Origin of the sequence: Tsukamurella paurometabola (genome assembly GCF_900631615.1) — a bacterium.
Classification (GTDB): Bacteria; Actinomycetota; Actinomycetes; order Mycobacteriales; family Mycobacteriaceae; genus Tsukamurella; species Tsukamurella paurometabola_A.
This window is the reverse complement of the sequence record NZ_LR131273.1, coordinates 4,085,445-4,198,471: the sequence shown is the minus strand read 5'-3', so window position 1 is coordinate 4,198,471 and position 113,027 is coordinate 4,085,445. Positions and strand designations below refer to the sequence as shown.

Below are 113,027 nucleotides of genomic sequence, written 5' to 3'. Positions count from 1 at the left end.
TGGTGCTGGAAGCGATGAAGATGGAACACGAGCAGGTCCTCGCCGTGCCCGTCACCGTCGGCGACGTGCTGGTCGAGCCCGGGCGGACCGTCACCGCGGGGACCCCGCTCGTGACGTACTTCCCCTCCGGTGGGGCGGGGACGGGCGGCGCCGGCGGCGACGCCCTGGATCTCGACCGGCCGCGCGCGGACCTCGACGAGGTGCGCGAGCGGCACCGGGTGACCCTGGACGAGGGCCGGCCGGAGGCCGTCGCGAAGCGGCGGAGGATCGGGCGGCGCACCGCCCGGGAGAACATCGGCGATCTGGTGGACGAGGGCAGCTTCACCGAGTACGGCGCGCTGCTGCTACCCGCGCAGCGGGCGCGACGCTCCGAGGAGGAGCTGATCGCCACCGGTGCCGCGGACGGCCTCATCGGCGGCCTCGCGACTATCGACGGCGCCGAGGCCATGGTGATCTCGTACGACTACACGGTGCTCGCAGGTACTCAGGGCTGGCGCAACCACGCCAAGACGGATCGGCTGATCGATGTCGCCGATCGCCGTGGCGTGCCCATCGTGCTGTTCGCGGAGGGCGGCGGCGGCCGTCCCGGCGATACGGACCTCGACATCGTGGCGGGACTCGACGTCCCCACCTTCCGGTCGCTCGGCGCGCTGCGCGGCAGGGTGCCGCTCATCGCCGTCGTGTCCGGACGGTGCTTCGCGGGCAACGCGGCGCTGGCCGGCATCTGCGACGTCGTGATCGCCACCCCGGACGCCAATCTCGGCATGGGTGGGCCCGCGATGATCTCCGGCGGCGGGCTCGGGGAGTACCCGCCGGAGGCCATCGGCCCCGTCGACGTGCAGCGCCGCAACGGCGTCGTCCACGTCGTCGCCGACGACGAGGCGGACGCCGTCGCCCTGGCGCGCCGGTACCTCGGCTACTTCTCGCCCGCCGCGGGTGCGTGGACCGCGCCCGACCCGCGGGTCGCCCGCCACGTGGTCCCGGAGAATCGGCTGCGCGCCTACGACGTCCGCGCCGCGATCGCCGCGATCGTCGACGAGGACTCGACGCTGGAATTGCGCCGCGACTACGGCGTCGGCGTGATCACCGCTCTGGTGCGGGTCGAGGGAAAGCCCTTCGCGCTCATCGCGAACAGCACCCGCCACCTCGGCGGTGCGATCGACGCGGAGGCCGCGGACAAGCTCGCGGACTTCCTCGAACTGGCGCAGGCGCACGGGCTTCCGGTGATCTCGCTGTGCGACACCCCGGGGTTCATGGTCGGACCGGAGGCGGAGGAACAGGCGACGGTACGGCGGTTCTCACGGCTTTTCGTCGTGGGCGCACGTCTGACCGTGCCCCTCGGGGTGATCGTGCTGCGCAAGGGCTACGGTCTCGGCGCGATGGCGATGACCGGCGGGAGCTTCCACGCCCCGCAGTTCACCGTCGCCTGGCCCACGGGCGAGATCGGCGGCATGGGGCTCGAGGGTGCGGTGCGGCTCGGTTTCAGTAAGGAACTCGCGGCCGCGCCGGACGAGGCGGCCCGAGCGGCGCTCTTCGAGCAGTTGCTGGCCCTCGCCTACCAGCGCGGCCGGGCGCTGCACGCCGCCACCACCTTCGAGCTGGACGACGTGATCGATCCCGCCGTCACCCGGGACTGGATCCGTACCCTCACCCGGTGAGGGGGTGAGGGTACGGGTCCTCCGTGCGGCGCTCGGTGCGCGCCTGCGCTCAGCGCACCCGGCGGAACAGCGCCTCCAGGACGATGACCAGCACCGCGGCGATCACCACGTGCATCAGGGACAGGGCCACCGTGGACGGGCCGTCGAAGTCGGCGGCCAGGGTGCCCGCGATGGTGCCGAGCGACGCTGCGGCGCCGACCACGGCGGCCACGCGCAGGATCGGGGCCCACAGCTTCGAGAGCAGCACGGCCGCGGTCATTCCCACGGCGAGCGGCGCCACCGTCATGAGGACGACGCCGCCCGGGGCGACCGAGGCGCGGGCCCCGGCCTCGTCGGTCATGGTGAAGTCGCCGCCGGCGGCGAGGCCCACGAGCCACAGTGCGAGGTTGATGAGCAGCGAGAGGACGACGGTGCCGAGCACGGCGGTCGTGCGGGTGAGGCGGAACGTCGATGGGGATGCGGTGTCGATGGCGGTCATGATCTCTCCTCGGGTCGTTTCTGGAACAAGTCCATCAAATAACCCGAAGCATTGTTGAGGTCAAGTCCTAGCTCAAACCTGATTGTGCAGCGACGACTGCGGCCTGCACACGGGACTGCACACCGAGCTTCATCAGCACGCGGGACACGTGGGTCTTCACCGTGGCCTCACCGATGTCCAGGCGGCGCGCGATCTGCTGGTTCGACAGGCCCTCGCCGAGCCCGGCGAGGACATCGCGCTCGCGATCGGTGAGGCCGCTCAGGTCCACGGCGGCCGGCTCGGCGGCGGGCCGGGGGATGGCCGCGATCACCGCGCGGGTCACCTTCGGGTCGAGCACGGCGTCGCCCGCCGCCACGGCCAGGACCGCGCGGATCAGCTCGTCGCCGCCCGCGGACTTGAGGAGGAAGCCGCTGGCCCCCGCGCTGAGCGCGCCGAGCACGTACTCGTCGAGGTCGAACGTCGTGAGCACCAGGACCGCGCTGTCGGTCTCGGCGACGACGGACGCCGTCGCGGCCAGCCCGTCGACGCGCGGCATCCGTACGTCCATCACGACGACGTCCGGCTTGAGCGCGCGGGCCTGACGCAGGGCCGCGGCGCCATCGGCCGCCTCGCCGACGACCCGCACCTCGCCCGTGGACTCGAGCAGCAGGCGCAATCCCGCCCGGATCGCCGCGTGGTCGTCCGCCAGGACGACTGTCGCCGTCACCGCGCCACCTCCATCGGGATCCTCGCCCGGACGACCCAGGCGCCGCCGTCCGGGCCGGCGGTCGCCGAACCACCGATGGATTCGGCGCGGAAAGCGATGTTGCGCAGGCCGTCGCCGGAGCCGGTCGGGCCGGGCGGGAGCGCGTTCACGGCGGTCATGGTCAGGTGGTCCTCCGTGATGCCGACGGCGACGTCCAACTCGGCGCCGGGGGCGTGTTTGGTGGCGTTCGTGATGACCTCGCCCAGGATCCGGGTGAGGGCGGCCTCGACCGCGGTGGGCAGCGGACCGTCGGGCAGGTCGAGCCGCACCGCGACCCCGGCGGCCCCCGCGGTCTCGATGAGCGGTTCCAGCGACTCGAGGGTGGTACGGACGGCGGCGTCGTCGGGGGAGGTCAGCAGGTTGATCGTGGCGCGCATCTCCTCGAGTGCGGCGAGGCTGCCGGAGCGGATCGACTGCAGCACAGCCGGGTTCTCGGGCGTGCGCTGCGCGGCGTCGGCGAGGATCGCGACCGCGGACAGGTGGCCGGCGACGGTGTCGTGCAGCTCGCGGGCCAGGCGACGCCGTTCGTCGGCGAGGGCGGTCGCACGGCGGGATTCGCTCTCCTCCCGTTCGAGCTCGGCGAGCCGCCGATACGCCAGCACCGCACGCCCGTACCCGATGGGCGACCAGATGACGGCGATGAGGATCAGGACGGCGTACATCCCCGCCTTCACGCCGCCGAGGACGGTGACGGAGGTGCCGAAGACGAGCGTCATCGCCAGCACCGTCCACGACACGACCTCCCGCAGGCGCTCGGAGCCCGTCGCCACCGCGAGGTAGATCACGTCCGAGAACGCGATCCACAGCACCACCGACGGGCCGAAGCCGAGGTCCCACAGGACCAGGAACAGCATCATCGCGAACGCGACACCCGGCCGGCGGCGGGCCAGGAGCTGGATCGCCAGGGCGCCGCACAGGAGGGCGAGCTTCACCTGCCACGGGTAGAAGTCCTCGGTCTCCTCCCGGACGGACCATCCGCCCGCGCTCCAGAGCACCGCACCCACCAGGCAGATGCCGAAGGCCGGCACGGCCGCGTACTCCGACGACCACCCGCTCGCCACCGACCTCATGCGCCCATTGCAGCACATCGCGGCGACCGGCGGGTCCGCCGAACGACGGAGGGGAGGGGCCCCGGGGGACGGATGACGGCGTGGCTGCGTGCAGGCAGAGTGCGGGGCATGGGAGAGCTGAACAGTCCGGTGTTGTGGACGATCGCCGCATGCGAGGTCGGATTCTGGGTCCTCGTACTCGGTGGCCTTGCGATGCGGTACATCCTGCGGTGGCGGCGTGCCGGGATGGTCGCACTCGCGCTCGTGCCCCTGCTCGACGTGGTGCTCATCGTGGCGGTCGGGATCGACCTCTACCGCGGCGGTGAGGTCGGCTTCGCGCACCGGCTCGCGGGCATCTACCTGGGGTGCACCGTGATGTTCGGTCACCGCATGATCGCGTGGGCGGACGAGCGGTTCGCACACCGCTTCGCGGGTGGACCCGCACCGCGCAAGGTGCCGAAGCTCGGGCCCGAGCGGACTCGCAAGGAGTGGTCGGACTTCTACCGCTGGCTCGGGGCCGTCGCGATCGCCGGTGCCGTGTCGCTCGGCCTGGGATACACCGTCGCCGATGACACGCAGCGGGAGGCGCTCATGGGCGTCTTCGGCAGTCTCGGCGTGATCACGGTCATCTGGCTGGTCACCGGTCCGCTGTGGGTAGCGGGACGGGGAGGGAGCGCGAGCGATTAGGTCGCTGTCGGTCCGCTCCGCCGCGCGGGCCAGAACGCCACCCGCTGGAGGACGATCGCTTCGAGCTGATCCGCGCCGTATTCCCAGGTTTCGTCGCAGGCGTCGCACGAACAGACCGGATAGTGGACCGTCACGTCGGGCGCGACTCGTACGCCGGCGGACGGGAAGTCGGTCAGGAGGAAGTCGAGCGCGTCCTCGGGCGCAGAGCGCGACGCGACCCGGGTCTGCCGGACTGTGGCGTTGACGTAGTCGGACTCCGGCCCCAGGTCTGTGAGGACGACGTCGTGGGTCGCAACGATGTGGTCGATGAGGGCGTTCGCAACGATGTGGAGGGGCGCGAACCGTTCGGGGTGATGCTCCCGTGAATAGCTGTCGTCGGGCGGATCCTCGTCGAACGACCAGCGATCGCCGTAGGGGATCGGAGTTCCCTCGTCATCGACGAACGTCGGAATCTCGATCGACGGTCGGGAGTACACACCGCGACGATACTCGGACAGCGAAACGTCGAACGCCCGACGGCGTACCGTCGGGCGTTCGGGAACGGGAGCTAGTCCAGGTAGTCGCGCAGCACCTGCGAGCGCGACGGGTGGCGCAGCTTGCTCATCGTCTTCGACTCGATCTGCCGGATGCGCTCACGCGTCACGCCGTAGACCTGACCGATCTCGTCTAAAGTGCGCGGCTGGCCGTCGGTGAGCCCGAAGCGCAGGCGGACCACGCCGGCCTCGCGCTCGGACAGCGTGTCCAGCACCGACTGGAGCTGATCCTGCAGCAGGGTGAAGGACACGGCGTCGACCGCGACAACGGCCTCCGAATCCTCGATGAAGTCGCCGAGCTGGCTGTCGCCCTCGTCGCCGATGGTCTGGTCGAGCGAGATCGGCTCCCGCGCGTACTGCTGGATCTCCAGCACCTTCTCCGGCGTGATGTCCATCTCCTTGGCCAGCTCCTCCGGGGTGGGCTCGCGGCCCAGATCCTGGAGCAGCTCGCGCTGGATGCGGCCGAGCTTGTTGATGACCTCCACCATGTGCACCGGGATGCGGATGGTGCGGGCCTGGTCGGCCATGGCGCGGGTGATCGCCTGCCGGATCCACCAGGTGGCGTACGTCGAGAACTTGTAGCCCTTGGTGTAGTCGAACTTCTCGACCGCGCGGATCAGGCCGAGGTTGCCCTCCTGGATCAGGTCCAGGAACGCCATGCCGCGACCGGTGTAGCGCTTGGCCAGCGAGACCACGAGACGCAGGTTCGCCTCGAGCAGGTGATTCTTCGCGCGGTTGCCGTCGCGGGCGATCCAGTTCATGTCGCGGCGGATGCCGATGGCCGGCTTCTCGCCGCGCTCGAGCCACCGGTTGATCTGCTGCTCGGCGAACAGGCCGGCCTCGATCCGCTTGGCGAGTTCGACCTCCTCCTCGGCGTTGAGGAGCGCGACCTTGCCGATCTGCTTGAGGTAGGCGCGCACCGAGTCCGCGGACGCCGTGAGCTCGGCGTCCTTGCGGGCCTGCCGGAGCGCCTCGGACTCCTCCTCGTCCCACACGAAGTCACCGGAGGCCTTGTCGGCCTCGGACGGCTCCTCGTCCTCCGCGTCCGCCGGGGCGGGCTTGGTGACGGCGCTCTTGCCCTTCGTCTCCACGGCGTCGTCGGCGGCGTCGTCATCGGCATCGATCGCGACGTCCTCGTCCGAGAGCTCGGTGGGGTCGGGATCGCCGTCGAGCTCGGGATCGACCTCGTCCTCGGCGCCGCTCTCGGCGCCTGCGGCCGAGGTGTCCTTCTTGCCCGCGGCTTTCTTCGCCGTGCGCTTGGCCGGGCCGGCCGCCTTCTTCGCCGCCGCCTTCTTGGCGGGTGCCTTCTTCGCCGCCGCCTTCTTGGCCGGGGCCTTCTTGGCCGCAGCCTTCTTCGCGGGAGCCTTCTTGGCGGTGGTCTTCTTGGCGGGGGTCGCCGCCGAGGTGGCCGAACCGTCCACGCCGTCTTCCGACGGTGCGCTGGAGCTGGTCTGCGTCGCTGCCACGTACGCCCTTTCCTACTGTGCCTGCGTGCGCCGGAACCACATCCCGGGCGCGCCAACAGCACCGGTCCCGAGCCGGGTGCGGCATCGGTGGTGGCTGAGGCGTCCGGAGGCGAGGGGATCCGGCGTCTGTTCCGGCGTTTCGACGCCGGGACCCCATTGTAACGATTGGGTCGCTCCGCCCGCATTCACCTGCGGTCAAAGCGCCCGAACCGGACGGATCAGTCGCGTTGCGATGCCATCGCCGCGCCGACGATGCCCGCGGTGTTCAGCAACTTCGCGGGAATCACCTTCGTCGTGACCTCCAACAGCGGCACCCACTTGTCGGCCTTGCGGCTGATCCCGCCGCCCACGATGATCAGGTCCGGCCACAGCAGCTTCTCGTACTCCCGGAAGACGCGGCTGACCTGTCCCGCCCACTTCTCGTAACTCCACCCGCGGCGGTCCTTCACCGAACTCGCGGCGCGGTGCTCGGCCTCCTTGCCCTCCACCTCGATGTGACCGAACTCGGTGTTGGGCACCAGGGTCCCGCGGTGGATCAGTGCCGAGCCGATGCCGGTGCCGAGGGTGAGCAGCAGGATCACCCCGTCGAAGTCGCGGCCGGCCCCGTACCGGTCCTCGGCCAGCCCCGCGGCGTCCGCGTCGTTGAGCACCGTGACGGGCAGGTTCAGCGCCGAGGTGAACAGCTCGTCGGCGTCGGTGCCGATCCATCCCGCATCGATGTTCGCGGCGCTGCGCACCGTGCCGTTCGTCACCACCGCCGGCACCGTGACACCGACCGGACCCGTCCAGTCGAAGTGGCCGATCACCTCACGGACCGCGTCGGCACACGCCGCGGGCGTCGACGGCTGGGGCGTCGGTACCTTGAACCGCTCACCGACCAGTTCACCCGTGTCCATGTCGACGACGCCGCCCTTGATGCCACTGCCGCCGATGTCGACACCGAACCCCAGATTCTCCGCCATGTACTCGCTCCGCATTCCTCGATGTGTGTCGCACGTCTCGTCCTCGGCCCGGGTGCCCCCGGCGCTGACAAACTACCGCGGATTGTGGTTCTGTGGAGGGCGTGCAACTTAACCGGTGGGAGTTGTCCGAGATCGCCGTCGCCGTCGTCACGGAAGCCGCGCAGCGCGTCGCGGACCGCCGGGCGGAGGTCTTCGGCGCCAACGCATTCGACGGCGAGCAGGGGACGCGCCCGGAGGGCGTGACCACCAAATCGACGCCGACCGATCCGGTCACCGTCGTCGACACCGAGACGGAGCGATTCGTGCGGGAGCGCCTCGCGCAGGTGCGTCCCGGCGACACCGTCCTCGGCGAGGAGTTCGGCGGTGACGCGGGGGAGGCGGGCACCGTTCGATGGATCGTCGACCCCATCGACGGGACGGTCAACTTCCTGTACGGCGTGCCCGCGTACGCGGTGTCCCTCGGCGCCCAGGTCGACGGGGTGTCCGTCGCGGGGGCCGTCGCGGACGTCGTCCACGGCACGGTCTACGCCGCGGCCCGCGGCGGCGGAGCGCGCGAGATCGCCCCGGACGGCACGGTCCGCGAGTTGCGCGCCAACCCGATCACCGATCCCGCGCTGGCCCTCGTCGCGACCGGTTTCGGATACGCCCGCGAGCGCCGGGAGAAGCAGGGGCGCGTGCTCGCGGAACTCCTGCCCGCGGTGCGCGACGTCCGGCGGATCGGCTCCGCGGCTCTCGACCTGTGCATGGTGGCCGCGGGACGCGCCGACGCGCACTACGAGCACGGCCTGAGCCCGTGGGACTGGGCGGCCGGGGCGCTCATCGCGGAGGAGGCCGGGGCCGTCGTCATCGTGCCGCCCGCGAATTCGACCAGCGCGGACGGCGCCCTGACGCTCGCGGCGGCACCGGGGATCGCCGACGAACTGATCGCCCTGCTCCGCGGGGCAGGTGGACTCGAAGCCCTCTGACCGGCGCCGCGATCAGCGGTTGCAGGACTGGCTGTGCACGGCCGACACGAGTGCGGGGTTCGCGCCGCCGTCCGCCGCTCCGGCGGGTGCCGCGCGCAGGATGCGGAGGATCTCCTGGGCGTCGGTGCTGGGTTCGAGGTCCGTGAAGAAGGTGCCCAGCACCAGGTCGACCGAGTTGTCGCGCCGACCGTCGTTGATGAGCTCGGCGCACGGCGCGATGATCCACGCCGCCGCCGCCGCGGCCCGGCCGGAGTCGCCGAACCGCAGCTGCGCCTGGCACGCCATCTCGGGGTACACGGGATCGTTCCCGTAGGCGCCGGTGGTGGGGGCGCCGAAACCGTAGTCGGCCAGCTTGTTCAAGGTGGTCTCGGCGCGGCCGGCCTGGCCCGAGGCGTTGAGCACGCGGACCGTCGACGCGGCGAGCGGCGCGGGCCGGACCGAGACGAGGTCGTCGGGGGAGACGACCTCGAACTGGCCCGCGGCGGGCGCGGGTGCCGGCGCGGTCGCCCCGGCTCGCGCCGCGGCGCCCTGCGTCGGCGTCGCCGACACCGAGGCCGACGGCGCGGGCGGGGGCGGGCAGGACACGGGAGCGGCCGTCTCCTCCTGGGAGGACATGGCTCGAGCCCAGGTCGCGATGGCGACCACGGCGAGGACGGCGATCACGATGAGGATCGGCAGCGTGTTGCGACGCCGGAACGGTTCACCGTTCCGGTCGAATCGCCGGCCCGCGCCGGTGAGCTGGGAAACCACGGCCCCGACTGTACGGGAGCGCGCCCGTCCGGCAGGGGAGGCGGCGCGGAGCGGTCCCGGGAATCCTTCGCGCCGGAGCGGGAATCATCCGGGACCTTCCTGCGTTGGAGGGGCAACGAGCGGTGGAATCGGCAACCGTCACGGAAAGTCCGTGACATCCGATTTCGAGTGCGCTACACTCTGGCCGCTCGCGCGGGACACAACGCGCCCGGCGGCCTCGGAAACCCCGAGGCCGGGGGCACGAGCAAGGATGGGGATGACACGGCATGGCAACTGATTACGACGCTCCACGACGTTCCGAGGCGGACGAGATCTCGGAGGATTCGCTCGAGGAGCTGAAGGCCCGTCGCAACGAGGGCCAGTCCGGCACGGTGGACGTCGACGAGGGCGAGACCGCCGAGTCGTTCGAGCTCCCCGGCGCCGACCTGTCGGGCGAGGAGCTGAGCGTCCGCGTGGTGCCGAAGCAGGCTGACGAGTTCACCTGTACCAGCTGCTTCCTGGTGTACCACCGCAGCCGGCTCGCCGATCCGGACGGCAACGAGCTGATCTGCATCGACTGCGCCTGACGGCGACCTTCTCCGCGGCGACCCGCTCGCTATCCGAGCGTGGTCGCGGCGGGGATCAACGCGAGCATCTTCTCCGGGTGCCGCGTGGAGACCATCCAGTACGGAGTCGGATCCTCGGGATCGTCGAGGACCACCACGATCATCTGCTTGATCCAGCCCTTGTGATAGACGAACGCCGCGGGATCGAGCTGGCGGCCCAGCGCCGCGCTCTTCGCCTGAGGCGGCACCGCGGCGGCACGGGAGATCAGTTCCAGTGGCAGGTGGGCGTTGCCCGCCCACAGTTCACCGTCGCGCACCGCGACGCTGCCCCGGCCCATCGACCACAGCAGGACCGCGATCACCGCGACGATCAGAACGAACGCGCCGATCATCCAATCGCCCCAGTTCGCGGCGAGCGTCACCTCGAAGCACAGCAGACCCGCCACGACGGCACCCGCGAGCCACCAGTACCAGGGCACCGTGAGTCTCTCGAAGTATCCACTCCCGGGCTGCGAGGTCTTCACTGTTCGATCGTCCGACACGGCTTCAGCGTAGTCTGCATCCCATGGTGAGCCAGATACCCCTACTGCGGCTCGACGAGGGCCTCCCACTCCCCAAGCGCGCACATCCCGGCGACGCGGGCGTGGACCTGTACTCGACGATCGACGTGCGGATCGAACCCGGTGCCCGCACGCTCGTCGCGACCGGCGTGGCGATCGCACTGCCGCACGGCACCGTCGGCCTGATCCACCCGCGTTCCGGACTCGCCGCGAAGCACGGTCTCACCGTGGTCAATACGCCGGGCACCATCGATGCCGGCTACCGCGGGGAGATCAAGGTGTGCCTGCTCAACACCGACCGCGAGACGGCCGTCGACATCAAACGCGGCGACCGGATCGCGCAGCTGCTCGTGCAGCGCGTGGAGCTGCCCGACTTCAAGGAGGTCTCGTTCCTCGACGAGACCGTGCGCGGCACCGGCGGCTACGGCTCGTCGGGCGGGCACGCGAGCCTCGAGTCCTCCCACTGACCTCCCGAACACCCACGAAGAACCAAGGAGCACCGTTCATGGCCCTCGGCCGCCGCAAGTCCAAGCAGCGCAGTTCAGCGAGCGTCGACCCGTACGCCACGGTCGGGCAGCCCGAGCACCACACGGTGCCGGCGCCCGCGGACGAGGACGAGGTGCAGGAGCTCGGTACCGGCGCCGGCCCGTACGACCTCAACTCCCTGGAGAGCACCGACGGCCTCGATGAGGGCCGACTCGACCTGGGGTCGCTCATCCTGGCGATGCCGGCGGAGTCGCAGCTGCAGGTCGAGATGAGCCCCGAGGGCATGCCCGTCGGGGTGCACCTCGACACCCCGGTCGGTCGCATCACGCCCGGCGTGTTCGCGGCACCGAAGTCGGGCGGACAGTGGCGCGAGGTCGTCACCGAGCTGGCCGACTCCCTGCGCGAGAACGGCGCTCAGGTCGCGATCGAGGACGGCCACTGGGGCCGCGAGGTCGTCGGCACCCAGCCCGACGGCGTCCTGCGGTTCATCGGTGTCGACGGCCCGCGCTGGATGGTCCGGATCGTCGTGGCCTCCCCGCAGGAGACCGCGGACCAGGCGGCGCAACTCGCCCGCGCGATGCTCGCGGAGACGGTCGTCCGGCGCGGCACCGACCCGCGGCCCGCGCGCGACCACCTCGAGATCGAGCTTCCCACCGAACTCGTGCAGCAGCTGCAGCAGGCGATGGCGGCGCAGCAGGCGCAGCAGGAACAGGCCGCGGCCGCGATCGCGGCGCAGGTCGCGCAGCGCGCGGCCGCCGAGGGGCCCGCCGCCCTGCGGCAGAGCAACCAGGACCGGCTGACCCAGGGATCCGCGCTGACGCGGCTCAACAACCAGCAGTAAGGCCGTCGAGCCCCGCCCGGCCGAGGACCGCCGGGTCGGGGCCGAGGTCGGCCAGGTCGACCACGACGATGCCTGCGCCCGGGATCGCCGCCGCCCAGGCGCGCGCGGTCGCGACGGGGTGGATGAGGTCGCCCTCCGCGCCGACGACGACGGTGCGCGCCGCCAAGCCGTGCAGTTCCTCCTCGGTGGGAGCCTCGTAGCGCGCCGCTTCCCGCAGTGCGGGCGCCAGGAAGTCGCCGTGTGCGGCCCAGGACCGGCTGAGTTCCCGTGCCAGCCACGGCGGGCTGCCCGCCCGCATTCGGGCGATCGCCGCAGCCGCACCCAGCTCGTCGACGGTGGCCGCGGTCACCCGTGCCGACACCGCCGCGGGGACGTCCGCGCCCGCGGGACCGCACCAGGGCGGCAGGGTGAGCACCAGAGTCACGTCGGCGTCCGGGTTCTCCAGGGCCCAGTTCGCCGCCACCGCCGACCCGAGGGAGACCCCGCACACCAGGAGTGGGCCGCCCGCCGCGGCGGCGTCGAGCGCAGCGCGGTAGCGGGTCACCACGGAGGGCGGGCCCGCGTCGACGCCCACCGTGCGCTCGCAGAGCGCGGTGAGCGGGGCGAACGCGCGGAGCACGAAGTCGGCGTCCGAGCCCGAGCCCGGCAGCAGGACGGCGGTGGTGTGCGCGGGGAACTGCATGCGCCGAGCATGCCAGGGCCCGCGTGCGGTGCGGCGGCGGCTCCGTACGCCGGATCGGGGACCCGCCGGGCCACGTACTGTGTTCGTGTGACGGATGGTGCTGAGCAGGAGCCGGCGACGGCTGAGCAGGAGGCCCCCGAGCCCTCGATCAAGGACCAGGTGCTCGAGCAGATGGGCGGCTGGCAGGGCATGGTGTACTCGACCCTGCCCGTTGTCGTCTTCGTCCCCGTCAACGCGCTCTGGGGCCTCGGGTGGGCCTCGGCGGCAGCGCTCGGCGCCGCACTGCTCGTCCTGGTGCTCCGCCTCGCCACGCGCACCAGCGTGCAGCCCGCCGTGTCGGGTTTCTTCGGCGTGGCCGCCTGTGTGCTGATCGCGCTGATGCTGGGCGGCCGCTGGTACTTCCTGTACGGCATCGTCAGCCAGGCGGTCTTCGCGCTCGCCTTCGCGGTATCGATCGTGATCGGGAAGCCGCTCGTGGGGGTGTTGTGGCACTTCTTCCGCGACGGCGACGGTACCGAAGGGGACTGGCGTGAGCGCCCCGCGGAGAAGCGGATGTTCACGTGGCTCACAGTCATGTGGACGCTCGTGTTCCTCGTACGGTTCGTGGTCAAGGGCGCACTGTTCCTCAAGGACGACGTGAACTGGCTCGGCGTCGCAACGATCGTCATGGGATGGCCGATGTTCGCGGCGGCGCTGCTCGTGACCTTCCTGGGGGTGCGCCGGGTCTCGGCGACGCGGGCTCCGGCGGAGAACGCGGGCGAGGCGTGAGCGGGCTCGCGGTCGGCGACGACCTCTCGCTGACCTGCGGCGCGCCGGGGCACGGCGGCTTCGTCATCGCCCGGCACGAGGGTCGCGCCGTCTTCGTGCGCGGCGCGCTCCCCGGCGAGACGGTGCGCGCCCGGGTCACCGAGGTGAAGAAGTCCTACGCCCGCGCGAGCATCGTCGAGGTCCTCGAGGCCTCGCCGCACCGGGTCCCGGAGGCCTGCGCCGCGGCCGCCGCCGGCGCGGGCTGCTGCGACCTGACCTTCGCCGACCCCGCCCACCAGTGGGAGATCAAGGCTCAGGTGCTTCGCGAACAGTTGCAGCGCGTGGGTGGTTTCGACGCCGAGTACTTCGGCCCCGGCTGGGACTCGATTGTCTCTCCCCTTGCCGGTGGGCGGTCCGGATGGCGGCACCGCGCCCGCTTGGTCGCCGCCGCTGATGGTCGCCTCGGGCAGCACGCGCACCGCAGCGACGCCGTCGTGGTCGCGCCGTGCGCGCAGCTTCCCGACGACCTGACCGCGCTGGCGCACTCGCTGCGGGCGGAGGCGGGGGGCGAGGTCGCGCTCGTACTCGACGACGCCGGCAACTCTCATGCGGCCGTCCCGGCACGACGGGGCCGGCCCGCTCAGGTACTGGCCGGTGCCGGGCACGCGGAGTACCGGGTGGGCGAGCGCTCGTGGAACATCCCCGTGGGCGGCTTCTGGCAGGCGCATCGCGACGCCGCGACCAGGTACGCGCAGCGCGTTGCCGCGTACGTAGGCCGCTTCGGACCGGGTTCCGGGGTCGCCTGGGACCTGTACGGCGGCGCGGGCGTGTTCGCAGGTGCACTCGTGGACGAGGGGTACGCCGTCGACGTCGTGGAGACCTCGGGCGGCGCGATCGCCGCCGGCAAGCAGGTGTTCGACGGTGCGCCGGTGCGCTTCCACCGCGGCGACGCGGCCGCGCGCTTGAAGGGGCTGCGGACACCGTCGGTCGTAGTGCTGGATCCGCCCCGCGCGGGCGCGGGCAAGGCCGTGATGGCCGCCGTCACGGCGGCGGCGCCGGCGGTCATCGTGCACGTGGGCTGTGATCCGGCGGCGTTCGCACGCGACATCGGGGCGGCGTGCGATCACGGATATCGGATGGTGGAGATGGACGTCTTCGACGCTTTCCCCGGGACGCACCACATGGAGGCGATCGCGGTGCTGGTGCCGGGGGTGCAGGACTGGCGGGGCCGGTAAAGTGGCAAAGGCACCTCTCACGGGAGTAGACACGAGGGATATGAACCTGCTGCGCACCATCGAGTCCCCACGCGACCTGCGTCGGCTGGACCAGGACCAGCTCACCGAGCTGGCCGGGGAGATTCGTGACTTCCTCGTGGAGAAGGTCTCGGCGACCGGTGGGCATCTCGGCCCCAACCTGGGCGTCGTCGAACTGACCATGGCGATCCACCGCGTCTTCGACTCGCCGTCGGATCCGGTGCTCTTCGACACGGGGCACCAGGCGTACGTGCACAAGATCCTCACGGGCCGCCGCGACGGGTTCGACACCCTGCGGCAGGCCGGCGGCCTGTCGGGATACCCGTGCCGCGCCGAGTCCGAGCACGACTGGGTCGAGTCCTCCCACGCGTCGGCGGCGCTGAGCTACGCCGACGGCCTGGCGAAGGCGTTCGCGCTGAAGGGGGAGAAGCGGACCGTCGTCGCCGTGGTCGGCGACGGCGCTCTCACCGGTGGGATGTGCTGGGAGGCCCTCAACAACATCGCGGCCTCGGACCGCCCCGTCGTGATCGTCGTCAACGACAACGGCCGCTCGTACGCGCCGACGATCGGCGGCCTGGCGACGCATCTGTCGGGACTGCGCACCCAGCCCGAGTACGAGCGTCTCCTCGGGGAGGCGCGGCGGCGCCTGCGCAACGTTCCCGTCGTCGGTGAACCCGCGTACTCCGTGCTGCACGGGATGAAGGCCGGGATCAAGGACATGGTGAGCCCGCAGGCGTTGTTCGCGGACCTCGGCCTCAAGTACGTCGGTCCCATCGACGGGCACGACGAACTGGCGCTGGAGGCCGCGCTCCGCCGCGCGAAGGACTTCGGTGGGCCCGTGGTGGTGCACGCGCTCACCCGCAAGGGCAACGGCTACGAGCACGCCGAGAACCACGAGGCCGACCAGATGCACGGCATCGGCGTCATCGATCCCGCGACGGGCCTGCCGGTCGGAGGTGCCGGCGGCGCCCGCGACTGGACGTCCGTGTTCGCCGAGGAACTGGTCGCTCACGGTGAGCGCCGCGACGACGTCGTCGCGATCACGGGTGCCATGGCCGAGCCGACGGGCGTCGCCGACTTCGGGCGCAAGTTCCCGGACCGCATGTACGACGTGGGCATCGCCGAGCAGCACGCACTGACCTCGGCCGCCGGCCTCGCGCTGGGCGGCATGCATCCCGTGGTCGCCCTGTACGCGACCTTCCTCAACCGCGCCTTCGACCAGCTCCTCATGGACGTCGCCCTGCTGGGACAGGGCGTCACCGTGGTGTTGGACCGCTCCGGGATCACCGGTCCGGACGGCGCCAGCCACCACGGCATGTGGGACCTCTCGCTCGCGGCGATCGTTCCCGGCCTGCGCGCCGCCGTGCCGCGCGACGCCGCGCGCCTGCGCGAGGAGTTCGCCGAGGCACTCGACGTCGACGACGCACCGACCCTCATCCGGTACGGCAAGGGTGCGGTGCCGGCGGACCTCGAGGCCGTCCGTCGCCTGCCCGACGGTGTCGACGTGCTGGTCGAGGACGCGGCGGGCGGCGCGGACGTGCTGATCGTCGCGGTCGGCGCCTTCGCGCACGCCGCGGTGGACGTCGCGACGCGCCTGCGCGGCCAGGGCATCGCCGCGACCGTCGTGGACCCGCGCTGGGTCCTGCCGGTGCCTGCGTCCGTCGTCGATCTGGCGCGGACCCACCACCTCGTCGTGACCCTCGAGGACAACGGCGTCGCGGGCGGGATCGGCGCGTCCGTCACGGCCGCGCTGCAGCGCGCCGAGGTCGACGTCCCCACCCGGGTCCTCGGCATCGAGCAGAGCTTCCTCGATCACGCCTCGCGGGGCGAGATCCTCACCGACCTCGGGCTGACACCGTCGGAGATCGCCTTCCGGATCACCGGGTGGGTGACCGCCTGCGCCCAGGTCACCGTGCCCGTCGAGAAGGCCCCGGCGACACCCGGTCAGGTGCGCTGAACGCCGGTCCGGTCAGGCGGACGCGAGCGCGGCCGCGACGGCGGTCACCGTCAGGCGGCGCTGCCAGTTCCGCGCGCCCGAGGCGGCGAGCGCGTCCTCGACGGCCGCGGCACCCTCGGCCGTGCCGTCCCAGCACAACTGCCGGACGGCGTCCGTCGGCAACAGGTTCTCGACCGGCACCGCGACCTCGTCGGAGATCGCGGCCAGCGCCGCCCGGACCCTCGCGAGCCGCTCGGCGGCCTCGGGGTTCGACTTAGCCCAGCGGTTGTTCGCGGGGACCCCGTTGCGCGGGCCGTGGAGCGGCGGTAGCGACGCGTCGGGAAGTGCGTTGGCGCGATGGATGGCGCCGAGCCACCGCTTGGCGGACCGGCGCATCCGCGGCCCTCCGAACACCGGCAGCGCCGTGAGCTCGGCCTCGGTGGTCGGGTTCTTGGCGGCGGCGTTGACGATCGCGGAGTCCGGGAGCGTCCGCCCGGGCGCGACGTTGCGCTGTTCCGCCATCTCGTCGCGCGCGAGCCACAGCTCCCGGGCGCGGGCGAGCTGGCGGCGGTTGCGCAGCGTGCTCAGCCCGGAGACACGGCGCCACGGGTCAGGCTTGGGTGCCGGGTCCGGACGGGTGCGCTCGTACTCGAACTCCTCGAGCGCCCACGCCAGCTTCCCGGCGTCCTCGAGCCGCTCGTACGCCTCGTCGCGCAGGTCCACCAGCACCTCGACGTCGAGTGCCGCGTAGTTGAGCCACTCGTGCGGCAGCGGGCGGGTACTCCAATCGGCGGCGCCGTGGCCCTTCGCCAGGGCGTAGCCCGTGTACTCGGACGTCATCGCGGCGAGATTGACCCGCGGTGCGCCCAGGAGACGCCCGGCGAGCTCCGTGTCGAACAGCTCGTCGCACTCGAAGCCGTCGTCCCGGAGGCACGGTAGGTCCTGATCGGCGGCGTGCAGCACCCACTCGACCCCGCGCATGGCCTCGATCACGGGCGCGAGGCCCTCCGGTTCGTGGATCGGGTCGAGGAGGAACAGACCGGAGCCCGTGCGTTTGATCTGGATGAGGTAGGCCCGGGAGGAGTAGGTGAAACCCGATGCGCGCTCGGTGTCGACGGCGACGGGGCCGGTGCCGCGGCGCAGCGCCGCAGCGCAGTCCGCGAACTCCGCCACGGTGGTGAGCGGCTCGGGAACGCCCTCAGCCGGTTCGGTGAGCGGAATACCGGGGACCGGCTCCGACGAGGCCTTGCCCACGACCGCGCCTACGCCGAGCCGAGCCGGGTGATCCCGGCCGGCGGCAGCCCGGCTGCGGTCTCGAGCACCGCGCAGAACGCTTCCACGTGCCCGGAGAGATCCTCACCCAGCGGCGTCCACGACGCCCGCAGCTCCAGCTGGTGGGCGCGCGGCGGGCCGGCGATGTCGCCGTAGCGCACGGACGCCGTCGCGGTCACGGTGCCGCCGAGCGCGGTCACCTCCTGGCCGCGGTCGGCGAGCGCGTCGGTCAGCCAACTCCAGGCGACCTCGGGCAGCAGCGGGTCGGACGCCAGGGACTCGTCGACCTCGGACTGCACGTACGCGACCAGGCGCATCAGGCCGTTCCACGCCTCGTGCCCGTGCGGGTCGTGCAGCAGGATCAGGCGACCGAAGGTCTCGCCGTCCGAGTGCTCGGGCACCACGTCGGTCTCGGGAGCGCGGACCTCCGCGCCCAGGGCGTAGCTGTAGGGGGCGAGTCGCTGCGGCGGGCGGATACTGCCGATCTCGATCTCGGGGCGGACCGTCGCCCTGTGGAGGGACTCGACGGCCGCGCGGAAGGACTCCGGCTCGGCGCCGCGCGCTCCCGCACCGCCCGCCGCTTCGTCACCCGTTCCTGGTTGGCTCACAAACCGTGACCGTAGCCGCTCCGGCGGCACTCCCGGCGTAGGCGCGCCGCAGGCCTCGGCCTGCGGGGGCGACGGTCATGACATGATCTGTGTCGATGAGTAACGAGGATCGATCGACGACGGCCGCGGCGACGGGGTACCCGCTGCTCGATGCGGTGGCGGGGCGCACGCCGGAACGCCGCCCCGTGTGGTTCATGCGGCAGGCCGGGCGGTCGCTGCCCGAGTACCGCAAGGCGCGCGAGGGGATCGGCATGCTGCAGTCGTGCTTCCGTCCCGACCTGGTGTGCGAGATCACCCTGCAGCCGGTGCGCAGGCACCACACCGATGCGGCGATCCTGTTCTCCGACATCGTGGTTCCCCTCAAGGCCGCCGGGATCGACCTGGACATCGTGAGCGGTATCGGCCCCGTCGTCGAGCAGCCGATCCGGGACGCCGCGGCGGTCGCCGCCCTCCCCGCACTCGACGCCGCGCAGGTGGAGCCGATCGCCGAGGCGGTGCGCATGCTGCGTCGCGAGCTGCCCTCGGGCGTCGCACTGATCGGCTTCTCCGGCGCGCCGTTCACCCTCGCGTCCTACCTCGTGGAGGGCGGGCCGAGCCGTAACCACGAGCGCACCAAGGCGCTGATGTACACCCAGCCCGACACCTGGCACACGCTCCTCGACGCGCTCGCCGACATCGCGATCACCTTCCTGCGCGTGCAGGCCGACGCCGGCGCGCAGGCCTTCCAACTGTTCGACTCCTGGGCCGGTGCGCTGTCCCTCGCGGACTACCGGCAGTACGTCCAACCGCACTCCGCGCGGGTCTTCGCCGCGCTGCGCGAGAGCGCCCCGGCGCTGCCCGCCTTCCACTTCGGGGTGGGCACCGGTGAGCTGCTCGGCGCCATGGGCGAGGCCGGTGCCGACGTGGTGGGCGTCGACTGGCGGGTACCCCTCGACGTGGCCGCCGGCCGCGTCGGCGCGGGGAAGGCGCTGCAGGGCAACCTGGATCCGGCGACGCTCATGGCCGACCGCGGCACCGTCGAGACGCAGGTGCGGCGCGTCGTCGCGGAGGGCGATGCGGCCGTCGCCGCGGGCGCGTCCGGGCACGTCTTCAACCTCGGTCACGGAGTGCTGCCCTCGACCGACCCCGACGCGCTGACCCGCGTCGTCGACCTGGTGCACGCGCTATGAGCAACGTCGCCGTCGTAGGGGCGGGCATCTCGGGTCTGGTCGCCGCGCTGCGCCTGCAGCAGGCGGGCGCACGCGTCACCGTGTTCGAGTCCGGCAATCGGGTGGGCGGCAAGCTCCGGTCCGAGACCATCGGCGGGGATCGCCTCGACGTCGGCGCCGAGGCCTTCGTGCGCCGCCGTCCCGAGGTGATCGACCTCGCGACCGAGCTCGGGCTCGCCGATCAGCTCGTCGAGCCGGCGGGGCGCCGTCCCGCCCTGTTCGCCGACGGTGCCCTGCGCGGCGGCTTCGGCCGGACCGTCATGGGCGTCCCGGGCGACGCCGACGAGGTGCGGATTCCGCTGCGCTGGAGCCCGGGTGCCGATGCGTCGATCGGTGCGCTCGTCCGCTCGCGCCTCGGTGACGAGGTCGTCGAGCGGAGCGTCGACCCGATGGTCGCGGGCGTCTTCGCCGCGCACGCGGACGACGTCTCCGTGCGTGCCGCGCTGCCCGCCCTGGCCGCTCGCCTCGACGCGGGCGCCTCGTCGCTCGGCGAGGCCGTCCGGGACGTGCTCGGCGAGCCGGACGAGAGTCCCGTCTTCGGCGCTTTCCGCGGCGGCTACCAGCAGCTGCTCGACGCGCTCACCGAGAAGCTCGGCGACCGGATCATGCTCGGCGCGCCCGTGCCCGAGGTGCGCCCGGGATGGAGCCTGCGCGGCTCGATGTTCGACGCCGTGGTGCTCGCGGTGCCTGCACCTCAGGTGGGCCGCCTCGTCGGCCTGAGCCTCCCCGAGCTCGGTGCCGCAGTGGGCACGATCCCGGCGGCCAGCTCGGCGCTGGTGACCTTGCGGCTCCCCGAGGGCACCGAGCTGCCCGACCTGTCCGGGGTGCTCGTGGCGAGCCGCGAGCAGGTCAGCGCCAAGGCGCTCACGCTCTCCGGCCGCAAGTGGGACCACCTTCCCGACGGCACGGTGCGTCTGTCCTTCGGCCGCCTCGGTGTCAGCCGGATCGTCGACGACGTCGACGCGGGGCTGGTGTCGGCCGCCCGGGAGGACCTGGCGAACGTCCTCGGAATCACGGTCGAGCCGACCGCCGCGCACGTGCAGCGCTGGTACGAGGGCATTCCCGTCTACCTGCCGGGCCACCGCGACACCCTCGCGGCGATCGAGGCGGCCACCCCGAAGGGCCTGGCTCTCGCGGGCGCGTACTTCGACGGTGTCGGCGTGCCGGCGTGCATCGCCCGGGCGGAGGCCGCGGCGCAGCGCGTGCTCGCCGACCTGTCCTGAGCCGGTCCCGCGCGCGGGACTAGGATCGGTGCTATGGCCAAACTGGATTACGCAGAGCTCAATTCGACGGTCCGCTACCTCATGTTCTCGGTGTTCGCGATCACGCCGGGCGAGCTGGGCGACGATGAGCAGCGGAACGCCGCGGCCACCGAGGCCGAGGCGTTCCTCGCGAAGATCCAGGAGGGTGACCTGGTGGTTCGCGGCGTCTACAACGTCGCGGGCATGCGGGCCGACGCCGACTACATGATCTGGTGGCACGCCGAGAAGCTCGAGGACCTGCAGGCCGCGTACAACGACTTCCGGCGCAGCACGAGTCTGGGCCGCGCGAGCCGGCCCGTCTGGTCGAACTCCGCGCTGCACCGCCCCGCGGAGTTCAACAAGAGCCACATCCCCGCCTTCCTGGCGGGGGAGGACCCGGGCGCGTACATCTGCGTCTACCCCTTCGTGCGGAGCCTCGAGTGGTATCTCCTGCCGGACGAGGAGCGCCGCAAGATGCTCGCCGACCACGGCCGTGCCGCCCGCGGCTACCCCGACGTCCGCGCGAACACCGTGCCCGCGTTCGCGCTCGGCGACTACGAGTGGCTGCTCGCGTTCGAGGCCCCGGAGATGCACCGCATCGTCGACCTCATGCGCGATCTGCGCGCCACCGACGCCCGTCGGCACACCCGCGAGGAGACGCCGTTCTTCTCCGGGCCGCGCGTGGGGGTGCGCGAGCTCGTCACGGCTCTTCCGTAGTGCTTCCGTAGCCGGTGGGCGGTGGTGGGGCGGCCCCCGCTCACTAGGCTTCGCGCGCTCGCCTAACGGCTCGCACACTGCAGAATCGTTCGCGGGGGCCGCCCCACCACCGCCGCGCGGACAGCTCAGGAAGCGTCGTCGGGTTCCAGGCGCATGGAGATGCTGTTGATGCAGTAGCGGAGGTCGGTGGGGGTGTCGTAACCCTCACCCTCGAAGACGTGGCCGAGGTGGCTGCCGCAGTTGGCGCACAGCACCTCGACACGGCGCATGCCGAGCGAGGTGTCGACCCGCTCGATGATCTTGTCGCCCGCGAGCGGCGAGAAGAACGACGGCCAGCCGCAGTGCGATTCGAACTTCGTGTCCGAGCGGAACAGTTCTTCGCCGCAGGCGCGGCAGCGGTAGACGCCCGCCGTCGTGGTGTCGGTGTACTCGCCGGTGAACGGCGCCTCGGTGCCCGCCTGCCGCAGGACGCGGAACTCGGGCGCGGTGAGGCGTTGCCGCCACTCCGAATCGCTCAGCTGCAGTTTGGGCTTGGGAGAACTGGCCTCACTCATGGCTCCACGCTAACCGCGCGCGGCGGTTGGTGCCAGCTCGTGCTTGCCGGGCTCCTCCTCCGGCGCGAGCGGACGGTCGATGCCGTCGTCGAGTCGGTTCTCGGCCTTCGCGTCGAGGTACCGGAAGAGCAGTACGCAGAACGGCACGACGATGAGCAGTGACCAGCCGAGGGTGCATTTGAGGTACGCCAGCGACCGCCCGAACGCGGGCCACTTGCCGGAGAGCCAGTTGTCGTAACTCAGGAACCCGTACACCGCGACCCAGGACACCCAGTTGCCCATCACCGAACTGCGGTAGACCACCGTCATCAGCATGGGGAACAGGAGCATCGAGTAGTACCCCTGGCCCAACGAGCCGACGAGCCACGACGCCGTCAGGAGGGTGCCGGTCGAGGTCGCGAGCCACAGCAGCTCGTTGCTCCGACGGTAGAACTTCCAGAGCAACCACAGCGTGACCGCGGCCATGACGACCACGGCGGCGCGGAGGAAGTAGTCCAGCCATGGCGGCAGGCCGAAGTATTGGCCGTTCCCGGCGATAGAGCTGTTGTAGTAGTCACGCGCACCGCTGAGGTACGGGAGTGTCTTGTGGAAGAACTCCATGCGGTCCGCGGAGAGGAGCATGCCTGCTCCCATGAGCACGACGGGGATGCCGACGGCGGAGATCAGCGCCTTCCACTGCCGGTTCACGACGATCAGCAACAGCATTACCGCGAGGAGCGGTTTGACCGCGAAGGACAGGCCGAGGGGGACGCCGGCCCACAGGTCCTTCCGCTTGAGCAACAGCGCCATCGCGGTCACTTCGGCCAGCAGCACGAAGCAGTTGAAGTTCGTGTAGACGAGCGTGCTGGTGACCGCCTCGGTCGTCACCGCGAAGAACAGCACCACGGGCGCGACCACGGAGTTCAGGCCGTAGCCGAACATCCGGAGCAGGATGTAGAGGGCGAGCAGCAGCGCGACGGCGCTCAGCCCGACGAAGATGTATCGCGCCGTCTCCGGGTCGAAATAGCCGAACGGCGCCATGAGCAGGGTGCCCGACGGCGGGTACAGGTAGTGCGGATCAACGGTGTCGTAGTTCTCGGTGTACACCGGCTGGTGCCGCAGGAACCGCACCGCCGCCGCGTACACCGTGGTGAAATCGTCGGTCTTGTTCCCGTTGGGGACCAGGATGATCAGCCGCTGCAGCAGTGTGAGCAGGGCGAGCGGCCACAGGATGGCCTTGACCACGAGACCGGGATCGGACTTCATCCGCGCGAGGGCTACTGACGACACGGCTAAACCGTACCCAACGGCATCGTCGGTGAGGCGAGGCCCGCCCGGCTCACGCGGGGCAGGCCCGGGTCGACGGGGCGTCGAGCTTGTCCAGGTACCCGAGCAGCGACTTCTGCACGCACGACGAGCGGACGACGGCACCGTCGCCGATCCCCGCCCAGGTGACGGCCGAGGGCTGCGCCCCGACCACCGTGAGCTGACCGGTCAGGGTGTCGAGGGCGGTGCGTGCGGTGAACGGATCGGCGGCGGACGTGGCGACCACCGACTTCACGCCGAGGTCGGTGAGCTTCGGCGGCGCAGCCATCGTGGGCCACGCCGAACACGTGCCGAGGTCGAGTGCGGTGGCCGCCCCGAGCCGGTACTGCGGCCCCCACGCACGGGCGGACGCGAGGATCTGATCGGGCGAGGCCTTGGTCACGGCGTCCGAACACCGGCCGATGAACTGCCCGTCGGTGCCGAGGGCCTCGTCGGCCGTGCGGAGCAGCGCGCGGAGCGGGCTCGGGTCCCCGGACCGGGCTCCCGCCAGCGCGCTCGCGAGGCGAGAGATACGGGCGTCCCGGTCGCCCGGGCCGATGCCCAGGGTGACGACCACGGCCCGTCGGACGTCGGAGTCCGTGAACCCGCCCAGCCGGCCCGCGCCGGCGGCGTCGATGATCGAGCGCACCGCCGCTGCGGGATCGGCGCCGAGAGGGCAGGTGGGACCGCACTGCGCGGCGAACGCGTCGACGGTGGCGGAGGTGCCCCGCGCCGCGTCCTCGGCACGCTGCAGCTCGGTCCCGCCGTAGCGGACGGGGGAGTCGAGGACGAGCCGCGCGACCTGCTTCGGGTGTTCCGCGGCGTACGCCAGGGCGGTCGTCGAACCGTCCCCGACGGCGAGGAGGCCCAACGCGGGCACGTCCCACGTGGTGCGCAACTTCTCGAGGTCGTCGGCCGCGGCGGTAGCGGTGAAGTCGGAGACCGCGTCGGCATAGGCATCGCCGCAGGTGGTCGCGGCCTTCTGCGCGGCTTCGCCGACCTTCGCGACGCGGCTCTCGAGGCTCTGGCCCGGGCTGCCGCCGCTGCGCAGCAGCGACTGCTCGTCCGGAGTACGGCAGGTGAGCGCGCCCGACGAGCCGATGCCGCGGCGCTCGACGGCGACAACCGGCCGGTTCGCGAGTACGGGGCTGTCGGTGGCCGCGAGCGTGGCGAGCGCGCGCTGGCCGGTGAACTCGGTCCCGCCCACCAGGACGAGCGGTGCGGCCGTGTCGGGCGTGCCGGGCACCCGCGCCCTGGTCACCGAGAGCTTGAGGAAGGCATCGCTCTGCCCGACCCCGACCGTGAGCGTGGCGCACTGCAGGGTGGCGTTCCCGGCCGGCGGAGTGCCGTACCGGTCCGCGACCCGGCTCGTGCAGTCCTCCCAGGCGAGCGGGTCCTTGGCGGAGGCCTTCCACTCGGGTCCCTTCGGTGCGGTGTCCGCGGAGGACGGTGCTCCACCGCCCTTCCCGAAGTCGGTGACGTAATCGGGGGTGGGCGCCGGGGCCGGCGCGCAGGCGGCGACGGCGACGACGGCACCGACCACGATCCCGGCGGCGGCGAGGGCTCGGGTGCGCGCGTGGGGCATGCCGTTCACAGTAACCAGATCACCGCGCCAGAGCCGTCAGCGTGCCCAGCGGGTGTAGAGGTAGCCCTCGTCGTCGCCCAGCACCATGCGGCGCCGCCACCGGTCGAGCGGCAGGTCGGGGCCGGTGACGATCCGCTTGCCGTCGCCGCCGGCGAGCACCGGTGCGACGGTCAGGCACAGCTCGTCGACGAGGCCCGCCGCGAGCAGCGCGCCGAGGACACCGGGGCCGCCCTCGGCGAGCACCCGGCGGTGCCCGCGCGCGTAGAGGTCGTCGAGCACTTCGTGCAGGTCCACGGATTCGCCGTGCCCCGAGTAGACGAGCGGCTCGGCCCCGCTCGGCGGATAGAGACGGGCGGTGCGGGGGACGCCGCCGCGGGTCACGATCGCCAGAGCGGGGCGCTCGGGCGTGCCGTAGTCCTCGTCGCGCACCGTCGCCGCTCCGACGAGTACCACGTCGGCCCCGGCGCGCAGGGCCCGGAACACTCGCCGGTCGCCGTCCCCGCCCAGGCCGCCGGACCTGCCCGCCGCGGTCGACGATCCGTCGAGGGAGCTGATCATGTTCGCGCGCACGTACGGGCGCCCGTCGACCACGGGGTGGGCGTAGGCGCGGGCGAGGGCGGCATCGTCCGCCGGGAGCTGCTCGATCACGTCACGACCGTAGCGCGGGATTTCTCGACCGCGACGACCAGCGGATATGATCACGACTCATGACGCTGCATCTCGTGGACCGCAACCCGACGGTGACGCCCGAGCAGATGGTGGAGCAGCTCGTTCCGCCGGAGATGTTCAGCGAGGTCAGCTTCGACAGCTACATCCCCGACCCGAACGAGCCCACCCAGGCCGCCGCGGTCCAGACGGGCCGCGCCTTCGTCGCCGACGTCGTCAAGCTCACCAAGCAGCGGACCAAGAAGGGCCTGTTCGGCCGCAAGAGCACCCCGCCGCACGGCGTGGGCCTCTACCTCGACGGCGGCTTCGGTGTGGGAAAGACCCACCTCCTGGCGTCGATCTTCCACAGCGTCCCGTCGCCGAAGTCCTTCGGCACCTTCGTCGAGTACACCCACCTCGTCGGCGCCCTCGGCTTCAACCAGTGCGTCGAGTACCTGGCGAACCACAGCGTGATCTGCATCGACGAGTTCGAGTTGGACGATCCGGGCGACACGATGGTGATGTCGCGCCTGCTTACGGAGCTGGCTGCCCGCGGCGTGTCCATCGTTGCGACGTCGAACACGCTGCCCGGCCAGCTGGGCGAGGGCCGGTTCGCCGCGCAGGACTTCCTCCGCGAGATCAACAAGCTCAGCTCGGTCTTCCAGTCGGTCCGTGTCGACGGTCCCGACTACCGCCACCGCGACCTGCCGCCGGCTCCGGACCCCCTCACGGACGAGGAGCTGGTCGCGATCGCCGAGGCCGACCCGACGGCGACCCTCGACGACTTCGACGCGCTGTCCGAGCACCTGTCGAAGCTGCACCCGTCGCGGTACAAGCAACTGGTCGAGGGCATTTCCAAGGTCTGCATCCGGGGCGTGCATCCGGCCGAGAACCAGACCGTCGCGCTGCGCATCGTCGTGCTCGCGGACCGGCTCTACGACGCCGGGATCCCCGTGCTCGTCTCGGGCGCCAAGCTCGACGAGATCTTCACGCCGGAGATGCTCGCCGGCGGGTACCGCAAGAAGTACCTGCGCGCCACGTCGCGCCTGCTCGCCCTGTCGCGGTTCGCGTCCGCCGACGCGACATAGCCCCGAACACACCAACACCCGCCCGGTGATGTGTGGGCCGGGCGGGTGCATGGGTGAGGGTGCCGGAGTGTGAGACGCGTCTCACTTCACTGACAGTTGTCACTGTACGGGAACGCGTTACTCCGGGGAAGACGGTTCGCGCATTCCGGTCTCCGGAACGCGACGCCGCACGTATCGGGGCGGTTCAGCGGGTGAACCGGGCGATCGCGTCGGACGCCTCCTTGATCTTGGCCGCGGTCTCGGCCTCGTCGCCCGAGCGGGCGGCGTCCACGACGCAGTGGCTCATGTGGTCCTCGAGCAGGCCCAGCCCGACAGCCTGCAACGCCTTGGTCATGGCGGAGACCTGCGTCAGGATGTCGATGCAGTACTTCTCCTCCTCGACCATCCGCTGCAGGCCCCGGGCCTGGCCCTCGATGCGGCGCAGCCGCTTGAGGTACTCGTCCTTATCGGACATGTAGCCGTGGTGGTGCGCGTGGCCCGCGTCGGTCGTCATGGGGACCAGTATCCCTTCTGGGGTCGGAAACTCCGTAGTCGAAGGCTGTTGCTGACCACGAAGACGGAGGACAGCGCCATGGCGGCGCCGGCGAGCATGGGGTTGAGCAGCCCGGCCGCGGCCAGGGGGAGCGCCGCGACGTTGTAGGCGAAGGCCCAGAACAGATTGCCCTTGATCGTGGCCAGGGTGCGGCGCGACAGCCGGATCGCGTCGACGACGGAGTTCAGGTCGCCGCCGACGAGAGTGAGGTCGGCCGCCTCGATCGCGGCGTCGGTGCCGGTGCCCATCGCGATGCCCAGGTCCGCCGCCGCCAGCGCCGCGGCGTCGTTGATGCCGTCGCCGACCATGGCCACGGAGCGACCGTCGGTGCGGAGTCGACGGATCGCCTCGACCTTCTGCTCGGGCAGGACGCCCGCGATCACGTCGTCGACGCCGACCTGCGCCGCGATGAAGCGTGCCGCGGGCTCGTTGTCTCCGGTGAGCATGATCGGGTGCAGTCCCATGCCGCGCAGTCGATTGACGGCCTCCCGCGACGTGGGCTTGACCTCGTCGGCGACGACGAGCACGCCCCGGGCGGATCCGTCCCATCCGACGGCGATGGCTGTCTGGCCGCGGCGCTCGGCCTCGTCGAACGCCGCGCGCAGGTCGAGGGGCACGGGCATCCCGGCGTCGTCGAGCAGGCGCGGACGTCCGACGGTGACGGTGCGCGCACCGACGGTGCCCCGGACGCCGAGCCCGGGCAGGGCGATGAAGTCCTCGACGGCCTCCAGGGGGCCGTGGGGCGCTCGCGCCACGGCGCGGGCGATCGGATGCTCCGACGCGGCCTCGAGCGCGGCCGCGACGGCCAGCACGTCGTCGGCCGTCTCACCGGCGGCGGTGTGCACCGCGTGCAGGCTCATGGCGCCGGTGGTCACGGTGCCGGTCTTGTCGAGGACGACCGTATCGACGCCTCGCGTGTGCTCGAGCGCCTCGGGCCCCTTGATGAGGATGCCCAGCTGGGCGCCGCGGCCGGTGCCGACCAGCAGGGCCGTCGGCGTGGCGAGCCCGAGGGCGCACGGGCAGGCGATGATGAGGACGGACACCGCTGCGGTGAGCGCCATCGACGCCGGCTGCCCGGCGCCGAGCCAGAAGCCGAGGGAGCCGACCGAGATCGCGATCACGATCGGAACGAACACCCCCGAGATCCGGTCGGCGAGGCGCTGCGCCTTGGCCTTTCCGGCCTGTGCGTCCTCGACGAGGCGGCTCATCCGGGCGAGCTGGGTGTCGGCGCCTACCCGCATGGCCCGCACCACCAGCCGGCCGCCGGCGTTCACGGTCGCGCCCGCGACGTGATCGCCGGCGCGCACCTCGACCGGGACCGCTTCGCCGGTGAGCATCGAGGCGTCGACGGCGGATTGCCCGGAGACGACCACACCGTCGGTCGCGATCTTCTCGCCCGGCCGGACGACGAACTCGTCGCCGACGGTGAGATCGGCGATCGGCACGAGGGTCTCGACACCGCCGCGGAGCACCGTCGCGTCCTTGGCTCCGAGCTCGAGCAGGGCGTGCAGCGCTGCGCCGGCCCGTCGCTTGCTCCTCGACTCGAAGTAGCGCCCGGCCAGGAGGAACGTGGTGACGCCGGCGGCGGCGTCCAGGTAGATGGTGGCGGTGCCGTCCATCCGCTCGATGGTGAAGGTGAAGGGATGCCTCATGCCGGTGGTGCCGGCCGTGCCCCAGAACAGGGCGTAGAGCGACCAGCCGTACGCGGCCAGCACCCCGATCGACACGAGCGTGTCCATCGTGGCCGCGCCGTGCCGCAGGTTGGTCCAGGCGGCCCGGTGGAAGGGGAGCGCGCCCCACACGACCACGGGCGAGGCGAGTGTCAGCGAGAGCCATTGCCAGTAGTCGAACTGCAGCGCGGGGATCATCGCCAGGGCGATCACCGGCACGGTGAGCGCCGCGCTGACCAGCAGGCGTCGGCGCAGCGCATCCGCGGGCTCGTGGGTCCGTCCGGCGGGCTCGTCGTGCGCCGGCGCGGGCAGGTGGGCGGCGTATCCGGCCTGCTCGATCGTGTCGATGAGTACCGTGGCGTCGGTGCCCGCCGGGGCGGTGACGTGCGCCTTCTCGGTGGCGAAGTTGACGGTGGCGTTCACGCCGTCGAGCTTGTTGAGTTTGCGCTCGATCCGGTTCGCGCACGAGGCGCAGGTCATGCCCTCGATCGCCAGGTCGAGTACGGTCCCGGACGGGCGGGTGTCAGTGGCCACCATGGCCTCCCTCCGCGGTCGACGGTGCGCCGGCTCGCGGCCCGGGATCGCCGGATGACGGCCCGACGGCGGTGCCCACGGCGAACGCAGCGGCGAAGACGACCACCAGGCCGGCCGCGAATGCGCCTATCATCACCAGGGGATTCACCGCCTCACCCGCCTTTCGCACCAGCGCATCCTACTATACCCCCCTGGGGTAGGAGGGGTCGGTGGCGCGGGCCGGGGCGATGTAACGGTTGAAACGTCGAATGAGCCGGTCGCACGCTGATTCGCATGAACGAGACCGAGAAGCGGATCCATTCCTGGGAGACCGAATCGCACCATCCGACCAGCGAGGGGGTCGTCGTCTACCAGCGCTGCGCCTGCGGCGCGCGGCGGATCAAGCTGGTCGGCCGCACCGTCGAGGTGCCCGTGTCGGAGCCCGCGGTCGCCGCGCAGGCGGGATGATCGACCAGTGCAGTTCGACCACGACAACATGACCGGGGTGCGGCTCGCCGTCGATCTGGTGAACCTCCGGGCCGACGGCGACTGGACCGAGGAACGGCTCGCCGCGGTGCTGCGCGCGCACGAGATCCGGCGGGTCGTGCTGGATGAGCAGGCGGTGCACGGACTGGGGGACTGGGCCGGGCTACTGCGGGCCCCCTTCCTCACCGCGACCGTCGCCGACCGGTGCGACGCGGTGAACCGGCTCCTCGCGGAGGGAACCGCAGGGATCTACCTCACCGCCCACGACGATTGGCGGCCCCACCTGCACTTCACCCCGGAGACCGAGTCGCTCCTGAGCCGCGTGAAGGCCGTCACCGCGGGCGGCCTCGCCGTCTTCACCACGGAGGCGGAAGGCGCGCGACTGGGCGCCTGCGCCCGCGAGGGCTGCCCGAAGGTCTTCGCGGACACCAGCCGCGGCGGTCGGCAATCCTATTGCTCGCCGCGGTGCGCGAACACCGACGCGGTGCGCCGGCACCGTCGCGCCTGACCTCCGGCCTCTAGATCGGCGAGATCGACCGCCGCTTGTGCGGTACGCGGGGCGGGCGACGGCGGACCCGGCCGAGTGCTTCCGCGAGCATGGGCCGCGTCGCCGAGGGGAGGACCACGTCGTCGATGCCGAAGCCGTCGGCCGCGAGCAGCGGGTCGACGTTCGCCTGGAACAGCGTGATGAGGTCACCGCGGGCCTTCGCCGGGTCGGGCGCCGCCTCGTACTGCGAGCGGAAGGCGAGGTCGACCGCGCTCTCGATGGGGATCGCGCAGATCTCCGCGGTGGGCCAGGCGAGCGACAGATCGGCCTCGATGCTGCGGCCGCCGCCCATCGCGATGTACGCGGCGCCGTAGGCCTTGCGGGTCACGATGACGAAGCGCGGGACCGTCGCCGCCGCCAGCTCGTAGCCCAGCCGGGCACTGCGCCGGACCAGATTCGTCTCCTCCGCGCCGGCGCCGACGAGGAAACCCGGCAGGTCGATGAGGATCAGCAGCGGCAACCCGAAGGTGTCGCACACCGCGATGAAGTGCGCCGCCTTCTCGCAGGCGTTGGCGTCGAGCGCGCCCGCGTGGAAGCGGGGCTGGTTGGCGACCACGCCCACCGCTCGGCCGTCGATGCGTGCGAAGGCCGTGACGATGTTCGGGGCGTGCAGCCGTTTGAGCTCGAAGACGGTATCCACGTCCGCGATCGCCTCGATCACGTCCACCACGTCGTAGGCCCGGCGCATGGACGCGGGGACCAGGGTGTCGATGCGGTCCGCGGTGTCGCCGGGTTCGTGCGGGCCGGCCGAGATGAGCGGCTCGTCGGCGGCGCAGGCGGGGAGATAGCTCAGGAAGGCGCGGATCGCGTCGACCGCCTCCGCCTCGGTGTCGGTCACGACGTCGACGACGCCGCGCTCGGCCTGCAGATCGGCGCCGCCGATCTCGTCGTTGGTGAGGGTCTCGCCGGTCGCGGCCTGGACCAGCGGTGCCGAGGAGATGCCGATGGTGCCCATGCCGCGCACGATCGTCACGAAGTCGCAGCACGCCGAGATGTTGGCCGGCGCGCCGAAGCCGGGTCCCATCATGGCCGCCACGAGCGGCACGTGCCCGGAGAGGTCGGCCAGGCGGAGCAGTAGCTTCGACCCCGGGGCGGCGAGCCGGGAGTCCAATGCCTCCTGCATGCGGTGTCCGCCGCCGTCCATGAGCATGACGAGCGGGATCCCGTCGAGCAGGGCGCGTTCGGCGCAGCGATCCAGTTTCGCCATGCCGGTGGCGCCGTTACTGCCGCCGAGCACCGTGAAGTCGAAGGCTGCGATGGCCGCCGGCCGCCCGTCGATGTACCCGATCCCGGTGACCACCCCGTCACCCGGCGCGACGAGGGGAGCGGCGCCCTGCTGTGCAGGGCCGGGCCCGGCGAGGGCTCCGAATTCGTGGAAGCCGCCGCTCGCGAGCAGCGCGACCCGCTCCCGGGCGGTCATCTTGCCGCGGGCGTGCTGCTTGGCCACCTTCTCGGCGCGCGCCTCGTCGGACACCGCCCGATAGGCGGCGCGGACGCGGTCGTTGAGGGCCTGTTCCGGGGTGCTCTCGGTCACGGTCGGAAGTTAGCAGGCGGTCACTTCCCGGTGGACAGCCGGGCGGGTTCCGTCCATTTCCGCCGGTCCGGCGGTCTGCTCGCTAGCCCGGGAGCGCATCACCGGGAAAACTGAGGCACGGGTACACCTCGCTGCGCATCATCTCGGCCCGCACGCACGGGTCGTCGGCGACGATCTCCGCGGCCCGCTCGGCGGGCACCGTCATGACCGCCATGCCGGCCATCGCGTCATCGAGGATCGGGCACAGGATGGCGATCACGCCGTCGGCGCGCAGGGACACCATGCGTCGCTGGTGCTCGCGTTCGATGGCTTCGGCGCCCTCCTGGTCGCGTCGCGGGCCCCAGCGCAGGAGCAGCAGGCTGTACGGCTGCGCGGTCTGTACCAGGTCGTGAATCTGCTCGTCCGTCACCGTCGTCGCCATGTCGCTCCCAGCGTCGCGTCGAGATCATTCGCGGTCGGAACCCACGCTACTGCGCGCGATGGTCGCCGATTCCTCTCTTGCGAGAACGCGGTGAACGAGATGCTGTTGCCCGTACGTCCAGATGTTGTTCGCCACCCAGTACAGCAGGATGGCGATCGGCAGGACCGGTCCGGCGACGATGCTGCCCAGGGGCATCACCCACAGCATGAGGGTGCGCAGGAGGGTGGGTTGCATCGCGTCGGCGGCACCGGCGACGGGGTGGCTGATGGAGAACCGCGCGTTGACGTGCGTCGCCAGGCACGCGAGGAGCATCAGCGGGACCGCGACCGCCGCGATCGTGACCACGCTCGGCACGCCGCCGAACGGCGCGAACGAGGCGAGCACGGAATCGGGGCTCGTCATCGACACGGAGATCGGAGCACCGAACAGGCGGGCATTCAGGAACGATTGGACGTCGTGCGCGGAGAACACGTAGTTCGCGGTGCTCGCGTTCTGCTCCGGGGTGAGGCCGAGTTGACCGAGACCGGTTCCGGTGCGGTTGAACGAGCGCAGCACGTGGTAGAGGCCGAAGAAGACGGGGATCTGGACCAGGGCTGGTAGGCAGCCGAGGAGCGGGCGGACGCCGTGCTCGCGCTGGAGCTGCTGAGTCTGACGCGCCAGCGTCTGCGTGTCCTTCCCGTGCTCGCGCCGGAGGGCGTCGAGCTGGGGGCGCAATCGCTGCAGGCGGCGACCGGTGCGTGCGGACACGATGCCGGGCCACAGCAGGAGAGCGCGGACGGTGAAGACGAGGAAGAGGACGGAGAGCGCCCAGGCGGTACCGTCGTCGGCGCCGAGGAGTGCACCGAACACACGGTGCCAGGCCCAGAGGACGGCGGAGATCGGGTAGTAGACGACATCGAGCATGAAGAAAGCACCTCACAGGCAGGAGCGCGCGAGGTTCCGCGCGCACGGGAATGGGATCTGCGTGTGCGGCGGACGCCGGGAGAGGTGGGGCTACGCCGCGGAGGCGGCGACGCCGGGTGCTCGAGGTCGACGGGGCCGCCCGGCCCCGTTGGGCATGGAACTGCGGCGGTAGGCGCCGCGGAGCCGTTGGTCGGGTTCGCGCCGTTCGCTCGGGCCCGACGGTGCGCGGTCGTCGCGGGCCGCGCCCACGTGGCAGATCGCCGCGACCGCGACGGCGAGGGCGATGCCGACGAGGGCTGCGGCGCCGTCGGGCAGCGTGACGCCGGCGAGGACCAGGCCGACCACCGCGACCCATGCCGAGGAGACGTGGCCCCAGCACGGGAGTCTCCGGAGCAGCTCGACCGTCATGGCCGCCACAGTACGCCGGAAATGGCTGAAGCCTCGGCCGCGTACGCGGCCGAGGCTTCTTGAGCGGATGACGGGATTCGAACCCGCGACCCTCACCTTGGCAAGGTGATGCGCTACCAGCTGCGCTACATCCGCATGCCCATCGGGCGAGCAACAAGTTACACGAAGGTTGCGCCCGAAGGCGAATCGGCTGGTGGCGTCAGGATTCCCGGGGGAGGAGCAGGACCTTGCCGACGGAGTCCTTCGACTCGAGTAGGGACTGTCCCCGCTCGGCCTCGGCGAGCGGCAGGCGCGCCGAGACGACCGGCGCGATGAGGCCGCGTTCGACGAGCGGCCACTCGTCGGCGGTGACCGCGGCGACGATCTCGGCCTTCGATCCGGGGCCGGTCAGGGGCCGGTTGCGCACGTTGAGCCCGATGACGCGGGCCCGCTTGCCGATGAGCGCGCCGACGTTCACTTCGCCGGTGAACCCGCCCTGCATGCCGATGATCACGAGCCGCCCGCCCACGCCCAGGGCCTCGACGTTCCGGGGCAGGTAACTGCCACCCATGATGTCCAGGATCACATCCACCCGGCCGGCCAACTCGGCGGCGAAGTCCTGCTCGCGGTAGTTGATCACGATGTCGGCGCCGAGCTCGCGGCAGCGCTGCGCCTTGCCCTCCGAGCCGACGGTGACGGCCACCCGCGCGCCGAGCGCCTTCGCGACCTGGATCGCGTGGGTGCCGATGCCGCTGCCGCCGCCGTGCACGAGCAGCAGGTCGCCGGCCTTGAGCCCGGCGTCCATGACGATCGTCGACCAGACGGTGCTCGCGACCTCCGGCAGCGCCGCCGCGTCGACGAGCGGGACCCCGGCGGGTACGGGCAGGAGTTGCGCCGCGGGGACGACGGCGTACTCGGCGTAGCCGCCGCCGGCCATGAGGGCGCACACTTCGTCGCCGACGGCGGGGCCGTCGACCCCCGAGCCCAGTGCGACGACGGTGCCCGAGACCTCCATGCCCATGACGTCGGTGATGCCGGGCGGCGGCGGGTAGAGGCCCTGGCGCTGCATGAGGTCGGCGCGGTTGATGCCGGCCGCCTCGACGCGGACCAGGACCTCGCCGGCGGCGGGGACGGGCGTGGGGATCTCGTCGAGGACGAGGTTCTTCTCGTCGTCGACGACGATCGCGCGCATGGACGGGGGAACGGAGGTCATGGCGGATGCCTTTCGGTGGAGAGCGGTGGTCAGCGGACGGAGAACGGGACGGGCATGTGCAGGGCGGCCTGCGCTCCAGTGTTCACGTCCAGCGCGACGGTGCGGACCGGCTTGAGTGAACGGAGGTCGTCCGACATGCGTCCGTCGCCGAGCGTGAGGTCGAATCCGCGGGGGGAACAGGGCGGTCCCGGTCGCGAGTAGGTTGGTCTGGTTGAGCGTGGAGAACCACGCACCGTCTCGCCGGGTGTACGAGGTGAGGGTGGAGACCTTCGTTCCGCCGGCGTGCGCCTGCTGCCGCGGCGTGCGGGCGGAGAAGGCGACGTCGACGGCACCGTCGGCGTTGGCCACCCGGGCAGTCGCACGTTCCGCCGTGATCTCGACGTCCAGGTCGGTGACCCATTTCGGGAAGCCGTAGCCGTCGTGGCCGCGGACCTGCGCGATCTCGGTGTTGACGGGGAGGGACAGGACGTAGGAGTGGAGGTGGTCGCCGCCGAGGGCGGAGACGAGGTCGGCGATGCCCGGACCGCCGTGGCGCGCCGGCCGGACCGCGACGCCGACGGCGGCCTCGGTGTAGAAGTCGATGTCGCAGACGTCGTAGCGGAAGAACATCACCGATGCGAGGCCCAGGCCGGGCGCGACCTCCAGCGGTGTCAGTTCCTCGGGGAGCCGGCGGCGGATGGCGCGCGTGGGCGCGAGCATCGTCAGCCGTGCCGAGGACATGGCGTAGTAGAAGTTCGGCGTGCGTGTCGGGCCGACGGGGGAGTCGACCTGGGTCTTCGGTAGCGTCCGGAAGAAGTCGACGCCGGGCACGCGCGGGTCGGCGGCGACCTCGTCCAGCGGGGTATCCATCCGGAACCGGTCGTAGAGCCCGCCCCTGGGGACGGTGACGGTACGCCCGCCGAGGTCGACCTCGACGGTCTCGATCGCGGTTGTGGCCATGGTGACGGCTCCTCGCCTCGCTGATGTGTGCAGTGCTTACATGCGAGCGTACGAGGTGATGTAAGCAGTGTCAACACGGGTGCGGATCCGCTACTTCCTCGGGAGTCCGAGGTTGCGTCGGGCGTCGGTGAGCGCACTGGAGTGCAGGAATCGCTGGACCACGTCCGCGGAGAGCAGGACGCGATACGGCACGCCGAGCCTGGCTGCGAGGAGCCGGATTGGATCCGTGGTTCCGGCCGAGTGGCGCGCCGACCAGATCAGTGCAGCGTGAATGCTCGGGAACCCGGCGGGCCTGGCCCAGGCGTCCCACTTCGGTGCGGTCACGGAGCCGTTGCGTGCGCGGCGCGGGTTCCGGGCGGCTCGCGCCGTTTGACCGCTTTGGTCCGGTGTTCGCATTTGCATTCTCCCTCAGCCGTTTTCGTTGTACTGGTGGCTGGTGCTGAATATTCACGTGCGACCGCGGTGGAAGAGGAGTTTTCCGGGGGTTGCCGAGGGTTGCCCGGGGTTGCATGCCCGGGCGCGGGAGGTGGGGAGGTGTTCGTCGGGTTTCGTATTCAGCTGCGACGTGCCCCGATGCGCTCGCGGTGTACGCGCATCGGCTCGTCGCCGCGGGCCTGGGCGAGTTGGTCGTCGCGACGACGAACGTTGGAGTGCTTGCGATTTCGTGCTGGTTCGCGGTCATGGTCGGGGCGATAACCGGTCTGACCGGCTACGATGGTGGCGTGCGACGCGGCCGACCGGTCGCGGGGAGTCGAAGACCGCACGTTCGTCCCGAGGGCTGGAGCAGCGCGGCCCAATGTGTAGTGCGCGACTGGTGGGGGTGCTTGTGTCGAACCGAAGTTCATCGTCCGCTACCGACCGTGCTCTGGCCTGGAACGCGGCGTGCGTGACGCTGATCCTCGTGGCGATCGCCACCGGCTTCGTCGATGCGATTCCGATAGAGGTCACGCTCGGACTCTGCGCGCTGGGGGTCGTTGCCGGCCTGGTGGGAGTGCCGCTCTACGTGGCGCACGTGCTCGCGGGTTGGCGCTCGCCGCGACGATCGAGGGCGACGGCGGATTCTGCGGCTACGAATGCGGGGAAGGCCGGATCCGACGTGGCGACGACCTCGGGCGCCGCGGCGGCCGTTGCGGACGACCACACGGAGCAGGCCGGGACCGAGCAGGAGGCGGCGCCCGAGACCGGGCTGGATCGCGAACCCGAGGAGGGGGACTCCGGGAGGGCGCGGGCCGACTCCATGGCCGAGACGTCCCCCGCTTCCACCCAGGATCTGTTGCCGCGGTGTCCGTGCCACGGCCTGCCGATCAGTCAGTAGAGCTGGGGCCACCCGGATTCCCGAAGACGCTCGAGTGAAGTTCGGCTCGCGGGCCAGGGTGGCTTCGGACGCGGAGATCACCACACGTGAGGGACGACGCGTGCTCGCGATTCCACGAACGCGCGGTATTCGTCGCCGAGTTGTTCGCCCAGAGCGCGCTCCTCGATGCGGATCCTGTAGACGACGACCGCCGCCAGGATCGCGGTGACGACGACGGCGGTGGCGAGGTTGCTCTCTCGTGCGGCGAGCGTGAGTCCGAAAACGATCAGGAGGAAGCCGGCGTAGGCGGGGTGCGCGAGCCGCCGGTACGGGCCGGTTCGCACCACCCGATGATCGTCACGGACATGGACGACGATGTGGAAGTACCGGCCAAGGGTGTGGACGGCCCACACCCGCAGGCAGATACCCGCGGCCGCGATCACTTCGCCGATGAGCGCGGACCCGGGCACGGTGGTCTGCGGCAGCCACGCGATCGTGGAGATCGACACCACCCAGGCGATCGCGGCGGCCGCGCACAGCAGTGCCACGCTGCGCCATTCGACGCGGACCGTACGGCCCCGGTTCCAGTGCAGCGCGCGGACGGTCACCTCGACGATCAGCCACACCGCGACGAGAAGGTCGACCGGTATCACTGTTCACCTCACCGCCCGCATCGCTCTCGCGGGCCCCGTGCCCCGGTCGGACTCTCGAGTGTCGTGGTAATTGCACACCGCCGATGCCTCCTCCTCGCGTAGCAGTCACAGCGCGTTCCTCGACGCCGACGCTAGCGACCATCCGTTCCCGGGGCATCCATCGAACGGGGGACGCCCGACGTCGGGCTCGCGGGCGCCGCTGTCGTGCGGAAATCTCCAAGACGCCGGAGCGGGGCGTGGGCAAGCCTGGACGCATGACACCGCACATCTCCCCGAAACTGATCGTCTCCGACCCCGACGCGGCGGCCGACTTCTACGTGCGAAGTCTGGGGGCCTCCGTCACCATCCGCGCCGAGGACGACGGCATCGTCAATCATGTGGAACTCGCCGTCGGCGCGAGCACGTTCGCGCTGGGGCAGGCCGTGACCGACTGGGGGTGGAACGATCCTCCCGCCGTGGGCGGCAGCCCGGTTCTGATCACCGTCGAGGTCGCCGACCCGGATGCGCTCGCCGATCGCATGGCGACGCTGGGGGCGGAGGTCGTGATCCCCGTCGACGATCGGGGGTACGGCAAGCGCCAGGGTCGGTTGCGGGATCCGTTCGGACACCTGTGGATCATCAGCGGCGACACGACCTAGCTGCCGCGGCTCGCGGAATCGAGTGCGCTCCTCGTCCAGGCCGCCCGGCTGCAGATACGAAGGAACCCCCTGGCATCCAGGGGGTTCCTTCGGTGGTGCGCGATACTGGGATTGAACCAGTGACCTCTTCCGTGTCAGGGAAGCGCTCTCCCACTGAGCTAATCGCGCTTACGTGAAGTGGCGCTCAGCCGCTCCGTTGCGGAGTGGCTGAGCGTGTTGGAGGCGGCGACGGGAATCGAACCCGTGTGCACGGCTTTGCAGGCCGTTGCCTCACCACTCGGCCACACCGCCACGGTAAGCCCACTTCGAGCGGATGACGGGATTCGAACCCGCGACCCTCACCTTGGCAAGGTGATGCGCTACCAACTGCGCTACATCCGCATTCGTCCCGGACCGGCGCTCAGAGCGCCTTTCCGGTGCGAGAGAGAACACTACGTGAACATCGAGCGCTCTGCCAAATCGCCAGGTCACTCCATGTTTCGTGCGCAGTCGGCGTGGTGGGGCGCACCCCGCTGCCTCGTCGGCTCACTGGTCGGAACTGTATCCGCTGGTCGGATACCCGATTACCGTTTCACTCAGCCGTCGTGTTAGTGTTCTCTCTCGTTCGCCTCCCTGGTACCACGGAGGCGGGCGCGACTTCGGTCCTATGGCTCAGTGGGAGAGCGTCCCCTTCACACGGGGAAGGTCGCTGGTTCGATCCCAGCTAGGACCACCGAGAAACCGCCTGGTGACAGGCGGTTTTTTCGTTTGGTCGGTCGCCTCATAGCGGGCCCGCGCCGACCCCGTCCGGCTCCGGTTCGTTCGGTGGCGGCGGGCGCAGATTGATGTCGGAATGCCGGGTATCACCGCACCGACACTCTGGAGGTCGTCGGTGTGATGGTCACGACGTAGGCGGCACGCCGGAGGCGTGTTCCCGGCTCCACGTGGACGGGCTTGCTGATGTCGGCGGCAGAGCGTCGGTGAGACGTCCGCACGGTTCGTGGCGGTTGACGTGGATGGTCCGCGGTCGGTGCGTGGCCTCGCTGCGGTAGATGATCAATCCGAACAGTCCTGACTGCACGAATTCGTCGGCCAGGTAGCCGTCGATCTCGCAGGCATCGCTCTCGGGGTTCTCGCGGAGGTACGCGGCGAGAGCGGGCGCGATGGTGCCGTGGTCGAGATCGAAGGATTCCCCGCCGAGATCGGTGATGGTCGCGTGCGACCAGCCGTCCCACGCCTCGACCCCCGCCCAGTGCCGGATTCCGCATCCTTCGATCGCTTTGATGAGGACACGAGTGGCGAGGTAGTGGAAGCGGTCGTCGGTCCGCCTGTCGACGACCCGTATCGCATCGCGGTAACTGACGCCGTGCTGTCGGCTGTAGTCCCTGGCGGCACGCTTGAGTGCGGAATTCGAGGTCACCCTGTTCACCATCCGAGCGTGACGGAATTGCCCGCGTTCACCGTCGCTGGAAGGGCGTAGGACGTTGACCGCACAGATCCAGTGGACCTTGCCCTCAACACTGCCGGTGGCGACGCGGGCGCCGTGGCAGCTCGGGAGGCTGTGCGTGCAGCTCTGGCCCGATCGTAGCAAGCGCATCGGTTCCGGTCGCGCCGCAGCCGGGCCTCGCTTCGCAGGACCCGGCATGGGGCCGTCGGAGGACGACGCGGCGTCGGCTCTGGTCATCGGCGCATTTCGCCGCAACAGGCGCTCAAGGGACGAATGCGACCCGGCGAGAGGGCGCGACGATGATCGAACGCCCGGGGTACTCGAGGCGGGCGAAGGTGGCGTTGTAATGCGCGATGACCTCCGGCGCCGGGACCGGATCCTTGCCGCGGTCGTTCGTCGTGGTGTGGCAGTCGGAGAGGAGGAGCACGTCGAAGCCGCGCGACAGCGCAGCTCGCGCCGTCGAGTCGATGCACGCCTCCGTCGCGAAGCCGGCGATCGCGATGCGCGACACGGCGGCGAGAACCTCGGAGAGGTCCGTTCCGTCGAACGCGTCGGGTGAATCCTTGAACACGACCGTGTCTCCACTCGTCGGCCCGATGGTCGGGACGATCCCGGGGATGCGATCGGCGAATCGTTGCCGTGTGAACACCACCGGCGCGGCAGCAGTCCGTGCGCGATCGAGGAGTGCGCGAAGCCGGACGAGGACGTCGTCCGCGTCATGGGCGATCGTCGGGAAGGAACCCTGGACGTCCACGACGACGAGAGCGGTGCGCGATGCACGGAGCCGGTGCACGGGATCCATCTCGTGAGCTTGCCATGCAGCAGCGGGCAGCCGCTCGAATCGATAGCCTGAGCTGCATGGCGATCAAACTCGAGAACGTCGGGATCGCGGTGCGGGATCTGGAGGCGACCATCGCGTTCTTCACGGACCTCGGCCTCACCGTGATCGGCCGGCAGACCGTCAGCGGCGAGTGGACGGACACGGCAGTCGGGCTCGACGGCAACCACGCGAAGATCGCGATGCTGGAGACCCCCGGCGGACAGGGGCGCATCGAACTCTTCGAGTACATCCACCCCGAGGCGATCGAGACCGAACCCACGCTGCCCAATGAGATCGGGATGCACCGGGTCGCCTTCTCCGTCGACGACCTCGATGCGGCGCTGGCGATCGCGGCGAAGCACGGCTGCCACCCGCTCCGCGGCGTGGGCGTCTACGAGGACGTCTACAAACTCACCTACGTCCGCGGCCCGAGCGGGATCCTCGTGATGCTCGCCGAGGAGATCAGGAAGCCGTAACGCCCCGGCTCGTCAGGCCCGATTCAGCGCCGCCGCGCGAGTGATCATCTCGCGGAAGGCGGCCTCGTCGAGCACGTCGGACTGCGTGATGTCGATGGCGCGCCGGGTACCGGCGGTGAGGCTCGCGTTGAACAGGCCCTCGGGATCGCCGATCGCGGCGCCCCTGGCGAAGGTCACCTTGACCTTGTCCTTGTAGGTCTCCACGGTGCACAGCAAGCCGCCGAGCGAGAACGCCGGCACGCCATCGGGGTTGGAGGGCTTGCGCCACTTCACCTCCTCGACGGTGTCCGGCTCGGCCTCGAGGATCAGGCTGCGGATCTGCTCGACGGTGCGCTCTCGCCAGTCGGTACTCATGGTCGAAAGGTACGCCGACGGCGGCCGGGACGCGGTCGTCCCGGCCGCCGTGCGGTCGTCATCCGGTATCAGTGCACGTCCACCGAGGGGGTATCGGTGACGCTGACCCCGCTGGAGCTCGCCGTGGCCGAGCCGGTGTCGGCCTCGACGCCGTGGTCGCCCGCGGCCGTGCTCGTCTCGACACCACCCGACGGGCCGGTCACCGACGCCGAGCCGGTGCTCGGGCTGACCGATGCGCTGCCGGTCTCCACGTGGCCGCTCGCGCTGCCCGCGGGCGTGGTGACCTCGGCCTCGGCCGTCGGGCCGGTCACCGTGGTGTTGCCGTTGGTCGCGACGGTCGCGGACCCCGTCGAGACGGCGGCCTCGCCACTGGCCACGGGGGTGGTGACGGAGCCGCTCGCGGCGGGGCCGGTCACCGAGACGCCGTTCGAGCCCGCGGAGGCGCTGCCCGTGCTGGCCGAGACGGTGCCGCCGCCGACCGGGGTGGAGACCGTACCGGTCCCGGACGGCCCGGTGACGGAGACGCCCGTGGGCGTGACGCTGCCACCGCCACCGTTGACGTTGAGCCCCGCGGTGACCACGTTGCCGACGTTCACGCCGGCCGTCAGGTCCGGAGCGTCGACGGTGAGGCCGCCGGTTCCGACGGTGATCGTCCCGGGCGTCACGCCGACGTTGCCGCCGCCGAGCGGCGTGGTGATCGCGCCGGAGATGCTCGGGGTGACGAGGACGAGCTGGCCGTTCTGGAAACCGATGCTGCCGAGGTTCAGAACGAGGTTGCCGCCGCCCAGGGGAGTGGTGAGGCCCAGGTTGATGGCGGGGAGACCCACGATGAAGGTGTTGGCGCCGTAGGTCACCTTCACCGGCACGATGGTCGCCGTCGCGCTGCCGAGGCCCAGGGGCGCCGTGGCGTTGAGCCCGAGGGACGGCGTCCAGGTGGTGAGGCCGCCCGCCGTGATGGCACTGAGCGAGGTGTTCAGGCCCAGCGCGCTGCCCAGCGGGCCGTTGATGGTGGTGACGTTGCCGCCGATGCTGCCGGTGCCGCCACCGGGCGCCACGCCGACGAGGCCGTAGGTAGTGCTGGACAAGCCGCCGAGGCCCAACGGCGCACCCACGGCGAACGTGTCACTGACGCCCAGCCCCAACCATCCGGGTGCGAGAGGTGTGGCTCCGAGGATCGGCGCCGTGGTGTTGGAAACCGGAATGAGGCCGCTGATCACGGGGATCTGGTTCCACGCGGCGACGCCCTGGTTGACGATGGGCGCCACCTGGGGGATGACGGCGATCGGAATGCCGCCGGGGAGGAGCGGGGCGGCGGAGAGGATCGCGTCGATCTGCGGGTTACCGGTCGGTGCTGCGTTCGCGGTCGCCGGGGTGGCGACGGTCAGCGTCGCGGCCGCCGCGACCGCGGTGGCGGCAACAGCGCTGCGGCGCACCGTCTTCCGGGCATGCTTGGGCGAGGTAGGGGACATGGAGGACCTCCGGTTCATGAAGGTTCGGCGGGCTCGGTCGAGGGCGCCGGGTAAGAGGGATGTGGACCCAGCAGAAGGCTGAGGCGTCTGCGCTCGGTATGAGTGCCTGAAGCGGCGCCTGTGCATCTCCTGGGAGTTCTGAAGTTATCAGTATTTCCACGGTTTCCCAATAGGTTTCGAATCGATTCACTCAAAGCGATTCGAGCTACCGCGCAGTAGCGAAATCCTCTGAGTTCTAACAGAACCCGTTCCACCTATTTGCGATTCGATGCGGCCGCGCAATCGGTGTATTCGTTATCGTTTCGCGGTGTCGGAAATGGCGATCGCAAGCAATGGAAATTGCTGTTCAGGGATTCTAATGGCGCGGGTTTGAAGTTGTTGGACGGTTCGCCTTCTCGAGGATCTGCTCGGCGGTCTTGGTCCAGACGAACGGCTGTGCTCTCGGGTTCCAGCCGTCGATGAACGCCCGGATCTTGGCGTTGAGGTCCTGGACGGAGGTGAACACGCCGCGCCGGATGGCCTGTCGTTCGACGATCCCGAACCAGGCCTCGACGAGATTCATCCAGGAGGCGTGTGTCGGGGTGAAGTGCACGACGATCCGGGGATGCTTGGCGAGCCAGGCCTTGACGTTCGCATGCTTGTGAGCTGCGTAGTTGTCCATCACCAGGTGCAGCTCGACCGGGTTGCCGTCGGAGTCGAGCACGTCGCGGTAGGCCCGCTCGATCTGACGCAGGAACGCCAGGAACTCCTGGTGCCGGTGCTTGGGTTTGAGGGCGGCGGTGACCTTGCCGGTCGCGATGTCGAGGGCGGCGAACAAGGTGGTGGTGCCGTGCCGGTAGTAGTCATGGGAGCGGCGTTCGACCTTCCCGGGCTGGGTCGGCAGGATCGGCACCGTCCGATCCAGGGCTTGGATCTGCGACTTCTCATCCACGCACAGCACGATCGCGTTCTGAGGCGGGTTCAAGTACAGGCCGCAGATGTCGGTGACCTTGCCGACCAGCTCGGGGTCGGTGGAGAACCGGAACGATTCGGCCTTGAACGGTTTGATCCCGTACGCGCGCCACGCCCGCGCCACCGCGGCCGGCGACACCTTGATCCGGGCGGCGAGCAGCCTCGTCGACCAATGCGTCACCCCAAGGCTTTTCGGCGGCGGCGTGAGCGTTGCGACGATGATCGCATCCTGATCGAGCTCCCGCGGCCGGCCTGGCCGAACCCGATCGGACAGGCCCTCCAGGCCACGCTCGAGATACCGATCCCGCCACGCGATCACCGTCGTCCGGCTCGCATCGACCAACTCAGCGATCCGCTGATTCGACTCACCATCAGCGGCCAGCAACACGATCCGCGCCCGCTTGGCCGCGGACGCCCGCACCGAAGCGGACCGGGTCCACGACTCCAGCACCTCCCGATCACCATCGCGCAGCGTCAACGCCGGAGCAGGATGATTCGCCATGCCTCAATTCTCGCAGGCACCAAACTGTTCAATGATTAACGACACGCGCCACTAAAATGCAGCTTTACACAAGCGGATGTGCGAGGCCCGCTGTCGTCGGCCCGCTCGTGCGCATGACCCGTTATCGTGAACAGCGTGTTCACTGCGATGCAACGCCAGGAGGTCGGCAATCGCCTCATCGCCGCCGCGGAGAAGACCGACGGCGTGACGGCGGGGGCGATCGTCGGCGCCGCGGCGACCGGCGCGCTGGATGCGGTGGCCGGGATCGAGTTGATGCTCGCCGCCGCACCGGATTCCGGGACCGCGGACCTGCCGGTCCGATGGACCGAGAAGATGTACCGCGAGTTCGGCGCGCTCCATCACACGGTTGATCCCTTCGGGACCGTGTACCTGTTCCCGGACCTGCTCACGGCGCGGATCGCGATCGTGCCCGCGTCCCGGTTCGGACCACGGCCGGGAGAGCCGTTCCAGCAGGTTTTCGGTCCGGTCGCGCCGCAGGACGCCGGGGGCGCCGGCCTGCCGGATGCCGTCGGGCCCGCCTGGCTCGCGGCGATACGCACGCGCGCGGCGCTGCATCGGGGCGACGGTCGTGCCGCGTCGCTCGCACTCGACGACCTCCGGTCCGCTCTGATCGTCCTTGCCGGAGCCCGCACCGGCGCGCCGCCCGGATACCTCGAGCCCGCCGACCGCGACCGAATCCGCGCCACGGAGACCGGATCCCGTGACGCCGGCACGGTCGCGAAGGCGTTCAGCGTCGCGGTGCAACTCCTCGACGCCGAGTTGCAGGCGGCGGCGCCCGTGCTCGCCGACGCCGTCGCGCTCCCGCTGCTCGAGGAGGTCGCCGGCTGACGTCGGTACCGTGGAACCATGTATGACCAGCAGAAGGAGTCGCCGAGGACCGGTCCGCGGGCGTGGCGCGCGCGGATCAAGGCGTCGCGGCACGGCGCGCTCGCCTGGCGCGTGTGCGTGGGCGTCATCGGCGGCATCGTGCTCGTCGCCGGCATCATCGCGATCCCGTACCCGGGACCAGGGTGGCTCATCGTGTTCGCCGGTCTCGGCATCCTCGCCACCGAATTCGAGTGGGCGCACCGGCTTCTGCGCTTCGCCCGGGAACGCTACGACCGCTTCGCGGCCTGGCTCTCCCGGCAGAACATTCTCGTGAAGGGTGCCTTCGCGCTCGGCACCTGCCTGATCGTCCTGGCCACCGTCTGGCTGCTGGGCGCGGCCGCGATGATCGGCGGGCGGTTCGGGATCGACTGGCCCTGGCTCGCCAGTCCCGTCTTCGGGTGATCACCGATCTGAGGCGCGGGATCGGCGCACCCGACGACCGCGTCGCCGGGGTCCTGTACTGGTACGCGCTGTCGGCAGCGCTCGCGCGCCGCGCCGTCGCCGGAGGGGACGCCGGCTCCGCCGCGATCCGCACCGGCCCCGGTGGGTGGCCGGAGGTGGGGGAGGCGGCACCGTCGGGCGATCCCGGTGGCGACCTCGCCCGCGCCTACCGCAGCCTGATCCCGGCGGTCGCATCCGAGTCCGGTGCGTCCCACCGCGCGTTGTGGGCCATCGGTACCGACTCGGTGGCCGCCGCGGCTCTCGACACGGCGGATCCGCGGTCGACCGCCGACGACCTGCTGCGTGCCTGCGCGCCCGAGGCCCCGCCGGCTCGGTTCGAGGAGGTGACCGGACGGGGCACCGTCGTCCGGCGGGGCTCGTGCTGCCTGCTCTACCTGTGCCCCGGCATGACGAAGTGCCTCAGCTGCCCCCGGCAGACCCCGGAGGAGCGACGCGCGCGGCTCGCCTGAGCCTCGCCTCGGGCGCGTCTCGCGCGCGCTGACCGATAGGATCGGAGCACTGACAACCGCGTGCGGCCAGGTATGCCGCCCGCTACATGACTAGGAGCACTGTGAGCACCACCTTCGTCGTCCCGGCCGGAATCGCCGCCGGGGCCGCCATGCGCGAGCTGGATCTTCCCAACAAGGGCCCCGAAGCCGTGGTCGTCGTCAAGACCGCCGACGGCACCCTCAAGGACCTGAGCTGGGTTCCGGAGACCGACACCGAGGTCGAGGCCGTCGCGGCGAACACGGAGGACGGACGCAGCGTGATCCGTCACTCGGCGGCCCACGTCCTCGCGCAGGCGGTGCAGGACGGGTTCCCCGGCACCAAGCTGGGCATCGGCCCGCCCATCAAGGACGGCTTCTACTACGACTTCGACGTCGCCGAGCCCTTCACGCCCGAGGACCTGAAGGCCCTCGAGAAGAAGATGAAGCAGATCATCAAGTCGGGGCAGCGGTTCAGCCGGCGCGTCTACGAGTCCAAGGACGCGGCCCGGGCCGAGCTGGCGAACGAGCCGTACAAGCTCGAGCTGATCGACGACAAGGGCGCGGCCGAGGACAGCGAGGTCATGGAGGTCGGCGGCGGCGAACTCACCGCCTACGACAACCTCAATCCCCGCACCGGTGAGCGGATCTGGGGTGACCTGTGCCGCGGCCCGCACGTGCCGACGACCAAGTACATCCCCGCGGTGAAGCTCACTCGCAGCTCCGCGGCCTACTGGCGCGGTGACCAGAACAACGCGGACCTGCAGCGCGTGTACGGCACCGCCTGGGAGTCGCCCGAGGCGATGGACGAGTACCTCGAGCTGCTCGCCGAGGCGGAGAAGCGCGACCACCGCAAGCTCGGCGCCGAACTGGACCTCTTCAGCTTCCCGGACGAGCTGGGCTCCGGCCTGCCCGTCTTCCACCCCAAGGGCGGTATCATCCGCAAGGAGCTCGAGGAGTACTCGCGGCAGCGGCACATCGACGCCGGGTACGACTTCGTCAACACCCCGCACCTCACCAAGAGCACGCTCTACGAGGTCTCGGGCCACCTCGATTGGTACAAGGACGGCATGTTCCCGGCCATGCACCTCGACGCCGAGTACGACGACGAGGGCAACGTGACCAAGCCCGGCCAGGACTACTACGTCAAGCCGATGAACTGCCCTATGCACAACCTGATCTTCGACGCCCGCGGCCGCTCGTACCGTGAGCTGCCCCTGCGGCTGTTCGAATTCGGCTCCGTATACCGGTACGAGAAGTCCGGCGTGATCCACGGCCTGACCCGCGTGCGCGGCATGACGCAGGACGACGCCCACATCTACTGCACCAAGGAGCAGATGCACGAGGAGCTGACCACGACCCTGGAGTTCGTGCTCTCGCTGCTCAAGGACTACGGCCTCGACGACTTCTACCTGGAGCTGTCCACCAAGGACCCGGAGAAGTACGTCGGCTCCGACGACGTGTGGGAGGAAGCCACCAAGACCCTCCAGCAGGTGGCCGAGGCCTCGGGGCTCGACCTCGTGCCCGATCCGGGTGGCGCCGCGTTCTACGGCCCCAAGATCTCCGTGCAGGCCAAGGACGCGCTCGGCCGGACCTGGCAGATGTCGACCATCCAGCTGGACTTCAACCTGCCCGAGCGGTTCGAGCTCGAATACACCGCGCCCGACGGCAGCAAGCAGCGCCCGGTGATGATTCACCGCGCCCTGTTCGGCTCGATCGAGCGCTTCTTCGGTGTGCTCACCGAGCACTACGCGGGCGCCTTCCCCGCGTGGCTGGCCCCCCAGCAGGTCGTCGGCATCCCCGTCGCGGACCAGTTCGGCGACCACCTCGAGACCGTGATCCGCGCGCTCCGCAAGCACGGGATCCGCGCGGAGGTCGACCACAGCGACGACCGGATGCAGAAGAAGATCCGCAACCACACCACGCAGAAGGTTCCGTTCATGCTGCTCGCGGGTGAGCACGACCGGGATGCCGGCGCGGTGAGCTTCCGCTTCCGCGACGGGACGCAGGTCAATCAGGTGCCCGTCGACGACGCCGTGCAGCGGATCGTCGACTGGGTCCACGCACGCCGCAACGAGTCCCCGACGGCCGAACTGCTGGGCCCGGCGGAGAGCGCCGTCGGGACGGCCTGACCGGAACCGGCGGGACGAGACGGGGAGAGGAATTCGATGACGGACGCCACGGACGGCGGCGCGCACACCGACTTCGGGGTCGGCGACGGTGACGAGACCATCGAGCGGCTGTGGACGCCGTACCGGATGCGTTACCTCGTCGATTCCCCTCCCGTCCCGGAGGGCAGCACGGCGTTCCTCGAGATCCCCAAGCTGGCCGACGAGGACGGCCTGATCGTGGCCCGGGGCGAGCACTGCTACGTGGTGCTCAACCTGTTCCCGTACAACCCCGGCCACTGCATGGTGGTGCCGTACCGGCAGGTCGCGGAGCTGGAGGACCTCACCGACGACGAGGCCTTCGAGCTGATCAAGCTCACGCAGAAGACCATCCGCGTGATCAAGCGGATCTCCCGGCCGGCGGCGTTCAACGTGGGCTTCAACCTGGGGCGCTCCGGCGGGGGCTCGATCGCCGAGCATCTGCACCAGCACATCGTGCCGCGCTGGCCGGGCGATGCGAACTACATCACCGTCCTCTCGGGCACTAAGGTGATGCCGCAGCTCCTCGGACAGACCCGGGCGCTGATGGCGAAGGCCTGGGAGGAGGGCTAGGAGTGTCGGCGATCTTCAGTCGCGAGGCGGTCTCCAAGGTCACCCATCCGATCGCGAAGGTACTGATCAGGACCGGTCTGACCCCGGACGCGGTGACGCTCTTCGGCACCGTCTGCTCGGTGACCGCGGCGTTGTGGCTCTTCCCCGCGGACCAACTGTTCTGGGGAACCATGGTCATCTGGTTCTTCGTCATGTTCGACATGCTCGACGGCGCGATGGCCCGCGTCCGCGGCGGCGGCACCCGGTTCGGGGCCTGGCTCGATGCCACCTGCGACCGCGTCGCCGACGGCGCGATCTTCGCCGGACTCGCCTGGTGGGCCGTGTTCACCGAGCACAACCGATACAACCTGCTGATCGCCACCCTGATCTGCCTGGTCACCTCCCAGGTCATCAGCTACGCGAAGGCCCGGGCCGAGGCCTCCGGGCTCAAGGGCGACGGTGGCTGGATCGAGCGTCCCGAGCGCCTCATCATCGTGCTCGTCGGTGCGGGCTTCACCGGGCTGGGCGTGTGGTGGGCCATCCACCTGGCGATGTGGCTGCTCGCCGTGACCAGCATCGTCACCGTCTTCCAACGCGCGCTGAGCGTGCGTCGGTCGCCCGGCGCCACCGACCTGCTGCCCCTGCCGCAGGCGGCGGCGCAGCACGAGGAGGACCAGGCGTGATCGACCTGCGCGACGAGGCGGCGGACCTCGCCTACCGCACCGGCTGGGCGGTGGCCAAACGGATGCCGGAGTCCGCCGCGAAGTTCCTCATCGACGACGTGGGGGGACGCCTCGGCGCCCGGGGCGAGAACACGCAGCTGCGGAAGAACCTCGCCCGGGTGCTCGGCACCACCCCGGACGCGGTGCCGCAGAGCCTGATCGAGGAGTCCGCCCGGTCCTACGCGCGGTACTGGCGCGAATCGTTCCGGCTGCCGGCCATGGACCTCGCCGAGCTCGGGTCCCGGCTGGACCAGTACGTGCACGTCCCCAGCCTGCACGAGGCGATGGCCGCGGGGAACGGTGCGGTGCTCGCACTACCGCACAGCGGTAACTGGGACATGGCCGGTGTGTGGCTGGTGCAGACCTACGGGCGCTTCGCCACGGTCGCCGAGCGACTCAAACCCGAGTCACTGTTCCGCCGGTTCGTCGAGTACCGGGAGTCGCTCGGCTTCGAGATCTTCCCGCTGTCGGGCGGCGAGCAACCGCCCATGCCCGCCCTCGCGGAGCGGCTGCGACAGGGCCGCCCGATCTGCCTGCTCGGCGACCGCGACCTGGCGCGGCACGGGGTGCCGGTCACCTTCTTCGGCGAGCGCACCCGGATGCCGGCGGGGCCGGCGAAGCTCGCGATCGACACCGGCGCGCCGCTGCTCCCCGTGCACTGCTGGTACGAGGGCGACGCCTGGGGCTTCAAGACCGACGCCCCCATCGACGTCTCCGGTGGCGTCGCGAGCGCCACCCAGCGGCTCGCGGAGGCCTTCGAACGCAACATCGCCGAGCACCCCGCCGACTGGCACATGCTCCAGCCGCTCTGGGAGGCGGACTGGTCGCAGGCGCGCCGGGACCGGATCCTGGGGGAGTCGGCCGGAGGCGCGCCGGACGAGGACTCAGGGGTGCGCTGATGCGGATCGGGATGATCTGCCCCTATTCCTTCGACGTCGCGGGCGGCGTGCAGGCGCACGTCGTGGACCTGGCGCGGGTGCTGATCGACCGCGGCCACCAGGTGTCCGTGCTCACGCCGTCGTCGAAGGAGACGGTGCTGCCCGACTTCGCCGTCTCGTCGGGCAAGGCCGTCGCCATCCCGTACAACGGCTCGGTCTCGCGGCTCTCCTTCGGCCCCAAAGCGTTCGGCCGCCTGCGCAAGTGGATTCGCAAGGGCGGGTTCGACGTGCTCCACGTGCACGAGCCGAACGCGCCGAGCCTCGGCATGCTCGCGCTGGCGATCGCCGACGGGCCCATCGTCGCGACCTTCCACACGTCCACCGAGAAGTCGCTGGTGCTGTCGGTCTTCCAGAGCGTGCTGCGGCCGTCGCACGAGAAGATCCGCGGCAAGATCGCCGTTTCCGAGCTGGCCCGCCGCTGGCAGATGGAATCGCTCGGCTCCGACGCCATCGAGATCCCCAACGGGGTGGACGTGCGGGCCTTCGCCGACGGCGACCCGCTGCCCGGGTACCCGCGCCCGGGTAAGACCGTGCTGTTCCTGGGCCGGTACGACGAACCGCGCAAGGGCATGGCGGTTTTCCTCGAGGCGCTGCCCGCCATCGTCGAGGCGCAGCCCGACGTCGAGGTGCTGGTGATCGGCCGCGGCGACGAGGAGAGGCTGCTGCGCGAGGCCGGGCCGTACGCGAAGCATCTGCGGCTCATGGGTGCAGTCACCGACGAGGAGAAGGCCGCCGCGCTGCGCTCCGCCGACGTCTACGTCGCGCCCAACCTCGGGGGCGAGAGCTTCGGCATCGTCCTCGTCGAGGCCATGGCCGCCGGGACCGCTGTGGTCGCGAGCGATCTCAACGCGTTCGAGCGCGTCCTCGACGGGGGCGAGGCCGGCCGCCTGTTCCCGGTCGGCGACGGTGCCGCCCTCGGCCGCACGATCGTCGACCTGCTCGACGACGACTTCCGCCGCGCCGAGCTGGTCACCCACGCCTCCGAGGTGGTGTGGCGCTACGACTGGTCGGTCGTCGCCGAACAGGTCATCCGCGTGTACGAGACCGTCGCCGTGCCCGGCGTGGTCGTGTCGATCGACGACTGAGGGGGCAGCCGTGCTGAATCTGACCGCCACCACCGTGCTCGTCATCGGCCTCATCACGATGGCCGTGCTGATCGTCGCGGCCCTCGCGTACCAGACCGCGCACCGCCTCGACCGCCTCCACGTGCGGGTCGACCTCTCGCTCGCCGCGCTCGACGCCGCCCTCGCCCGACGGTCCGCCGTCGCGCGGGCGATCGCCGCGACGCTGCCGCCCGAGCAGGGGCAGACGCTGCGCGCCGCGGCCGACCGCGCCGAGAACGCCGCGCCCGAGGATCGGATGCCGATGGAGAACCGGCTCTCGGCGGCGATCGGCGCCATCGACATCGAGACTCTGCCGCGGTCACTGGTCGCCGAGATCGCCGACGCCGACACCCGCGTGACCATGGCCCGCCGCTTCCACAACGACGCCGTGCGCGACACCCGCGCCCTGCGCGGCCGCCGGTTCGTGCGCTGGCTGCACCTCGGCGGTACCGCACCCATGCCGCAGTACTTCGACATCGTCGATCGGGGCGGGATCCTCCCCGCGGCCCTGCTCGCCGCGAACGACGAGCGGCGCGTCTCCGCCCGCGTCATCGTCGTCGACCCCGACGGCGCCGTCCTCATGGTCCGTGGGCACGAGCCCGTGCCCGACGGGGCCCGCCCCTCCGGGCACTGGTGGTTCACCGTGGGCGGGGGAGTCGAGCGCGGCGAGGACCTGCGCGCGGCCGCCGCCCGCGAACTACGGGAGGAGACGGGGCGCGTGCTCGCCCCCTCGGCGTTCGTCGGCCCGCTCTTCCGTCGCGAAGCCGTCTTCTCGTTCGACGGCGAGGTCATCGACTCCGTCGAGTACTTCTTCGCCGTCGAGTGCGAGCGGTTCGAACCGGCCCCGTCGGGCTGGACGGACCTCGAGCGCCGCACCCTCGACGAGATGCGCTGGTGCACCCCCGACGAGATCCGCGTGCTCGCGGACCCCGTCTACCCTGCGGCGCTCGCCGACCTGATCCCCGACGTGCAGAACGCGTTCGCGTCCGGGGAGGTACCGCGCGAGCCGGTCGCGATCGAGTAAGGAGGCGCGATGCAGCCGAAGGAGATCTCCGGATACCGGGTGGTGCGCCGCCTCGGTGCCGGCGGCATGGGTGAGGTCTTCCTCGTCGAGCACCCGCGGCTGCCACGGCAGGACGCGCTCAAGCTGCTCGGCCCCCAGCTGGGCGGCGACCCGAGTTTCGCCGCCCGGTTCCTCCGGGAGGCCGACATCCTGGCCGGGCTGCGGCATCCGAACATCGTCACGATCCACGACCGTGGCGAGTACGAGGGCCGGCTGTGGCTCGCGATGGAGTACGTCGAGGGCGAGGACGCCGCCCAGTACCTGCGAACCCGTGGCCCGCTGCCGCCCGCGATGGTGGCCGACGTGATCGATCAGGTCGGCAGTGCGCTGGACTGGGCGTGGCACGAACGCCGGCTGACCCACCGCGACGTCAAGCCGGGCAACATCCTCCTCGCGCCCGTGCGGCCGGGGCGGCCCGTCGCCGTGAAGCTGGTCGACTTCGGCATCGCCAAGGCGACGGACGAGGCCAGTTCGCTGACCGAGACCGGCGTCGCGGTCGGGACGATGGCCTACCTCGCGCCCGAGGTCATCGAGGGCAACCCGCTGGACAACCGGGCCGACGAGTACTCCCTCGCCTGCGCCGCATTCGAGTTGCTCACCGGAGCGCCGCCGTACGGCCCGGGCGCGCCCAGCTCCGTGCTCATGGCGCACCTCCAGGCACCCGTGCCCGACCCCGCGACGCGCGTCGCGGGCATTCCGCCCGGGCTGGCCCCGGTCTTCGAGCGGGCGCTGGCGAAACAGCCGCGCGACCGCTTCCCGGACAACGCGTCGTTCGCCGCTGCGTTCCGAGCGGCGCTGACCGGACCGGCATCGTCATCCGGTCCTGGCGCCCCGATCCGACCGGGCGCCGGGTCGGGCGGTCCGCCCGCGGGACCGGGTGGTTCGCCTGCGGGGCCGGGCGGTCCGCCTGCGGGCCCGGGCGCCGGATCCGGTCCCACGGTGATCCGGCCGACGCCGCCGCCCGCGCCGGTCGGGCACACCACGCCGGCCCAGCCCCCGGTGGGGATGCCGAGGACTCCGGCGCCGGGTCCCGCCCCGACCGCCGTTGCGGGTATCGGAGCCACCGGGGCGGGAGTCCCCGCGCGCAACGGCCGCGTCTGGGCGCTGGCGGCACTGGTCGCCGTGCTGGTGATCGCGCTCCTGTCGGTCGGATACCTGGCGCTCGTCCGGGGTGGGGACTCGACGGTCGCGGACCCGACGACAGTGGCACCACCGACGGCGACGGCACCGACCGCCCCGACCTCGCCGGACGACACGTCCACGGTGCCGACCGGGGCTTCGGAAACGTCGGCGCCCACCGTCCCGGGCACCGACGCCTACGGCTTCGTCGGCAGCCCCGCGCGGTGCGCCGGCGGCGAGACACTGCGGTTCGCGCTCCTCACCTCCAAGGCCAACGGCGGTGGCTCTCGCGTGGTGATCTGCGGTTCCGCCGGCGATCTCACCTACCGCGGGGCGCAGATCACCGGCGACAACAGCGGCATCACGCTCAGCGCCACGCGCCGGGACGACGGGACGTTCCGCGCCGTCAACCGCGACGCCAAGGGCAAGGACAAGGACGACACGATCTACACCGTCAGCTCCGGCGGTCTGGTGATCACCCGCGGCGACGGTCGGGCGGTCTCCTCCGAGCGCGCCCGGTCGTTCTGGAGCCGGTGACGAACGGCTCCCGCGCGGGCCTCTCACCGATCATCGGGTTGCAATCGCCGCGGCGGTGAGGAACTCCCGCGGGAGTCTCGGCATCGCTGATCCGGCCCGCGCGTGTCGCCCTTCGTGGACGATGGGGACGTCGGCGTGGGGGCGCCGAGGTGGGGGTGCATCCGTGTCCGATGGCGAGTCGATTCTCCGCAAGCACAGGCTGGAGATGCTGGCGACGGGGTCGACTGATCGCCAGATCCGCCGGTGGATCGACGAGGGAATGATGACGCGCGTCTGGCGGGGGACTTACCACCAGGGGACGAAGCTCGAACCCTGGGTGGAACTCGCGCTCTCCGCGAGGTCCGCGGCGGAACGATCCGCGGCCGACCTGGTGCTGAGCCATGCCGCGGCCGCCGCGCTGCACGGCATGGAGGTACTCACGTTCGACTGGTGCACCGTCGAATTCACTCGAGACGGTCGCCGCGGCGGGAGTAGGGACGGGCGCCGGCGCGTGCACGTTCGTCGACTCGATGCGGAGGACATCGCGGCTGTCGACGGTCTTGCGGTGACGACGGTGGCGCGGACCGCGCTCGATCTGGCGCTGGCGGGCACGTTCGAGCAGGCGGTCTGCTCCCTGGACGCGGCGCTACGGATGGGGATCTCGCGCGGAGAGCTGGCCGCCGCGATGGATCGGCTCGGCCGGCGGCGGGGCATCGCCATGCTGCGGGCGGCGCTGCCGGAGGCTGATGGGCGGTCCGAATCCGTCGGTGAATCGCGGAGTCGTGCACTCATGCTGACCTGGCCGGAGATCCCGCGCCCGGTCCTGCAGCGGGAGTTCTTCAACCGCGCCGGCGCGCTCGAGGCTCGGGTGGACTTCCTGTTCGGGGAGACCGTCGTCGGGGAGTTCGACGGGGCGGGTAAGCGGACCAAGGGCTTCGACGCCGATGCGCGGCTGAAGCGCGACACCCTGCTCATGGAGCGCGGTCTGTGGCCGACTCACTGGGGGGCGGGACTGCGCCGAGCCGGATCGACTCCGGACCAAGCTCCGCGACGCTCTCCGTCCGCACGGCCTGCTGCTCGACAGCTCCTCCCGCGGGAGTTCGCCATTCGCGCGGGGGTTGCAACCCGATGACGAGTGAAGAACCCCCGCGGGAGCCGCGGACGGCCTTCCGCGGCGCGCGCCTACGCGGTGAGCGGTGATGCGCGGGTGCCTATCGGTGCTTGCGCGGCGTCACGAACTCCTCGACCGACCGGCTGTCGAATCCTGGGCCCACCGCGAGTTCGGCAGCCGGAACGAAGGGATACACCGCAATCATTCCGCCCATGACGCCAGTGTAGATGCGACAGATCGGCGGAGCGCTGCGGCGACCGGCCGCCACCGTCGGGACCGACGGCGTGACCCGGCCTCGAAACCGCGCACCGTCATCGGGAATACTGGAGCCCCACACGTCCCAGCTACGAGGAGACCCATCAGTGACCACTGATCCCCAGACCGCACCCGTCACCGGCACCGCACGCGTCAAGCGCGGCATGGCCGAGATGCTCAAGGGCGGCGTGATCATGGACGTGGTGACCCCCGAGCAGGCGAAGATCGCCGAGGACGCCGGTGCGGTCGCGGTCATGGCGCTCGAGCGCGTGCCCGCCGACATCCGCGCGCAGGGCGGTGTCAGCCGCATGTCCGATCCCGACATGATCGACGGCATCATCAACGCCGTCAGCATCCCTGTCATGGCGAAGGCCCGCATCGGCCACTTCGTCGAGGCGCAGATCCTGCAGGCCCTGGGCGTCGACTACATCGACGAGTCCGAGGTGCTCACCCCGGCGGACTACAGCAACCACATCGACAAGTTCGCGTTCACCGTGCCGTTCGTGTGCGGTGCGACCAACCTGGGTGAGGCGCTGCGCCGCATCACCGAGGGTGCCGCGATGATCCGCAGCAAGGGCGAGGCCGGCACGGGCGACGTCTCGAACGCCACCACGCACATGCGCAAGATCCGCGACGAGATCCGTCGCCTGACCTCGCTGCCCGAGGACGAGCTGTACGTCGCGGCCAAGGAGCTGCAGGCCCCGTACGACCTGGTCGTCGAGGTCGCCAAGAACGGCAAGCTGCCCGTCACCCTGTTCACCGCGGGCGGCATCGCCACCCCGGCCGATGCAGCGATGATGATGCAGCTCGGCGCCGAGGGCGTCTTCGTCGGCTCGGGCATCTTCAAGTCGGGCAACCCCGAGCAGCGCGCCAAGGCGATCGTCGCGGCGACGACCTTCTACGACGACCCGGGCAAGCTCGCCGAGGTCTCGCGCGGCCTGGGCGAGGCTATGGTCGGAATCAACGTCGATGACATCCCGCAGCCGCATCGTCTGGCGGAACGCGGCTGGTAACGGCATGTCGCCCGCCGGTGTCCGACGATTCGCGCTAGCGTCGAGATGCGCGTGTCGGGCAGACGCGGGACTGAAGTGGAAGCAGTGAGGCGGAGGATGTCAGACCAAGCAACGGCCAGGGCCACCCAGGAGTACGGGGCCCAGACGTCCCTGGGCGGACCGCAGGCGGAGGCGGCGCCCAACGTGTTACGTGTGCTCGCGTACATCGCGGACCTGTGCGTCGCGTCGGCGGTCGTCGCCGTCGCCCTGATCGTGAACATCGCGGCCGGACTCGAGCTGGGCTGGGTGTTCCTCGGCATCGGCGCCGCCGTCGCGATCATCGCGTCGATCGTGCTGCACGGCCTGTACGGGGCGAGCCCCGGCAAGCTGCTCGCGGGCATCAAGGTGGTCGACGCCGATGCGCACACGCCGATCGGCTTTCCGGCGTCCGCGATCCGCTCCGTCGTCTTCAACGTCCTGGCGCCGCTCGTCTACCTCCCCGCCTGGTCCATCCTCGCCGACGGTGGCCGTCGCGGCGTCCACGAGAAGGCATCGAAGTCGACGGTCGTCGACGACGCCGACGTGGCGACCCCGCGCCGGGCTGCGGCGCAGTCGCCCTCGGGCCCGCTCGGCGGCCTCGTGACCGGCGAATCCGACAGCAGCCTGCAGCGGATCCCGACCCCGCTGCCGGACGAGACCCGGGTCGACGCCGTGGGCGCCGATGCGGCGACCGAGGTGGTCGAGGTCGACGAGCCCCGCGAGCGGCTCCAGCCTCCGACGCTGCCGCCGCTGCCCGACGACGTTCCGGGGCTGCGGCCCGTTCCGCCGCGGTTCGGCCCGCCCCCCACCGAGGGCGACGAGCCGACGACGGGGCTGCCGCAGGCGGCGGCCTTCGCACCGCCGCCCGCGCAGGCGCCGCAGCAACCGCAGGCGCCCCAGCAGTTCGCACCGCGTCCCAGCGGCCCCACCGGCCCCAGCGGGCAGCCGCGCGTACCGGCCCAGGGCCAGCCGCCGCAGGGCGCGCCGGCCGGGCGGCCGCTCCCGCCTCAGGGCGGTCAGCCGCCGCAGGGCCAGCCCCAGCCGCCGCAGGGCCAGCCCCGTCCGGCGGGCGCCCCGGCACCGTCGGGCGGAGCGCCCATCGTGCTGCGCTTCGACGACGGCCACTCGGTCGACGTCCGCGGCGACGGGATCATCGGCCGCGAGCCGGTCCTGCCCCAGGGCTCGGACCCGGCGAAGATCACGAAGCACGTCCTGGTCGACGACACCGCATCCGTGTCGAAGACCCACTTGCTGTTCGGTATCACTCGCGGTGAACTATGGGTGGAGGACGTGGGCTCGACCAACGGTTCCGCGATCGCCTTCGGCGATTCGTGGACCGAGCTCACCAAGGGAGTCAGGTACGCCGTGGAGAAGGGCAGCGTCGTGCACATGGGTCAGCGCAGTTTCAAGGTGTTCGGCGGATGACGACGGAAGCGGGGGAGGCGCGCTCCGAGATCGTCTACGGAGTGCAGGGCGGCGTGTCCATGAAGTGGGTCGCCATCAGTAATCCCGGTCGGGTCCGCATGACCAACGAGGACGGCGCGCTCACCGGCCCGGGCATGTTCCTGCTCGCAGACGGCATGGGCGGCCACGACGCCGGCGAGGTGGCCTCGGCAGCGGCGCTCGAAGCGCTGGCCGAGGTCTTCGGCCCGGAGCCCTCGGACGCTCAGGTCGTGATGGAGCAGGTCGTCGACCGGCTGCGCGATGCGCACGCCGCGATCGAGGCCATCGACTCGGAGACGGGCAAGCGTGCGGGCACCACGGTGACCGGCGTGCTGCTCACCACCTACGAGGGCGTACCGCACTGGCTGGTGGTCAACATCGGCGACTCGCGCACCTACCGCCTCGCCGAGGGCTACTTCGAGCAACTCACGGTCGACCACTCGCAGGTCCAGGAGCTCATCAACGGCGGCTTCCTCAGCCCCGAACAGGCCCGCGTCGACCCGCGCCGCAACGTGATCACCCGCGCCCTCGGTGCGGGGATGGAACCGGACGCGGACTTCTGGATCGTGCCGGCGCAGCCGCGGGAGAAGCTGCTCGTCTGCTCCGACGGACTCAACGGCGAGCTCACCGACGACGAGATCCGCGAGATCCTCGACTCGGACATCCCCATCGACGAGTGCGCCGACCAACTCGTCGCCGCGGCCCTCAACGCCGGCGGGCGCGACAACGTGACCGTGATCGTGGTGGACGCCACCACGGAACCGACCGATCCGGACTGGTGACCTGAGTAGAGTCATCCCTCGTGGCTGACATCGAAGCGCTGCTGAGTCTCGAGCAGATCGACCGCGACATCTTCCGCGGTATCCACGCACCGTCGGTGCTGGTCCGGACGTTCGGCGGCCAGGTGGCCGGCCAGGCCCTCCGGTCGGCGATCGAGACCGTCCCGGACACCATGCAGGTGCACTCGCTGCACGGCTACTTCCTGCGGCCCGGCAACCCGGATGCGGACACGGTCTTCCTCGTGGACCGCATCCGCGACGGGCGCTCCTTCTGCACCCGGCGCGTGAACGGCGTGCAGAACGGCGAGGCGATCTTCTCGATGTCGGCCTCCTTCCAGCTCCCGGGCCAGGAGGGCATCGAGCACGCGGACGAGATGCCCCCGACGCGGGACCCCGAGACCGTGCTGAGCCCCCGCGAGGATCCCAATGCCACGCGCGAGAGCCTCGGGCTCTTCGAGGAGTGGAGCGACTGGGACATCCGCATCGTCCCGCAGGACGAGACGGCTCCGTACGTCGGCCGCGCCGTGCACCAGCAGGTCTGGTTCCGGCACATCAAGCGTCTCCCCGACGATCAGAACACGCACGTCAGTGCACTCGCCTACATGAGCGACATGACTCTCCTCGGCTCGGCGCGGGTAGCGCACCCGGGTGTCGACACCCAGGTGGCCTCTCTGGACCACGCGATGTGGTTCCTGCGGCCCTTCCGTGCCGACGAGTGGCTCCTCTACGACCAGACGTCGCCGTCGGCCGGGGGCGGGCGGGCGCTGACCGCCGGGCGGATCTTCGCCCGCGACGGTGCGCTCGTGGCCGTCGTCATCCAGGAGGGCCTGCACCGCTTCCGGGCCTGACGTCGCCGCCGTTTAGGCTGGCTCTCCGTGACCGTACGGATCGGAGTCCTCGCTCTTCAGGGTGACGTGCGCGAGCACCGCCACGCGCTCGAGGCGGCCGGTGCCGCCACCACGACGGTGCGGACCCCGGCGGATCTGGCCGCCGTCGACGGCATCGTCATCCCCGGGGGCGAGTCGACGACGATGAGCCGCCTGCTGGGGGTCTTCGACCTGTTCGACCCGCTCCGGGCCGCGCTCGCCGGCGGCCTGCCGGCCTACGGGTCCTGCGCCGGCATGATCCTGCTCGCGTCCGAGGTGCTCGACACCCGGCCCGATGCGCGGTGCCTCGGCGCGATCGACATGACGGTGCGCCGGAACGCCTTCGGCCGGCAGGTGGACTCCTTCGAGACCGACCTCGACGTCGCGGGAATCGACGGTGCCCCGGTGCGGGCGGTGTTCATCCGCGCGCCGTGGGTGGAGCGGGTCGGCGAGGGCGTCGAGGTGCTGGCGAGGGTGCCCGCGGAGGCCGGTGCGACGGCGGGTACGGTGGTCGCTGTTCAACAGGGTGTGACGATGGCCACATCCTTCCATCCCGAGGTCACGGGTGATCTGCGGATCCACCGTCGCTTCGTGGACATCGTCCGGCGGCGGTGATACCGCCGCTGCAGAGGGGAGTGGCGACGTGAGCTACATGCCGGTGACCGATTCGATGTTCCTGATGGCGGAGTCCCGCGAGCATCCGATGCACGTCGGCGGCCTGCAGCTGTTCACTCCGCCCGAGGGCGCGGGCCCCGACTTCGTGCGCTCGGTCGTCGAGACGATGCGCGACCACACGGCGGTCAGCGAGAAGTTCGGCCGCCGGCCCGCGGACCCCGTCGGGATCCTCGGCAACACGTGGTGGTCCGAGGTCGACTCGATCGACCTCGAGTACCACGTCCGGCACTCCGCCCTGCCGAAGCCGGGCCGCATCCGCGAGCTCTTCCAGCAGGTGTCCCTGTGGCACGAGACCCTTCTGGACCGCCACCGTCCCATGTGGGAGGTGCACGTCGTGGAGGGACTCGAGGACGGCCGGTTCGCGGTCTACTCGAAGGTCCACCACTCGCTGGTCGACGGGGTCTCCGCGCTGCGGTACATGACGCTGGCCCTCTCGCCCGATCCCGACGATCGCGAGGGCCGCGTGGTGTGGCAGCCCGGACTCGGGCGCCGCCGGAAGCCGGAGCCGGCCACGGCACCGTCGAAGGCGGGCCTGCCGTTCAACCCGATCAGCGCGGCGAAGCAGATCGGCGGCCTGACCGGGGAGGTGCTGGGCATGCTCCCCGCCTCCATGAAGGTCGCGGGTACCTCGATCCGGGACCACGACTACAAGGCGCCGTTCCAGGCCCCGCACACCATCTTCAACGTCCCGATCGGCGGCGCGCGGCGGTTCGTCGCGCAGTCGTACTCCCTCGACCGGATCGACGCGGTCCGGCAGCAGGCCGGCGCCACGGTCAACGACATCGTGCTGGCCATGTGCGGCGCCGCCCTCCGCGCGTACCTGCTGGAGCTGAACGAGCTGCCCGATCGGTCGCTGACCGCGATGGTGCCCGTATCGCTGCACAAGGAGGGCGCGGAGTCGACGTCGAACGCCGTCGGCGCGGTGATCTCGACCCTGGCGACGGACCTGACCGATCCGGCTGAGCGGGTCGCGGCGATCCAGGACTCGGTGCGCGCCGCCCGCAGGGTGATGGGGGAGCTGTCGCCGCTGCAGGTGCTCGCGCTCAGCGCGGCCAACATCGCGGGGCTCGCACCGGGCATGCTGCCCGGGTACCGCGGCGTCGCCCGGCCGCCGTTCAACCTGGTCATCTCCAACGTGCCGGGGCCGCGCGAGGCGATGTACTGGAACGGTGCGCACCTCGACGGCGTCTACCCGGCGTCCATCCCGTGGGAGGGGCAGGCGGTGAACATCACGATCTGCACCAACAACCGGAATCTGGAGTTCGGCATCACCGCGTGCCGGACGTCCGTGCCGCACGTGCAGCGCCTCATCCACCACCTCGAGGACGCGTTGTCGGAGCTGGAGAAGGCTTTCACGTAAACTCGCAGGGTTGAGACAGCGCACCCGAACGGAATCGAGGGATCGATGAGCGGCCATTCCAAATGGGCCACCACCAAGCACAAGAAGGCGGCGATCGACGCCAAGCGCGGCAAGCTGTTCGCCAAGCTGATCAAGAACATCGAGGTCGCGGCCCGGACCGGTGGTAGCGATCCGGACGGCAACCCGACGCTGTACGACGCCATCCAGAAGGCGAAGAAGAACTCGGTCCCCAACGACAACATCGAGCGCGCCCGCAAGCGCGGCGGCGGGGAAGAGGGCGGCGGCGCCGACTGGCAGACCATCATGTACGAGGGCTACGGCCCCAACGGCGTGGCGGTGCTCATCGAGTGCCTCACCGACAATCGCAACCGCGCGGCGGGCGAGGTCCGCGTCGCGATGACCCGCAACGGCGGCAACATGGCCGATCCCGGCTCGGTCGCGTACCTGTTCACCCGCAAGGGCATCGTGACGCTCGACAAGAACGGGCAGGCCGAGGACGACGTGCTCATGGCGGTGCTCGACGCCGGCGCCGAGGAGATCAGCGACCTGGGCGACCAGTTCGAGATCGTCTCCGAGCCGACCGATCTCGTCGCGGTGCGCAGCGCCCTGCAGGAGGCCGGCATCGACTACGAGTCCGCCGAGTCCGGCTTCCGCGCCTCGGTCGAGGTGCCCGTCGACGCCGACGGCGCGCGCAAGGTGTTCAAGCTGGTGGATGCGCTCGAGGACAGCGACGACGTGCAGAACGTGTACACGAACGTCGACATCTCCGACGAGGTCCTGGCCCAGCTCGACGAGGACTGAATGCCCTGAGATTGCCGTATCGGATCGCCCCTACTGTGCGGTAATAATGCGTCAGGATATTCTCAGGTTGTGACTCCCACCCGAACGGCGCTGCGCCGTGCCCCGGCCCTGGCCCTGGTGGCGGCCCTGCTCCTCGGAGCGGGCGGCGCGGCGGCGTGGGAGGCGGGGCGTGCGGAGACCGTGCACGGGGCCACCGCGGTCGGGGTCGAGTTCGGCGCGCTGGGCCGTGACGACGCGACCCACCGCCTCGACGGTGCCGCGAAGCGCGTGGACACGGAGCCCGTCACGCTCCGCACCGCGAAGGGGGAGGTGCGGCTCCAACCCGCGCAGCTCGGACTGTCGATGGACGTGCCGGGCACGGTGCAGCGCGCGATCGATGAGCGCTCGCCGCTTCGGGACCTGATCGGGCTGGTCAGCGACCGGCACGTCCACCCGGCGTCCACGCTGAACCGCGAGGTCTTCGACGCGGCGATCACGAAGGCCGCCGGTACCCTGACCTCGCAGGCCGGGGACGGCGCCGTGATCTTCCGCGGCGGCAAGCCGGTGGCCGTCGAGCCCAAGGCGGGCGACAGGATCGACCTCGCGAAGGCCGCGGACACGGTCGCGGCCGCCTGGCCCGACTCCACCGACATCACACTGCCGACGGAGGCCGTGACGCCCACGGTGTCCGCGGACACCGTCCGCGCCGTCGTGAACGGGGCCGCCGCGCAGGCGGTCGCCTCCGACGTCGTCCTCCGCCGGGACGCCCTCGGCCAGGTGGCCGCGGGCACCGTCGGCAGGCTCTCCGCAGCGGACATCGGTACGTTCCTCTCGTTCCGGCCCGACGGTGCCGGGAACCTCGCGCCGAAGGTCGACCGCGAGGCGGCGAAGAAGGTGCTCGGCACGCGTCTCGAGTCCGCCGTCGCGAAACCCAAGGACGCGAGTTTCGACCTGTCGGGCGGTTCCCCGACCGTGACCGACGCCGTTCCCGGCCGCGAGGTGGTCTGGGACCCGACACTCGACGCCGTGACCAAGGCGGTGACGGAGCGGACCGCCCAGGGGCGCACCGCGACCGCCCAGTTCAAGTCCGTCGAACCGAAGGTCACCACCGCCAAGGCCAAGGAACTCGGCGTGCGCGAGGTGGTCAGCGAGTTCTCCACCGGCGGCTTCAGCGACGCCTCCGGCGTGAACATCCGGCGGGTCGCGCAGCAGGTGAACGGAGCCGTCGTGCTCCCCGGCGAGACCTTCTCGCTCAACGGGTACACGGGTCCCCGCGGCACGGCCCAGGGGTACGTCGAGTCGGGGATCATCAACAACGGCCGGCCGGACAAGGCCGTCGGCGGCGGCATCTCCCAGTTCGCCACCACGCTGTACAACGCGGCCTACTTCGCCGGGCTCGAGGACGCCGGGCACACCGAGCACAGCTACTACATCTCCCGGTACCCGGAGGCCCGTGAGGCCACCGTGTTCGAGGGCGCCATCGACCTCAAGTTCCGCAACGACACGCCCTACGGCATCGTCATCGAGTCCAGTGCGGGTTCGTCGTCGGTGACCGTGCGGATGTGGAGCACGAAGACCCGCGAGGTGACCTCGAGCACCGGGTCGCGAAGCCTCCCGACGGAGCCGTCGACGATCCGGCTGACGAAGGGTCCGCACTGCGTGGCGAGCACGGGGCAGCCGGGCTTCACCACGAGCAACACCCGGACGATCACCGACGTCAAGACCGGCAACGTCATCTCCCGCCACACCCGCACCGTCAAGTACGACCCGGTGCCGACGGTCATCTGCGAGTAGGTAGGCGCGTCGCTGCGGCCCGGCGACCGGCCGGGCGGGTATGCTCTCGAACAAAGGTTTGACTGTTCGACGGTGCGTGGAGGTGCGGCGATGCGGGTGATGGGGGTGGACCCCGGGCTCACGCGTTGCGGCCTGTCGGTGGTCGAGACGGGCGAGGGCCGCAGGGTCACGGCGCTCGACGTGGACGTCGTGCGCACCCCCTCGACCATGCCCCTGCCGGAGCGCCTGCTCGCCGTCTGGACCGCGGCCGAGTTCTGGATGGACACCCACGAGCCCGACGTGATCGCGGTCGAGCGGGTCTTCGCTCAGCACAACGTCTCCACCGCGATGGGCACCGCGCAGGCCGGCGGCGTCGTCGCGCTGGCCGCCGCCCGCCGAGGCATCGACGTGCACTTCCACACCCCGTCGGAGGTCAAGGCGGCCGTCACCGGCAACGGTAACGCCGGCAAGGCGCAGGTCACGGCGATGATCACCAGGATCCTCGGGCTGCAGAAGGCGCCCGAGCCCGCGGACGCGGCGGACGCCCTCGCGCTCGCCGTCTGTCACAGCTGGCGCGCGCCGATGATCGCGCGCATGGCGGAGGCGGAACGTCGTGCGGCGGAACAGAAGAAGGTCTTCGAACAGCGGCTCGCGGCGCAACGCCGCGCCGGCCGCTCGGTCACGGGAGGAGTGCGATGATCGCGTCGCTGCGCGGCGAGGTACGGCACATCGGGCTCGATCACGTGGTGGTCGAGTGCGCCGGTGTGGGCTACAAGGTGCTCGTGGCCCCGAACACCGCAGGCACGCTCACCCGCGGCGCCGAGGGATACCTGCTCACCTCGATGGTGGTGCGTGAGGACTCGCAGACGCTGTACGGCTTCACCGATGCGCCGCAACAGGAACTGTTCCACCTCCTGCAGACCGTGCAGGGCGTGGGGCCGCGACTCGCGATGGCCGCGCTCGCGGTGCTCGAGCCCGCCCAGATGCAGGTCGCGATCGCCTCGGGCGACATCAAGACGCTGTGCCTGATCCCCGGTATCGGCAAGCGCGTCGCGGAGCGGATCCACGTGGAGCTCAAGGACAAGGTCAATGCCGCGCCGTCCGACTCCGCCGGACCGACGGGGGCGACGGTGCCGGCCGGCGGCGTCTCGCAGCAGCTCCTGGACGCGCTCGAGGGTCTCGGTTTCACGCCGAAGCAGGCAGAACCGGCGGTCGCGGCCGCCGTCGAGGCCGGGCCCGGCAAGTCGGTCTCCGAGTTGCTCCGCGATGCGCTGAAGTCGTTGGGACGCGGCTGACGTGCACTACGACGACGAGGTGGGCAGCGAATTCGAGGACGCCGAGGGCATCATGGGGCCGGCGGCGCTCTCCGGCGACGACACCGAGTCGCTGCGACCGAAATCGCTCGACGAGTTCATCGGCCAGCCCAAGGTGCGCGAGCAGCTGCAGCTCGTGCTGCACGGCGCGAAGCTTCGCGGCGGCACGCCCGACCACATCCTGCTCTCCGGGCCGCCCGGCCTCGGCAAGACCAGCCTCGCGATGATCATCGCCGCCGAACTCGGCACCGCCCTCCGGGTCACGTCCGGCCCGGCGCTGGAGCGGGCCGGCGACCTCGCCGCGATGCTGTCGAACCTCGTCGAGGGCGACGTGCTGTTCATCGACGAGATCCACCGCATGGCCCGCCCCGCCGAGGAGATGCTCTACCTCGCGATGGAGGACTTCCGCGTCGACGTGGTGGTGGGCAAGGGGCCCGGCGCCACCTCGATCCCGCTCGACGTGGCGCCGTTCACACTGGTCGGGGCCACCACGAGGTCCGGCGCGCTCACCGGACCCCTGCGCGACCGCTTCGGCTTCACCGCGCACATGGACTTCTACGAGACGGCTGACCTGGTGCAGGTCATCGAGCGCAGCGCGAAGATCCTCGGGATCACCATCGAGCGCGAGGCCGCCGCGGAGATCGGCAGCCGGAGTCGCGGCACGCCCCGCATCGCCAACCGCCTGCTGCGGCGGGTGCGCGACTACGCCGACGTCCGGGCCGACGGCACGGTCACCGTCGACGTGGCGCGCGGTGCGCTCAAGGTGTACGACGTCGATGAGCTCGGCCTCGACCGCCTCGACCGGGCCGTGCTCGGTGCGCTGATCCGCAGCTTCGGCGGCGGCCCCGTGGGCGTCTCCACGCTGGCCGTGGCCGTGGGCGAGGAGCCCGGCACCGTCGAGGAGGTGTGCGAGCCCTTCCTCGTGCGCGCCGGGATGCTCGCCCGCACGCCGCGCGGCCGCGTCGCCACCATGGCGGCCTGGCACCACCTGGGGCTCGAGCCGCCCGCGGGCGCGCTCGCCTCCGGCATCGAGGTGCGGGGCGACTTCGACCCCGACGACCGCCTGTTCTGAGCGGGCCGCGCGCTGCGGGCACCGGGCCGGCGGAGTAGACAGGAATCGTGGGCCCGCTCGAGGAAGGACTGCGCGGCCGTGTGGCGGTGGTCGCGGGGGCCACGCGCGGTGCGGGCCGGGGCATCGCCGCCGGGCTGGCGGAACTGGGCGCCACGGTCGTGTGCACCGGGCGCAGCAGCCGCGCCGGCACCCCGTCCATCGTCTCCGACTACCGGCGGCCCGAGACGATCGAGGAGACCGCCGAGCTGGTCGACGCCCTCGGCGGCACCGGTGTCGCCGTCCAGGTCGACCACCTCGACCCGGAACAGGTGTCCTCGCTCGCGGACCGGCTCCGCGTCGAGTACGGGCGGATCGACGTGCTGGTCAACGACATCTGGGGCGGCGAGCTGCTCAAGGGACCGCCGTCGACGTGGGACACCCCGCTGTGGCGGCAGGACCTCGACGCGGGGCTGCGCCTGCTCCGCCTCGCCATCGACACCCACCTCATCACGTCCCACTTCCTCGCCCCGCTGCTCATCGAACGCCCGGGCGGGCTGCTCGCCGAGATCACCGACGGGACTGCGGACTTCAACGCCGAGACCTACCGGATCTCGGTCTTCTACGACCTCGCCAAGGCCTCGGTGAACCGGCTCGCCTTCTCGCAGGGCCATGAGCTCGCCGGGCACGGCGCGACCGCGGTCGCGGTGACGCCGGGATGGCTGCGCTCGGAGATGATGCTGGACGCCTACGGGGTCACCGAGGACGACTGGCGGGCAGCGCTCACCGCCCGTGCGGGGCGCCCCACAGCGCCGCCCGGCTTCGCCTACTCCGAATCTCCTCGTTTCGTCGGCCGCGGGATCGCCGCCCTCGCGGCGGATCCCCGCCGCGATCGCTGGAACCAGCGGTCCGTCAGCTCCGCGCAGCTCGCGGCGCACTACGGCGTCACCGACGTCGATGGCACCCGGCCCGACAGCTGGGCCGGGCGCCGCGACTGATCACCCCGTCGGCGCCGTCAGGTCGTAGACCGTGACCCCGTCGACGGTCCGCGACGGATACGTCTTCTCCACCCACGACCGGATCTCCGCCGCGGTCCCGGAGCCGCCGAATCCGCCGAAGCCGCCACTCGATTCGGCCAGGAAGTAGTGGATCCGGCCCTCGCGCACGTACTGCTGGAACTGCGCGAGCGTGGGGGAGGGGTCGGTGCCGTTGAAGCCGCCGATCGGCATCACGGGCCTGTCCGTCGCGAGCTGGTAGCCGGCCGCCGCGTTGGCGCCGACCGTCGCGGCGACCCAGGTGTAGCGGTCCGCGTCGGCGAGTAGGAGCGCGGTCACCTCGGGGCCGGCCGTGCTACCCATCAGGAACGACGGTCCGCCGCCCCGCTGGTCCCCGCCGGGCTCGTCCGCTCCCGGGGCGCCCGTGCGGGCACCGTCGGGCCGCGTACCGCCGGCCGGACCGCCGAATCCGATGGGGCGCTCCATCCGGCCCCTGCCCCCGCCCGGCCCGAAGCCGTGCCCGCTCGACGGGCCCGCCGAGACGATGGCACCCTGGCGCGGCGTCGCGATGGTCTCGATCGTGAACGCCACCTGCCCGGCGAGCGCGGTGAACACCGCCGTCGCGACGATCACCCCGCCGAGAGGCCGCGCCCGGCTCACCGCCGGCAGCAGGGTCGCGAGGATCGCCGCCGACACGGCGGCCGCCGCGACGATCGCCCAGCGCAGCCACGGGTTCCATTCCGGTGTCAGCGCGAGGATGTACCAGGCGGTCGCGCCGGTCGCGGCGACGGCGAGAGCACCGACTGCGCGCATCCACGGCCGCTCACGCTCCCGCCAGCCCACGGCCACCCCGATCGCGACCAGTGCCGCGATCGCGGGCGCGAGTGCCACGGTGTAGTACGCGTGGAAGATTCCCGCCATGAAGCTGAACGTGATCCCGGTGACGAGCAGCCATCCGCCCCAGGCGATCACGGCGGCGCGCTCGCCGTCCGTACGCGGGGAGCGCCCGCGCAGGATGAGGACCGTGACGATCGCGATCAACGCCGCGGGGAGCAGCCAGGCGATCTGCCCGGCCTGCTCGGACTGGAACATGCGCAGGACGCCGGCGTCGCCGAACATCCCGCCGCCGCGGTGCCCGGGCATCTCCATGCCGGCGGGGAGCTCGAAGCCCGCGGGCATCTCCATGCCACCGCGGCCCGGTCCGACGCTGCCCTTCTCGTTGCCGTTGAGTCGGCCGAGGCCGTTGTAGCCCAGTGTCAGCTCGAGGATCGAGTTGTTCTGCGAGCCGCCGATCCACGGCCGCGAGGAGGCCGGCCACAGCTCGACGGTCAGCAGCCACCACCCGGCGGCGACGACCATCGCGGCGCCCGCGGCGAACAGCTGCGCGACGCGCGTGCCGAGCTTCGTCGGCCCCGCGATGAGATAGGTCAGCGCCAGCCCGGGCACGATGAGCATCACGGCGAGCTGCTTGGTCAGGAAGCCCAGTCCCACGAAGGCGCCGCACGCGACGAGCCACCGCCACCGGCCGTCCTCGACGGCGCGCAGCATCGCCCAGGTCGCCGCGATCATCAGCAGGACGAGTAGGGCGTCCGGGTTGTTGAACCGGAACATCATGGCGGCCACCGGCGTGACGGCGAGGAGTAGGCCGGCGAGGAGGCCCGCGGCGGGGCCGAAGCGGCGCCGCACCGTCGCGTACAGGAGCGCGACGGACGCCACGCCGAGCAGCGCCTGCGGAATCAGCATCGCCCACGAGTTCACGCCGAACAGGCGGGTGGAGAGTTCCATCACCCACAGCGAGGCGGGTGGTTTGTCGACGGTGATCGAGTTCGCGCCGTCCGAGCTGCCGAAGAACATGGCCTTCCAGCTGACGGTGCCGGCCTGGACCGCTGCCGAGTAGAACGCGTTGGCCCAGCCCGCCCGGCCGAGGGACCAGAGGTAGGCGACCGCCGTCCCCACCAGGAGGACGGCGACCGCGATCCGCTCCCGACTCCTGGTCACCGGAGCTCGGCTTTCGCCGGGGTCGCCGACCGGAAGATCAGGCGCAGCCCCAAGAACCGCGTGATCGTCGCGACCAGGTTGGCCACCACGAGCACCGCGAGTTGGATCCCACGTCCGGCGTCCGGCGCGACGTGCGCGAGGGCGGTGAGGCTGCCGGACGTGAGCGCCCAGGTGAGGAGGAAGACGACCAGTCCCTGCAGGTGGTGCCGCGCCGCGCCCTCGCGCCCCCGCACGCCGAAGGTGAACGAGCGGTTCGCGGCGATGTTGCCGACCGCCGTGATGAGGAGGGCGGCGAAGTTCGCACCCTGCGCGCCGATCAGCGGGTGCAGCACGAGGTAGAGGATCGCGTAGGCGACGGTGCTGGCCATGCCGACCGCGGCGAACCGGGCGAGCTGTCCGACCATGTTGCGCGGCACGCCCGCGAGCTGCGGCTCCTCACGGCCCAGGGCGCGGCGGACGTCGTCGAGGGGGAGCGCACCCCGGCCGAGCGCCCGCCCGACCCGGATCACGCCCTTGAGGTCCTTCTTCACGGTGTCGACGATGTCGACGCGGCTGTCGGGGTCGTCGGTCCAGTCCACCGGCACCTCATGGATGCGCAGCCCGGCGCGCTCGGCGAGAACGAGCAGCTCGGTGTCGAAGAACCACTCGCCGTCCTCGACGAGCGGCAGCAGCTCCCGCGCGACGTCCGTGCGGATTGCCTTGAACCCGCACTGGGCGTCCGAGAAACGTACCCGCAGGGCGGTGTGCAGCAGCAGGTTGTAGCCGCGGGAGATGAACTCGCGCTTGGGACCGCGGACCACGTTCGCGCCGCGGCCCAGGCGGGTGCCGATCGCGAGGTCACTGTGGCCCGAGAGCAGCGGCGCGACCAGGGGGTGCAACGCCCTGAGGTCGGTCGAGAGGTCGACGTCCATGTAGACGAGGACGCGGGCGTCGGACTGCGCCCAGACCCGGCGCAGCGCGCGGCCGCGGCCCTTCGCGTCGAGGTGCACCACGCGGACGCCGTCGATCGCAGCGGCGAGCGAATGCGCCAGGCGCAGGGTGTCGTCCGTGCTGGCGTTGTCGGCGATGGTGATCCGGGCCGGGATGGTGAGCGAGGCGTCGAGATACGCGCGGAGCGTCTCCACGCAGTGCGCGAGGGTGTGGGCCTCGTTGTAGACGGGGATCACGATGTCGAGGACGGGGGCGGTCTCCGCCCGCTCGTGCCGGTTCTGGTCGGCCGTGACCTTGGGGTCGGGGGCGATCTCGGTTGTCATGAGGTAGACCGTGGTCCGCCCCGCTGCGGCACCCCTGCCGCTCGCCTGTGTGGTGGCTGGGAACGGGGCGTCTTGCCGCTGTCCCACAGAAGGCGAGGATTCCGGCGACCTCCGGGAAGGAGTACGAACGGCCGGCCACGAGGCGAACTGCCGCGTGTCATCCCGCAGGGAACGGACGCCCCACAGCGACGGTGCCGGGGCCAGCGGTTGCGGACCGCCGCGGCGGCGCGTGTCGGTGGGGCCGTCTAGCCTCGGGGTGCAACCGATCAGGGGAGTCGCGGCGATGACGGAACGACAGCTCACGGGAGAACGGGCGGAACGGGCCCGGCGGGTGATCGAGGCGCTCGCCGGCCCCGGTGCCGCGCTGCGGGCCGACCAGGAGACCGCGGTCGCCGCGCTGCTCGAACCCGCGGCGCGGGTCCTGGTGGTGCAGGCCACGGGCTGGGGAAAGTCCGCCGTGTACTGGGTGGCCACCGCGCTGCGGCGGGCCGAGGGCGCGGGCCCGGCGCTCATCGTCTCGCCGTTGCTCTCGCTCATGCGCGACCAGGTGGCCGCGGCCGAGCGCGCGGGCCTTCGTGCCGCGACCCTGAACTCGTCGAACTTCGAGGAGTGGAACGCGATCGAGGCGGCCCTGGCCGCCGGCGAGATCGACGTGCTGCTCGTCTCTCCGGAACGGCTCGCCAACCCGTCCTTCGGGCGGCGGGTCCTCGACGCGCTCGAGGGCTCTCTGGGTCTGCTCGTGATCGATGAGGCGCACGCGGTCTCGGACTGGGGGCACGACTTCCGACCCGACTACCGCCGTGTCTCGGACGTGCTCACCCGCCTGCACCCGCAGACCCCGGTGCTCGCCACCACCGCGACCGCGAACGCCCGCGTCACCGACGACGTGGCCGCCCAACTCGGCGACGCCACGCTGGTGTTGCGCGGGCCACTGGCACGCAGGTCGCTGCAGCTCAACGTGCTGCCCGCGCTGGCCCCGATCAGCCGCTACGCGTGGGTCGCGCGGCACCTGCCCGACCTGCCCGGTTCCGGCATCGTCTACGCGCTCACCGTGGCCGACGCCGAGCGCCTCGTCGACGGGATCCGGGCCGTGCACGGGCCCGGGTACCCGGTGGCCGCCTACACCGGCAAACTGGATCCGGACACCCGCGCGCGGCTCGAGGACGCGCTGCGCGCCAACGAGATCAAGGCCCTGGTGGCGACCTCGGCGCTCGGCATGGGCTTCGACAAGCCGGACCTGGGATTCGTCGTGCACGTCGGGTCCCCGCCTTCGCCCGTGTCCTACTACCAGCAGGTCGGTCGCGCCGGCCGAGCCATCGATCACGCCGTGGTCGCGCTGCTGCCGTCGGAGTCCGACGCCGGCGTCTGGGACTACTTCGCCACTGCGACCATCCCCGATCCGCAGCAGATGGACCGCGTCCTCGCCGCCCTCGCCGAGGACGAGACGGGCGGAGGGCAGTCGGCGATCGCCCTCGAGGCCGCGACCGGGATCCGCCGCACCCGGATCGACCTCATGCTCAAGCAGCTCGCGGTCGACGGTGCGGTCGAACGGGTCGAGGGCGGGTACCGCGCGACCGGCGTCCCCTGGCACTACGACCGCGCCCACTACGACGGGATCGTTGCGACGCGGCGCCGCGAGGCCGACATCATGCGCGCCTACACCCGGGGCGAGCGGTGCCTGATGCAGCTGCTGACCGAATCCCTCGACGATCCCGAGGCGGCGCCCTGCGGTCGCTGCTCGGTCTGTCTGGGACATGTTCCCGGAGGCCTCGGCGAGCCGGTCCCGCAGGACACCGCGCGCGCCGTGGCAGGGGCGCTGCGGTCGCAGAGCCAGGTGCTCGAGCCGCGCAAGATGTGGCCGGGGGGCGTCTCGGGACGCAAGGGGCGGATCCTGCCCGACCTCGCCGCGGAGCCCGGCCGCGTGCTCGTCTTCGCCGACGCCCCCGAGTGGACCGGCACCGTCGGGGCCGCCCGCGCCGGCGACCAGCAGGCGATCGCGGACCTGGCGGACGCCGCCGTGGCCGCCCTGTCGCGGTGGCGGGACCAGTGGCGCGCGCGCCCGGAGGTCGTCGCCTCCCTGCAGCTGACCGACCGGCCCGCACCGGTGGAACCGGTCGCGGACCGGATCGCCGAGGTGGGTCGGCTGGAGCGGGTCAGCCTGCCGGTGCCGCGCGGGCCCGCGCCCGGCCGGGACGCCTCGGGGGCGCAGGAGGCCGCTCACTGGTTGGACGCGATCGACGCCGGTCCCGCGGCCGAGTCCGTCCGCGGGAGGTCGGTGCTGCTCGTCGTCGACGAGTCGGGAACGGGGTGGGCGGTGACGGTCGCGGCCGCCCGGCTTCGGGAGGCGGGTGCAGCCCTCGTACTGCCGCTGGTGGTGCACCGTCCCGCCTGACCCGCGCGAGATGTGGAACACTGGAACACCGAGTGCTGCCTAGGACCTGGGCGGCGAGGCCGCGGAGCGCCCGCGACCACACCACCGAGGAGAAACATGCCGAACCTGATCCTGCCCCTGCTGCTCGTCCTGATGCTCGTCTTCATGTTCTTCCAGTTCCGGAAGCAGAAGAAGCAGATGAACGAGACCATGGAGATGCAGGCCGGCCTGACCGTGGGCACCAAGGTCATGACGAGCACGGGCCTGTACGGCACCGTGGTCGGCCTCGCCGAGGACACCGTCGACCTGGAGATCGCCACCGGCGTCACCACCACCTGGGTGCGCCGCGCCATCGCCAAGGTGCTGACCCCCGAGGAACTCGGCGCCCCGTCGATCGAGACCATCACCGACGAGGACAGCCCGATCGACTTGGACAAGCGCTCCGAGGACCGCTGACCCGCATCACCGTCATCACTTCAGCGAACGTCTCCGGCGGGCCCGCCGGAGACGTTCTCCACGCCGAGGAGTCGTAACCGCCCGTGGCCAGGAAAACATCGAGCAGCGACCGCACCGAGTCGCGGCTCCTCATCGCGTTCGCGCTGATCCTGCTCGTGGTCTTCGGGCTGGTGTTCTTCACCGGCGACCGCGAGCCCAAGCCCAAGCTCGGCATCGACCTGCAGGGCGGCACGTCCGTGGTGCTGCAGGCCGTCACGCCCGACGGGAAGGCTCCCGAGGCGGACAAGATGGAGCAGGCCCGCGACATCATCAACAAGCGCGTCAACGGCCTCGGCGTCTCGGGCTCCGAGGTGAAGATCAGCGGGCGCAACCTGATCATCACCGTCCCCGGTAGCGACGGCGACCAGGCCCGCACCCTCGGCCAGACGGCGCAGCTCAAGGTCCGTCCGGTGCTCGCCTCCCAGCCCGCGGCCGCCGTGAACACGCCCGCGCCCGATCTCACGGACCCGGCGGCCGCGAAGAAGGCGATCGACGACGCGCGCGCCACGCGCCAGTCGACCGACCCCGCCGTGCAGAAGAAGGCCATCGAGAGCCTCAACTGCAACGCCCCGTCGGACCCGCTGGCCGGCAACGACGACCCGTCGAAACCCCTCATCACCTGCGATCGTCCCGACGAGCGCAAGGCGGGACAGCCGAGCAGCGTCTACACCCTCGGCCCCGCGATCATCGACGGCCAGTCGATCAAGAACGCCTCGTCCGGCATCCCCCAGAACCAGGTCAATTACGTCGTGACCCTCGAGTTCACCGGCGAGGCGTCGCGGGTGTGGGCCGACTTCACCTCGAAGAACGTCGGCAAGCAGGCCGCCTTCGTGCTCGACTCGCAGGTGATCACGGCGCCGAACATCAACGGCCCGATCACCGGCGGCCAGACCCAGATCACGGGTGACTTCAACCAGCAGACCGCCGGCGACCTGGCCGGCGTGCTCAAGTACGGCTCGCTGCCGCTGTCCTTCAAGCCCGGCACCGCGCAGACCGTGAGCGCGACGCTCGGCTTCGAGTCCCTCAAGGCGGGCCTCATCGCCGGCGCGATCGGCCTGATCCTGGTGCTGATCTACGCCCTGGCCTACTACCGCGCGCTCGGCGTGCTCGTCGCGCTGTCGCTCGCACTGTCGATCGCGCTGCTGTACGGCCTGCTCGTGCTGCTGGGCCGGTGGATCGGCTACTCGCTCGACCTCGCGGGCATCGCCGGCATCATCATCGGCATCGGCATGACCGCCGACTCCTTCGTCGTCTACTTCGAGCGCATCAAGGACGAGATCAGGGAGGGGCGCAGTTTCCGCTCCGCGGTGCCCCGCGGCTGGGCCAGTGCCCGGCGCACCATCTGGACCGGCAACGCGGTGTCGCTGCTCTCGGCCGTCGTGCTCTACGTGCTGGCCGTGGGCGACGTCCAGGGCTTCGCCTTCACGCTCGGCCTGTCGACCGTCCTCGACGTGGTGATCGTCTTCCTCGTCACCCACCCGCTGGTGTACTTCGCGTCGAAGACCGACTTCTTCGCCAAGCCGTCGATGAACGGCCTCGGCGCCGTGGCCGCGATCGGCCGTGAGCGCAAACGCGCCGCAGCTACCACCGGGGAGGCGTCCGCATGACCGACACCAGCATCGAGAGCGAGAAGAAGGCGTCCTTCTTCACCAAGCTCTACACCGGCACCGGCGCGTTCGACATCGTCGGCAAGCGCAACCGGTACTACATCGCGACCGGCGTCATCATCGTGATCGCCATCCTGGGCATCCTGATCCCCGGCTTCAAGTTCAGCATCGACTTCGAGGGCGGCACCCAGATCTCGTTCCCCGTGGGGAACGCCCAGGTCGATACTGCCAAGGTGCGCGAGACGGTGCGCTCGGCCACGGGCGTCGAGCCCTCGGCCGTGCAGACCGCGGGAACCGGCGCGGCGCAGACGTACCAGGTGGCGCTGTCCGAGCTCGACAACAACCAGATCACGCGGGCCCGCGACGCCCTGTTCGAGGCCTTCCATCCGCCCGCGCAGGACGGCAAGCCGGGCGAGAACACGATCAGCTTCTCGGGCGTGAGCTCGACGTGGGGCGACCAGATCACCCAGCGCGGCCTCCTCGCGCTCGCGGTCTTCCTGGTCCTGGTCACCGTGTACATCGCGGTCCGGTTCCGCGAGTGGGACATGGCGCTCGCCGCGCTCGCGTCACTGTTCTTCGACGTGGTCGTCACCGCGGGCGTCTACGCCTGGTCCGGCTTCGAGGTCAGCCCGGCGACGGTGATCGGCCTGCTCACGATCCTCGGCTTCTCGCTGTACGACACGGTCGTCGTCTTCGACAAGGTCGAGGAGAACGTGCGCGGCGTGCTCAACACGAGCCGGCGCACCTACGCCGAGCAGGCGAACCTCGCGATCAACCAGACCCTCATGCGCTCGATCAACACCACGGTCATCTCGGCGCTGCCCATCATCGCGCTGATGGTGGTCGCCGCGGGCATGCTCGGCGTCGGCACGCTCATGGACCTCGGCCTGATCCAGCTGGTGGGCGTCGTCGTCGGCACCTACTCGTCGGTGTTCTTCGCCGCGCCGCTGCTGGTCTCGCTCAAGGAGCGCCGCCCGCAGTACCGGGCGCACAACGAGAAGGTGCTGGCCCGGCGGGCCCGCGCCGAGGCGGGCGATGCGGCCGACGCGGTGGCCGCGACGGACTCGGGCGCGGTGCAGCTCGACAAGGCGCCCGCCCGGCCGCAGACCAAGCGCAGCCGGCGCCGTGACTGACGCGGCCCGCGCGGCGGTCGCCGCACACACGCGGCACGTCGACGGCTTCCCGGAGCCGGGGGTCGTCTTCGCCGACCTCACGCCCGTGTTCGCCGACGGTGCCGCCCTCGCGGCGGTCATCGACGGCCTCGCCGCGGCGGGCCGCGAATCCGGTGGAGCGGCGGGCCGCGAATCCGGTGGAGCGGCGGGCCGCGAATCCGGTGGAGCGGCGGGCCAGGCGCCCGACGGTGCCGCCACCGTCGACCTGGTGGCAGGGCTCGACGCGCGTGGCTTCCTCCTCGGCTCCGGCGTGGCACTGCGCCTCGGCGTGGGCACGCTCGCCGTGCGGAAGGCGGGCAAGCTCCCGCCGCCCGTGCTGCGCGAGGAGTACCAGCTCGAATACGGCTCCGCCGCCCTGGAGATCCCCGCCGAGGGCATCGCGCTCGAGGGCAAGCGGATCCTCATCGTCGACGACGTCCTGGCGACCGGCGGAACCGTGTCGGCGGCGGTCGCACTGCTGCGACGGGCGGGTGCGATCGTCGAGCGCGTCTCCGTGGTCCTGGAGCTGGAGGCCCTCGGTGGGCGGGGCCGTCTGCAGGAATTGCCCGGCGGGCCCATCGCGGTCTCGGCGATCTCGGTAGGCTGAATCTCTAGTCCAGTCACGTCGTCCGGGCGGGGAGGCACCATGTCGCTGCAGTCTCAGGGTTCCGACGCCGCGCGCACACCCGCCGGGGCGGGGCAGCAGGGCCCGCCCAACCTGGAGACCACGGGGTCCACGACACGCCGCGTGCGAGCGCGCCTCGCCCGCCGCATGACGGGCACCCGCAACCACGTACGACCCGTGCTCGAGCCGCTGGTCGCACTGCACCGCGAGGTGTACCCCAAGGCCGACGTGGCGCTGATCGAGCGCGCCTACGACGTCGCCGAACAACGCCACGCCAGCCAGATGCGCAAGTCGGGCGACCCCTACATCACCCATCCGCTGGCCGTGGCGACCATCCTCGCCGAGCTCGGGATGGACACCACGACCCTGGTCGCGGCGCTCCTGCACGACACGGTCGAGGACACCGGCTACAGCCTCGAGCAGCTCACCGCCGAGTTCGGCCCCGAGGTGGCCCACCTCGTGGACGGCGTCACCAAACTCGACAAGGTGGCGCTCGGCAGCGCCGCCGAGGCCGAGACCATTCGCAAGATGATCATCGCCATGGCCCGCGACCCGCGCGTGCTGGTGATCAAGGTCGCGGACCGGCTGCACAACATGCGCACCATGCGCTTCCTGCCGCCCGAGAAGCAGGCCCGCAAGGCCCGCGAGACGCTCGAGGTGATCGCGCCGCTGGCGCACCGGCTCGGCATGGCGACCGTCAAGTGGGAGCTGGAGGACCTGGCCTTCGCCATCCTCCACCCCAAGAAATACGACGAGATCGTCCGGCTCGTGGCCGACCGCGCACCGTCGAGGGACACGTACCTGGCCTCCGTGCGCGCCGAGATCAACGGCGCCCTGGCCGCCCAGCGGATCGTGGCCGACGTGCAGGGGCGGCCCAAACACTACTGGTCGATCTACCAGAAGATGATCGTCAAGGGCCGCGACTTCGACGACATCCACGACCTGGTCGGCGTGCGGATCCTGTGCGACGAGGTGCGCGACTGCTACGCCGCCGTCGGCGTCGTGCACTCGCTGTGGCAGCCCATGGCCGGGCGGTTCAAGGACTACATCGCGCAGCCCCGGTACGGCGTCTACCAGTCGCTCCACACCACCGTGATCGGCCCCGAGGGCAAGCCTCTGGAGGTGCAGATCCGCACCCGCGAGATGCACCGCACCGCGGAGTTCGGCATCGCCGCGCACTGGCGCTACAAGGAGACCAAGGGGCGCGCCGGCGCCAAGGGCTCGGACCTGGCCGAGGTCGACGACATGGCGTGGATGCGACAGCTCCTCGACTGGCAGCGCGAGGCCGCGGACCCGGGGGAGTTCCTCGAATCGCTCCGCTACGACCTCGCGGTCAAGGAGATCTTCGTCTTCACGCCCAAGGGAGACGTGATCACGCTGCCCGCGGGCAGCACGCCGGTCGACTTCGCGTACGCCGTGCACACCGAGGTCGGTCACCGGTGCATCGGCGCCCGCGTGAACGGCCGGCTCGTGGCCCTGGAACGCAAGCTGGAGAACGGCGAGGTCGTCGAGGTCTTCACCAGCAAGGCCGAGAACGCCGGCCCGTCGCGCGACTGGCAGTCGTTCGTGGTCTCGCCGCGGGCGAAGGCCAAGATCCGGCAGTGGTTCGCCAAGGAGCGCCGCGAGGAGGCGCTGGAGAACGGCCGGGACGCCATCGCGAAGGAGGTGCGCCGTTCCGGCCTCCCACTGCAGCGCCTGACGAACGCGGAGTCGATGGCGGGTATCGCCAAGGAACTGCGGTACTCGGACGTCTCCGCGCTGTACACGGCCGTCGGCGAGCACCAGGTGTCGGCGCACACCGTGGTGCAGCGGATGCTCGAGCAACTGGGCGGTATCGAGGAGGCCACGGAGGAGCTCGCCGAGCGCAGCACGCCGTCGACCATCTCCGGTCCCACGGCGACGACCGACGTGGGCGTGCTCGTCACCGGGCAGCCGGGCGTGCTGGCGAAGCTCGCCAAGTGCTGCACACCGGTGCCGGGCGACGAGATCGTCGGCTTCGTGACCCGCGGCGGCGGCGTGAGCGTGCACCGCACCGACTGCACCAACGTCGCCGAGCTCCGTAAGGAGCCGGAGCGCTTCCTCGACGTGAAGTGGGCGCCGTCCGCCTCCTCCGTGTTCCTCGTCGCGATCCAGGTCGAGGCGCTCGACCGGCACCGCCTGCTGTCGGACGTGACGAAGGTGCTCGCGGACGAGAAGGTGAACATCCTCTCGGCATCCGTGACCACGTCGCGTGACCGGGTCGCGGTGTCGCGCTTCACCTTCGAGATGGGGGACCCGAAGCACCTCGGGCACGTGCTCAACGTCGTGCGCAACGTGGAGGGCGTCTACGACGTCTACCGCGTGACCTCCGCGCAGTAGCCGCGACCGGCCGGGTGACTCCCGGCCGTCGTCGGCCCGCGCGGCCCCCGGCGACGACGAAGGCCCCCGCCGGAACGGGGGCCTTCGTGGTGGGTGCTACTGGCTCAGCGCCATGGTGGTGATGTTCACCGGTTCCTTCGGCTTGCCGTCGGTGACGGGCTTGTCGCCGGGCTTCGGGGCGGGGTCGCCGTCCTTGGGCACGATGCCCTTCTTAGCGATCATCTGCAGCGCCGTCAGGCCCGCGTCGTCCACCTTGCCGATGACGGCGTAGTTGGCAGGCAGGGTCGTCTCCTTGTAGACGAGGAAGAACTGGCTGGACCCAGTGTTCGTGGTCGCGGGCTGGCCTGTCATAGGGTTCGCCTCTGTGTTGGCGTTGGCGACAGCGATGGTGCCGGCGGGGTAGATCACGTTCGGCGTCTGCTGCATCGGGTTCGCGGCACCCCCCGCCGCCTTGAGGAAAGTCGGCTTCTCGTCGGGCGAGGTCCAGCTGGGCCCGCCGCTGCCGGTCCCGGTCGGATCACCGCACTGGAGCACGTACAGGTCGGAGGTGCCGGCCTTCGGATCGGCCGCATTGCTCACCTCGCGATGGCAGGGCGTCCCGTCGAAGTACTTCGCCTGGATGAGGGTGAGGAAGGTCTGCACGTTGCACGGGGCCTTCGACCGGTCGAGCTCGAACCCGATCGCACCGGCGTTGGTCGTGATGGTGCCGTTCGCGGTGCCGGTGTTCGGGACGTCCTTGCCGTCGGGCTTGGACACCCCCTTGTTCTTGGCAGCGAGCTTGTCGAGCGCGGGGAGCGACTTCTCGGCCTCGACGATTTGCTTCTCGACGCTGTCGATCTGCTCCTGCGTCGTCTTCTGCTGGTCGGGGGGCAGCTTCGCCATGCCGGCTTGCTGCTGGGTGATCTGCTGGCGCGCCTTGGTGATGTTCTCGCGCAGTGAGGTCGCCTGATCCGGGCGGTCTGCGAAGTCACAGGTCACGTGGAGCGACTTGTAGCGGTTCTCGGCACCGACCCGCAGTGGGGCGCGGGGGCCCTGCGGGAGCCAGATGTAGCAGCCTGCGGCGACGAGCGCGACCACGACGACGCCGGCGACAGCACCCGCTTTGATCTTGCGCCTGCGCGCGTCGGCCTCACGCCGCTCGTTCTGCTTCGCCAGCTTCTCGCGGGCTGCCTGGCGGCGCTCTTCATTGCTCGGCACGGTGTGACGACCTCCTCATAACCGACATCCGGCGGGCACAACTGATCGCCAAGTCTGCCAGCTAAACCTGATAGACGCCGTCACCGGGTCTGGTGCCACAATGGTCGGATGCTGATCACCGGATTCCCCGCGGGGGTGTTCCAGACCAATTGCTACGTCGTAGCGGCCGGTCCGGGCGCCGACGCCGTCGTCATCGACCCCGGTCAGGACGCCGTCGAGCCCCTCAAGCAGCTGCTGGCCGAGCACCGCCTGAACCCGGTGGCGGTCCTGCTCACGCACGGTCACCTCGACCACACGTGGACCGCGCAGCCGTTCGCCGACGAGTACGGCATCCCGGTTCACATCCACGACGCCGACCGGCCGATGCTCGCCGATCCGGCCGTCGGGATCGGCGCCGCGCTCGGCGCGATGATCGGCGATCAGGTCTTCGTCGAGCCGCAGAAGGTCGTCGATCTCGTCGACGGTGAGCCCGTCACCCTCGCCGGGATCACCTTCGGCGTGGACCACGCGCCCGGCCACTCCGCGGGTTCGATCGTCTTCACCGTCGAGGCCCCGGCGGTCGACGGTGACGGCACGCCCGTGGAGGGGGAGACCGTCACCGTGGCCTTCGACGGCGACGTGCTGTTCCAGGGCTCGATCGGCCGCACCGACCTGCCGGGCGGCAGCCATGAGCAGTTGTTGGGCTCGATCGCCGAGAAGCTGCTGCCCCTGCGGGACGACACCGTCGTCCTTCCGGGGCACGGCCCGGCCACCACCATCGGACGGGAACGGGTGTCGAACCCGTTCCTGCAGGGCCTCACCGGCACGCAGACGCCGGGTGAGCGGAAAGGACGATACGGACTGTGAGCGCCGGTAGCTTCCAGGCTCCCAAGGGCATTCCCGACTACATCCCGGTGCCGTCGGGGGAGAAGAACAGCTCCGCCGACTTCCTCGCCGTGCGCACCGCGCTGCTGCGGGCGACCGCCGAGGCCGGGTACGGCTACATCGAGCTGCCGATCTTCGAGGACACCACGCTCTTCGCGCGCGGCGTCGGCGAGTCGACGGATGTGGTCGCGAAGGAGATGTACACCTTCGCCGACCGCGGGGAGCGGTCCGTGACGCTGCGGCCCGAGGGCACCGCGGGCGTGGTCCGCGCGGTGCTGCAGCACGGCCTGGACCGGGGCCAGCTGCCGGTGAAGGCCGCCTACGCCGGCCCGTTCTTCCGGTACGAGCGTCCCCAGGAGGGCCGCTACCGGCAGCTGCAGCAGGTGGGTATCGAGGCGATCGGTGTCGACGACCCCGCGCTGGACGCCGAGGTGATCGCCGTCGCCGACCGCGCCTATCGGAGCGTGGGGCTCGACGGCTTCCGGCTGGAGATCTCCTCGTTGGGCGACGCCACGTGCCGCCCCCAGTACCGGGAGAAGCTGCAGGAGTTCCTCTTCGCCCTGGACCTCGACGAGGAGACACGGCGGCGCGCCGAGATCAACCCGCTGCGGGTGCTCGACGACAAGCGGCCCGAGGTGAAGGCGATGACGGCCGACGCGCCGCTCATGATCGACAACCTCACGCCCGAGCCGAAGGAGCACTTCGAGAAGGTGCTCGGCTACCTGGACGCGCTCGGCGTGCCCTACGTCGTGAACCCGCGCCTGGTGCGCGGCCTCGACTACTACACCAAGACGTGCTTCGAGTTCGTCCACGACGGCCTGGGGGCGCAGTCGGGCATCGGCGGAGGCGGCCGGTACGACGGCCTCGTCGAGCAGCTCGGCGGCCGCGAGGGCGTCACCGGTGTGGGGTTCGGGCTCGGCGTCGACCGCACGTTGCTGGCTCTCGCCGCGGAGGGCAAGCGGGCCCCGTCGGCGCCCCGCGTCACCGCGTTCGGCGTCCCGTTGGGCGATGCCGCGCGCGATGCGATGGTGCCGCTGCTGGGCCGCCTCCGGCACGCCGGCGTCGCCTCCGACATGGCCTACGGCAACCGCGCCATGAAGGGCGCGATGAAGGCCGCGGATCGTTCGGGTGCCCGATTCGCCCTGATCCTGGGGGATTCGGAGCTCGAACAGGGCGTCGTGATGGTCAAGGATCTGGCGAAGGGCGAGCAGCGGGCGGTCCCGATCGATACCGTCGTGGACGTGATCGTCACCGAGAGCATCGAGAGCGCGGGGTAGTCCGCGTGTCGTCCAGCCCCGCCGAGCCCGGTGCCCGCGATCCGCGGGAACTGAGCGCGGAGGACGCCGTCGACGTGGACCTGATCCCGCCCCGAGTGGTGCTGCCGAAGGTGCGCCGCGCGGTAGCGGTGGGCCTCGCGGTGACCGTCGTGATCGCCGTGGTCGTCGCCGTCCTCGCCGGGCCGGTGTGGGGCACCGCCGTGCTCGTCGCGGGTGCCGCGCCGGGTCTCGGCGGCTACCTCGGCGTGGCGCGGCGGCGCGTTGTGCTCGACCACCGCGTGCTCACCCGGCGGACGCTGCGCACGCAGCGGGTGAATCTGATGGACGCCGACGAGGTGGATCTCGTGGCCGAGGTGGCCCGACTCGCGCAGGTCTCGCTGCGCATCCGGCAGGGGCGCACGACGGTGCGGCTGCCGGTCGCGCTGTACGAGGGGCCCGGCCGGGGTCGGGTGCGCGGCCGTGAGCTGCCGATGCTGGGCACGCGCAGGCTCGCCGAGGCTCTCGATCGGAACCGCCGGCCCGAGGTGCGCGACATCGGCCGCGTGCTCGCGGAGCAGTCGCGGAGCCAGGCCTCGTCGATGCCGATGCGGGACCGCCCGCTGTTTCGCGCGGCGGGCATCGCGCGCGAGGTCGGCGGTGCGGACGAGCTGGTGTTCACGGCCGACGAGGTGGACGAGATCGCCCGGCCGCCGTGGTAGACGCGCCGCGTTCGAACACTTGACTCGGATCGAACAAAGTGTTCGACTAGCGGTGTGCGATGGGATGGTCAGCTGCTGAGTGATGCCGGCTCGGGCGTGCGTGCGCTGCCCGGCCTCGAAGGCGTCGGGCGCACGGTGACGACGCCGGAGTTCGAGGGCGTCACCTTTCACGAGGTGCTGTGCAAGAGCGCCCTCAACAAGGTGCCGGAGTCCTCCGCGATGCCGTTCTCCTGGACCGTGAACCCGTATCGCGGGTGCACCCACGCCTGCACCTACTGCTTCGCGCGGTCGAGCCACGAGTACCTCGAGTTCGATGCCGGCGGGGACTTCGACTCCCAGATCGTCGTCAAGACCAACCTCGTCTCGGTGCTGAAGAAGGAGGTGCGGCGGGCGTCCTGGCGGGGCGAGGCGGTGGCGCTCGGCACCAACACCGACCCGTATCAGCGTGCAGAGGGCCGGTATCGCCTGATGCCGGGGGTCATCGGCGCTCTCGCGGGAGCCGGCTCACCGATCTCGATCCTCACGAAGGGCACCCTGCTGCGGCGCGACCTTCCCCTGCTCGCGACGGCCGCGACCCGGGTGCCGGTGCAGCTGTCGGTGTCGCTGGCGCTGCTCGATCCGGCGCTGCAGCGCTCGCTCGAGCCCGGTGCACCGAAGCCGGAGGCCCGGCTGGACCTCATCCGCGCGATCGCGGCGGCGGGCTTCGACTGTCACGTCATGGTCGCCCCGGTGGTGCCCTACCTCACCGATGACGCCGCGTCCCTGCGGGCGCTGCTCGGCGCGCTGGCGGAGGCGGGCGCCAGTAGTGCCTCGGTGATGGCGCTGAACCTCACGGGGCGTTACCGGGACTGGTTCCTCGGGTGGCTGTCGGAGAACCATCCGATGCTGGTGCGGCGGTACCGGCAGCTGTACGGCGCCACAGGGCGCGTCTCGGCGGACTATCGCACGCACCTGCGCGCCCGCGTCGCCCCGATGCTCGAGGAGTTCGGGCTGGTGCGCCTGGAGGATCCGTACGCGGGGCCGCCACCACGCGCGCCCCGCACGCCCCGGTTCGACGGTTCCGCCGCCCAGGACCTGCAGGAGTCCCTGTTCTAGGCGGCGAGCCGGCGCGGTGTTGCTGACGAGAACAGCGATCCGGCAACGGATCTCGGCGACCACAGCCCGCCGTTGTCGTCGTGTCGGGGGCCGCGGGTGGAGGGCTCGTCTGGCGCCAGTAATGAAAATGATTACTATTAGCGGCATGTCCTCCTCAGCCCCACTGCCCGTCACCGTCCTCTCCGGCTTCCTCGGCGCCGGTAAGACCACGCTGCTCAACCACCTGCTCGCCAACCGGGACGGCCTGCGCATCGCCGTGATCGTCAACGACATGAGCGAGGTCAACGTCGACGCCGCTCTCGTCGACCTGGGCGGCTTCGACCGCACCGAGGAGAAGCTCGTCGAACTCAGCAACGGCTGCATCTGCTGCACCCTGCGCGAGGACCTCGTCGACGCGGTCGGCGCGATCGCACGCCAGCGCACCCCCGCGGGCGAACCGCGGTTCGACCACCTCGTCATCGAGTCCACGGGCATCTCCGAGCCGATGCCCGTCGCCGCGACCTTCGACTGGACCTTCGACGACGGCACGCGGCTCGGCGACCTCGCGGCCCTCGACACGATGGTCACCGTCGTCGACGCGAGCACCTTCCTCGGCGAGATCGCCCGGGGCACCAGCCTCGCGCAACGCGGCCTCGGAGCGGCCGAGGGGGACGAGCGGTCGATCGCCGACCTGCTCATCGACCAGGTGGAGTTCGCCGACGTCGTCCTGATCAGCAAGCTCGACCTCGTCTCCGCCGCGGCGGGCGGCGCGGTCGAAGCCGCGGTGCGCCGCCTGAACCCGCGGGCCCGCGTGCGTCCGCTCCGGCAGGGCGAGATCCCGGTCGCCGAGGTGATCGGCACCGGGCTGTTCGACCACGACGCCGCGTCATCGGTGGCGGGCTGGGACGACGAGGTGATCGGTGGGCACACGCCCGAGACGGAGGAGTACGGCATCTCCTCGATCGCGTACCGGGCCGACCGCCCGTTCCACCCGCAGCGACTGCTCGATGCGCTGTCCGAGATCCGCGCCGTGCTGCGCAGCAAGGGCTTCTGCTGGATAGCCAGCCGCCCCGACCTGGTCGGCGTCTGGTCCCAGGCCGGGCCGAACCTCACCATCGAGCCGGCCGCCTACTGGTCGCAGGTCGACGGTGCCCCCCAGCAGGAGCTGGTCCTCATCGGCGTGCGGCTCGACGGCGATCGCCTGCGCGCCCTGCTCGACCGGGCGCTGCTCACCGACGACGAGGTCGCCGCGGGGCCGGCCGCCTGGGTCGAGTACCCCGATCACCTACCGGCGTGGAACGTACCGGCTCACCGTCACTGAGCCGCGAGGGCGGCCTGCGCAGCATCCGTGGCCGCCGCGGCGACCTCCGGGATCAGCGACAGGCGCGTGCGTCGCTCGAGCAGGTCCGGCACCGTGACGGCCCCCTCGACGAGCGCACCGAAGACCAGCTCCGCCCCGGTGACGCCGGAACCGTCGGCGACAGGGGCCGCGAGCTCCGGGTGCGCCGTGCCCAGCGCGACCACGACGGGCGCCTCGGTGCCGTACGCGCGGACCAGCCGCTCCGGTGCGTCGACGCGGCGCAATTCGTCCCGCGGCGCGGCACCCACCAGGGGCAACGTCCGGGTCATGCAGGGGCCGGCCGTCAGGCCCGACGCCGCCAGCGCCGCGTCGACCGCGTCCTCGGCCATCCGTCGGTACGTCGTCAGCTTCCCGCCGACGACCGTCACCAGGCCGTCGCCGCGCGTGAGCACCGCGTGCTTGCGCGAGACGTCCGCCGTCCGCCCCGCGCCGGAATCGAGCAGTGGGCGCAGGCCGGCGAAGGTTCCCACCACGTCCCCACGGGTCAGCGGGGACCCGAGGGCGAGGTTCACTGTCGCGAGCAGGAAGTCGATCTCGTCGTTCGACGGCGTCGGGACGTCGGGCAGCGGACCGTCGGCCTCCTCGTCCGTGAGGCCGACGTAGACCCGCCCGTCCGGCTGTGGCAGCGCGAAGACGTATCGCCCGAAGGAGTCGGGGACGGGCACCGTCAGACCCGCGGTGAGGCCGCCGAAGGTCTCCTGCCGGAAGACGAGGTGCGTGCCGCGGCTGGGGCGCAGCGAGACCGCGGGGTCGACGGTGCCCGACCACACGCCGGTCGCGTTGATCACGGCCTTCGCCCGGATGGTCATCGAGTGGCCGGTCAGCGCGTCGGTGATGGTCGCCGCGGTGCCCGTGACCTGGGACGCCGCGCAGTGGGTCAGAATCAGGGCGCCGTGGGCCGCCGAGGTGCGGGCGATGCCCACCGTGAGCCTCGCGTCGTCGGTGAGCTGGCCGTCCCAGTTGAGGAGGCCGCCGCGCAGCCCCGCGCGCCGCACCGTCGGGGCCATGGCGATGACCTCGGTGGGGGAGATCCTCCGCGACCGCGCGAGCTCGGACGACGGGGTGCGGGCGGCGAGCCGCAGCGCGTCGCCGGCGAGGAACCCGACGCGAGTGAGCGTGGCGTCGCGGCGCCGCACGCCGCCGAGCAGGGGCACGACCTGCGGCAGGGGGCGGGTGAGGTGCGGCGCGATGGCGCGGATCAAGGCGTCGCGCTCGACGGCGCTCTCGTAGGCGATGCCCACCGCTCCGGAGGCGAGGTAGCGCAGGCCGCCGTGCACCAGCTTCGACGACCAGCGGCTGGTGCCGAAGGCGAGGTCGTGCTTCTCCACCAGCGCGACGCGCAGCCCGCGGCTCGCGGCATCGAGCGCGACGCCCGTACCGGTCACGCCGCCGCCGATGACCAGGAGGTCGACCGATGGATCGGCGGCCAGTGCGGCGAGGTCGGCCGTGCGGCGCCCCGCCGAGAGGCGCGATCCGGGGTCGATGGTTCTGAGGGCTGCGATCACGGCGCCAGGTACCGGTCGATGAGGTCGAAGAGCTGGGCGTCGAGCAGGTCGGCGGACTCGGTGAAGACGGGACCCGTGAGCGCCGACGACCACGCGAGCTGCAGCACCACGGCGGCGTGCTCGGCGGGCTCGCCGCTCCGGATGCTGCCATCCGCCTGACCGGCCGCGATGCTCGCGGTGATCGCCTCGAGCTGGGCGCGCGACGTCCGGCCGGTGCGATGCAGCAGGTAGGGCATGAGGAACTCGGGGTCCAGCTCGACGATGCGGCGCAGCAGCGGGTGCGAGCGCGCCGCGGCGGTCACGTGGACGACGGTGCGCGCGACGGTCTCGCGGCCGGTGGCGCCGTCGAACAGGCCGACGGAGGAGAGCGCCGCGACGAACTCGCGGGTGGTGACCGCGGCGGCGAGCGCCTGCACGTTCGGGTAGCGACGGTAGAGCGTCGCGCGGGAGACCTGCGCGGTGCGGGCGACATCGGCCATCGTGGTGCGACGGATGCCGATGGTCGCCATCAGGTCCCTGGCCGCGTCGAGGATCAGTTCGTCATCGACGGCGTTGGCCGGGCTGCGGGTGGGCGAACCCTGCGGATTGAGATCCTGCGACATCATGTGTACAAATGTATCATGACTTCGTCCGAGGTGGATCTTCCCGTCGTCGCATTCGAACCCGGCCGCTGGGGTGATCCCGCGAACCCCATGCACCTCTCCGAATCGGTGCTCGGCGCGCTCACCATGCTCGGCATCGACCACGGCCCGGGCGAGCCCGGGCAGCCGTTCCTGATGCCGTCCCGCGTCTCCGGCCGGGCACTCGCGGCCCTGCAGAAGACAGGTGTGACGGTCGCCACCGACGACGCTACCCGCCTGCGCCATCTTCGCGGCTTCTCCACGCCGGACCTGCTGAAGTACCGCGCAGGGGATGCCTCCGACGCCCCCGACGTCGTGGTCACGCCGACATCGGCCGAGCAGGTCGCCGAGGTCCTGGCCGTCTGTGCGGCGAAGGACCTCACCCTGAGCCCGTTCTCCGGCGGCACCTCGGTCACGGGCGGCCTCGCGCCCGAGCGGACCCGGCCCGTCGTCGCACTGGACCTGCGCGGCCTGACCGGACTGATCGAGCTGGATCCGGTCTCCCAGATCGCCACGCTCGCCGCCGGCACCCGGCTGCCCGAGGCGGAGCGGCTCCTCGGCGAGCAGGGCTACGAAATCGGTCACTTCCCCCAGTCGTACGAGGGGGCGACGGTCGGCGGGTGCGCCGTCACGCGCTCCGCGGGGCAGTCCTCGATCGGCTACGGCCGGTTCGACGAGATGGTCGTCGGGCTCACCGTCGCCACGCCGCGGGGCGTCGCGGAGATCGGCACCGCGCCCAAGTCCGCGGCCGGTCCCGACCTGCGGCAGCTCTTCCTCGGCTCCGAAGGCGCCTTGGGGGTCGTCACCGCCGTCCGCGTCCGGGTCCACCCCGTCCCGGCGGTCCGCCGGTTCTACGGCTGGCGGTTCCCCGACTTCGCCGCCGGTGCGAACGCCATGCGGGTGCTCGCGCAGAGCTCCGTCCGCCCGACGGTGCTGCGCCTGTCCGACGAGGCCGAGACCGGCCTCAACCTCGCGAACCCGGGGGCCGCGGGGAAGGCCGCGGTCGGCGGGTGCCTCATGATCGTCGGCTTCGAGGGCGACGAACCCGACGTCGACTGCCGCGACGGCTACGTCTCCGCGCGGCTCATCGAGCTGGGTGGCGAGTTCCTCGGCGAGGAGCCGGGGGAGGCCTGGCGCGCCGGCCGGTTCCGCGGCCCCTACCTGCGCGATCCGCTGCTCGACGCGGGCGCGCTGGTGGAGACGCTGGAGACCGTGACCTTCTGGTCCAACGTCGATCGGCTCAAGGCCGACGTGACCGCCGCGCTGACCGGAGCGCTCGGCGAGCAGGGGACGCCCGCCGTGGTCATGTGCCACATCTCGCACGTCTACCCGACGGGTGCCTCGCTGTACTTCACGGTGATCTGCAAGGCGCTGGAGGATCCGCTCACCCAGTGGGGCGCGGCCAAGGCCGCCGCGAACGCCGCGATCCGCGCGGCGGGCGCATCCATCACCCACCACCACGCCGTCGGCACCGATCACCGCGCCACCTACCTGGAGGAGATCGGCGAGGTGCAGGTCTCGGCCCTGCGCGCGGTCAAGGACGCCCTCGACCCGCAGGGCGTGCTCAACCCCGGGATCCTGCTCCCGTGACCGCCACCGACGTCATCGCCGTCCTCAACCCGATCTCCGGCGGCGGGGTCGCACGCACGCGGTGGGCCGCCGTCGCCGAGGAACTGGCCCGCCGGGACGTCTCCACCGACGTCGTGGAGTCCGCCTCCGGCGCCGACGCCCGACGGCGCGCCGAGGAAGCAGCCGCGTCGGGCGCCCTGACGGTCGCGGTCGGCGGCGACGGCCAGATCCGTGAGGTCGCGACCGGCGTGCTCCGCGTGCCCGGCGCGCCGATGGGTATCGTCACCGCGGGCCGCGGCAACGACATGGCCCGACACCTGCGGCTTCCCGACGACCCGACGGCCATCGCCGACGTGCTCACCGACGGCCTGCGCAAGGATCTCGACGTGCTCACCGTCGGCGACGAGATCGCCGTCGGCAACGTCTACGTCGGGCTCGACTCCGTCGCCACCGAGCTCATCAACAAGCTGCGCTGGATGGGGCCGCTCGCGTACCGGCTCGCACCGGCGATCGCGGCGTTCCGGTGGAAGCCCGCGGGGTTCCGCATCGAGGTCGACGGTGCCGTCCACGAGGGGCCCGTGCACATGGTCGTCATCGCCAACTCCGGCTGGTACGGAAGCGGCCTGCACATGGTCCCCGCCGCCGCATCCGACAACGGTCGCATCGACGTGCTCGCCGTCGACGGTGCCGGGAACAAGCTCAAGCTCATCAGCGCGATGGGGGAGGCGAAGACCGGCGCCCACGTCGCGCGGGCGGAAGCACTGACCTTCAGCGGCCAGGAGGTGGTCGTCAGCGCCGACCGCCCGATCCCCGTGCACGCCGACGGTGACTACCTGCAGGAACTGCCCGTCACCGTCGGGATCCGCAGGGCCGTGCTCCCGGTGCTCGTGTCGCGCTGACTCTCTCAGACGATCGCCGCGCGCAGGGTGTCCAGGCCCATGCCGCCGAGTGCCAGGGCGTCGCGGTGGAAGTCCTTGAGCGTGGATCCGGGGTGCGCGGCGAGGTAGGCGTCGCGGGTCTGCTCCCACACCCGCTGGCCGACCGAGTACGACGGCGCCTGTCCGGGCCAGCCGAGGTAGCGGTGGTACTCGAAGCGCAGCTGCTCGTCGGACATCGCGACGTGCGAGCGCAGGAACCGCCAGCCCTTCTCGTAGGTCCAGGCGCCGCCGCCGACCTCCGCGGGCGCCTCGAAGCCGCAGTGCACGCCGATGTCCAGCACGACGCGGGCGGCGCGGAGCCGCTGCGAGTCGAGCATGCCCATGAGGTCGCCGTCGTCGTCGAGGAACCCCAGGTCGCGCATGAGCCGCTCCGCGTACAACGCCCAGCCCTCGCCGTGCCCGGAAACGAACGACGCGAGCTTGCGGAAGATGTTGAGCGGCGCGATCACCGACTGGCCGATCTGGAGGTGATGACCGGGGACCCCCTCGTGGTAGACGGTCGTCTTCTCCTGCCAGGTGTGGAACTCGGTCACGCCGTCCGGCACCGACCACCACATGGCGCCGGCGCGCGACAGGTCGGCGGACGGTCCGGTGTAGTAGATGCCGCCCGAGTTGCTCGGCGCGATCCTGCAGTCGAGCCGGTGCAGCTCGGCGGGGATGTCGAAATGGGTCCCGGACAGCGCCGCGACGGCCTCGTCGGAGGTCTTCTGCATCCACTCCCGTAGCGCGTCCGTCCCGTGGATCGTGTACCGCGGTTCCGAGTCCAGTCGAGACAGGGCCTCCGCCACCGTCGCGCCGGGGTAGAGGCGCTGCGCCACCTGCTCCTGCTCGGCGACGATGCCGGCCAGCAGCTCCTGCCCCCAGGCGTAGGTCTCCTCGAGGTCGACGGTCGCGCCCAGGTACAGCCGCGAGTACAGGGGGTAGACGTCGCGGCCCACGCCCAGCCCGCTGGGCTCGTCGAGCGCCTTCGCGGCGGGCAGGACTTCGGTCTCGAGGACGTCCGCGTACCCGGCGAAGGCGGCTCGCACCCGGTCCTTCAGGTCCGACGGTGCCCGCTCGCCCAGGCGATCGACGTTGGCCGCGACCTGGTCGCCGGCCGTGCGGGCCTGCGCCAGTACCTCCCGCACCTGCAACTCGGCGAAGGGCCACGTGCCGCCGGCGAGGCGGGCCCGCAGGCCCTCCACGGCGGAGTCGATGGCGGATGGGACCGCCGCCAGGCGCGCGGTGAGGGTGGCGATCTCCTCCGGTGTGCCCGCCGGGGTCAGGTCGAAGACGTCGCGGATGTCCTGCATCGGTGAGGCGATCACGTTCAGCTCGCCGACGGTGCGCCCTGCGTCGTGGATCGCGTCGTGCACGCCCAGCCGCTCGCGCAGGGTGGCCGCGGTGACGCGGTCGGCGTCGTTCTCCTCGGTCAGCTCGTCGAGTTGTGCCAGCGTCTCGCGCCCCACGGCCGCCCTCGCCTCCAGCCCGGCGGGGGAGAAGTCGGTGAGCTTGTCGTTGAGCTCGGTGATTCCCGCGTGCGTCGCCAGGATCGGGTCCGTGGCGGCGACCCGCAGGGCGAGGGTGTTGGCGAGCTGATCGATGGGCGTGTTCGCAGCTGCAGCGTCCGACATACGACCAGGTTATGCCCGGCCTACAGGCCGCGCGTGGCCCGACCCGGCTTGCGCCGCGTGGCAGCGTTGGTCAGCGTGCTCAGGTACGCGGTCCGGCGTCGCCGGGTGGGTACATCGCGACCGGCGGCACGAGCCATCCGCCCGGGTACGCGGCCAGCGGATCAGCGTTCCGAGCGCCGGATCAGATGGTGCCGCTGAAGGTGTCGCACTGGGCGGGAGCGCCGGTCCGGTAGCCCTGCGAGAACCACCGCACGCGCTGCTCCGAGGTCCCGTGCGAGAAGGACTCGGGGTTGACGTTGCGGCCCGCGTTGCGCTGGATCGTGTCGTCGCCGATGGCCTGCGCGGTGGTGATCGCGTCGGAGATCTCCTGCTGCGTGAGCGGCTTGAGCATCGCGTCCTCGCCCTTGTCGGCGTGGGCGGCCCAGACGCCCGCGTAGCAATCGGCCTGCAGCTCGACGCGGACCGAGCCGCCCTGCGCGCCGCGGCCCTGCTGGGCCTTGTCGATGTCGCCGAGGAGCGTCTGCACGTGGTGGCCGAACTCGTGGGCCACGATGTACTCCTGCGAGAACGGCGCGTTCGTGCCGCCCATCTTCTTGATCACGCGGTCCATGAAGTCCAGCTGGAAGACCGCGACCTGGTCGCTCGGGCAGTAGAACGGGCCGGTATCGGCGCCCGCGACACCGCAGGCGGTGTTGATGGACTGCGCGCCCACCGGCATGATCTTCGTCCCGCCGCGCGGGGGCTTGTAGCCGCGCAGGACCGTCGGCCACACCTTGTCCAGGGAGATCGTGGTGGCCTTGATGCGGCAGGCCGTGTCGCTGTTTGCCTGCTCCTTGGTGCAGTTCTTGAGCTTCTCGTCGAGCTGCTGCTCCGCCTGGGAGAGACCGGGCCCCGCTTGCTGCGGCGCCTGTGTCATCCCCCCGGTGCTGCCGGTGAGGAAATAGATGAGCAGGCCGATCACGACTGTGCCGATGCTGCCGCCGCCGATCACCATGCCGCGGCCCATACCGCCACCGCCGCCTGCGCTGACGTTGCCGCCCTCGAGCGGCCCGTTGCCCTGAAAGGTCATGCGCACAGCATTCCATGACAGGGGTGAGATCGTGAACCGGTTCGCCCCGTAGCATGACAGGCGCTCGAAGATTCCTCGTCGAAAGGACACCCCGAAAGTGCTGCGCACTCACCTGGCCGGATCGCTGCGTGCGGAGGATGCCGGCACCGTCGTCACCCTCGCGGGCTGGGTGGCGCGTCGGCGTGACCACGGCGGAGTGATCTTCATCGACCTGCGCGACAGCTCCGGCGTCGCCCAGGTCGTCTTCCGCGAGTCGGACGTCGCCGAGCAGGCGCACCGGCTGCGGTCCGAGTACTGCGTGCTGGTGACCGGCACCGTCGAGAAGCGGCCCGAGGGCAGCGAGAACCCGAACCTGCCGTCGGGCGCGATCGAGGTCAACGTCACCGAGTTGACCGTGCTCAACGAGTCGGCGCCGCTGCCCTTCCAACTCGACGAGGAGCCGGGCGAGGAGGCGCGCCTGAAGTACCGCTACCTCGACCTGCGCCGCGAGGACCCCGCTGCCGCGATCAAGCTGCGCAGCCAGGCCAACGCCGTGGCGCGCAACATCCTCGCGCTCAACGACTTCGTCGAGATCGAGACGCCGACCCTGACCCGGTCCACGCCGGAGGGTGCCCGCGACTTCCTGGTGCCCGCGCGCCTGCGCCCCGGCACCTTCTACGCGCTGCCGCAGAGTCCGCAGCTGTTCAAGCAGCTGCTCATGGTCGCGGGCATGGAGCGGTACTACCAGATCGCGCGCTGCTACCGCGACGAGGACTTCCGCGCCGACCGTCAGCCCGAGTTCACCCAGCTCGACATCGAGATGAGCTTCGTGGACCAGGAGGACGTGATCGCGCTCGGCGAGCAGATCGTCAAGGCCCTCTGGTCGCTCATCGGGCACGAGATCCCCACGCCGATCCCGCGCCTGACCTACGCCGAGGCCATGCGCCGCTTCGGCTCCGACAAGCCGGACCTGCGCTTCGGCCTCGAACTGGTCGAGTGCACCGAGTACTTCAAGGACACGCCGTTCCGGGTGTTCCAGGCCCCGTACGTCGGCGCGGTCGTGATGCCGGGCGGCGCGAGCCAGCCCCGCCGCCAGCTCGACGCGTGGCAGGAATGGGCGAAGCAGCGCGGCGCCCGCGGCCTTGCGTACGTGCTGATCGGCGAGGACGGCGAGCTCACCGGCCCCGTCGCCAAGAACCTCTCCGACGACGAGCGTGCGGGCCTCGCCGCGCACGTGGGCGCCCAGCCCGGCGACTGCGTCTTCTTCGCCGCCGGCCCCACCAAGACGATGCGTGCCCTGCTCGGCGCTGCGCGCGGCGAGATCGCCGACAAGCTCGGCCTCATCAAGGAGGGCGACTGGGCGTTCACCTGGGTCGTCGACGCCCCGCTGTTCGAGCCCGCCGACGACGCGACCGCCTCGGGCGACGTGGCCGTGGGCGACGGTGCCTGGACCGCCGTGCACCACGCCTTCACCAGCCCCAAGCCGGAGTCGATCGACACCTTCGACACCGATCCGGGCAGCGCCCTGGCCTACGCCTACGACATCGTCTGCAACGGCAACGAGATCGGCGGCGGCTCGATCCGTATCCACCGCAAGGACGTTCAGGAGCGCGTCTTCGCGATCATGGGCATCGACGAGGAGCAGGCCCGCGAGAAGTTCGGCTTCCTCCTCGACGCCTTCTCGTACGGCGCCCCGCCGCACGGCGGCATCGCCTTCGGCTGGGACCGCGTGGTCTCGCTGCTCGCCGGCGCGTCGTCGATCCGCGAGGTCATCGCGTTCCCGAAGTCGGGCGGCGGCGTCGACCCGCTGACCGACGCGCCCGCAGCGATCACCGCGCAGCAGCGCCGGGAGTCGGGCATGGACGCGAAGCCCAAGAAGCCGGAGCAGGCCGCGGCGGACCAGGGCGCCGAGCAGAAGTAGCCGCGTGCGCCACATCCGGGTGATCAGCCCGCCCGACCGGACCGATGCGGTGCTCGCGCTGCTGCGGTCGCGGCCGGGCGTCACCCACATCACGCTGGCGCCCGGCGCGTCGCTCGTCCCCGCGGGCGATGTGCTCAGCGCGGAGGTCACCCGGGAGGCCGCGCACCGCGTGCTACAGGGCCTTGAGGAACTGCGCATCCCCGTCGATGGTGCCGTCACGGTCTCGACGCTCGACACGGTGCTCTCGGATGCTGCGGACGAGGCCGAGAAGGCCGTGCCCGGCGACCCGTCGGACGCGGTGGTGTGGGAGGAGCTGACCGCCCGGACCCGCGAGGAATCGACGCTCAACTCGACCTTCCTCGCCTTCCTGGTGCTCGCCGTGCTGCTGGCCGCGGTGGGCGTGGTGACGAACTCGCCGGTCACCGTCGTCGGCGCGATGGTCGTGGGGCCGGAGTTCGGGCCGCTCGCGGCGATCGCGGTGGCGCTCGCCACCCGTCGCCTGCACTTCGCGGTGCGCCCGGTGATCGCCCTGTCGGTGGGCTTCCCGGTGGCGATGGCGTGCACGTGGCTCGGTGCCGAGGCGGCCCTCGCGGCGAACCTGTTCGGCGTGGACGTCCTCGACTCCGCGGGCCAGGTCGACTTCATCTACCGCGTCGGCCCGTTCTCGCTCATCGTCGCGCTGCTCGCCGGCGCCGCGGGGATGATCTCGATGGTCACCGCCAAATCGGCCGCCCTGGTCGGCGTCTTCATCTCGGTCACGACGGTGCCCGCCGCCGGGTACGCCGTGGTGGCGGCGACGGTCGGGGAGTGGCAGCGCGCTCTCGAATCGACGGGGCAGCTCGCGATCAACCTCGTCGGCATCGTCGTCGCGGGCGTCCTGGTGCTGGTGCTGCGTCCGGCGGCGTGGCGCGACATGCGGGAGCAGGTGGGCCTGTGAGCATCGACGCACTCCGCCGACTCGACCCGGCGGGCCTGCGCCGTCTCTCCGCGCGGGTCCGCGGACTCATCGACGACGAGGGCATCACCTACAACGCGCTCGACGCCGTGCCCGCTGCCCAGGACCCGGCGATGCCCGGGGCCGCCACCGAGCCGGGGCCGTGGCGGCTCGACCCGCTGCCGGTGCTCCTCGGCGCCGAGGAGTGGGACGGGCTCGCACGCGGCGTCGCCCAGCGATCGCTGCTGCTCGACGCGGTGCTCAAGGACTTCTACGGCGAGCAGCGCACGCTGCGCACCGGCACGGTCCCGCCGGAGGTGGTGTTCGCGCACCCCGGCTTCATCCGGCGAGCGGTCGGCGTTCCGTCGCCCGGCCCGCGCTCGCTGTTCCTGCACGGCGTCGACATCGGCGAGGCCGCCGGCGACGAGGTGACCGGGTACGTCGCGGTCGCGGACCGCACCCAGGCGCCGTCGGGCGTGGGCTACGCGCTCGCCGACCGCCGGGTCACCTCCCGCGCCCTCCCGCGCGAACTCCGGTCGGAGACACCGCGGCCCGTCGCCTCCTTCGCGGCGGCGCTGCGCATGCAGCTGATCGAGGCCGCGCCGCCGGGCGTGGACGACCCGACCGTCGTCGTGCTCAGCCCCGGATCCCTCTCCGAGACCGCCTTCGACCAGGCGTACCTCGCCTCGGTCCTCGGCTTCCCACTGGTCGAGGCCCCCGACCTGACGGTGCGCGACGGCGGCGTGTTCATGCGCTCGCTCGGCCGGATGAAGCGCGTGCACGTCATCCTGCGGCGCGTGGACTCCGAGTTCTCCGACCCGCTCGACCTGCGCACCGATTCGCAGCTCGGCGTCGTCGGGCTCGTCGAGATGATGACCCGCGGCGCCGTCACCGTCGTCAACACCCTCGGGTCGGGAGTGCTCGAGAACCCGGCCCTGCACGCGTACCTGCCGCAGCTGTGCCGCGACCTGCTCGATGAGGACCTGCTGCTGCCGTCCACGCCGACCCTGCACGCCGCGACCCCGGCCGGACGCGCCGCGCTCGACGGTCCGCTCGACGACCGGCTGGTGCTCAACTTCGCCACCGGCGAGCGCTTCGCCGGGGCCGACCTCACCGCGGACCGGGCCGACGATCTGCGGCAGCGGATCGCCGCGGACCCGACCGTGTGGTGCGTGAAGACCCTCGTGCCGTTCACCGGCCGATCCGCCGTCGACCACGGCGCCGTCGTGGAACGCGGCTTCGCGCTGCGCGCCTTCGCCCTCGCACAGGAGTCCGGTTACACCGTGCTGCCGGGCGGCCTCGGCCAGGTCCTGCTCGACGGTGCCGAGGGGGCGCTGCTGCACTCGTCGGCCGCCCGCGACGTCTGGGTGCCGACCCCCGACGACGTCCGTGCCCCCGCCCGCGTGGCGACCGCGCCCCGCTCGGGCCGGGTCGGGGCGGCACCCAGCGGCCCGGTGGCGACGCCCCGTGTCCTCTCCGACCAGTTCTGGATCGGACGGTACGCGGAGCGGGCCGAGGCCACCGTCCGCCTGCTGTCGATGGCGCACGACCGCAGCCGTGAGTTCCGGCACCGGCCGTGGCAGGCGGGTGCCGACGTGCTGCAGCCGCTGCTGGACGCCGTGGTCGCGGCCACGGTCACCGATCAACTCGGGCCGATCGTGGTCGAGGGGACCGAACAGACCGACGTGCTCGCTCGATTGCGCCGCCTCACCCTCGACGTGGACGTGCCGGGCAGCGTCGCGCACTCCGGCGTCCGGCTGCGGGCGTGCCTGCGGGCCGTTCGCGATCAGATGTCCACCGATACCTGGCTCGTGCTCAGCGGAGCGGAACGGTCGCTCGGACGGCTCGCCGCCGACCGCGACGACGCGGGGGAGCAGCTCGACCAGACGCTCGGCGAGGTCCTGGTCTCGCTGCTGGCGTTCGCCGGCCTCGGCCGGGAATCGCTCGTGCAGGATCCGGCCTGGCTGATGATGGACGCCGGCCGGCGCATCGAACGCGCCCTGCAACTCAGTGCCGTCACGCGGGCGATGGTCGTCCCCGAGAACCCGGCGGAGATCGAGGCGGGCCTCCTGGACGCCTACCTCGTGACGTGCGAGTCCGCCGTCACCTACCGGCGCCGGCACCGGGCCGTGCTGCGCGCGGGCGCCGCGGTGGACCTGATGTTCCTCGACGCCACCAATCCGCGCTCGCTCGTCGCCGCGCTCACGGCCCTGACCGCCGACCTCGCGCAACTGCCCGACGAACTGCGCAGCCCGACGTGCGAGCGCACCGTCGGAGAGGTGCTCGCGCGGCTCGGCCGGTTCGACCCGGACGACGCCGAGACCATCGCCGACGGCCGGCGGACGGAGATCGAGGCGCTGCTCGACGCCGTGGACGAGGGAATGCGCGAGGTCTCGGACGTGCTCGAACGGACCAGGTTCGCGCCGCCCGCGGCGGCCCGCCCGATCTGGGTGGGGGTGCAGTCGTGGGCCTGAGCTTCTCCCGGCGCACCGAGGACTCGCGGCCGCGCCGCTACCGCGTGGTGCACGAGACCACCTACACCTACGACGCGGAGGTCACCTCCAGTTTCGGTCGGTGCTATCTGTCGCCGCGTGAGCTCTCCGACCAGCGCGTCGAGGAGCACACGATCACGGTGGGGCCGGAACCGTCGGACCGCTCCGAGGGAGTGGACGCGTACGGCAACACCGACACCTACTTCCACGTGACCACACCACACACCCGGCTCCTGGTCCGCGGTGAATCGGTCGTCGAGGTCGATCCGCTGGACCGGGCCGTCACCGACGAGGGGCCCGCGCTCGCGCCCTGGGAGCTCGCGCGGCCCGTCGGCGAGGCCGGGGCGCTCGCCGCGCAGTACCGCCTGGACCAGCGGCCGGCCGAGATCGACGACGCGGTGCGCGCCTACGCCGACACGATCTTCACCCCGGGAAAGCCGCTGGTGGAGGCCGTCGAGGAGCTGACCACCCGGATCTACACGGACTTCACCTACCGGTCCGGTGCCACCAACGTCTCGACCCGGGTGGGCACCGTGATGGAACGCCGCGAGGGCGTCTGCCAGGACTTCGCGCGGGTCGCCATCGCGTGCCTGCGGTCGAAGGGGCTCGCGGCCCGGTACGTGTCCGGGTACCTCGCCACCGAGCCGCCGCCCGGCCAGGACCGCGTCGTCGGCGCCGGGGCCACCCATGCGTGGGCCGCGGTGTGGCTGCCCGGGGACGCCTGGCTGCCCTTCGACCCGACCAACAACAAGTTCGTCGACGAACGCCACGTGACGGTCGCCTGGGGGCGTGACTACGAGGACGTCCCGCCCCTGCGCGGCGTCATCTACACGGAATCGAAGGGATCGAAGATCCATGTCTCCGTGGACGTCGCGCCCCTGCCCGACTGAGGTAGGTTGGACGTGATGGTCACCGCGCTGGGGTACGAGACGACGAGGGCGGCCCTCACCGCGGTGGAGGGCCTGCTGGGTCGCCGGGTCGGCGCACCCGTCGAGCTGGGTGAACCCGAAGATCTGGGGGGCTCCGGCCGCACACTCGTGATGCGTGTCCGGGTGCTGCACAACAACCCGCTGCTGCCGCGGTCCGTCGTGATCAAGCAGCTGCGCGCCGCCGACCACACCGACAAGGACTACTCGGAGGCGTTCGCCCGCGAGGGCGCGGCGTACAAGTTCGCCACCGCGCTCCCCGTCGACGCGCGCCCGGGGCCGCAGCTCCTGGCGTCGGACGCGGAGCAGCGGATCCTCGTGCTCCAGGACCTGGGCGAGGGCGAGACGATGGCGGATCTGCTGCGCCGGACCCCCTCGTCCGGTGCGGCCACCGTGCTCTCCGCCTGGGCCCAGGCGCTCGGGCGCATGCACGCCGGCACCTACGGCCGCGAGCGCGACCTCTCCGTGCTCGCGCGGCGCGAGCACACGGATTCGCGCAACGACCCCGTCGCCGGGGAGGCCGCGCGGGCGGCCGCGGCGGTCCCCGCCGCCGTGGGCGGGGTCGACGAGGCCGCGCGCGCGGTGCTCGACGCCGCCGTCGCCCTGTTCACGGAGGGCCCGTTCCGCGCGTTCAGCCCGTCCGACGTGGGGCCCGACAACACGCATGTCGTGGGCGGCGCCGTCCGCTTCCTCGACTACGAGTGGGCGGGCTTCCGCGACGGCGCGCTGGACGTGGCCTACGTGCTGCTGACCTACCCGGACTGCACCGAGGACGGCCACGACCCCGACCTGGACGTCGCGATCGTGGAGGCCTGGCGCTCCGAGGTCGTGCGTCTGTGGCCGCGCCTCGCCGACGACGTGGCGCTCCGCCGCCACATCACCACCGCCAAACTGGCCTGGCTGACCCTCGCGACCTACTGGGCCCTGGGTCTGGACTTGGCCAGCCGCATCGACGCCGGCCACCTGGACAGCCTCCCCGCCTGGTCCTCCGACGACCTCGCCGCCCGCTGGGACCGGCTGGCCGCCGCCGACCCGCGTGTGCACGATTTCGCGGTCGCCGCCGCCGCGGAGGTCCGCGCGCTGTGACGGGCTCCCTGTTCGGCGACGACGGGGACCTCGGAGCGCCACCCGAAGCACCGTCCTCCCGCGGGCCGGTCGAGTTCGTCCCCACCCATGCGGGTACCCCGCTCGCGGTCCGCATGCGGCCCCGCGACCTCGACGAGGTGCTCGGTCAGGAGCACCTGCTCGGCCCCGGGACGCCGCTGCGCCGCCTCATCGACGGCGCCGGCGCGGCCAGCGTGATCCTGTACGGCCCGCCCGGAACGGGCAAGACCACGATCGCCTCGCTCATCTCCGGCGCGACGGGGCGCCGGTTCGAGGCACTGTCGGCGCTCTCCGCGGGCGTGAAGGACGTGCGCGCGGTCATCGAGATGGCCCGGCGTCGTCTCCTCGTCGACGAGCAGACGGTGCTGTTCATCGACGAGGTGCACCGGTTCTCCAAGGCCCAGCAGGACGCGTTGCTCGCGGCCGTCGAGAACCGCGTGGTGCTGCTCGTCGCCGCCACCACGGAGAACCCGAGCTTCTCCGTGGTCTCGCCGTTGCTCTCGCGCTCGCTGATCCTGCAGCTGCGGCCGCTGGAGCCGACGCACATCTCGCAACTCATCGACCGGGCCCTGTCGGATCCGCGGGGCTACGACGGTGCGCTGACGATCACCGACGAGGCCCGCGAGCACCTGGTGCGCCTGGCCGGTGGCGACGCCCGGCGCTCGCTCACCGCGCTGGAGGCCGCCGCGGACGTGACGCTGGGGGAGGGCGGCGACGAGATCACCCTCGAGGCGGTCGAATCGTCGATCGACACGGCGGCGGTCCGCTACGACCGCGCGGGCGACCAGCACTACGACGTCATCAGCGCCTTCATCAAGTCGATCCGCGGCTCCGACGTCGACGCGGCGCTGCACTATCTGGCCCGGATGATCTCGGCGGGCGAGGACCCGCGGTTCATCGCCCGCCGCCTCGTGGTGCACGCCTCCGAGGACATCGGTATGGCCGACCCGCAGGCGCTGCTCGTCGCCACCGCCGCCGCCCAGGCGGTGCAGCTCATCGGCATGCCCGAGGCACGGCTCGCGCTCGCGCAGGCCACCATCCACCTCGCGTCGGCGCCCAAGTCCGACGGGGTCGTCGCCGCGATCGGTGCGGCCATGGGCGACGTGGCGGCCGGCAAGGCGGGGCCGGTGCCGCCGCACCTGCGGGACGGTCACTACGCCGGCGCGGAGAAGCTTGGCAACGCCCAGGGCTACGTCTACCCGCATCACGTGCCCGGCGGCGTCGCCGCACAGCAGTACCCGCCCGACGACCTGGTCGGTGTCGACTACTACGCCCCCACGGACCACGGCTTCGAACGCGAGATCGGCCCGCGCGTGACGCGGCTGCGCGGGATACTGAGGCGGCGGTAACGGCGCTGTGCGACGGTGGCCGAGGAACGCACGTGCATGGGGTCGCGGCGCGTCGGTAAGGTGGTCGGGTCGCTGTAACGCTCGATGACATCTTCAACGCGAAGGATCGCTGTGCAGACCCATGAGATTCGGAAGCGGTTCACGGACCACTTCGTCAAGGCCGGACACACCCAGGTGCCGAGTGCATCGCTGGTCCTGAACGACCCGAATCAGCTCTTCGTCATCGCCGGCATGGTGCCCTTCGTGCCGTACTTCCTGGGCCAGCAGACCCCGCCCTACGATCGCGCCACGTCGATCCAGAAGTGCGTCCGCACACTGGACATCGAAGAGGTCGGTATCACCACCCGGCACAACACCTTCTTCCAGATGGCCGGCAACTTCAGCTTCGGCGACTACTTCAAGCGCGACGCGATCCGATTCGCCTGGTCGCTGCTGACGAACCCGGTCGACGAGGGCGGCTTCGGCATGGACCCCGAGCGCCTGTGGTCGACGGTCTACCTCGACGACGACGAGGCCCGCGACCTGTGGCTCGAGGTCGGCCAGGTCCCCGAGCGCATCCAGCGCCGCGGCATGAAGGACAACTACTGGTCGATGGGCATCCCCGGCCCGGCCGGCCCGTGCTCGGAGATCTTCTACGACCGCGGCCCCGAGTACGGCGTCGAAGGCGGCCCCGAGGCCGACGAGGACCGGTACATCGAGATCTGGAACCTCGTCTTCATGCAGAACGAGCGGGGCCAGGGCGGCGGCAAGGAGAACTTCGAGATCCTCGGCGAGCTTCCGAAGAAGAACATCGACACCGGCATGGGGGTCGAGCGCGTCGCCTTCCTCCTGCAGGGGGTCGACAACGTCTACGACACCGACCTGCTGCGCCCCGTGATTGACCGGGCGCAGGCGCTCACGGGTCAGCGCTACAACGCCGGCGACGCCGAGCACGACCGGCTCTTCCGCGTCATCGCCGACCACACCCGCACCGCCGTGATGCTCATCCAGGACGGTGTGAATCCCGGCAACGACGGCCGCGGTTACGTGCTGCGCCGGCTGCTGCGCCGCGTCGTCCGGTCGGCCCGCCTGCTCGGCGCCACGGGCGAGACGATGGGCGACTTCGTCGACACCGTCATCTCGACGATGTCGCCCTCCTACCCCGAGCTCACCGACGACGCGCAGCGCATCCGCACCGTCGCCACCGGCGAGGAGCAGGCCTTCCTCAAGACCCTGGAGCAGGGCACCACGCTGTTCGGCAACGCCGTCGACTCCACCAAGTCCTCCGGGAAGACGGTGCTGTCCGGCGACGACGCGTTCACCCTGCACGACACCTACGGCTTCCCGATCGACTTGACGCTGGAGATGGCCTCCGAGGCCGGGCTCACCGTCGACGAGGACGGATTCCGGGCGCTCATGGCGGAGCAGCGCCAGCGCGCGAAGGACGACGCGAACTCCCGGAAGTCGGCGCTCGCCGACCTCTCGGTGTTCCGCGAGTTCGTCGACCGCGGGCCCACCGAGTTCACCGGTTTCGACGAGTTGGTCTCCGACGCCCAGGTGCTGGGCCTGGTCAAGGACGGCGTCCGTGTGCCCGTCGTGCACCAGGGCGACGACGTGGAGATCGTGCTCGACCGGAGCCCGCTCTACGCCGAGGCCGGCGGTCAGCTCGCCGACATCGGCACGATCACCTCCGCCGCCGGCGCCCAGATCGTGGTGACCGATGTGCAGCGCGTGGCGAAGACGCTGTGGCGGCATCAGGGCACCGTGGCGTCCGGCGAGGTCTCCGAGGGCGACACCGTCACCGTCGCGGTCGACGCGGCCCACCGCCACGGGAGCACCCAGGGGCACTCCGGTACCCATCTCGTGCACGCAGCGCTGCGGCAGGTCCTCGGTCCCAACGCCGTCCAGGCGGGCTCGCTCAACAAGCCGGGCTACCTGCGCTTCGACTTCCGCTGGTCGGGCGGCTTGAGCGACGAGCAGCGCGCCGACATCGAACGCGTCACCAACGAGGCCGTGCAGGCCGACTACGCCGTGCACACCGATGTCACGGACCTCGAGTCCGCGAAGAAGCGCGGCGCGATGGCGCTGTTCGGCGAGAACTACGGCGACCGGGTCCGCGTCGTCGAGATCGGCGGCCCCTTCTCCCTGGAGTTGTGCGGCGGCACGCACGTCGCCAGCTCGGGACTCGTCGGCCCGGTCACCGTCCTCGGCGAGAGCTCCGTCGGCTCGGGCGTCCGCCGCGTCGAGGCGTACGTGGGCCTCGACTCGCAGCAGTACCTCGCGAAGGAGCACGCGTTGGTCTCGGCGCTGTCGAGCTCGCTCAAGGTGCCCTCCGAGGAGGTCCCGGCCCGCGTCGAATCGCTGGTGACGCGCCTCAAGGACGCCGAGAAGGAGCTCGAGAAGCTGCGCGCGCAGGCGGCCCTGTCGGCGCTGGCCGAACTCGCCTCGTCGCCGGAGCGCGTCGGGGCGGTCCGGCTGGTGGCCGCGCGGGCCCCGGAGGGTGTCACCGCCGGGGAGCTCCGCGGCCTCGTCACCCAGCTGAAGGGGCGCCTCGGCGCGGAGCCCGCCGTCATCGCGCTGTTCGCGGTGGACGGCGAGAAGGTGCCGTTCGTGGTGGCCGCCAACGACGCCGCGCAGGACCTGGGCGTCAAGGCGGGCGACGTGGTCAAGGCGGCCGCCCCCGCGGTCGGCGGACGCGGCGGCGGTAAGGCCGACATGGCGCAGGGAGCGGGGTCGGACGCCACCGGGATCGACGGTGCCCTCGCCGCGGTCCGGGCCGAGGTCGCGCGGACGGTCGGCGCCTGACGGTGGGCGACGCGGAACCCGCCTGGGAGCGGGGCCGGCGGCTGGCCCTCGATGTGGGCCGGGCCCGCATCGGGGTGGCCGTCTGCGATCCCGACGGGATCCTCGCGACGCCGGTGGAGACGGTCCGCGCAGCCAAGGACGGCTCGGACCTCCGCCGGATCGCGCAGCTGGTGGCGGACTACGAGCCGGTCGAGATCGTGATCGGGATGCCCCGCACCCTCAAGGGCGAGCGCGGCTCCTCGGCGAAGATGGCGGAGGCGTTCGCGCGGCGGCTCGCCGGGGCGCTCGGTGCCACGGCCACGCCACCGCCGCGGGTATGTTTTTTCGATGAGCGCTTCACCACCGTGACGGCGCAGCGGGCGCTGCGCGACAACGGGGTGCGGGCGAAGGAGCAGCGAGCGGTGATCGATCAGGCCGCCGCAGTGGCCATCCTGCAGGGGTGGCTCGACGAGCGGAGGCCGGTGCCCGGTCCCGAGGAGGTCGACGAGTGAGCGACGGGTGGAACAACGAGCGCGCCGACCCGGTGGCGATCGGCGGGCAGCGCACCACCCGCGCGGAGCGGCGCCGCGCCGCGCAGCGGGAGCGGATCAAGCGCCGGCGCCGGGTGGCGCTGCTGTCGCTGATCGTCGTGTTCCTGGTCGTCATCGGCGGCGTGCTGTGGACGGTGCGCGGTTCGTTGTTCGGCGGTTCCGCGCCGGACGACTACGCCTCCGGCCAGGCCGGCCCCGAGGTCGTGGTCCACATCGTCGGCCAGAACAACTCCGATTTCGCGCAGAACCTGGTGGACGCCGGTGTGGTGAAGTCCGTCGGTGCGTTCAACCAGGCCGCGGGGGACAAGCCCATCTCGGCGGGGTACTACGAGTTGCGCAAGACGCTGCCGGCCGCGGAGGCCGTCACCATGCTCGTCGACCCGGCCCGCTCGCACCGGGTCGGCATGCTCAACGTGTCGGCCGGCGCGGTCCTCGATGACAAGCGCAGCAAGGACAACAAGGTCGCGCAGGGCATCTTCAGCCAGCTCTCCGCCGCGACCGCCCACACCGTCGACGGGGTGAAGAAGCAGACCCCGAAGGCGGATTTCGTCAAGGTCGCATCCAGCGCGAGCGTCGCCGATCTGGGCGTTCCGGAGTGGGCGGCCGGCACCGTCACCCGGCTCAAGGGCGACCACCGTCGCATCGAGGGCCTCATCGCGCCGGGCGTCTGGGACCAGATCGATCCGTCCGCGACGCCGATCGCGATCCTCAGGCAGCTCATCACCGCGTCCGCCAAACAGTACGAGGCGCAGGGCCTGCTCACCGCGAGCCGCAGCTCGCCGGCGAAGCTCGCGCCGTACCAGGTACTGGTGTCGGCCTCGATCGTCGAGCGCGAGGTGAACCAGGCGGACGACTACCCCAAGGTCGCGCGCGTCATCCTGAACCGGCTGGCGAAGAACCAGAAGCTGGAGATGGACTCGACGGTGAACTACGGCGAGGCCGTGACCGGCATCGACGTCGCGGGCGAGAAGCTGCTCAAGAAGACGGAGTGGAACACCTACGCGAAGACGGGGCTGCCCGCCACGCCGATCGGCGCTGTGGGCACCGACGCGCTGGTCGCGACCGAGAACCCGGCCCCGGGACCGTGGCTGTACTTCGTCACCGTCGACAACCAGGGCACCACGCTGTTCACGGACGACTTCGCACAGCACGAGCGCAACCGGCAGAAGGCGTGCGACACCAAGTTCCTGACGGTGGGCTGCGGGCCGTGACGAGGCGCGCAGCGGTCCTGGGGAGCCCGATCGCGCACTCGCTCTCGCCCGTACTGCACGGCGCGGCGTTCGTGGCGCTCGGCCTGGACTGGACGTACGAGCGGATCGAATGCGACGCCGACGCGCTGCCCGGCCTCGTCGGCGCGCTCGGGCCGGAATGGGTCGGCCTGTCGGTCACCATGCCGGGCAAGTTCGCGGCGCTGGAGTTCGCGGACGAGCGCACGGAGCGCGCCGTCACCGTCGGTTCCGCCAACACGCTGGTCCGTACCGGGACGGGCTGGCTGGCCGACTGCACGGACGTCGACGGTGCCGACGGCCTCCTGGCCGAATGCGGAGCGACAGGGGAGTCGGCGGTCGTCGTCGGCGCGGGCGGCACGGCACGGCCGGTGTTCGCCGCGCTCGCCGACCGGGGCTTCACCCGCACGACGGTGCTCGCCCGTTCGGAGGAGCGGGCGCAGGGCGCCCTCGCGTGCGCCGAGGCGTTCGGCCTCGCCTCGACGTGGGCGCCGCTCGACGCGGCGGCGGTGCCCGCCGCGGACGTGGTGGTCTCCACGCTGCCCGGCACCGCGCAGTCCGACGACTTCCCGCTGATGGATGCGCTGTCCTCGGCGGCGCCGGCGATCGCCGACGTGGCCTACGATCCGTGGCCCACCCTGCTGGTGGCGGCGGCGGAGGCGAAGGGCGCCCGGACCGCCGGCGGGCTGACGATGCTGCTGCACCAGGCGTTCCGGCAGGCCGAGTGGTTCACCGGTATGCCCGCGCCGCGGGAGGCGATGGCGGCTGCTCTGGCCGCGGCCAGGGAGGCGTCATGACCGACTTCCGTTACCGGTTCCGGCCGCGGTACTACGAGATCGACCGCCAGGGCGTCATGTTCAACATGTGGTACCTCGGGTACGTCGACACGGCCATCGGCGAGTTCTACGCCGACCGCGGCCTGCCGTACGAGGCGATGCTCGCTGCGGGCTACGACTCGCAGGTGGTGCACGTCGAGCTCGATTACGCGGCCGGGCTCACCGATGCGGGCGATACCGAGCTGGTCATGCGGACCGGCCGGATCGGGACGAAGAGCTTCACGATCGAATTCGTCTTCGTCACCGATCTGGACGCCGCCGAGCCGACCGAGGCCGTCGCGGGGAGGATCGTGTACGCCGTGATCGCCGCCGACGGCTCTGGTGCGATCGCGATTCCCGATGCGCTGCGCGAGGCCCTGCAGGCCTGACAGACTGCCCCCGTGGAGTGGGGGCTCTTCGGGGGTGCGCTGTTGGCGTGGTGTGCGGCACTGTGCTGGTTCGACGTGCGCGAGCGGCGCCTGCCGAACGTCCTGACCCTGCCCGCCGCGTGCGTCGCCGTCCTCGGTTCGCTCGGGGCCTGGTTCGACGGTGCCCCCGCCCCGCTGGTCGGGGCCGTCCTCTGGACGGCGGTGAACGGCGCCGCCTTCCTCGCCCGCGGCATGGGCGCCGGTGACGTGAAGCTGGCGCCGGCACTCGGCGCGGTCGTCGCGGGGGCCGGCGGTGTCCCCGCGGTGCTCCTCGCGATCCTCGGCGCTCAGTTGCTCACCGTCGCGTGGGCGCTCGCCGCCCGCGACCGCACCGTGCCGCACGGGCCGCCGATGATCGCGGCGGCACTGGTGCTGTCGGGACTCGCCGTCACCCCGTGGTGAGTCGTCGCAGGAGGTCGTCGAGCGTCCGCAGTTCGTCGTCCGTCAGGGCGCCGAGGAGGGTGCGTTCGCGTTCGATGTGCTCGGGGAGCAGTCGCTCGATCAGTCGTCGTCCGGGGTCCGTGAGCGTGACCGTCTTCCCGCGTCCGTCGGTGGGACGCGGGGTGCGGGACACCAGGCCCGCGGCCTCGAGTCGGTCGAGCCGTGCGGTCAGGCCCGCGCGTGTGATCAGCAGTTGGTCGGCGAGGACGGCCGGAGCGAGGGCGAACGGAGCGCCGGAGCGGCGGAGCGTGGCGAGCACGTCGAATTCACCGCGGCGCAGTCCCGCCTGTTCGAGCGGTGCCTCGATGGCCGCGCGGGCCGCGGCCTCGAGGTGTGCGAGCCGACCGACGATGCTCATCGGCAGCGTGTCGAGGTCGGGGTACTCGGTGCGCCACTGGGCCATGGCGGCGTCGACGTCATGCACGTCCCGAAGCGTACGCCTTGACAGAACTAGTTAGACGGTGAACTATCAAAGTAGTTTGATAGCTAACTACTTGGAGGTCGTCATGATCGTGCTCGAGCCCGAAATGATCGCTGCGGGGGACGGAGGACCGAAGGTCGCCCTCCTCGCCGATGCGTCCGCGACCGGTGGGGCCGCGAGCGTGCAGCGCGTCGATCTGCCCGCCGGGGTCGACGGTGCCTCACCGCATTACCACACCCGGTCCGCCGAGGTCTTCCACGTCCTACACGGAGCTCTGGAGATGCTGATCGGTGACGACGTCGTGGAGGTGCCGGCGGGCGCGCTCGTCGTCATCGAGCCGAACACCGTGCACGCGTTCGCGGCGCCGCCCTCCTCCGCGGCGTCGGCGCTCATCGTGCTCACGCCCGGCGTCGACCGGTTCGGCTACTTCCGCCTCCTGCGTGATGTCGCCTCCGGTGAGAGGGCGCCGTCGGAGTTGCTCGCGGCGCAGGACGAGTACGACAACCACTTCGTCGACAGCCCACCGTGGCGCGCGCGTCGCGACGCCGGGGCCGCTCATGGCGGGTAGAGCCCTCGGCGTCGCCGCGAAGGTATCGGCGGTGATGGGCGCGCTGGCTGCGACTGCGCAGGCGGCGCTGGCGGGTCGGTTCCTCGCCGGGGATTTCGGTGCGCTCGATCTGCACCGCGAGGTCGCGTCGGTGCTGGGCGGAATCGTGATCCTCTCGGCGATCCTCGCCGGCATCGGCAGGATCCGTCGTCGGGGCGAGCTCAAGGAGGTGGTCGTCGCGGTGGCGCTGGTGGTCGGAGTCGCGGCGCAGGCGGCGCTGGCACGCGCCAACCTCCTGGCTGTGCACGTGCCCACCGGTGTCGCCGTGCTGTCGCTGAGCTACTTCCACGTGGCACTCGTTCTGCGACCGAGCCGCGTACCGGAACGCACCGCGAGGCTGAAGGGCGGTATTCGGGGATGACTGTGCGGATGAGCCGGCGCGCAGTCCTCCGCGGCCTCGCCGTCGCCACCGCGGCGTCTGCGACCGGTGCGGTCGCCGCCTGGGAACTCGCCGGCGCCAAGATCGTCGGGAACACCGTCCCCAGTGCCGCGCGGATACCGGAGCCCTACACCCTGCCGGGCCGGAGTCCGATCCGAGCCCGGCCGTTCCTGGTAGACAATGCCGGCGAGCACTATCGGTTCGTACAGCGCCGGGCGCGAACGACGGTCATCCCCGGGTACGAGACCGAGATCTGGGGGTACGACGGCCGATTCCCCGGACCGACGATCCGAGCGCGACGAGGCCGGCCCGTCCTGGTGCACGTCCTGAACGAGCTCGACGTTCCGACCGTGATGCATCTCCACGGAGGTCATACACCGGCCGAGTCGGACGGGTATCCGACCGATCTGGTCGTCCCCGCGTCGTGGCCGAAGGCTCCCCGCCACGACGCGGGGATGAGTGCGCATGATCCGTCGGCGCGCGTGACGGTCGGGACGAGGACCTACACGTATCCGAACGATCAGGACGCCGCGACCCTCTGGTACCACGACCACCGGATGGACTTCACCGGTGCGTCGGTGTGGCGAGGGCTTGCTGGCATGTACATCCTGGACGATCCGGACGAGGAGCGATTCGGGTTGCCGGCCGGCGAGCGGGACCTGCCGATGATCCTCACCGACAGGTCGTTCGATCGCGATGGTGGTCTTGCCTATCCGGCGATCGACGCGACGGGATCGGCGACGCCGGGCGTGACGGACCGCTACATGATGGGTGTCTTCGGCGACGTACTACTCGTGAACGGTGTGCCCTGGCCCAGGTATCGCGTTCCCGGGGTCCGCCACCGGTTGAGGTGGCTCAACGCCTCGAACGCGAGGGTGTACCGGCTGCGCTTGGACGGGCCGCACACACTGGCGCCGGCTCTGGTGCAGATCGGTTCGGACGGCGGCCTGCTGCCCGCGCCGCAGGAGATGACCCGTATCGACATAGCCCCCGGCGAACGGTTCGACACCGTGTTGGACCTCAGTGGTCACCGCACCGGCGACGTCGTCACGATCGTCAACGACCTCGGTGCGGGTCGGATGGTCGAGGTGGCCCGGTTCGAGGTGACGGAGGCAGTGGCGGACACATCACGCGTTCCCGACCGCTTCGGGCCGGAATGGCGGTTACCGCGGACGGAGGTGGTGCGGACGCGGGACCTGCATTTCCAGATGGGCGATCTCGACGACGGCCGGCGGGGCTGGCTCATCAACGGTAGGGGATTCGATCCCGGTCGCAGCGATGTCGATGTCGAACTCGGCGGCCTGGAGGTATGGCGGATCAGCAGCAACTTCAATCATCCGGTACACGTGCACCTCAACCATTTCCAGGTGCTGTCCGTGAACGGACGCGCGCCTCGGCCCGGCGACCGGGGCTGGAAGGACACGGTCAATCTCGGCGCCGGCGAACGGGCCGAGATCGCGGTGCGGTTCACCGACCAGGCGGGACGGTTCCTCGTGCACTGCCACAACCTGGAACACGAGGACATGGGAATGATGGCCAATCTCACCGTGCGCGAATAGGGCGCGGACGCTACGGCCACCCGGGCGCGGCGGGCACGGTGCCGCTCTCCACGGCAGCGGCGAGTTGGGCGTGATCGCGCCGGTTCTGCTCGGCGTACGCGAACGCGAAGTCGGTGAATCCGTCGGCGACTCGCGGTGCTGCGCCGAGGTAGCCGTCGATCGCCAGGGCGTCGCCGCTGCGCGCGTGCGCGCGGGCGAGGACATGGCCGCAGGCCTCCGCGAACGCGGGGAGGCGGGGAGCGATCGCGGCACCGTCGGGAATCACCTTGCCGTCACGGAACTGCCGGACGTAGTAGTCCATGCCCTCGATCGAGGTCCAGCCCACGAACATGTCGGTGGACGCCTGGATGAGGCGCTGGCCCTGCACCACCCGCTCGCCATGCGTCGGATACCGGCTGGCCCCGACGAACTGCTCGTAGACCGATGGACCGGCCTGCTTGACCTGGAGGAACAGTGCGTCGCCTGTGCGTCGCTCCTCGCTGAGGGTGAGGAAGACGCGCATGCCGACACTGCCGACGCCCACGACCTGCTGCACCGCGTCCACGAGGTCGTAGCGGGACCACAGGTGCGCGATGTGGTCCGGGATGCTCGCGCGGTACCGGCTGATGATCGCATCGAGTTGTGTCGCGTAGTCGGCGACGGCGTGGGTACGGTACGGCGGGTCCTCGGTGATCTGGCGCGAGCCGTCCACCAGCTGCGTGAGCTTCTTGAGGGAGCCGCGCTGCGAGCGCTTGTCCGCGCGCTTCTCGATCTGCAGTTCGAGCTCGTGCTCGTGGTCGGGCGCCAGGTACTCGGCGAGCTGCGTGACATCCACGTTGTCGTACCAGACGTCGAGTTCCGCCCAGGTGGCGTACGTGCCAGTCCATGCGCGGTAGCTGTCGAATCCGCGGCGAACCGCCTCGCGGGCGGCGGACGGTGGCAGTCCGTTGCTGTCGGCGAGGATCACCAGGCTCGCCAGGAATCTCTTGACGTCCCACTCGAACGGGCCGGGCAGGGTCTCGTCGAAGTCGCGGAGATCGAACAGGAGGTTGCGCTCCGGGCTGCGCCACAGGCCGAAGTTGAGCACGTGCGCGTCTCCGCAGAGCTGCACCTGGAGATCCGTGTGCGGGGCCGAGGCCAGGTCGGCGGCCATGACAGCGGCGGCGCCGCGGTAGTAGGACCACGGAGAGGCCGCCATCCGGCCGTGCCGGATGGGGAGGAGTGCGGCGTCCCGGATCGCGTTCTGGGCGAGGATCGTCTCCAACGCGTCGTGGCCTCGGCCGTCGGGGTTCCACTCGCCGATGGCGCTGCGGGGCGCCTGCTTCCTGGCAGCCTTACCGGCGTCACGGGCCGAAGGGAGAGCCTCCGGGGCGGCGCCGTTCGCGATCGGGGTGTTCATGATCGCAATGGTCGCGCGCCGGGGTCGCGACGGTGGGCCGTTCGCGAGAAATCTTGACGAGAACGTCATATCTGCACGTAGACGATCCTTCGATTCCCTTGGATCCACGCTGAGCGCAACGGGTCACAGACGAAAGCGCGGCGCCTACCGTCGAATCCGTGACCGCGCCTACCTCACGCCCTGTCCTCGGGATAGCCCTGGAGCCGTTCGGCTGGCATCCCGCAGCGTTCGCGGAGGTCGGCGCGGATCCACTGGAGGCCACCTCCGCGGAGCACTGGGTTGGGCTGGCCCGCTCCGCGGAGGCGGCCGCCGCCGACCTCGTGACCTTCGAGGACTCCTTCTCGCTCACCGCCCGCGATCGGCTCACCGGTCGGTTCGACGCCACTCTGCTCGCCGCCCGCGTGGCCCCCGCGGTGTCGCGCGTCGGCCTCGTCCC

At 71.3% G+C, this 113,027-nt stretch carries 109 protein-coding genes, 5 tRNA genes and 2 pseudogenes (2 of these 116 cut by a window edge); 72 read left to right on the top strand and 44 right to left on the bottom strand.

The genetic code is table 11. The features are described from left to right. Positions 1-1,658, top strand: partial view of an acetyl-CoA carboxylase family protein gene (locus ELY19_RS20935; RefSeq protein ID WP_126198200.1) — the 3' portion only. Its footprint begins 1,525 nt before the window's first position; only the last 1,658 of its 3,183 coding nucleotides appear in the window; the start codon falls outside the window, past its left edge; the stop codon is at positions 1,656-1,658. Between the two features lie 49 nt (positions 1,659-1,707). Here ELY19_RS20935 and ELY19_RS20930 read toward each other — a convergent pair whose 3' ends face one another. From ELY19_RS20930 to ELY19_RS20920, 3 genes are all read right to left on the bottom strand, one after another. Then, the gene (locus ELY19_RS20930; protein ID WP_126198199.1) at positions 1,708-2,136 is read right to left on the bottom strand and encodes a DUF6069 family protein; all 429 of its coding nucleotides are present in this window, start codon (positions 2,134-2,136) and stop codon (positions 1,708-1,710) included. Positions 2,137-2,203: 67 nt separating this feature from the next. After that, positions 2,204-2,842: a response regulator gene (locus tag ELY19_RS20925; protein ID WP_126198198.1), complete on the bottom strand. Its 639-nt coding sequence runs from the start codon at positions 2,840-2,842 to the stop codon at positions 2,204-2,206. Then, positions 2,839-3,951, bottom strand: a complete 1,113-nt coding sequence (locus ELY19_RS20920; protein WP_126198197.1) for a sensor histidine kinase — start codon at positions 3,949-3,951, stop codon at positions 2,839-2,841. The genes ELY19_RS20925 and ELY19_RS20920 overlap by 4 nt, the downstream gene beginning before the upstream one ends. 108 nt (positions 3,952-4,059) lie before the next feature. On the opposite strand from ELY19_RS20920, the gene ELY19_RS20915 reads away from it, so the two are divergent. Beyond that, positions 4,060-4,617, top strand: a complete 558-nt coding sequence (locus tag ELY19_RS20915; protein ID WP_126198196.1) for a hypothetical protein — start codon at positions 4,060-4,062, stop codon at positions 4,615-4,617. On the opposite strand, the gene ELY19_RS20910 is transcribed toward ELY19_RS20915, so the two are convergent. The 3 genes from ELY19_RS20910 to ppgK form a co-directional block, all read right to left on the bottom strand. Continuing rightward, complete coding sequence (locus ELY19_RS20910; protein ID WP_126198195.1) at positions 4,614-5,093, bottom strand: DUF6226 family protein; 480 nt, start codon at positions 5,091-5,093, stop codon at positions 4,614-4,616. The genes ELY19_RS20915 and ELY19_RS20910 overlap by 4 nt on opposite strands. Before the next feature lie 71 nt (positions 5,094-5,164). After that, positions 5,165-6,616, bottom strand: a complete 1,452-nt coding sequence (locus ELY19_RS20905) for an RNA polymerase sigma factor (RefSeq protein WP_126198194.1) — start codon at positions 6,614-6,616, stop codon at positions 5,165-5,167. 218 nt (positions 6,617-6,834) lie between these two features. Beyond that, positions 6,835-7,578: a polyphosphate--glucose phosphotransferase gene (gene ppgK / locus ELY19_RS20900; RefSeq protein ID WP_126198193.1), complete on the bottom strand. Its 744-nt coding sequence runs from the start codon at positions 7,576-7,578 to the stop codon at positions 6,835-6,837. A gap of 101 nt (positions 7,579-7,679) precedes the next feature. Between ppgK and ELY19_RS20895 the strand changes: the two genes are divergently transcribed. Further along, positions 7,680-8,543, top strand: coding sequence for an inositol monophosphatase family protein (locus tag ELY19_RS20895; RefSeq protein ID WP_416222717.1), 864 nt, complete (start codon positions 7,680-7,682; stop codon positions 8,541-8,543). Between the two features lie 12 nt (positions 8,544-8,555). Here the strand turns inward: ELY19_RS20895 and cei are convergent, their stop codons facing one another. Further along, positions 8,556-9,293 carry an envelope integrity protein Cei gene (gene cei / locus ELY19_RS20890; RefSeq protein ID WP_164711670.1) on the bottom strand — a complete coding sequence of 246 codons (738 nt, stop codon included), beginning with the start codon at positions 9,291-9,293 and terminating at the stop codon, positions 8,556-8,558. Between the two features lie 266 nt (positions 9,294-9,559). Here cei and ELY19_RS20885 point away from each other — a divergent pair, with 266 nt between their 5' ends. Continuing rightward, entirely contained in the window at positions 9,560-9,859 is a 300-nt protein-coding gene (locus tag ELY19_RS20885; protein ID WP_068535141.1) for a DUF4193 domain-containing protein, read from the top strand. Positions 9,860-9,888: 29 nt separating this feature from the next. Here ELY19_RS20885 and ELY19_RS20880 read toward each other — a convergent pair whose 3' ends face one another. Further along, complete coding sequence (locus ELY19_RS20880; RefSeq protein ID WP_227967000.1) at positions 9,889-10,380, bottom strand: DUF3093 domain-containing protein; 492 nt, start codon at positions 10,378-10,380, stop codon at positions 9,889-9,891. 23 nt (positions 10,381-10,403) lie between these two features. On the opposite strand from ELY19_RS20880, the gene dut reads away from it, so the two are divergent. Both dut and ELY19_RS20870 read left to right on the top strand, forming a co-directional pair. Continuing rightward, positions 10,404-10,865: a dUTP diphosphatase gene (gene dut / locus ELY19_RS20875; RefSeq protein WP_126198191.1), complete on the top strand. Its 462-nt coding sequence runs from the start codon at positions 10,404-10,406 to the stop codon at positions 10,863-10,865. A gap of 38 nt (positions 10,866-10,903) precedes the next feature. After that, positions 10,904-11,725: a DUF3710 domain-containing protein gene (locus ELY19_RS20870; RefSeq protein ID WP_126198190.1), complete on the top strand. Its 822-nt coding sequence runs from the start codon at positions 10,904-10,906 to the stop codon at positions 11,723-11,725. Here ELY19_RS20870 and ELY19_RS23575 read toward each other — a convergent pair. Next, positions 11,709-12,407 carry an alpha/beta hydrolase gene (locus tag ELY19_RS23575; protein WP_164711669.1) on the bottom strand — a complete coding sequence of 233 codons (699 nt, stop codon included), beginning with the start codon at positions 12,405-12,407 and terminating at the stop codon, positions 11,709-11,711. The two genes, ELY19_RS20870 and ELY19_RS23575, sit on opposite strands and share 17 nt — an antisense overlap. A gap of 87 nt (positions 12,408-12,494) precedes the next feature. Between ELY19_RS23575 and ELY19_RS20860 the strand changes: the two genes are divergently transcribed. The 3 genes from ELY19_RS20860 to dxs are packed head-to-tail and all read left to right on the top strand — an operon-like array spanning position 12,495 to position 16,364. Next, positions 12,495-13,175 carry a DUF3159 domain-containing protein gene (locus tag ELY19_RS20860; protein WP_164711668.1) on the top strand — a complete coding sequence of 227 codons (681 nt, stop codon included), beginning with the start codon at positions 12,495-12,497 and terminating at the stop codon, positions 13,173-13,175. Further along, entirely contained in the window at positions 13,172-14,389 is a 1,218-nt protein-coding gene (locus tag ELY19_RS20855; protein ID WP_227966999.1) for a class I SAM-dependent RNA methyltransferase, read from the top strand. The genes ELY19_RS20860 and ELY19_RS20855 overlap by 4 nt, the downstream gene beginning before the upstream one ends. A 40-nt stretch (positions 14,390-14,429) precedes the next feature. Further along, positions 14,430-16,364: a 1-deoxy-D-xylulose-5-phosphate synthase gene (gene dxs / locus ELY19_RS20850; protein WP_126198187.1), complete on the top strand. Its 1,935-nt coding sequence runs from the start codon at positions 14,430-14,432 to the stop codon at positions 16,362-16,364. A gap of 12 nt (positions 16,365-16,376) precedes the next feature. On the opposite strand, the gene ELY19_RS20845 is transcribed toward dxs, so the two are convergent. Continuing rightward, on the bottom strand, positions 16,377-17,597 hold the full coding sequence (locus ELY19_RS20845) for an HRDC domain-containing protein (RefSeq protein WP_126198186.1): 1,221 nt from the start codon (positions 17,595-17,597) through the stop codon (positions 16,377-16,379). A gap of 8 nt (positions 17,598-17,605) precedes the next feature. Next, a complete protein-coding gene (locus tag ELY19_RS20840; protein ID WP_126198185.1) occupies positions 17,606-18,223 on the bottom strand; it encodes a DUF3000 domain-containing protein in 618 nt (205 codons plus the stop codon). 95 nt (positions 18,224-18,318) lie between these two features. Here ELY19_RS20840 and hemE point away from each other — a divergent pair, with 95 nt between their 5' ends. Genes hemE through hemQ form a run of 3 tightly spaced genes read left to right on the top strand, consistent with a single transcriptional unit; the run spans position 18,319 to position 21,389 of the window. Continuing rightward, positions 18,319-19,392 (top strand): uroporphyrinogen decarboxylase, encoded by a 1,074-nt coding sequence (gene hemE / locus ELY19_RS20835; RefSeq protein WP_126198184.1) that lies wholly within the window; start codon positions 18,319-18,321, stop codon positions 19,390-19,392. Continuing rightward, complete coding sequence (locus tag ELY19_RS20830; RefSeq protein ID WP_126198183.1) at positions 19,389-20,654, top strand: FAD-dependent oxidoreductase; 1,266 nt, start codon at positions 19,389-19,391, stop codon at positions 20,652-20,654. Before hemE ends, ELY19_RS20830 begins: the two co-directional genes overlap by 4 nt. A 33-nt stretch (positions 20,655-20,687) precedes the next feature. Then, positions 20,688-21,389 carry a hydrogen peroxide-dependent heme synthase gene (hemQ, locus tag ELY19_RS20825; protein ID WP_126198182.1) on the top strand — a complete coding sequence of 234 codons (702 nt, stop codon included), beginning with the start codon at positions 20,688-20,690 and terminating at the stop codon, positions 21,387-21,389. Positions 21,390-21,514: 125 nt separating this feature from the next. Here the strand turns inward: hemQ and msrB are convergent, their stop codons facing one another. The 4 genes from msrB to ELY19_RS20805 form a co-directional block, all read right to left on the bottom strand. Then, positions 21,515-21,943: a peptide-methionine (R)-S-oxide reductase MsrB gene (gene msrB / locus ELY19_RS20820; protein WP_126198181.1), complete on the bottom strand. Its 429-nt coding sequence runs from the start codon at positions 21,941-21,943 to the stop codon at positions 21,515-21,517. A 9-nt stretch (positions 21,944-21,952) separates the two neighbouring features. Next, entirely contained in the window at positions 21,953-23,188 is a 1,236-nt protein-coding gene (locus ELY19_RS20815; protein WP_126198967.1) for a glycosyltransferase family 87 protein, read from the bottom strand. Positions 23,189-23,261: 73 nt separating this feature from the next. Further along, complete coding sequence (locus tag ELY19_RS20810) at positions 23,262-24,812, bottom strand: alpha/beta fold hydrolase (protein WP_126198180.1); 1,551 nt, start codon at positions 24,810-24,812, stop codon at positions 23,262-23,264. 36 nt (positions 24,813-24,848) lie between these two features. Beyond that, positions 24,849-25,460, bottom strand: a complete 612-nt coding sequence (locus ELY19_RS20805; RefSeq protein WP_227966998.1) for a dihydrofolate reductase family protein — start codon at positions 25,458-25,460, stop codon at positions 24,849-24,851. Between the two features lie 59 nt (positions 25,461-25,519). Here ELY19_RS20805 and zapE point away from each other — a divergent pair, with 59 nt between their 5' ends. Beyond that, positions 25,520-26,545 carry a cell division protein ZapE gene (zapE, locus tag ELY19_RS20800; RefSeq protein WP_126198179.1) on the top strand — a complete coding sequence of 342 codons (1,026 nt, stop codon included), beginning with the start codon at positions 25,520-25,522 and terminating at the stop codon, positions 26,543-26,545. 184 nt (positions 26,546-26,729) lie between these two features. Here zapE and ELY19_RS20795 read toward each other — a convergent pair whose 3' ends face one another. The 3 genes from ELY19_RS20795 to ELY19_RS23570 are packed head-to-tail and all read right to left on the bottom strand — an operon-like array spanning position 26,730 to position 29,414. After that, positions 26,730-27,038: a metal-sensitive transcriptional regulator gene (locus tag ELY19_RS20795; RefSeq protein ID WP_126198178.1), complete on the bottom strand. Its 309-nt coding sequence runs from the start codon at positions 27,036-27,038 to the stop codon at positions 26,730-26,732. After that, positions 27,035-29,284 carry a heavy metal translocating P-type ATPase gene (locus ELY19_RS20790; protein WP_126198177.1) on the bottom strand — a complete coding sequence of 750 codons (2,250 nt, stop codon included), beginning with the start codon at positions 29,282-29,284 and terminating at the stop codon, positions 27,035-27,037. The genes ELY19_RS20795 and ELY19_RS20790 overlap by 4 nt, the downstream gene beginning before the upstream one ends. Beyond that, a complete protein-coding gene (locus ELY19_RS23570; protein WP_164711469.1) occupies positions 29,271-29,414 on the bottom strand; it encodes a hypothetical protein in 144 nt (47 codons plus the stop codon). Before ELY19_RS23570 ends, ELY19_RS20790 begins: the two co-directional genes overlap by 14 nt. Positions 29,415-29,554: 140 nt before the next feature. Between ELY19_RS23570 and ELY19_RS23565 the strand changes: the two genes are divergently transcribed. Further along, complete coding sequence (locus tag ELY19_RS23565) at positions 29,555-29,728, top strand: hypothetical protein (RefSeq protein WP_164711667.1); 174 nt, start codon at positions 29,555-29,557, stop codon at positions 29,726-29,728. Positions 29,729-29,735: 7 nt separating this feature from the next. Then, positions 29,736-30,254, top strand: coding sequence for a CGNR zinc finger domain-containing protein (locus ELY19_RS20785; protein ID WP_126198176.1), 519 nt, complete (start codon positions 29,736-29,738; stop codon positions 30,252-30,254). Positions 30,255-30,264: 10 nt separating this feature from the next. Here ELY19_RS20785 and ELY19_RS20780 read toward each other — a convergent pair whose 3' ends face one another. The 8 genes and pseudogenes from ELY19_RS20780 to ELY19_RS20745 form a co-directional block, all read right to left on the bottom strand. Further along, positions 30,265-31,827: an acyl-CoA carboxylase subunit beta gene (locus tag ELY19_RS20780; RefSeq protein ID WP_126198175.1), complete on the bottom strand. Its 1,563-nt coding sequence runs from the start codon at positions 31,825-31,827 to the stop codon at positions 30,265-30,267. An 82-nt stretch (positions 31,828-31,909) separates the two neighbouring features. Further along, positions 31,910-32,248, bottom strand: coding sequence for a hypothetical protein (locus ELY19_RS20775; protein WP_126198174.1), 339 nt, complete (start codon positions 32,246-32,248; stop codon positions 31,910-31,912). A 24-nt stretch (positions 32,249-32,272) separates the two neighbouring features. Then, positions 32,273-33,151 (bottom strand): membrane protein insertase YidC, encoded by an 879-nt coding sequence (yidC, locus tag ELY19_RS20770; protein WP_126198173.1) that lies wholly within the window; start codon positions 33,149-33,151, stop codon positions 32,273-32,275. A gap of 90 nt (positions 33,152-33,241) precedes the next feature. Further along, the gene (locus ELY19_RS20765; RefSeq protein ID WP_126198172.1) at positions 33,242-33,559 is read right to left on the bottom strand and encodes a DUF6412 domain-containing protein; all 318 of its coding nucleotides are present in this window, start codon (positions 33,557-33,559) and stop codon (positions 33,242-33,244) included. Positions 33,560-33,621: 62 nt separating this feature from the next. Continuing rightward, positions 33,622-33,694: transfer RNA gene (locus ELY19_RS20760), tRNA-Gly, on the bottom strand. 64 nt (positions 33,695-33,758) lie between these two features. Beyond that, positions 33,759-34,730, bottom strand: coding sequence for an NAD(P)H-quinone oxidoreductase (locus ELY19_RS20755; protein WP_126198965.1), 972 nt, complete (start codon positions 34,728-34,730; stop codon positions 33,759-33,761). A gap of 50 nt (positions 34,731-34,780) precedes the next feature. Then, a pseudogene (locus ELY19_RS20750) lies at positions 34,781-35,690 on the bottom strand (acetoacetate decarboxylase family protein). 90 nt (positions 35,691-35,780) lie between these two features. Continuing rightward, complete coding sequence (locus ELY19_RS20745; RefSeq protein WP_126198171.1) at positions 35,781-36,014, bottom strand: hypothetical protein; 234 nt, start codon at positions 36,012-36,014, stop codon at positions 35,781-35,783. Positions 36,015-36,576: 562 nt separating this feature from the next. Here ELY19_RS20745 and ELY19_RS20740 point away from each other — a divergent pair. Then, positions 36,577-37,005, top strand: coding sequence for a hypothetical protein (locus tag ELY19_RS20740; RefSeq protein WP_126198170.1), 429 nt, complete (start codon positions 36,577-36,579; stop codon positions 37,003-37,005). A gap of 77 nt (positions 37,006-37,082) precedes the next feature. On the opposite strand, the gene ELY19_RS20735 is transcribed toward ELY19_RS20740, so the two are convergent. Further along, entirely contained in the window at positions 37,083-37,637 is a 555-nt protein-coding gene (locus ELY19_RS20735) for a methyltransferase family protein (RefSeq protein ID WP_126198169.1), read from the bottom strand. A gap of 254 nt (positions 37,638-37,891) precedes the next feature. On the opposite strand from ELY19_RS20735, the gene ELY19_RS20730 reads away from it, so the two are divergent. After that, a complete protein-coding gene (locus tag ELY19_RS20730; RefSeq protein ID WP_126198168.1) occupies positions 37,892-38,275 on the top strand; it encodes a VOC family protein in 384 nt (127 codons plus the stop codon). 93 nt (positions 38,276-38,368) lie between these two features. On the opposite strand, the gene ELY19_RS20725 is transcribed toward ELY19_RS20730, so the two are convergent. The 3 genes from ELY19_RS20725 to ELY19_RS20715 all read right to left on the bottom strand — a co-directional run bounded on the left by ELY19_RS20725 (position 38,369) and on the right by ELY19_RS20715 (position 38,656). Continuing rightward, positions 38,369-38,443, bottom strand: a tRNA-Val gene (locus tag ELY19_RS20725). 49 nt (positions 38,444-38,492) lie between these two features. Beyond that, positions 38,493-38,566, bottom strand: a tRNA-Cys gene (locus ELY19_RS20720). A gap of 17 nt (positions 38,567-38,583) precedes the next feature. Beyond that, positions 38,584-38,656, bottom strand: a tRNA-Gly gene (locus tag ELY19_RS20715). Between the two features lie 259 nt (positions 38,657-38,915). Between ELY19_RS20715 and ELY19_RS20710 the strand changes: the two genes are divergently transcribed. Further along, a tRNA-Val gene (locus ELY19_RS20710) sits at positions 38,916-38,987 on the top strand. Positions 38,988-39,155: 168 nt separating this feature from the next. Here the strand turns inward: ELY19_RS20710 and ELY19_RS23660 are convergent. After that, complete coding sequence (locus ELY19_RS23660) at positions 39,156-39,938, bottom strand: hypothetical protein (protein WP_197715944.1); 783 nt, start codon at positions 39,936-39,938, stop codon at positions 39,156-39,158. Between the two features lie 25 nt (positions 39,939-39,963). Beyond that, complete coding sequence (locus tag ELY19_RS20700; protein ID WP_126198167.1) at positions 39,964-40,503, bottom strand: isochorismatase family protein; 540 nt, start codon at positions 40,501-40,503, stop codon at positions 39,964-39,966. 56 nt (positions 40,504-40,559) lie between these two features. Here ELY19_RS20700 and ELY19_RS20695 point away from each other — a divergent pair, with 56 nt between their 5' ends. After that, the gene (locus tag ELY19_RS20695; RefSeq protein WP_126198166.1) at positions 40,560-40,997 is read left to right on the top strand and encodes a VOC family protein; all 438 of its coding nucleotides are present in this window, start codon (positions 40,560-40,562) and stop codon (positions 40,995-40,997) included. A gap of 12 nt (positions 40,998-41,009) precedes the next feature. Here ELY19_RS20695 and ELY19_RS20690 read toward each other — a convergent pair whose 3' ends face one another. The 3 genes from ELY19_RS20690 to ELY19_RS20680 all read right to left on the bottom strand — a co-directional run bounded on the left by ELY19_RS20690 (position 41,010) and on the right by ELY19_RS20680 (position 44,273). Beyond that, positions 41,010-41,351 carry a DUF1801 domain-containing protein gene (locus ELY19_RS20690; RefSeq protein ID WP_126198165.1) on the bottom strand — a complete coding sequence of 114 codons (342 nt, stop codon included), beginning with the start codon at positions 41,349-41,351 and terminating at the stop codon, positions 41,010-41,012. Between the two features lie 68 nt (positions 41,352-41,419). Continuing rightward, on the bottom strand, positions 41,420-42,820 hold the full coding sequence (locus tag ELY19_RS20685) for a RodZ family helix-turn-helix domain-containing protein (protein ID WP_126198164.1): 1,401 nt from the start codon (positions 42,818-42,820) through the stop codon (positions 41,420-41,422). A gap of 355 nt (positions 42,821-43,175) precedes the next feature. Then, positions 43,176-44,273, bottom strand: a complete 1,098-nt coding sequence (locus ELY19_RS20680; protein ID WP_126194392.1) for an IS630 family transposase — start codon at positions 44,271-44,273, stop codon at positions 43,176-43,178. A 135-nt stretch (positions 44,274-44,408) separates the two neighbouring features. Between ELY19_RS20680 and ELY19_RS20675 the strand changes: the two genes are divergently transcribed. The 23 genes from ELY19_RS20675 (at position 44,409) to ELY19_RS20565 (ending at position 67,679) form a co-directional block, all read left to right on the top strand. Continuing rightward, positions 44,409-45,122 (top strand): hypothetical protein, encoded by a 714-nt coding sequence (locus ELY19_RS20675; protein ID WP_126198163.1) that lies wholly within the window; start codon positions 44,409-44,411, stop codon positions 45,120-45,122. Positions 45,123-45,140: 18 nt separating this feature from the next. Beyond that, entirely contained in the window at positions 45,141-45,563 is a 423-nt protein-coding gene (locus ELY19_RS20670; protein WP_126198162.1) for a TIGR02611 family protein, read from the top strand. Next, positions 45,560-46,072 (top strand): (2Fe-2S)-binding protein, encoded by a 513-nt coding sequence (locus tag ELY19_RS20665; protein WP_164711666.1) that lies wholly within the window; start codon positions 45,560-45,562, stop codon positions 46,070-46,072. Before ELY19_RS20670 ends, ELY19_RS20665 begins: the two co-directional genes overlap by 4 nt. 149 nt (positions 46,073-46,221) lie before the next feature. Beyond that, positions 46,222-48,219 (top strand): threonine--tRNA ligase, encoded by a 1,998-nt coding sequence (gene thrS / locus ELY19_RS20660; protein WP_416222728.1) that lies wholly within the window; start codon positions 46,222-46,224, stop codon positions 48,217-48,219. 36 nt (positions 48,220-48,255) lie between these two features. Then, positions 48,256-48,807 (top strand): HIT family protein, encoded by a 552-nt coding sequence (locus ELY19_RS20655; protein ID WP_126198159.1) that lies wholly within the window; start codon positions 48,256-48,258, stop codon positions 48,805-48,807. Positions 48,808-48,809: 2 nt separating this feature from the next. Beyond that, positions 48,810-49,469: a phosphatidylinositol phosphate synthase gene (gene pgsA / locus ELY19_RS20650; protein ID WP_126198158.1), complete on the top strand. Its 660-nt coding sequence runs from the start codon at positions 48,810-48,812 to the stop codon at positions 49,467-49,469. Beyond that, positions 49,469-50,407, top strand: a complete 939-nt coding sequence (locus ELY19_RS20645; RefSeq protein ID WP_126198964.1) for a phosphatidylinositol mannoside acyltransferase — start codon at positions 49,469-49,471, stop codon at positions 50,405-50,407. The genes pgsA and ELY19_RS20645 overlap by 1 nt, the downstream gene beginning before the upstream one ends. Further along, a complete protein-coding gene (locus tag ELY19_RS20640) occupies positions 50,407-51,531 on the top strand; it encodes a glycosyltransferase family 4 protein (protein WP_126198157.1) in 1,125 nt (374 codons plus the stop codon). Before ELY19_RS20645 ends, ELY19_RS20640 begins: the two co-directional genes overlap by 1 nt. 13 nt (positions 51,532-51,544) lie before the next feature. After that, positions 51,545-52,573, top strand: coding sequence for an NUDIX hydrolase (locus ELY19_RS20635; RefSeq protein WP_126198963.1), 1,029 nt, complete (start codon positions 51,545-51,547; stop codon positions 52,571-52,573). Positions 52,574-52,582: 9 nt separating this feature from the next. Further along, on the top strand, positions 52,583-54,268 hold the full coding sequence (locus ELY19_RS20630; protein WP_126198156.1) for a serine/threonine-protein kinase: 1,686 nt from the start codon (positions 52,583-52,585) through the stop codon (positions 54,266-54,268). Between the two features lie 163 nt (positions 54,269-54,431). Beyond that, positions 54,432-55,379, top strand: coding sequence for a hypothetical protein (locus tag ELY19_RS20625; RefSeq protein WP_126198155.1), 948 nt, complete (start codon positions 54,432-54,434; stop codon positions 55,377-55,379). A 398-nt stretch (positions 55,380-55,777) separates the two neighbouring features. Continuing rightward, complete coding sequence (gene pdxS, locus ELY19_RS20620; RefSeq protein WP_232015648.1) at positions 55,778-56,626, top strand: pyridoxal 5'-phosphate synthase lyase subunit PdxS; 849 nt, start codon at positions 55,778-55,780, stop codon at positions 56,624-56,626. 96 nt (positions 56,627-56,722) lie between these two features. Beyond that, on the top strand, positions 56,723-58,069 hold the full coding sequence (locus ELY19_RS20615) for an RDD family protein (protein WP_164711665.1): 1,347 nt from the start codon (positions 56,723-56,725) through the stop codon (positions 58,067-58,069). Continuing rightward, the gene (locus ELY19_RS20610; RefSeq protein ID WP_126198148.1) at positions 58,066-58,869 is read left to right on the top strand and encodes a PP2C family protein-serine/threonine phosphatase; all 804 of its coding nucleotides are present in this window, start codon (positions 58,066-58,068) and stop codon (positions 58,867-58,869) included. Before ELY19_RS20615 ends, ELY19_RS20610 begins: the two co-directional genes overlap by 4 nt. Before the next feature lie 20 nt (positions 58,870-58,889). After that, positions 58,890-59,714 (top strand): acyl-CoA thioesterase, encoded by an 825-nt coding sequence (locus ELY19_RS20605; RefSeq protein WP_126198146.1) that lies wholly within the window; start codon positions 58,890-58,892, stop codon positions 59,712-59,714. A 27-nt stretch (positions 59,715-59,741) separates the two neighbouring features. Then, entirely contained in the window at positions 59,742-60,347 is a 606-nt protein-coding gene (gene pdxT, locus ELY19_RS20600; RefSeq protein WP_126198144.1) for a pyridoxal 5'-phosphate synthase glutaminase subunit PdxT, read from the top strand. 37 nt (positions 60,348-60,384) lie between these two features. Then, on the top strand, positions 60,385-61,767 hold the full coding sequence (locus ELY19_RS20595) for a WS/DGAT/MGAT family O-acyltransferase (protein WP_164711740.1): 1,383 nt from the start codon (positions 60,385-60,387) through the stop codon (positions 61,765-61,767). A gap of 45 nt (positions 61,768-61,812) precedes the next feature. Further along, a complete protein-coding gene (locus ELY19_RS20590) occupies positions 61,813-62,568 on the top strand; it encodes a YebC/PmpR family DNA-binding transcriptional regulator (protein ID WP_126198139.1) in 756 nt (251 codons plus the stop codon). A 69-nt stretch (positions 62,569-62,637) separates the two neighbouring features. Then, positions 62,638-64,341, top strand: a complete 1,704-nt coding sequence (locus ELY19_RS20585) for a VanW family protein (protein ID WP_126198137.1) — start codon at positions 62,638-62,640, stop codon at positions 64,339-64,341. A 90-nt stretch (positions 64,342-64,431) separates the two neighbouring features. Then, positions 64,432-65,019 (top strand): crossover junction endodeoxyribonuclease RuvC, encoded by a 588-nt coding sequence (ruvC, locus tag ELY19_RS20580; protein WP_126198135.1) that lies wholly within the window; start codon positions 64,432-64,434, stop codon positions 65,017-65,019. Beyond that, on the top strand, positions 65,016-65,615 hold the full coding sequence (gene ruvA, locus ELY19_RS20575; RefSeq protein WP_126198133.1) for a Holliday junction branch migration protein RuvA: 600 nt from the start codon (positions 65,016-65,018) through the stop codon (positions 65,613-65,615). Before ruvC ends, ruvA begins: the two co-directional genes overlap by 4 nt. A gap of 52 nt (positions 65,616-65,667) precedes the next feature. Continuing rightward, positions 65,668-66,705, top strand: coding sequence for a Holliday junction branch migration DNA helicase RuvB (gene ruvB / locus ELY19_RS20570; protein ID WP_227967241.1), 1,038 nt, complete (start codon positions 65,668-65,670; stop codon positions 66,703-66,705). A 47-nt stretch (positions 66,706-66,752) separates the two neighbouring features. Next, positions 66,753-67,679: an SDR family oxidoreductase gene (locus tag ELY19_RS20565; RefSeq protein WP_126198129.1), complete on the top strand. Its 927-nt coding sequence runs from the start codon at positions 66,753-66,755 to the stop codon at positions 67,677-67,679. Here ELY19_RS20565 and ELY19_RS20560 read toward each other — a convergent pair whose 3' ends face one another. After that, entirely contained in the window at positions 67,680-69,674 is a 1,995-nt protein-coding gene (locus tag ELY19_RS20560; protein ID WP_126198127.1) for a glycosyltransferase family 39 protein, read from the bottom strand. It abuts the gene before it with no gap. After that, complete coding sequence (locus ELY19_RS20555; protein ID WP_126198125.1) at positions 69,671-70,927, bottom strand: bifunctional glycosyltransferase family 2/GtrA family protein; 1,257 nt, start codon at positions 70,925-70,927, stop codon at positions 69,671-69,673. Before ELY19_RS20555 ends, ELY19_RS20560 begins: the two co-directional genes overlap by 4 nt. 283 nt (positions 70,928-71,210) lie before the next feature. On the opposite strand from ELY19_RS20555, the gene ELY19_RS20550 reads away from it, so the two are divergent. The 6 genes from ELY19_RS20550 to ELY19_RS20525 all read left to right on the top strand — a co-directional run bounded on the left by ELY19_RS20550 (position 71,211) and on the right by ELY19_RS20525 (position 79,534). Then, complete coding sequence (locus ELY19_RS20550) at positions 71,211-73,319, top strand: RecQ family ATP-dependent DNA helicase (protein ID WP_126198123.1); 2,109 nt, start codon at positions 71,211-71,213, stop codon at positions 73,317-73,319. 96 nt (positions 73,320-73,415) lie between these two features. After that, on the top strand, positions 73,416-73,754 hold the full coding sequence (yajC, locus tag ELY19_RS20545; RefSeq protein WP_126198120.1) for a preprotein translocase subunit YajC: 339 nt from the start codon (positions 73,416-73,418) through the stop codon (positions 73,752-73,754). An 83-nt stretch (positions 73,755-73,837) separates the two neighbouring features. After that, positions 73,838-75,400 (top strand): protein translocase subunit SecD, encoded by a 1,563-nt coding sequence (gene secD / locus ELY19_RS20540; protein WP_126198118.1) that lies wholly within the window; start codon positions 73,838-73,840, stop codon positions 75,398-75,400. Continuing rightward, a complete protein-coding gene (gene secF, locus ELY19_RS20535) occupies positions 75,397-76,533 on the top strand; it encodes a protein translocase subunit SecF (protein ID WP_126198116.1) in 1,137 nt (378 codons plus the stop codon). Before secD ends, secF begins: the two co-directional genes overlap by 4 nt. Then, positions 76,526-77,158, top strand: a complete 633-nt coding sequence (locus ELY19_RS20530) for an adenine phosphoribosyltransferase (RefSeq protein ID WP_227966997.1) — start codon at positions 76,526-76,528, stop codon at positions 77,156-77,158. Before secF ends, ELY19_RS20530 begins: the two co-directional genes overlap by 8 nt. 39 nt (positions 77,159-77,197) lie before the next feature. Next, positions 77,198-79,534, top strand: coding sequence for a RelA/SpoT family protein (locus ELY19_RS20525; RefSeq protein WP_126198111.1), 2,337 nt, complete (start codon positions 77,198-77,200; stop codon positions 79,532-79,534). A 96-nt stretch (positions 79,535-79,630) separates the two neighbouring features. Here the strand turns inward: ELY19_RS20525 and ELY19_RS20520 are convergent, their stop codons facing one another. Continuing rightward, on the bottom strand, positions 79,631-80,731 hold the full coding sequence (locus tag ELY19_RS20520; protein WP_126198109.1) for a peptidylprolyl isomerase: 1,101 nt from the start codon (positions 80,729-80,731) through the stop codon (positions 79,631-79,633). A 108-nt stretch (positions 80,732-80,839) separates the two neighbouring features. On the opposite strand from ELY19_RS20520, the gene ELY19_RS20515 reads away from it, so the two are divergent. The 5 genes from ELY19_RS20515 (at position 80,840) to ELY19_RS20495 (ending at position 85,965) form a co-directional block, all read left to right on the top strand. Continuing rightward, positions 80,840-81,577, top strand: a complete 738-nt coding sequence (locus tag ELY19_RS20515; RefSeq protein ID WP_126198107.1) for an MBL fold metallo-hydrolase — start codon at positions 80,840-80,842, stop codon at positions 81,575-81,577. Next, entirely contained in the window at positions 81,574-82,872 is a 1,299-nt protein-coding gene (hisS, locus tag ELY19_RS20510) for a histidine--tRNA ligase (RefSeq protein ID WP_126198105.1), read from the top strand. Before ELY19_RS20515 ends, hisS begins: the two co-directional genes overlap by 4 nt. Positions 82,873-82,877: 5 nt before the next feature. Beyond that, entirely contained in the window at positions 82,878-83,570 is a 693-nt protein-coding gene (locus ELY19_RS20505) for a hypothetical protein (RefSeq protein WP_126198103.1), read from the top strand. Positions 83,571-83,624: 54 nt separating this feature from the next. Continuing rightward, the gene (locus ELY19_RS20500) at positions 83,625-84,665 is read left to right on the top strand and encodes an Rv2578c family radical SAM protein (RefSeq protein WP_126198101.1); all 1,041 of its coding nucleotides are present in this window, start codon (positions 83,625-83,627) and stop codon (positions 84,663-84,665) included. Between the two features lie 145 nt (positions 84,666-84,810). Beyond that, on the top strand, positions 84,811-85,965 hold the full coding sequence (locus ELY19_RS20495; protein WP_126198098.1) for a GTP-binding protein: 1,155 nt from the start codon (positions 84,811-84,813) through the stop codon (positions 85,963-85,965). Here the strand turns inward: ELY19_RS20495 and ELY19_RS20490 are convergent. Beyond that, positions 85,959-87,509 carry a glycerol-3-phosphate dehydrogenase/oxidase gene (locus tag ELY19_RS20490; RefSeq protein ID WP_227966996.1) on the bottom strand — a complete coding sequence of 517 codons (1,551 nt, stop codon included), beginning with the start codon at positions 87,507-87,509 and terminating at the stop codon, positions 85,959-85,961. The genes ELY19_RS20495 and ELY19_RS20490 overlap by 7 nt on opposite strands. Beyond that, positions 87,506-88,114, bottom strand: a complete 609-nt coding sequence (locus ELY19_RS20485; protein WP_126198087.1) for a TetR/AcrR family transcriptional regulator — start codon at positions 88,112-88,114, stop codon at positions 87,506-87,508. Before ELY19_RS20485 ends, ELY19_RS20490 begins: the two co-directional genes overlap by 4 nt. A 15-nt stretch (positions 88,115-88,129) precedes the next feature. Here ELY19_RS20485 and ELY19_RS20480 point away from each other — a divergent pair, with 15 nt between their 5' ends. Together ELY19_RS20480 and ELY19_RS20475 are read left to right on the top strand one after the other, a co-directional pair. Beyond that, entirely contained in the window at positions 88,130-89,719 is a 1,590-nt protein-coding gene (locus ELY19_RS20480; protein ID WP_126198085.1) for an FAD-binding oxidoreductase, read from the top strand. Further along, on the top strand, positions 89,716-90,597 hold the full coding sequence (locus tag ELY19_RS20475) for a diacylglycerol/lipid kinase family protein (protein ID WP_126198083.1): 882 nt from the start codon (positions 89,716-89,718) through the stop codon (positions 90,595-90,597). Before ELY19_RS20480 ends, ELY19_RS20475 begins: the two co-directional genes overlap by 4 nt. Positions 90,598-90,602: 5 nt before the next feature. On the opposite strand, the gene ELY19_RS20470 is transcribed toward ELY19_RS20475, so the two are convergent. Beyond that, positions 90,603-92,249 carry a DUF885 domain-containing protein gene (locus tag ELY19_RS20470; RefSeq protein ID WP_126198080.1) on the bottom strand — a complete coding sequence of 549 codons (1,647 nt, stop codon included), beginning with the start codon at positions 92,247-92,249 and terminating at the stop codon, positions 90,603-90,605. A 181-nt stretch (positions 92,250-92,430) separates the two neighbouring features. After that, positions 92,431-93,318, bottom strand: coding sequence for a KPN_02809 family neutral zinc metallopeptidase (gene ypfJ, locus ELY19_RS20465; RefSeq protein ID WP_126198078.1), 888 nt, complete (start codon positions 93,316-93,318; stop codon positions 92,431-92,433). A 97-nt stretch (positions 93,319-93,415) separates the two neighbouring features. Between ypfJ and aspS the strand changes: the two genes are divergently transcribed. The 12 genes from aspS (at position 93,416) to ELY19_RS20405 (ending at position 108,208) form a co-directional block, all read left to right on the top strand. Then, the gene (gene aspS, locus ELY19_RS20460) at positions 93,416-95,218 is read left to right on the top strand and encodes an aspartate--tRNA ligase (RefSeq protein WP_126198076.1); all 1,803 of its coding nucleotides are present in this window, start codon (positions 93,416-93,418) and stop codon (positions 95,216-95,218) included. 4 nt (positions 95,219-95,222) lie between these two features. Continuing rightward, positions 95,223-96,155 (top strand): DUF389 domain-containing protein, encoded by a 933-nt coding sequence (locus ELY19_RS20455; RefSeq protein ID WP_126198074.1) that lies wholly within the window; start codon positions 95,223-95,225, stop codon positions 96,153-96,155. Beyond that, positions 96,152-98,626, top strand: a complete 2,475-nt coding sequence (locus tag ELY19_RS20450) for a circularly permuted type 2 ATP-grasp protein (protein ID WP_126198071.1) — start codon at positions 96,152-96,154, stop codon at positions 98,624-98,626. The genes ELY19_RS20455 and ELY19_RS20450 overlap by 4 nt, the downstream gene beginning before the upstream one ends. Next, positions 98,617-99,534, top strand: a complete 918-nt coding sequence (locus ELY19_RS20445) for a transglutaminase family protein (protein WP_126198069.1) — start codon at positions 98,617-98,619, stop codon at positions 99,532-99,534. Before ELY19_RS20450 ends, ELY19_RS20445 begins: the two co-directional genes overlap by 10 nt. A 15-nt stretch (positions 99,535-99,549) precedes the next feature. Beyond that, positions 99,550-100,656, top strand: a complete 1,107-nt coding sequence (locus ELY19_RS20440; protein ID WP_126198067.1) for a hypothetical protein — start codon at positions 99,550-99,552, stop codon at positions 100,654-100,656. Then, on the top strand, positions 100,653-102,023 hold the full coding sequence (locus ELY19_RS20435) for a replication-associated recombination protein A (protein WP_126198065.1): 1,371 nt from the start codon (positions 100,653-100,655) through the stop codon (positions 102,021-102,023). Before ELY19_RS20440 ends, ELY19_RS20435 begins: the two co-directional genes overlap by 4 nt. 111 nt (positions 102,024-102,134) lie before the next feature. Next, entirely contained in the window at positions 102,135-104,807 is a 2,673-nt protein-coding gene (gene alaS / locus ELY19_RS20430; protein WP_126198063.1) for an alanine--tRNA ligase, read from the top strand. A gap of 2 nt (positions 104,808-104,809) precedes the next feature. Beyond that, a complete protein-coding gene (gene ruvX, locus ELY19_RS20425) occupies positions 104,810-105,298 on the top strand; it encodes a Holliday junction resolvase RuvX (protein ID WP_197715943.1) in 489 nt (162 codons plus the stop codon). After that, a complete protein-coding gene (locus tag ELY19_RS20420; RefSeq protein WP_126198058.1) occupies positions 105,295-106,548 on the top strand; it encodes an endolytic transglycosylase MltG in 1,254 nt (417 codons plus the stop codon). The genes ruvX and ELY19_RS20420 overlap by 4 nt, the downstream gene beginning before the upstream one ends. Continuing rightward, complete coding sequence (locus tag ELY19_RS20415; protein WP_126198961.1) at positions 106,536-107,360, top strand: shikimate dehydrogenase; 825 nt, start codon at positions 106,536-106,538, stop codon at positions 107,358-107,360. The genes ELY19_RS20420 and ELY19_RS20415 overlap by 13 nt, the downstream gene beginning before the upstream one ends. Further along, positions 107,357-107,767, top strand: coding sequence for an acyl-CoA thioesterase (locus ELY19_RS20410; RefSeq protein ID WP_126198056.1), 411 nt, complete (start codon positions 107,357-107,359; stop codon positions 107,765-107,767). Before ELY19_RS20415 ends, ELY19_RS20410 begins: the two co-directional genes overlap by 4 nt. Positions 107,768-107,779: 12 nt before the next feature. Further along, on the top strand, positions 107,780-108,208 hold the full coding sequence (locus ELY19_RS20405; RefSeq protein ID WP_197715942.1) for a prepilin peptidase: 429 nt from the start codon (positions 107,780-107,782) through the stop codon (positions 108,206-108,208). Here the strand turns inward: ELY19_RS20405 and ELY19_RS20400 are convergent. After that, positions 108,195-108,671, bottom strand: a complete 477-nt coding sequence (locus tag ELY19_RS20400; RefSeq protein ID WP_227966994.1) for a MarR family winged helix-turn-helix transcriptional regulator — start codon at positions 108,669-108,671, stop codon at positions 108,195-108,197. The genes ELY19_RS20405 and ELY19_RS20400 overlap by 14 nt on opposite strands. Positions 108,672-108,753: 82 nt before the next feature. Here ELY19_RS20400 and ELY19_RS20395 point away from each other — a divergent pair, with 82 nt between their 5' ends. From ELY19_RS20395 to ELY19_RS23910, 4 genes and pseudogenes are all read left to right on the top strand, one after another. After that, a complete protein-coding gene (locus tag ELY19_RS20395) occupies positions 108,754-109,236 on the top strand; it encodes a cupin domain-containing protein (protein ID WP_197715941.1) in 483 nt (160 codons plus the stop codon). Continuing rightward, on the top strand, positions 109,226-109,636 hold the full coding sequence (locus ELY19_RS20390) for a hypothetical protein (protein ID WP_126198054.1): 411 nt from the start codon (positions 109,226-109,228) through the stop codon (positions 109,634-109,636). The genes ELY19_RS20395 and ELY19_RS20390 overlap by 11 nt, the downstream gene beginning before the upstream one ends. Beyond that, positions 109,633-110,205: pseudogene (locus tag ELY19_RS23915) on the top strand (multicopper oxidase domain-containing protein); the annotation flags it as partial. The gene ELY19_RS20390 and the pseudogene ELY19_RS23915, both read left to right, overlap by 4 nt. Positions 110,206-110,211: 6 nt before the next feature. Beyond that, a complete protein-coding gene (locus ELY19_RS23910) occupies positions 110,212-111,213 on the top strand; it encodes a multicopper oxidase family protein (RefSeq protein ID WP_232015647.1) in 1,002 nt (333 codons plus the stop codon). Positions 111,214-111,223: 10 nt separating this feature from the next. Here ELY19_RS23910 and ELY19_RS20380 read toward each other — a convergent pair whose 3' ends face one another. Then, positions 111,224-112,591, bottom strand: a complete 1,368-nt coding sequence (locus tag ELY19_RS20380; protein ID WP_126198050.1) for a DUF2252 domain-containing protein — start codon at positions 112,589-112,591, stop codon at positions 111,224-111,226. A 158-nt stretch (positions 112,592-112,749) separates the two neighbouring features. Between ELY19_RS20380 and ELY19_RS20375 the strand changes: the two genes are divergently transcribed. Continuing rightward, on the top strand, positions 112,750-113,027 hold the beginning of the coding sequence (locus ELY19_RS20375; RefSeq protein ID WP_126198048.1) for an LLM class flavin-dependent oxidoreductase. The gene runs 817 nt beyond the window's last position; only the first 278 of its 1,095 coding nucleotides appear in the window; its start codon is at positions 112,750-112,752; the stop codon falls past the right edge of the window.

What these genes read in the sequence shown, in the direction of transcription:
- secF (WP_126198116.1), top strand. Translation starts at nt 75,397, where the DNA reads ATGACCGACACCAGCATCGAGAGCGAGAAGAAGGCGTCCTTCTTCACC.
- yidC (WP_126198173.1), bottom strand. Translation starts at nt 33,151, where the DNA reads ATGCTCGATGTCGTCTACTACCCGATCTCCGCCGTCCTCTGGGCCTGG.
- ELY19_RS20485 (WP_126198087.1), bottom strand. Translation starts at nt 88,114, where the DNA reads ATGATGTCGCAGGATCTCAATCCGCAGGGTTCGCCCACCCGCAGCCCG.
- ELY19_RS20815 (WP_126198967.1), bottom strand. Translation starts at nt 23,188, where the DNA reads ATGAAGTCCGATCCCGGTCTCGTGGTCAAGGCCATCCTGTGGCCGCTC.
- hemE (WP_126198184.1), top strand. Translation starts at nt 18,319, where the DNA reads ATGAGTAACGAGGATCGATCGACGACGGCCGCGGCGACGGGGTACCCG.
- ELY19_RS20810 (WP_126198180.1), bottom strand. Translation starts at nt 24,812, where the DNA reads ATGCCCCACGCGCGCACCCGAGCCCTCGCCGCCGCCGGGATCGTGGTC.
- ELY19_RS20555 (WP_126198125.1), bottom strand. Translation starts at nt 70,927, where the DNA reads ATGACAACCGAGATCGCCCCCGACCCCAAGGTCACGGCCGACCAGAAC.
- ELY19_RS20765 (WP_126198172.1), bottom strand. Translation starts at nt 33,559, where the DNA reads ATGACGGTCGAGCTGCTCCGGAGACTCCCGTGCTGGGGCCACGTCTCC.
- ELY19_RS20630 (WP_126198156.1), top strand. Translation starts at nt 52,583, where the DNA reads ATGCAGCCGAAGGAGATCTCCGGATACCGGGTGGTGCGCCGCCTCGGT.
- ELY19_RS20930 (WP_126198199.1), bottom strand. Translation starts at nt 2,136, where the DNA reads ATGACCGCCATCGACACCGCATCCCCATCGACGTTCCGCCTCACCCGC.
- ELY19_RS20595 (WP_164711740.1), top strand. Translation starts at nt 60,385, where the DNA reads ATGCCGGTGACCGATTCGATGTTCCTGATGGCGGAGTCCCGCGAGCAT.
- thrS (WP_416222728.1), top strand. Translation starts at nt 46,222, where the DNA reads ATGCGCGAGCTGGATCTTCCCAACAAGGGCCCCGAAGCCGTGGTCGTC.
- hemQ (WP_126198182.1), top strand. Translation starts at nt 20,688, where the DNA reads ATGGCCAAACTGGATTACGCAGAGCTCAATTCGACGGTCCGCTACCTC.
- ppgK (WP_126198193.1), bottom strand. Translation starts at nt 7,578, where the DNA reads ATGGCGGAGAATCTGGGGTTCGGTGTCGACATCGGCGGCAGTGGCATC.
- ELY19_RS20590 (WP_126198139.1), top strand. Translation starts at nt 61,813, where the DNA reads ATGAGCGGCCATTCCAAATGGGCCACCACCAAGCACAAGAAGGCGGCG.
- ELY19_RS20410 (WP_126198056.1), top strand. Translation starts at nt 107,357, where the DNA reads ATGACCGACTTCCGTTACCGGTTCCGGCCGCGGTACTACGAGATCGAC.
- pdxS (WP_232015648.1), top strand. Translation starts at nt 55,778, where the DNA reads ATGGCCGAGATGCTCAAGGGCGGCGTGATCATGGACGTGGTGACCCCC.
- ELY19_RS20700 (WP_126198167.1), bottom strand. Translation starts at nt 40,503, where the DNA reads ATGGATCCCGTGCACCGGCTCCGTGCATCGCGCACCGCTCTCGTCGTC.
- ELY19_RS20680 (WP_126194392.1), bottom strand. Translation starts at nt 44,273, where the DNA reads ATGGCGAATCATCCTGCTCCGGCGTTGACGCTGCGCGATGGTGATCGG.
- ELY19_RS23660 (WP_197715944.1), bottom strand. Translation starts at nt 39,938, where the DNA reads ATGACCAGAGCCGACGCCGCGTCGTCCTCCGACGGCCCCATGCCGGGT.
- ELY19_RS20390 (WP_126198054.1), top strand. Translation starts at nt 109,226, where the DNA reads ATGGCGGGTAGAGCCCTCGGCGTCGCCGCGAAGGTATCGGCGGTGATG.
- ELY19_RS20795 (WP_126198178.1), bottom strand. Translation starts at nt 27,038, where the DNA reads ATGACGACCGACGCGGGCCACGCGCACCACCACGGCTACATGTCCGAT.
- ELY19_RS20915 (WP_126198196.1), top strand. Translation starts at nt 4,060, where the DNA reads ATGGGAGAGCTGAACAGTCCGGTGTTGTGGACGATCGCCGCATGCGAG.
- zapE (WP_126198179.1), top strand. Translation starts at nt 25,520, where the DNA reads ATGACGCTGCATCTCGTGGACCGCAACCCGACGGTGACGCCCGAGCAG.
- ELY19_RS20440 (WP_126198067.1), top strand. Translation starts at nt 99,550, where the DNA reads ATGGTCACCGCGCTGGGGTACGAGACGACGAGGGCGGCCCTCACCGCG.
- ELY19_RS20775 (WP_126198174.1), bottom strand. Translation starts at nt 32,248, where the DNA reads ATGGCGACGACGGTGACGGACGAGCAGATTCACGACCTGGTACAGACC.
- ELY19_RS20495 (WP_126198098.1), top strand. Translation starts at nt 84,811, where the DNA reads ATGTCCTCCTCAGCCCCACTGCCCGTCACCGTCCTCTCCGGCTTCCTC.
- ELY19_RS20640 (WP_126198157.1), top strand. Translation starts at nt 50,407, where the DNA reads ATGCGGATCGGGATGATCTGCCCCTATTCCTTCGACGTCGCGGGCGGC.
- ELY19_RS23570 (WP_164711469.1), bottom strand. Translation starts at nt 29,414, where the DNA reads ATGATAGGCGCATTCGCGGCCGGCCTGGTGGTCGTCTTCGCCGCTGCG.
- ruvA (WP_126198133.1), top strand. Translation starts at nt 65,016, where the DNA reads ATGATCGCGTCGCTGCGCGGCGAGGTACGGCACATCGGGCTCGATCAC.
- ELY19_RS23565 (WP_164711667.1), top strand. Translation starts at nt 29,555, where the DNA reads ATGAACGAGACCGAGAAGCGGATCCATTCCTGGGAGACCGAATCGCAC.
- ELY19_RS20480 (WP_126198085.1), top strand. Translation starts at nt 88,130, where the DNA reads ATGACTTCGTCCGAGGTGGATCTTCCCGTCGTCGCATTCGAACCCGGC.
- ypfJ (WP_126198078.1), bottom strand. Translation starts at nt 93,318, where the DNA reads ATGACCTTTCAGGGCAACGGGCCGCTCGAGGGCGGCAACGTCAGCGCA.
- ELY19_RS20395 (WP_197715941.1), top strand. Translation starts at nt 108,754, where the DNA reads ATGATCGTGCTCGAGCCCGAAATGATCGCTGCGGGGGACGGAGGACCG.
- ELY19_RS20525 (WP_126198111.1), top strand. Translation starts at nt 77,198, where the DNA reads ATGTCGCTGCAGTCTCAGGGTTCCGACGCCGCGCGCACACCCGCCGGG.
- ELY19_RS20610 (WP_126198148.1), top strand. Translation starts at nt 58,066, where the DNA reads ATGACGACGGAAGCGGGGGAGGCGCGCTCCGAGATCGTCTACGGAGTG.
- ELY19_RS20790 (WP_126198177.1), bottom strand. Translation starts at nt 29,284, where the DNA reads ATGGTGGCCACTGACACCCGCCCGTCCGGGACCGTACTCGACCTGGCG.
- dut (WP_126198191.1), top strand. Translation starts at nt 10,404, where the DNA reads ATGGTGAGCCAGATACCCCTACTGCGGCTCGACGAGGGCCTCCCACTC.
- ELY19_RS20685 (WP_126198164.1), bottom strand. Translation starts at nt 42,820, where the DNA reads ATGTCCCCTACCTCGCCCAAGCATGCCCGGAAGACGGTGCGCCGCAGC.
- ELY19_RS20670 (WP_126198162.1), top strand. Translation starts at nt 45,141, where the DNA reads ATGTATGACCAGCAGAAGGAGTCGCCGAGGACCGGTCCGCGGGCGTGG.
- ELY19_RS20885 (WP_068535141.1), top strand. Translation starts at nt 9,560, where the DNA reads ATGGCAACTGATTACGACGCTCCACGACGTTCCGAGGCGGACGAGATC.
- ruvB (WP_227967241.1), top strand. Translation starts at nt 65,668, where the DNA reads ATGGGGCCGGCGGCGCTCTCCGGCGACGACACCGAGTCGCTGCGACCG.
- ELY19_RS20615 (WP_164711665.1), top strand. Translation starts at nt 56,723, where the DNA reads ATGTCAGACCAAGCAACGGCCAGGGCCACCCAGGAGTACGGGGCCCAG.
- ELY19_RS20550 (WP_126198123.1), top strand. Translation starts at nt 71,211, where the DNA reads ATGACGGAACGACAGCTCACGGGAGAACGGGCGGAACGGGCCCGGCGG.
- yajC (WP_126198120.1), top strand. Translation starts at nt 73,416, where the DNA reads ATGCCGAACCTGATCCTGCCCCTGCTGCTCGTCCTGATGCTCGTCTTC.
- ELY19_RS23575 (WP_164711669.1), bottom strand. Translation starts at nt 12,407, where the DNA reads ATGCAGTTCCCCGCGCACACCACCGCCGTCCTGCTGCCGGGCTCGGGC.
- ELY19_RS20730 (WP_126198168.1), top strand. Translation starts at nt 37,892, where the DNA reads ATGACACCGCACATCTCCCCGAAACTGATCGTCTCCGACCCCGACGCG.
- ELY19_RS20695 (WP_126198166.1), top strand. Translation starts at nt 40,560, where the DNA reads ATGGCGATCAAACTCGAGAACGTCGGGATCGCGGTGCGGGATCTGGAG.
- ELY19_RS20470 (WP_126198080.1), bottom strand. Translation starts at nt 92,249, where the DNA reads ATGTCGGACGCTGCAGCTGCGAACACGCCCATCGATCAGCTCGCCAAC.
- ELY19_RS20870 (WP_126198190.1), top strand. Translation starts at nt 10,904, where the DNA reads ATGGCCCTCGGCCGCCGCAAGTCCAAGCAGCGCAGTTCAGCGAGCGTC.
- msrB (WP_126198181.1), bottom strand. Translation starts at nt 21,943, where the DNA reads ATGAGTGAGGCCAGTTCTCCCAAGCCCAAACTGCAGCTGAGCGATTCG.
- ELY19_RS20755 (WP_126198965.1), bottom strand. Translation starts at nt 34,730, where the DNA reads ATGCGCGCGATCGTCGTCGACGACGAGAAGAACCTCGTCCTCGACGAG.
- ELY19_RS20830 (WP_126198183.1), top strand. Translation starts at nt 19,389, where the DNA reads ATGAGCAACGTCGCCGTCGTAGGGGCGGGCATCTCGGGTCTGGTCGCC.
- ELY19_RS23910 (WP_232015647.1), top strand. Translation starts at nt 110,212, where the DNA reads ATGGACTTCACCGGTGCGTCGGTGTGGCGAGGGCTTGCTGGCATGTAC.
- dxs (WP_126198187.1), top strand. Translation starts at nt 14,430, where the DNA reads ATGAACCTGCTGCGCACCATCGAGTCCCCACGCGACCTGCGTCGGCTG.
- ELY19_RS20920 (WP_126198197.1), bottom strand. Translation starts at nt 3,951, where the DNA reads ATGAGGTCGGTGGCGAGCGGGTGGTCGTCGGAGTACGCGGCCGTGCCG.
- ELY19_RS20690 (WP_126198165.1), bottom strand. Translation starts at nt 41,351, where the DNA reads ATGAGTACCGACTGGCGAGAGCGCACCGTCGAGCAGATCCGCAGCCTG.
- ELY19_RS20655 (WP_126198159.1), top strand. Translation starts at nt 48,256, where the DNA reads ATGACGGACGCCACGGACGGCGGCGCGCACACCGACTTCGGGGTCGGC.
- ELY19_RS20380 (WP_126198050.1), bottom strand. Translation starts at nt 112,591, where the DNA reads ATGAACACCCCGATCGCGAACGGCGCCGCCCCGGAGGCTCTCCCTTCG.
- ELY19_RS20515 (WP_126198107.1), top strand. Translation starts at nt 80,840, where the DNA reads ATGCTGATCACCGGATTCCCCGCGGGGGTGTTCCAGACCAATTGCTAC.
- ruvC (WP_126198135.1), top strand. Translation starts at nt 64,432, where the DNA reads ATGCGGGTGATGGGGGTGGACCCCGGGCTCACGCGTTGCGGCCTGTCG.